The organism is Microbispora sp. NPDC004025, from assembly GCF_053604425.1.
This window is the reverse complement of the sequence record NZ_JBSGHN010000002.1, coordinates 744,698-844,766: the sequence shown is the minus strand read 5'-3', so window position 1 is coordinate 844,766 and position 100,069 is coordinate 744,698. Positions and strand designations below refer to the sequence as shown.

The 100,069-nt window shown below is 71.3% G+C and carries 94 protein-coding genes and 1 tRNA gene (1 of these 95 only partly in view); 43 read left to right on the top strand and 52 right to left on the bottom strand.

Going from position 1 to position 100,069, the window contains the following annotated elements; all coding sequences use genetic code 11:
* The coding region (locus ACWEQG_RS08185; protein WP_452282850.1) for a sugar phosphate isomerase/epimerase family protein at positions 1–663 on the top strand (663 nt) is incomplete at its 5' end.
* Between the two features lie 379 nt (positions 664–1,042).
* On the opposite strand, the gene ACWEQG_RS08180 is transcribed toward ACWEQG_RS08185, so the two are convergent.
* Positions 1,043–2,935 carry a trypsin-like peptidase domain-containing protein gene (locus tag ACWEQG_RS08180; protein WP_452282848.1) on the bottom strand — a complete coding sequence of 631 codons (1,893 nt, stop codon included), beginning with the start codon at positions 2,933–2,935 and terminating at the stop codon, positions 1,043–1,045.
* 237 nt (positions 2,936–3,172) lie between these two features.
* The gene (gene aceE / locus ACWEQG_RS08175; protein WP_452282846.1) at positions 3,173–5,926 is read right to left on the bottom strand and encodes a pyruvate dehydrogenase (acetyl-transferring), homodimeric type; all 2,754 of its coding nucleotides are present in this window, start codon (positions 5,924–5,926) and stop codon (positions 3,173–3,175) included.
* A 589-nt stretch (positions 5,927–6,515) separates the two neighbouring features.
* Between aceE and ACWEQG_RS08170 the strand changes: the two genes are divergently transcribed.
* From ACWEQG_RS08170 to ACWEQG_RS08140, 7 genes are all read left to right on the top strand, one after another.
* Positions 6,516–6,710 (top strand): DUF1918 domain-containing protein, encoded by a 195-nt coding sequence (locus ACWEQG_RS08170; RefSeq protein WP_030505662.1) that lies wholly within the window; start codon positions 6,516–6,518, stop codon positions 6,708–6,710.
* Positions 6,711–6,720: 10 nt separating this feature from the next.
* Positions 6,721–7,128: a YjbQ family protein gene (locus ACWEQG_RS08165; protein WP_363461804.1), complete on the top strand. Its 408-nt coding sequence runs from the start codon at positions 6,721–6,723 to the stop codon at positions 7,126–7,128.
* Between the two features lie 141 nt (positions 7,129–7,269).
* Positions 7,270–7,698: a DUF3052 domain-containing protein gene (locus ACWEQG_RS08160; protein ID WP_084370137.1), complete on the top strand. Its 429-nt coding sequence runs from the start codon at positions 7,270–7,272 to the stop codon at positions 7,696–7,698.
* Positions 7,699–7,770: 72 nt separating this feature from the next.
* Positions 7,771–8,226, top strand: coding sequence for a peroxiredoxin (locus ACWEQG_RS08155; protein WP_363461806.1), 456 nt, complete (start codon positions 7,771–7,773; stop codon positions 8,224–8,226).
* Positions 8,227–8,296: 70 nt separating this feature from the next.
* Positions 8,297–8,623 carry a hypothetical protein gene (locus ACWEQG_RS08150; protein WP_169979862.1) on the top strand — a complete coding sequence of 109 codons (327 nt, stop codon included), beginning with the start codon at positions 8,297–8,299 and terminating at the stop codon, positions 8,621–8,623.
* Positions 8,620–9,576 (top strand): ROK family protein, encoded by a 957-nt coding sequence (locus ACWEQG_RS08145; protein ID WP_452282844.1) that lies wholly within the window; start codon positions 8,620–8,622, stop codon positions 9,574–9,576. Before ACWEQG_RS08150 ends, ACWEQG_RS08145 begins: the two co-directional genes overlap by 4 nt.
* Positions 9,577–9,591: 15 nt before the next feature.
* Positions 9,592–9,663, top strand: a tRNA-Val gene (locus ACWEQG_RS08140).
* Positions 9,664–9,722: 59 nt separating this feature from the next.
* Here the strand turns inward: ACWEQG_RS08140 and ACWEQG_RS08135 are convergent.
* From ACWEQG_RS08135 to ACWEQG_RS08120, 4 genes are all read right to left on the bottom strand, one after another.
* Positions 9,723–10,205, bottom strand: a complete 483-nt coding sequence (locus ACWEQG_RS08135; protein WP_452282842.1) for a tyrosine-type recombinase/integrase — start codon at positions 10,203–10,205, stop codon at positions 9,723–9,725.
* Positions 10,206–10,360: 155 nt separating this feature from the next.
* The gene (locus tag ACWEQG_RS08130) at positions 10,361–10,681 is read right to left on the bottom strand and encodes a hypothetical protein (RefSeq protein WP_452282840.1); all 321 of its coding nucleotides are present in this window, start codon (positions 10,679–10,681) and stop codon (positions 10,361–10,363) included.
* A 644-nt stretch (positions 10,682–11,325) separates the two neighbouring features.
* Positions 11,326–11,775, bottom strand: a complete 450-nt coding sequence (locus tag ACWEQG_RS08125) for a tyrosine-type recombinase/integrase (protein WP_452282838.1) — start codon at positions 11,773–11,775, stop codon at positions 11,326–11,328.
* A gap of 84 nt (positions 11,776–11,859) precedes the next feature.
* Complete coding sequence (locus ACWEQG_RS08120) at positions 11,860–12,264, bottom strand: tyrosine-type recombinase/integrase (protein ID WP_452282836.1); 405 nt, start codon at positions 12,262–12,264, stop codon at positions 11,860–11,862.
* Between the two features lie 62 nt (positions 12,265–12,326).
* On the opposite strand from ACWEQG_RS08120, the gene ACWEQG_RS08115 reads away from it, so the two are divergent.
* Entirely contained in the window at positions 12,327–12,482 is a 156-nt protein-coding gene (locus tag ACWEQG_RS08115) for a hypothetical protein (protein WP_452282834.1), read from the top strand.
* Between the two features lie 19 nt (positions 12,483–12,501).
* Here ACWEQG_RS08115 and ACWEQG_RS08110 read toward each other — a convergent pair whose 3' ends face one another.
* On the bottom strand, positions 12,502–12,816 hold the full coding sequence (locus tag ACWEQG_RS08110) for a hypothetical protein (RefSeq protein WP_452282832.1): 315 nt from the start codon (positions 12,814–12,816) through the stop codon (positions 12,502–12,504).
* A 390-nt stretch (positions 12,817–13,206) separates the two neighbouring features.
* Between ACWEQG_RS08110 and ACWEQG_RS08105 the strand changes: the two genes are divergently transcribed.
* Positions 13,207–14,019, top strand: a complete 813-nt coding sequence (locus tag ACWEQG_RS08105) for a Clp protease N-terminal domain-containing protein (RefSeq protein ID WP_452282830.1) — start codon at positions 13,207–13,209, stop codon at positions 14,017–14,019.
* 79 nt (positions 14,020–14,098) lie between these two features.
* On the opposite strand, the gene ACWEQG_RS08100 is transcribed toward ACWEQG_RS08105, so the two are convergent.
* On the bottom strand, positions 14,099–14,863 hold the full coding sequence (locus ACWEQG_RS08100; protein WP_452282890.1) for a bacteriocin fulvocin C-related protein: 765 nt from the start codon (positions 14,861–14,863) through the stop codon (positions 14,099–14,101).
* Positions 14,864–15,993: 1,130 nt separating this feature from the next.
* On the bottom strand, positions 15,994–16,224 hold the full coding sequence (locus ACWEQG_RS08095; RefSeq protein WP_452282828.1) for a hypothetical protein: 231 nt from the start codon (positions 16,222–16,224) through the stop codon (positions 15,994–15,996).
* Positions 16,225–16,907: 683 nt separating this feature from the next.
* Here ACWEQG_RS08095 and ACWEQG_RS08090 point away from each other — a divergent pair.
* Positions 16,908–17,381: an NADPH-dependent F420 reductase gene (locus ACWEQG_RS08090; RefSeq protein WP_452282826.1), complete on the top strand. Its 474-nt coding sequence runs from the start codon at positions 16,908–16,910 to the stop codon at positions 17,379–17,381.
* 466 nt (positions 17,382–17,847) lie between these two features.
* Here the strand turns inward: ACWEQG_RS08090 and ACWEQG_RS08085 are convergent, their stop codons facing one another.
* Together ACWEQG_RS08085 and ACWEQG_RS08080 are read right to left on the bottom strand one after the other, a co-directional pair.
* Positions 17,848–18,519, bottom strand: coding sequence for a response regulator (locus ACWEQG_RS08085; RefSeq protein WP_452282824.1), 672 nt, complete (start codon positions 18,517–18,519; stop codon positions 17,848–17,850).
* Positions 18,516–19,691: a sensor histidine kinase gene (locus ACWEQG_RS08080; RefSeq protein WP_452282822.1), complete on the bottom strand. Its 1,176-nt coding sequence runs from the start codon at positions 19,689–19,691 to the stop codon at positions 18,516–18,518. Before ACWEQG_RS08080 ends, ACWEQG_RS08085 begins: the two co-directional genes overlap by 4 nt.
* Before the next feature lie 187 nt (positions 19,692–19,878).
* Here ACWEQG_RS08080 and ACWEQG_RS08075 point away from each other — a divergent pair, with 187 nt between their 5' ends.
* Both ACWEQG_RS08075 and ACWEQG_RS08070 read left to right on the top strand, forming a co-directional pair.
* Entirely contained in the window at positions 19,879–21,441 is a 1,563-nt protein-coding gene (locus ACWEQG_RS08075; RefSeq protein WP_452282820.1) for an alpha/beta hydrolase, read from the top strand.
* A 284-nt stretch (positions 21,442–21,725) separates the two neighbouring features.
* Complete coding sequence (locus ACWEQG_RS08070; protein WP_452282818.1) at positions 21,726–22,907, top strand: NAD(P)/FAD-dependent oxidoreductase; 1,182 nt, start codon at positions 21,726–21,728, stop codon at positions 22,905–22,907.
* 63 nt (positions 22,908–22,970) lie between these two features.
* Here ACWEQG_RS08070 and ACWEQG_RS08065 read toward each other — a convergent pair whose 3' ends face one another.
* From ACWEQG_RS08065 to ACWEQG_RS08020, 10 genes are all read right to left on the bottom strand, one after another.
* The gene (locus ACWEQG_RS08065) at positions 22,971–23,978 is read right to left on the bottom strand and encodes a hypothetical protein (RefSeq protein ID WP_452282816.1); all 1,008 of its coding nucleotides are present in this window, start codon (positions 23,976–23,978) and stop codon (positions 22,971–22,973) included.
* Between the two features lie 206 nt (positions 23,979–24,184).
* Entirely contained in the window at positions 24,185–25,600 is a 1,416-nt protein-coding gene (locus tag ACWEQG_RS08060; protein ID WP_452282814.1) for a hypothetical protein, read from the bottom strand.
* A 157-nt stretch (positions 25,601–25,757) separates the two neighbouring features.
* Positions 25,758–26,369 carry a flavin reductase family protein gene (locus ACWEQG_RS08055; protein ID WP_452282812.1) on the bottom strand — a complete coding sequence of 204 codons (612 nt, stop codon included), beginning with the start codon at positions 26,367–26,369 and terminating at the stop codon, positions 25,758–25,760.
* On the bottom strand, positions 26,366–27,589 hold the full coding sequence (locus ACWEQG_RS08050) for a styrene monooxygenase/indole monooxygenase family protein (RefSeq protein WP_452282810.1): 1,224 nt from the start codon (positions 27,587–27,589) through the stop codon (positions 26,366–26,368). Before ACWEQG_RS08050 ends, ACWEQG_RS08055 begins: the two co-directional genes overlap by 4 nt.
* Positions 27,590–27,701: 112 nt before the next feature.
* Positions 27,702–28,676, bottom strand: a complete 975-nt coding sequence (locus tag ACWEQG_RS08045; RefSeq protein ID WP_452282808.1) for an AraC family transcriptional regulator — start codon at positions 28,674–28,676, stop codon at positions 27,702–27,704.
* A gap of 539 nt (positions 28,677–29,215) precedes the next feature.
* Complete coding sequence (gene rph / locus ACWEQG_RS08040) at positions 29,216–31,906, bottom strand: rifamycin-inactivating phosphotransferase (RefSeq protein WP_452282806.1); 2,691 nt, start codon at positions 31,904–31,906, stop codon at positions 29,216–29,218.
* A 298-nt stretch (positions 31,907–32,204) separates the two neighbouring features.
* A complete protein-coding gene (locus ACWEQG_RS08035; protein ID WP_452282804.1) occupies positions 32,205–33,830 on the bottom strand; it encodes a RyR domain-containing protein in 1,626 nt (541 codons plus the stop codon).
* 410 nt (positions 33,831–34,240) lie between these two features.
* Complete coding sequence (locus ACWEQG_RS08030) at positions 34,241–35,407, bottom strand: MFS transporter (protein WP_452282802.1); 1,167 nt, start codon at positions 35,405–35,407, stop codon at positions 34,241–34,243.
* A gap of 77 nt (positions 35,408–35,484) precedes the next feature.
* Positions 35,485–36,048 (bottom strand): winged helix-turn-helix domain-containing protein, encoded by a 564-nt coding sequence (locus ACWEQG_RS08025; protein WP_452282801.1) that lies wholly within the window; start codon positions 36,046–36,048, stop codon positions 35,485–35,487.
* Between the two features lie 105 nt (positions 36,049–36,153).
* Complete coding sequence (locus ACWEQG_RS08020; protein ID WP_452282799.1) at positions 36,154–37,119, bottom strand: TIGR03885 family FMN-dependent LLM class oxidoreductase; 966 nt, start codon at positions 37,117–37,119, stop codon at positions 36,154–36,156.
* A 296-nt stretch (positions 37,120–37,415) separates the two neighbouring features.
* Here ACWEQG_RS08020 and ACWEQG_RS08015 point away from each other — a divergent pair, with 296 nt between their 5' ends.
* The 4 genes from ACWEQG_RS08015 to ACWEQG_RS08000 all read left to right on the top strand — a co-directional run bounded on the left by ACWEQG_RS08015 (position 37,416) and on the right by ACWEQG_RS08000 (position 41,533).
* A complete protein-coding gene (locus ACWEQG_RS08015; RefSeq protein WP_452282798.1) occupies positions 37,416–37,661 on the top strand; it encodes a hypothetical protein in 246 nt (81 codons plus the stop codon).
* A 178-nt stretch (positions 37,662–37,839) separates the two neighbouring features.
* Positions 37,840–38,883 carry a tetratricopeptide repeat protein gene (locus tag ACWEQG_RS08010; protein ID WP_452282796.1) on the top strand — a complete coding sequence of 348 codons (1,044 nt, stop codon included), beginning with the start codon at positions 37,840–37,842 and terminating at the stop codon, positions 38,881–38,883.
* A complete protein-coding gene (locus ACWEQG_RS08005; protein ID WP_363461858.1) occupies positions 38,880–40,001 on the top strand; it encodes a SagB family peptide dehydrogenase in 1,122 nt (373 codons plus the stop codon). The genes ACWEQG_RS08010 and ACWEQG_RS08005 overlap by 4 nt, the downstream gene beginning before the upstream one ends.
* A 284-nt stretch (positions 40,002–40,285) precedes the next feature.
* On the top strand, positions 40,286–41,533 hold the full coding sequence (locus ACWEQG_RS08000; protein ID WP_452282794.1) for a hypothetical protein: 1,248 nt from the start codon (positions 40,286–40,288) through the stop codon (positions 41,531–41,533).
* 45 nt (positions 41,534–41,578) lie between these two features.
* Here the strand turns inward: ACWEQG_RS08000 and pntB are convergent, their stop codons facing one another.
* Both pntB and ACWEQG_RS07990 read right to left on the bottom strand, forming a co-directional pair.
* Complete coding sequence (gene pntB / locus ACWEQG_RS07995; protein WP_452282792.1) at positions 41,579–42,976, bottom strand: Re/Si-specific NAD(P)(+) transhydrogenase subunit beta; 1,398 nt, start codon at positions 42,974–42,976, stop codon at positions 41,579–41,581.
* A 2-nt stretch (positions 42,977–42,978) separates the two neighbouring features.
* A complete protein-coding gene (locus tag ACWEQG_RS07990) occupies positions 42,979–44,535 on the bottom strand; it encodes a Re/Si-specific NAD(P)(+) transhydrogenase subunit alpha (protein WP_452282790.1) in 1,557 nt (518 codons plus the stop codon).
* 435 nt (positions 44,536–44,970) lie between these two features.
* Between ACWEQG_RS07990 and ACWEQG_RS07985 the strand changes: the two genes are divergently transcribed.
* The 3 genes from ACWEQG_RS07985 (at position 44,971) to ACWEQG_RS07975 (ending at position 47,820) form a co-directional block, all read left to right on the top strand.
* Positions 44,971–45,699: an SAM-dependent methyltransferase gene (locus ACWEQG_RS07985; protein WP_452282789.1), complete on the top strand. Its 729-nt coding sequence runs from the start codon at positions 44,971–44,973 to the stop codon at positions 45,697–45,699.
* A 320-nt stretch (positions 45,700–46,019) separates the two neighbouring features.
* A complete protein-coding gene (locus ACWEQG_RS07980) occupies positions 46,020–46,631 on the top strand; it encodes an FMN-binding negative transcriptional regulator (protein WP_452282787.1) in 612 nt (203 codons plus the stop codon).
* Between the two features lie 97 nt (positions 46,632–46,728).
* Positions 46,729–47,820: a winged helix DNA-binding domain-containing protein gene (locus ACWEQG_RS07975; RefSeq protein WP_452282785.1), complete on the top strand. Its 1,092-nt coding sequence runs from the start codon at positions 46,729–46,731 to the stop codon at positions 47,818–47,820.
* Between the two features lie 188 nt (positions 47,821–48,008).
* On the opposite strand, the gene ACWEQG_RS07970 is transcribed toward ACWEQG_RS07975, so the two are convergent.
* Together ACWEQG_RS07970 and ACWEQG_RS07965 are read right to left on the bottom strand one after the other, a co-directional pair.
* The gene (locus ACWEQG_RS07970; protein ID WP_452282783.1) at positions 48,009–48,821 is read right to left on the bottom strand and encodes an ABC transporter permease; all 813 of its coding nucleotides are present in this window, start codon (positions 48,819–48,821) and stop codon (positions 48,009–48,011) included.
* Positions 48,818–49,573 carry an ABC transporter ATP-binding protein gene (locus ACWEQG_RS07965; protein WP_452282781.1) on the bottom strand — a complete coding sequence of 252 codons (756 nt, stop codon included), beginning with the start codon at positions 49,571–49,573 and terminating at the stop codon, positions 48,818–48,820. Before ACWEQG_RS07965 ends, ACWEQG_RS07970 begins: the two co-directional genes overlap by 4 nt.
* 163 nt (positions 49,574–49,736) lie before the next feature.
* Between ACWEQG_RS07965 and ACWEQG_RS07960 the strand changes: the two genes are divergently transcribed.
* Positions 49,737–50,915 (top strand): sensor histidine kinase, encoded by a 1,179-nt coding sequence (locus ACWEQG_RS07960; protein WP_452282779.1) that lies wholly within the window; start codon positions 49,737–49,739, stop codon positions 50,913–50,915.
* Positions 50,890–51,537, top strand: coding sequence for a response regulator (locus ACWEQG_RS07955; RefSeq protein WP_452282777.1), 648 nt, complete (start codon positions 50,890–50,892; stop codon positions 51,535–51,537). The genes ACWEQG_RS07960 and ACWEQG_RS07955 overlap by 26 nt, the downstream gene beginning before the upstream one ends.
* Positions 51,538–51,637: 100 nt before the next feature.
* On the opposite strand, the gene ACWEQG_RS07950 is transcribed toward ACWEQG_RS07955, so the two are convergent.
* The 5 genes from ACWEQG_RS07950 to ACWEQG_RS07930 all read right to left on the bottom strand — a co-directional run bounded on the left by ACWEQG_RS07950 (position 51,638) and on the right by ACWEQG_RS07930 (position 56,593).
* Positions 51,638–52,642: a metallophosphoesterase gene (locus ACWEQG_RS07950; RefSeq protein ID WP_452282775.1), complete on the bottom strand. Its 1,005-nt coding sequence runs from the start codon at positions 52,640–52,642 to the stop codon at positions 51,638–51,640.
* Positions 52,643–52,734: 92 nt separating this feature from the next.
* Positions 52,735–53,718 carry an aldo/keto reductase gene (locus ACWEQG_RS07945; RefSeq protein WP_452282773.1) on the bottom strand — a complete coding sequence of 328 codons (984 nt, stop codon included), beginning with the start codon at positions 53,716–53,718 and terminating at the stop codon, positions 52,735–52,737.
* A gap of 17 nt (positions 53,719–53,735) precedes the next feature.
* A complete protein-coding gene (locus tag ACWEQG_RS07940) occupies positions 53,736–54,773 on the bottom strand; it encodes an NAD-dependent epimerase/dehydratase family protein (protein WP_452282771.1) in 1,038 nt (345 codons plus the stop codon).
* Between the two features lie 158 nt (positions 54,774–54,931).
* Positions 54,932–55,639, bottom strand: coding sequence for a hypothetical protein (locus tag ACWEQG_RS07935; RefSeq protein ID WP_452282769.1), 708 nt, complete (start codon positions 55,637–55,639; stop codon positions 54,932–54,934).
* Between the two features lie 135 nt (positions 55,640–55,774).
* Positions 55,775–56,593, bottom strand: a complete 819-nt coding sequence (locus ACWEQG_RS07930; protein WP_452282767.1) for an alpha/beta fold hydrolase — start codon at positions 56,591–56,593, stop codon at positions 55,775–55,777.
* Positions 56,594–56,670: 77 nt separating this feature from the next.
* Between ACWEQG_RS07930 and ACWEQG_RS07925 the strand changes: the two genes are divergently transcribed.
* Positions 56,671–57,132 carry a MarR family winged helix-turn-helix transcriptional regulator gene (locus ACWEQG_RS07925; protein WP_363461892.1) on the top strand — a complete coding sequence of 154 codons (462 nt, stop codon included), beginning with the start codon at positions 56,671–56,673 and terminating at the stop codon, positions 57,130–57,132.
* 73 nt (positions 57,133–57,205) lie between these two features.
* Here the strand turns inward: ACWEQG_RS07925 and ACWEQG_RS07920 are convergent, their stop codons facing one another.
* The 7 genes from ACWEQG_RS07920 to ACWEQG_RS07890 all read right to left on the bottom strand — a co-directional run bounded on the left by ACWEQG_RS07920 (position 57,206) and on the right by ACWEQG_RS07890 (position 63,451).
* Positions 57,206–57,841, bottom strand: a complete 636-nt coding sequence (locus tag ACWEQG_RS07920; RefSeq protein ID WP_452282765.1) for a LysE family translocator — start codon at positions 57,839–57,841, stop codon at positions 57,206–57,208.
* Positions 57,842–57,901: 60 nt separating this feature from the next.
* Positions 57,902–59,164: an RNA polymerase sigma factor gene (locus ACWEQG_RS07915; protein WP_452282763.1), complete on the bottom strand. Its 1,263-nt coding sequence runs from the start codon at positions 59,162–59,164 to the stop codon at positions 57,902–57,904.
* Positions 59,161–59,559: a YciI family protein gene (locus ACWEQG_RS07910; RefSeq protein ID WP_452282762.1), complete on the bottom strand. Its 399-nt coding sequence runs from the start codon at positions 59,557–59,559 to the stop codon at positions 59,161–59,163. Before ACWEQG_RS07910 ends, ACWEQG_RS07915 begins: the two co-directional genes overlap by 4 nt.
* Positions 59,560–59,738: 179 nt before the next feature.
* A complete protein-coding gene (locus tag ACWEQG_RS07905) occupies positions 59,739–61,022 on the bottom strand; it encodes an endo-1,4-beta-xylanase (RefSeq protein ID WP_452282760.1) in 1,284 nt (427 codons plus the stop codon).
* Between the two features lie 158 nt (positions 61,023–61,180).
* Positions 61,181–61,813 carry a maleylpyruvate isomerase family mycothiol-dependent enzyme gene (locus ACWEQG_RS07900; RefSeq protein WP_452282758.1) on the bottom strand — a complete coding sequence of 211 codons (633 nt, stop codon included), beginning with the start codon at positions 61,811–61,813 and terminating at the stop codon, positions 61,181–61,183.
* Positions 61,814–61,883: 70 nt separating this feature from the next.
* Complete coding sequence (locus ACWEQG_RS07895; protein ID WP_452282756.1) at positions 61,884–63,131, bottom strand: RNA polymerase sigma factor; 1,248 nt, start codon at positions 63,129–63,131, stop codon at positions 61,884–61,886.
* Positions 63,128–63,451, bottom strand: a complete 324-nt coding sequence (locus tag ACWEQG_RS07890; RefSeq protein WP_363461906.1) for a YciI family protein — start codon at positions 63,449–63,451, stop codon at positions 63,128–63,130. The genes ACWEQG_RS07895 and ACWEQG_RS07890 overlap by 4 nt, the downstream gene beginning before the upstream one ends.
* Before the next feature lie 136 nt (positions 63,452–63,587).
* Between ACWEQG_RS07890 and ACWEQG_RS07885 the strand changes: the two genes are divergently transcribed.
* The 4 genes from ACWEQG_RS07885 (at position 63,588) to ACWEQG_RS07870 (ending at position 69,059) form a co-directional block, all read left to right on the top strand.
* The gene (locus ACWEQG_RS07885) at positions 63,588–64,358 is read left to right on the top strand and encodes a sporulation protein (protein WP_452282754.1); all 771 of its coding nucleotides are present in this window, start codon (positions 63,588–63,590) and stop codon (positions 64,356–64,358) included.
* 80 nt (positions 64,359–64,438) lie between these two features.
* The gene (locus tag ACWEQG_RS07880) at positions 64,439–65,992 is read left to right on the top strand and encodes an ABC transporter substrate-binding protein (protein WP_452282752.1); all 1,554 of its coding nucleotides are present in this window, start codon (positions 64,439–64,441) and stop codon (positions 65,990–65,992) included.
* A gap of 44 nt (positions 65,993–66,036) precedes the next feature.
* Entirely contained in the window at positions 66,037–66,876 is an 840-nt protein-coding gene (locus tag ACWEQG_RS07875; RefSeq protein WP_452282750.1) for an SCO6745 family protein, read from the top strand.
* Positions 66,877–66,959: 83 nt separating this feature from the next.
* On the top strand, positions 66,960–69,059 hold the full coding sequence (locus tag ACWEQG_RS07870) for a hypothetical protein (protein ID WP_452282748.1): 2,100 nt from the start codon (positions 66,960–66,962) through the stop codon (positions 69,057–69,059).
* On the opposite strand, the gene ACWEQG_RS07865 is transcribed toward ACWEQG_RS07870, so the two are convergent.
* From ACWEQG_RS07865 to ACWEQG_RS07855, 3 genes are all read right to left on the bottom strand, one after another.
* Positions 69,056–70,156, bottom strand: coding sequence for a cation diffusion facilitator family transporter (locus ACWEQG_RS07865; protein ID WP_452282746.1), 1,101 nt, complete (start codon positions 70,154–70,156; stop codon positions 69,056–69,058). The genes ACWEQG_RS07870 and ACWEQG_RS07865 overlap by 4 nt on opposite strands.
* 192 nt (positions 70,157–70,348) lie before the next feature.
* The gene (locus ACWEQG_RS07860; protein ID WP_452282744.1) at positions 70,349–74,125 is read right to left on the bottom strand and encodes a BTAD domain-containing putative transcriptional regulator; all 3,777 of its coding nucleotides are present in this window, start codon (positions 74,123–74,125) and stop codon (positions 70,349–70,351) included.
* Entirely contained in the window at positions 74,125–74,865 is a 741-nt protein-coding gene (locus ACWEQG_RS07855) for a GNAT family N-acetyltransferase (RefSeq protein WP_452282742.1), read from the bottom strand. Before ACWEQG_RS07855 ends, ACWEQG_RS07860 begins: the two co-directional genes overlap by 1 nt.
* Positions 74,866–75,022: 157 nt before the next feature.
* Between ACWEQG_RS07855 and ACWEQG_RS07850 the strand changes: the two genes are divergently transcribed.
* Both ACWEQG_RS07850 and ACWEQG_RS07845 read left to right on the top strand, forming a co-directional pair.
* Positions 75,023–76,399 (top strand): FAD-binding oxidoreductase, encoded by a 1,377-nt coding sequence (locus ACWEQG_RS07850; RefSeq protein WP_452282740.1) that lies wholly within the window; start codon positions 75,023–75,025, stop codon positions 76,397–76,399.
* 10 nt (positions 76,400–76,409) lie between these two features.
* Positions 76,410–77,153, top strand: coding sequence for a DUF429 domain-containing protein (locus ACWEQG_RS07845; protein ID WP_452282738.1), 744 nt, complete (start codon positions 76,410–76,412; stop codon positions 77,151–77,153).
* A 108-nt stretch (positions 77,154–77,261) separates the two neighbouring features.
* Here ACWEQG_RS07845 and ACWEQG_RS07840 read toward each other — a convergent pair whose 3' ends face one another.
* From ACWEQG_RS07840 to ACWEQG_RS07830, 3 genes are read right to left on the bottom strand one after another with little or no spacing between them, the layout of a single operon-like run.
* Positions 77,262–77,711, bottom strand: coding sequence for an SRPBCC family protein (locus ACWEQG_RS07840; protein WP_452282736.1), 450 nt, complete (start codon positions 77,709–77,711; stop codon positions 77,262–77,264).
* A 48-nt stretch (positions 77,712–77,759) separates the two neighbouring features.
* Positions 77,760–78,515 carry an SRPBCC family protein gene (locus ACWEQG_RS07835; protein WP_452282734.1) on the bottom strand — a complete coding sequence of 252 codons (756 nt, stop codon included), beginning with the start codon at positions 78,513–78,515 and terminating at the stop codon, positions 77,760–77,762.
* The gene (locus ACWEQG_RS07830) at positions 78,515–79,126 is read right to left on the bottom strand and encodes an ArsR/SmtB family transcription factor (RefSeq protein ID WP_452282732.1); all 612 of its coding nucleotides are present in this window, start codon (positions 79,124–79,126) and stop codon (positions 78,515–78,517) included. Before ACWEQG_RS07830 ends, ACWEQG_RS07835 begins: the two co-directional genes overlap by 1 nt.
* 174 nt (positions 79,127–79,300) lie before the next feature.
* Here ACWEQG_RS07830 and ACWEQG_RS07825 point away from each other — a divergent pair, with 174 nt between their 5' ends.
* The 3 genes from ACWEQG_RS07825 (at position 79,301) to ACWEQG_RS07815 (ending at position 82,593) form a co-directional block, all read left to right on the top strand.
* Positions 79,301–79,924, top strand: a complete 624-nt coding sequence (locus ACWEQG_RS07825; protein ID WP_452282730.1) for a hypothetical protein — start codon at positions 79,301–79,303, stop codon at positions 79,922–79,924.
* A gap of 22 nt (positions 79,925–79,946) precedes the next feature.
* On the top strand, positions 79,947–80,231 hold the full coding sequence (locus tag ACWEQG_RS07820) for a hypothetical protein (protein WP_182906743.1): 285 nt from the start codon (positions 79,947–79,949) through the stop codon (positions 80,229–80,231).
* Positions 80,232–80,382: 151 nt separating this feature from the next.
* Entirely contained in the window at positions 80,383–82,593 is a 2,211-nt protein-coding gene (locus tag ACWEQG_RS07815) for a S8 family serine peptidase (protein ID WP_452282728.1), read from the top strand.
* 123 nt (positions 82,594–82,716) lie between these two features.
* On the opposite strand, the gene ACWEQG_RS07810 is transcribed toward ACWEQG_RS07815, so the two are convergent.
* The gene (locus ACWEQG_RS07810; protein WP_142645627.1) at positions 82,717–82,986 is read right to left on the bottom strand and encodes a DUF1876 domain-containing protein; all 270 of its coding nucleotides are present in this window, start codon (positions 82,984–82,986) and stop codon (positions 82,717–82,719) included.
* 153 nt (positions 82,987–83,139) lie between these two features.
* Here ACWEQG_RS07810 and ACWEQG_RS07805 point away from each other — a divergent pair, with 153 nt between their 5' ends.
* Positions 83,140–84,000, top strand: coding sequence for a universal stress protein (locus ACWEQG_RS07805; RefSeq protein ID WP_452282726.1), 861 nt, complete (start codon positions 83,140–83,142; stop codon positions 83,998–84,000).
* Between the two features lie 137 nt (positions 84,001–84,137).
* Here the strand turns inward: ACWEQG_RS07805 and ACWEQG_RS07800 are convergent, their stop codons facing one another.
* Positions 84,138–84,575, bottom strand: a complete 438-nt coding sequence (locus tag ACWEQG_RS07800) for an Hsp20/alpha crystallin family protein (RefSeq protein ID WP_363471213.1) — start codon at positions 84,573–84,575, stop codon at positions 84,138–84,140.
* Between the two features lie 109 nt (positions 84,576–84,684).
* On the opposite strand from ACWEQG_RS07800, the gene ACWEQG_RS07795 reads away from it, so the two are divergent.
* From ACWEQG_RS07795 to ACWEQG_RS07785, 3 genes are all read left to right on the top strand, one after another.
* Positions 84,685–85,368 carry a class I SAM-dependent methyltransferase gene (locus ACWEQG_RS07795; protein ID WP_452282724.1) on the top strand — a complete coding sequence of 228 codons (684 nt, stop codon included), beginning with the start codon at positions 84,685–84,687 and terminating at the stop codon, positions 85,366–85,368.
* A gap of 27 nt (positions 85,369–85,395) precedes the next feature.
* A complete protein-coding gene (locus ACWEQG_RS07790; RefSeq protein WP_452282722.1) occupies positions 85,396–85,794 on the top strand; it encodes a cupin domain-containing protein in 399 nt (132 codons plus the stop codon).
* A gap of 87 nt (positions 85,795–85,881) precedes the next feature.
* Positions 85,882–86,583, top strand: coding sequence for an HAD family hydrolase (locus ACWEQG_RS07785; protein WP_452282720.1), 702 nt, complete (start codon positions 85,882–85,884; stop codon positions 86,581–86,583).
* Between the two features lie 47 nt (positions 86,584–86,630).
* Here ACWEQG_RS07785 and ACWEQG_RS07780 read toward each other — a convergent pair whose 3' ends face one another.
* Both ACWEQG_RS07780 and ACWEQG_RS07775 read right to left on the bottom strand, forming a co-directional pair.
* Positions 86,631–87,173 carry a hypothetical protein gene (locus ACWEQG_RS07780; RefSeq protein WP_452282718.1) on the bottom strand — a complete coding sequence of 181 codons (543 nt, stop codon included), beginning with the start codon at positions 87,171–87,173 and terminating at the stop codon, positions 86,631–86,633.
* Between the two features lie 40 nt (positions 87,174–87,213).
* Complete coding sequence (locus ACWEQG_RS07775) at positions 87,214–87,783, bottom strand: TetR/AcrR family transcriptional regulator (RefSeq protein ID WP_452282716.1); 570 nt, start codon at positions 87,781–87,783, stop codon at positions 87,214–87,216.
* Between the two features lie 101 nt (positions 87,784–87,884).
* On the opposite strand from ACWEQG_RS07775, the gene ACWEQG_RS07770 reads away from it, so the two are divergent.
* Positions 87,885–88,811, top strand: coding sequence for an NmrA family NAD(P)-binding protein (locus tag ACWEQG_RS07770; protein ID WP_452282714.1), 927 nt, complete (start codon positions 87,885–87,887; stop codon positions 88,809–88,811).
* 95 nt (positions 88,812–88,906) lie between these two features.
* On the opposite strand, the gene ACWEQG_RS07765 is transcribed toward ACWEQG_RS07770, so the two are convergent.
* Positions 88,907–89,197, bottom strand: coding sequence for a hypothetical protein (locus ACWEQG_RS07765; RefSeq protein WP_363471199.1), 291 nt, complete (start codon positions 89,195–89,197; stop codon positions 88,907–88,909).
* A 153-nt stretch (positions 89,198–89,350) separates the two neighbouring features.
* Here ACWEQG_RS07765 and ppgK point away from each other — a divergent pair, with 153 nt between their 5' ends.
* The 3 genes from ppgK (at position 89,351) to hrpA (ending at position 94,788) form a co-directional block, all read left to right on the top strand.
* On the top strand, positions 89,351–90,088 hold the full coding sequence (gene ppgK, locus ACWEQG_RS07760; RefSeq protein ID WP_452282712.1) for a polyphosphate--glucose phosphotransferase: 738 nt from the start codon (positions 89,351–89,353) through the stop codon (positions 90,086–90,088).
* Between the two features lie 179 nt (positions 90,089–90,267).
* Positions 90,268–90,789 carry a winged helix-turn-helix domain-containing protein gene (locus ACWEQG_RS07755; RefSeq protein ID WP_452282710.1) on the top strand — a complete coding sequence of 174 codons (522 nt, stop codon included), beginning with the start codon at positions 90,268–90,270 and terminating at the stop codon, positions 90,787–90,789.
* A 72-nt stretch (positions 90,790–90,861) separates the two neighbouring features.
* A complete protein-coding gene (gene hrpA / locus ACWEQG_RS07750; RefSeq protein ID WP_452282708.1) occupies positions 90,862–94,788 on the top strand; it encodes an ATP-dependent RNA helicase HrpA in 3,927 nt (1,308 codons plus the stop codon).
* A 6-nt stretch (positions 94,789–94,794) separates the two neighbouring features.
* On the opposite strand, the gene ACWEQG_RS07745 is transcribed toward hrpA, so the two are convergent.
* Complete coding sequence (locus ACWEQG_RS07745) at positions 94,795–96,339, bottom strand: gamma-glutamyltransferase family protein (RefSeq protein ID WP_452282706.1); 1,545 nt, start codon at positions 96,337–96,339, stop codon at positions 94,795–94,797.
* Positions 96,340–96,389: 50 nt separating this feature from the next.
* On the opposite strand from ACWEQG_RS07745, the gene ACWEQG_RS07740 reads away from it, so the two are divergent.
* Positions 96,390–97,058 carry an HAD family hydrolase gene (locus ACWEQG_RS07740; RefSeq protein WP_452282704.1) on the top strand — a complete coding sequence of 223 codons (669 nt, stop codon included), beginning with the start codon at positions 96,390–96,392 and terminating at the stop codon, positions 97,056–97,058.
* Here the strand turns inward: ACWEQG_RS07740 and ACWEQG_RS07735 are convergent, their stop codons facing one another.
* The gene (locus tag ACWEQG_RS07735) at positions 97,059–97,511 is read right to left on the bottom strand and encodes a MarR family winged helix-turn-helix transcriptional regulator (protein WP_452282702.1); all 453 of its coding nucleotides are present in this window, start codon (positions 97,509–97,511) and stop codon (positions 97,059–97,061) included.
* Positions 97,512–97,575: 64 nt separating this feature from the next.
* Between ACWEQG_RS07735 and ACWEQG_RS07730 the strand changes: the two genes are divergently transcribed.
* On the top strand, positions 97,576–98,703 hold the full coding sequence (locus tag ACWEQG_RS07730; protein WP_452282700.1) for a serine hydrolase domain-containing protein: 1,128 nt from the start codon (positions 97,576–97,578) through the stop codon (positions 98,701–98,703).
* 28 nt (positions 98,704–98,731) lie between these two features.
* Here the strand turns inward: ACWEQG_RS07730 and ACWEQG_RS07725 are convergent, their stop codons facing one another.
* Positions 98,732–99,301 (bottom strand): hemerythrin domain-containing protein, encoded by a 570-nt coding sequence (locus ACWEQG_RS07725; protein WP_452282698.1) that lies wholly within the window; start codon positions 99,299–99,301, stop codon positions 98,732–98,734.
* 135 nt (positions 99,302–99,436) lie between these two features.
* Between ACWEQG_RS07725 and ACWEQG_RS07720 the strand changes: the two genes are divergently transcribed.
* Positions 99,437–99,649 (top strand): hypothetical protein, encoded by a 213-nt coding sequence (locus tag ACWEQG_RS07720; protein WP_452282696.1) that lies wholly within the window; start codon positions 99,437–99,439, stop codon positions 99,647–99,649.
* Between the two features lie 13 nt (positions 99,650–99,662).
* Here ACWEQG_RS07720 and ACWEQG_RS07715 read toward each other — a convergent pair whose 3' ends face one another.
* Positions 99,663–100,069, bottom strand: partial view of a serine/threonine protein kinase gene (locus ACWEQG_RS07715; protein WP_452282694.1) — the 3' portion only. 1,132 nt of this gene lie beyond the right edge of the window; the window shows 407 of its 1,539 coding nt (coding positions 1,133–1,539); its start codon lies off the right edge, out of view; the stop codon is at positions 99,663–99,665.

Below are 100,069 nucleotides of genomic sequence, written 5' to 3'. Positions count from 1 at the left end.
GCCCGCGCGGCCGCCAAACTCGGCGTCAAGACCGTCGTCGGCTTCACCGGCTCCTCCATCTGGCACACCCTGGCCATGTTCCCGCCGGTCCCACCGTCGATGATCGAAGCCGGCTACGCCGACTTCGCCGACCGCTTCAACCCCATCCTCGACGTCTTCGACGAGGTCGGCGTCCGCTTCGCCCACGAGGTACACCCCAGCGAGATCGCCTACGACTACCACACCACCCTGCGAACCCTGGAGGCCATCGGCAACCGCCCGGCCTTCGGCCTCAACTGGGACCCCTCCCACATGGTGTGGCAGGGCCTGGACCCCGCCGGGTTCATCCTCGACTTCGCCGACAAGATCTACCACGTCGACTGCAAGGACGCCCGGGTCGCCACCCGCGACGGCCGCCGCGGCCGCCTGGCCTCCCACCTGGCCTGGGCCGACCCCCGCCGCGGCTGGGACTTCGTGTCCACCGGACGCGGCGACGTCCCCTGGGAGGAGTGCTTCCGCGCACTCAACCACATCGGCTACGACGGCCCCATCTCCATCGAGTGGGAGGACGCGGGCATGGACCGGCTGCACGGCGCACCCGAATCCCTCGCCTACATCCGCTCCCTCAACGCCATCACCCCACCCGAGGCCGCCTTCGACGCCGCCTTCTCCTCCGAGAGCTGACCTCTCTCCCCAGCTCCCGTGAGGCCCCGGGGCCGGGCCGCGCACACGCGCGACCCGGCCCTTCGCCATGTCCTCACCCCCACGCCGCCACCACGTCCGGCCAGGACGGCTCTCCCGCCGCGGAGGCCATGCCCAGGGACTGTCCGACGATAGGCCCGGCGGAAGGCTGCACGGCGTTCCTGCACGGGGTCCTGCGCGGGGTCCTGCACGGGGTCCTGCACGGGGTCCTGCACGGGGTCCTGCGCGGCGGGCCACAGGCCCAAGAGACACGACACAAGGGCCGGGCGCACCATCAGGTGCGCCCGGCCCGTGTTGTTCCCGCTGGGATCGGCTGAGGGGGCTGCGCGGGAGGGTGAGGTGTCACCCTCCCGCTCGGCCGTCACGCCTCCGGCCGACGGTGCTGCAGCTGACGGCGCAGCTCGGCGATCTCCCGCTCCAGGTCGGCGACGTCCGGCGCGCCGGCGTCGGCCGGGGCCTGGCCCGGCATGGCGTGCGGCCGCTGCTGACCGTAGGGCGCGGGACGCACGTACTGCGTCGCGCCGTCGGGCCGCTGCGGGTCGTAGCCCGAGCCAGGCCGCTGCCGGTCGTGGCCGTCCGAGCGCCGGTCGTGGGCGTCCGGACGCTGGTCGTAGCCGCCGGGGCGCGGCGCCTCGTAGCCTCCGGCCGTCCGCGCCGGCCCGTCGGCGGGCGGCAGGCTCTGCGGCTGCCAGCCCTGGGGGAGCACCTGGCCGTTCACCGGCTGCCGGTCGTAACCGCCGCCGACCTGGGCCGGGTAGCCGCCGCCGGAGTTCGGCCCGGGGTAGGGGCCGCCGTACGCGGGCGAGGGCGCCTGGCCCTGCGGGGAGGCGGAGTCCTTCTTGCGCCTGCGCAGGAGGAGCAGCAGCAGGAGGCCGCCGCCGACGAGGATCAGCGCACCGGCGCCGACGGCGATCCACACCCACATCGGCTGCGGGGTCTCGTCCTTGCCCGAGGAGATCGCCTGCTGGGAGTCGGTGATGTACTTCGCGACGTACGGGTGACTCGGGAACAGCGCCTGGACCTCGCGGAACTTCGGCAGCGCGTCCTTGTAGTGCCGCTTGAAGAAGTCGTCGAGCGCCTCGTTGTACTTGGTCGTCGTCAGCGACGCGGAGGGCTTGACGTTCTTCTCGTTCAGCTTCTCCTTGATGATCGAGACCGGGAGCACGAAGCTCTCGTTCTCCGACGCCTCGCCGTTCTCGCTCACGGTGCCGGCGATGAGCATGCCGACGACGTTGCCCGCCCGGCTGAACACGGGACCACCGGAGTTGCCGTGGTAGGAGGGCGCCTGCGTCTGGATGTACGGCACGCCTTCCTGCGTGCTGCGCTTGGCGTTGTACGGCCCTTCGGTGAGCGCGGGGTCGAGCTTCGACTCGACGCTGAACCAGGGCGTGTTGGTCACCAGGCCGGGGAAGCCGCTGATGTAGAGCGTGTCGCCGGTCTGCACGTCGACGTCCTCGCCGAGCGGCACGGTCGGCAGGTTCTGCTGGCCGTTGACCTTGAGCAGGGCGAAGTCCTTGCCCGGGTAGCTCTCACCGACCGAGACCAGCTCGGCCGGGACCTCCTTGGCCGTCTTGTCGACGCCGCCGCCGGGCAGGCTCTGCAGGACCGACAGGCTCTTCTGCAGGCCGCGGATCTCCAGGTGGGTGCTGTTGAAGGTGACGTAGATCTGCTGGACGAGCTCGATCATCTCCTTATCGGCCTCGAAGTTCCGCAGGGCGTTGATCATGTCCTTCGCGTCCTGCTTGTTGAACTTCTCCAGCGCCTGCTGCGCGAAGGTCTGCGACAGCTCCTGGTCGCTCATCTGCACGCAGTGCGCGCCGGTGACCATGTAGCCGTCGGGGGTGACCCACCAGCCCGTGCACATGCCGCCGACCTGGGCCTTGACCGTACGCTCCGGGCCGACGGGCGCGAGGTACCGGTCGACGTCGGACGCCACGCGCTGGAAGAGGAACTTGGCGATGCTCCGCTCATCGGAGGGGATCTTGCCGGCGAGCACGGCCTGCGTGGCCTCGTTGGTCAGCTGGTCCCATGCGGCCTCCTTGGCCTGGCTGCTCGGGACGACGACCTCGCCGGAGTAGGTGATGCTGGTGAGCTGCACGGCCGGGTGGGTGCGAGCGGCCAGCCGGGTGCCGACGGGGATCTCGTCCCCGGGGTCCGCCGAAGCGGGAGCGGCCGTGACAAGCAGGGCGAAAGCCGCGATCGCGGCCATCCCCCCGGTCAGTCTGCCGAAGTATTTCCTGATATTTCCATCCACGGCAGCAAGCGTGATGGAACGGTCTTGTTTCTTGCTTGGAGGTGGCTTGGGACCGGCGGGTACCGCAGTGCAAGTCCTCTTCGCGAGCCGCTCACGTGCGGTGGGACGGAGACGAGCGGCGAGGGCCTTGCGGTGGAGGCCCGCCCCTGAGCGTCCGGCGGCGAGCGGTCTGTGGCGAAGGTGCGGGAAACGACGGCGGCCCCCGCCGGAGCGGGGGCCGCCGGACGGATCCGCGGGTCAGACGCCCATGGACTGGGTGTCGTTGGTCTCCGGGGTCTGCTGGGCCGACACCTCGGTCACCCCGTTCTTGAGGTGGTAGCGGGCGACGGCCTCCTGCAGGACCTCGGCCTTGACCTCGCCGCGCCGTACGAGCTGGGTCAGCACCGCCAGCGTGATCGAGGCCGCGTCCACGTGGAAGTGGCGGCGCAGCGCCGAACGCGTGTCCGACAGGCCGAAGCCGTCGGTCCCGAGCGAGGACCAGTCACCCGGCACCCACTGGGCGATCTGGTCCGGGACGGCGCGCATGTAGTCGCTGACGCCCACGAACGGCCCCGGCACGCCCGACAGCTTGCTGGTCACGTACGGCACGCGCTGCTCGGCGTCGGGGTTGAGCAGGTTGTGCTCCTCGACGGTGAGGGCGTCCCTGCGCAGCTCGCTCCAGGAGGTGGCCGACCAGACCGAGGCCGACACCCCCCAGTCCTCCGCCAGCATCCGCTGTGCCTCCAGCGCCCACGGGCCGGCGACGCCGGACACCAGGATGTTCGCCTTCGGTCCTTCACCCGCCGCCGGAGCGTAGAGGTAGAGACCCTTGAGGATGCCCTCGACGTCCACGTTCTCCGGTTCGGCCGGCTGCGGGTAGGGCTCGTTGTAGACGGTCAGGTAGTAGAAGATGTCTTCGGGGTGCTCCCCGTACATCCGCCGCAGGCCGTCCTTGACGATGTGCGCGATCTCGAACGCCCACGCCGGGTCGTACGACACGGCGGCGGGGTTGGTCGAGGCGATCAGCGGGGTGTGGCCGTCCTCGTGCTGCAGGCCCTCGCCGTTCAGCGTGGTGCGGCCGGCGGTGGCGCCGAGCAGGAAGCCGCGGCCCATCTGGTCGCCCAGCTGCCACATCTGGTCGGCGGTCCGCTGGAACCCGAACATCGAGTAGAAGATGTAGACCGGGATCATGTGCTCGCCGTGCGTGGCGTACGACGTGCCCACCGCGAGGACCGAGCCCATCGAGCCGGCCTCGCTGATGCCCTCGTGCAGGATCTGACCCTCGGTCGACTCCTTGTACGACAGCAGAAGCTCGCGGTCGACCGCCTCGTACGTCTGGCCGTGGGGCGAGTAGATCTTGGCGGTCGGGAACATCGCGTCCACACCGAACGTGCGGGCCTCGTCCGGGATGATCGGCACGAACCTGGCGCCGATCTCCTTGTCGCGCATGAGGTCCTTGAGCAGGCGGACGAACGCCATGGTCGTGGCGACGTTCTGCTTGCCCGAACCCTTGCGCAGGCCGGAGTAGACGGGGTCGCCGGGAAGCTTGAGCGGCTTGGCGCGTACTACCCGCTTGGGCAGGTAGCCGCCGAGCGCCGCCCGGCGCTCCTTCATGTAGGCGATCTCGTCGTTGTCCTCGCCCGGGTGGAAGTAGGGCGGGAGGTCGGCCTCGAGGTCCTTGTCCGGGATGGGCAGGTAGAGCCGGTCGCGGAACTCCTTGAGCTCGGCCTTGCTCATCTTCTTCATCTGGTGGGTGGCGTTGCGCGCCTCGAAGTCCTTGCCGAGCGTCCAGCCCTTGATGGTCTGGGCCAGGATGACGGTCGGCTGGCCGACGTGCTCGCGGGCCGCCTTGAACGCGGCGTACACCTTACGGTAGTCGTGGCCGCCGCGCGACAGCTTGCGGATGTCGTCGTCGGTCATGTGCTCGACCATCTTGCGCAGGCGCGGGTCGCCGCCGAAGAAGTTCTCCCGGATGTAGGCGCCCGACTCTACCGAGTAGGTCTGGAACTGCCCGTCGGGCGTGGTGTTCATCTGGTTGACCAGCACGCCGTCGACGTCGGCCGCCAGCAGCGGGTCCCAGTCACGGCCCCAGACGACCTTGATGACGTTCCAGCCGGCGCCGCGGAAGTACGACTCCAGCTCCTGGATGATCTTGCCGTTGCCGCGCACCGGGCCGTCGAGCCGCTGCAGGTTGCAGTTGATGACGAAGGTGAGGTTGTCGAGCTCCTCACGGGCCGCGACGCCGATCGCGCCGAGCGACTCGGGCTCGTCCATCTCGCCGTCGCCGAGGAAGCACCAGACGTGGCTGCGGCTGGTGTCCTTGATCTTCCGGCTGAGCAGGTAGCGGTTGAACCGGGCCTGGTAGATGGCGCCGATCGGGCCGAGGCCCATCGACACCGTGGGGAACTCCCAGAAGTCCGGCATCAGCCGCGGGTGCGGGTAGGACGGCAGGCCCTTGATCCCGTGGGACAGCTCCTGGCGGAACGCGTCGAGCTGGGGCGCGTCGAGGCGGCCCTCCAGGAAGGCGCGGGCGTAGATGCCGGGGGCCGCGTGCCCCTGGATGAAGATCTGGTCGCCCGACTCCCCGTGGTCCTTGCCGCGGAAGAAGTGGTTGAAGCCCACCTCGTAGAGCGAGGCCGCGGACGCGTAGGTGGCGATGTGGCCGCCGACGTTGGTCCGCGCGTTGGCGCGGGTCACCATGACCGCCGCGTTCCAGCGGATGTAGGCCCGGATGCGGCGCTCGACGTACTCGTCCCCGGGGAACCAGGGTTCGCGCTCCGGGGGGATGGTGTTGATGTAGTCCGTGCTCCGCAGGCCGGGCACGCCGACCTGGTGTTCGCGGGCGCGCTCGAGCAGCCGGAGCATCAGGTAGCGGGCCCGGGTGCGGCCCTCGGTCTTGATGACGTTGTCGAGCGATTCGAGCCATTCGTTGGTCTCGCTCGGATCGACATCAGGCAACTGGCTGGGTAGGCCGTCACTGATGATCGAAAAACGCTGGCGTCCGGAAGCCACTGGGTCTCGCCTTCCGAGATGGACTTTGTCTCGTCGAGTCTGTTACGTCTGTGTTGCCTGCTGCGATGCGGTCAGCGCTTGATCGCGGCGTTGCGGGTCGTCTTCCATCCTGTCTCGTCATACCGGAAAGCGCATCTCTACTCCCCGGTAACCGAACCGTCCGCGCTGGCTGCGGGGTAGGTCTTGGCCTAGACCACCGATGGTAGGACGATTTTTACTCACCATCCATTCCCGGTTGGCGCCGGGGGCACCCCAACAGGCATCGGTACCGCATCGTGCCTGGTCGGAGCCTCCCTACCCGGTCTGGTCCCGGCCTACCCGGCAGGCGTGGCGGATTCGCCGTGACAGGGCGGAGGGCGCCGCGGGGCGGTGCTCCCGCCGTCGTCTCCGGAACCGTCCGCATCGCGCGTCCCCCGTCTCCGGCGGGTTCGCGGGGCCCGGACGCGCGCCGGGCCACACGTCCCCGCCGGGCGCCTCGCGGCCGCGTAACGTTTTGGTATGGGTTGTCCCTCCCTCTGTGGAGAGGAGGGTTTCTCCTCTTTCCAGGTGGCGATAGCCGTACCAGGCTCTGGAGAGAGGGGGGATCGAGATGCACGCAACCGTAGGGGACCGGCTGGTGGTGCACGGCGCGGTAGTGGGCGACCACGAGAAGCACGGTGTCATCGTCGAGGTCCGCGGCCCAGAGGGCGGCCCGCCGTTCCTGGTGAAGTACGAGGACGGGCACGAGGCGCTCGTCTTCCCCGGGCCGGACGCCGTCGTCCTCCCAGCTCAGCGCGAATCGTAATATCGCGGATGTGAAATCGACGGTGATCGAGGTACGGACCGGCGCGCGGGAACGTGTGCACGACATAACGGAGGAGTGCGCCGATTTCGCGCGCGAGTGCGGGGGAGACGGGCTGCTGCACGTCTTCGTCCCGCACGCGACGGCCGGCGTGGCGCTGCTGGAGCTCGGCTCCGGCAGCGACGAGGACCTGCTCGCCGCTCTGGGCGACCTGCTGCCGGCGGACGACCGGTGGCGGCATGCGCACGGCTCCCGTGGGCACGGGAGGTCGCATGTCATGCCCGCCTTCATACCGCCGTACGCCACCGTTCCCGTCCTCGGAGGCAGGCTGGCGCTGGGGACCTGGCAGTCGGTCGCCCTGATCGACCTCAACGTCGACAACCCCGACAGGCGTGTACGTTTGTCGTTTTTGACCGATTAAGAGATAACGGTGCGGGTCAGCCACCGTGGCGACCGTTGACGACTACGGGTCGCAGCGTGTGGACTGTGCCGAAGCATGGCTCTCAACGAGCCAGGACAACCGCAAATATGGGCGGGGTCACCCCAAGCAGGAGGGATGAACGTGAGCGCGACCGCGGGTCAGGCGCAGGACGAGCGCGGCCTGGCCGAACGACTCGGCCTCAAAGCCGGTCAGGTGGTGCAGGAGGTCGGCTGGGACGAGGACTGCGACGAGGCGCTGCGCCAGTCCATCGAGGAGCTGACCGGCAACGAGCTGGTGGACGAGGACTACGACGACGTCGTCGACGTGGTGCTGCTCTGGTGGAGGGACGGCGACGGCGACCTCTTCGACGCCCTTAGCGACGCGATGACCGCACTCGCCGACGGAGGCCAGATCTGGCTGCTGACCCCCAAGGCGGGGCGCGACGGCCACGTGGAGCCCAGCGACATCGGTGAGGACGCGGCGACCGCGGGCCTGTCGCAGACGAGCAGCGTGAGCGCCGCCAGGGACTGGTCGGGCACGAGACTCGTCGCCCCGAAGGCCCGCCGCTGAGAATTGCCCTGCCGTACGGCCCGGGATGCCGTACGGCAGGATGATGGGCGGACACCTGGGGAGGGACTGCTCATGGCGATAGAGGTCGGGCAGCGGGCTCCGGATTTCGCGCTCAAGGACCAGCACGGCGTTCCCGTGCGTCTTTCCGGCCTGCGTGGCAGGACGGTCATGCTCGTCTTCTATCCCCTGTCCTTCAGCCCCGTCTGCCACGGCGAGCTCGCGGCGATCCGCGACGAGCTGGCCGGCTCCCTGCCTCCGCACGTCCAGTTGCTGGCGGTGTCGGTCGACTCGATGTTCAGCCAGCGTGCCTGGGCCGACCAGGAGGGCTTCTCGTTTCCCCTGTTGTCGGATTTCTGGCCCCACGGTGAGGTCGCCCGGGCGTACGGTGTCCTCGACGAGGACAGGGGACTCGCGCTCCGGGGCACGTTCGTCATCGACGGCGAGGGCGTCGTCCGCTGGAAGGTCGTCAAGCCGATCGGCTCCGCACGCGATATCGACGAGTACCGCAAGGCGCTCGCGGAAATCTGATCGTTTCATTGCCCGCCCCCGGGCACTGACATATCCGACTCCGACTCCGACTCGCCCATTGGAGGCCACGATGCCCTGCTACAGGTGCGGGGCCCGGCAGACCGACCCCGTCCGCGGCGCCAGTCCCTGGAAGCGCGCGGTGCGCCACGAGGCGCAGGTCCTCGTCTGCCCGGACTGCCAGCGTGTGCACGACCTCGATCTCGACACGTGCGCCTCGTGCGGCTCGATCGCGCTGATCTGCCGCCTGGGGGAGATCGAGTGCCGTTCCTGCGGGGAGGTGCGGCTCGCCCGCGACGGTGAGCCGCTCGTCACGGCCGGCCCGCCGGGTCCGGCCCGCATGCCCGGCCTCGCCGCGGAGGTGGAGGCGGCCCTCGACAGGGTGCTGGGCCGATCGTGACGTACGTCGTCGCGCTGGACGTGGGGGGCACCTCCATGAAGGGCGGCCTCGTCACCCGCGCCGGCGAGGTCACCGTCCTCGCCGGGCGTCCCACAGCGCGCGAGGACGGTCCGGACGCGGTGGTGGAGGCCGTGCGCGCCTACGTCGGCGAGATCGCCGGCCTCGGCCGCTCCCGGTACGGCACCGAGCCCGCCGGGGTGGGCCTGGCCGTCCCGGGCATCGTCACCGCGTCCACCGCCGTCTACTCGGCCAACATCGGCTGGCGCGACGTGCCCGCCGAGGCGTTCACGCCTCCCGGCGTCCCGGCGCGGCTCGGCCACGACGTCCGTACGGGCGGCCTGGCCGAGAGCGTCTTCGGCGCGGGGCGCGACGTCGCCGACTTCCTCTTCCTGCCCATCGGCACCGGCATCGCGGGCGCGGTGGTGCTCCGCGGCGAGCCGTACGGCGGTGCGCACGGCTGGGGCGGCGAGCTCGGGCACGCGGCCGTCTGGCCAGCGGGGGAGAAGTGCGCCTGCGGGCAGATCGGCTGCCTGGAGACCTACGCCTCCGCCTCGGCCGTGGCCCGGCGCTTCACGGCCCGCTCCGGCCGTACGGCGACGGCGAAGGAGGTCGTGGAGCTCGCGTCCGCGGGAGACCCGGTGGCGGCCGAGGTGTTCGGCGAGGCGATCGAGGCCCTGGCCATCGCCCTCGCGTCGTACGTGCTCGTGCTAGACCCGGCTCTGATCGTGATCGGCGGCGGCCTGGCGGAGGCCGGTCCGGCCCTGTTCGAGCCGCTGCGGGAGCGGCTGGCCGGCCGTCTGGCCTTCCGGGAGCCCCCGCCCCTGCGCCCGGCCGCCCTGGGCCCCCTGGCGGGGATGCTCGGCGCGGCGCTCCTCGGCTGGCAGGCGGCGGGAGAGCACGACGCGGGCGCCGACTGGTCGCTCGATGTGCTGAGAGGCGGGTCGGTGTCGTAAGGTGTAGTCCGGTCCGGGCGGTTAGCTCAGCGGTAGAGCACTCGCCTTACAAGCGAGGGGTCACTGGTTCGAACCCAGTACCGCCCACCTGCAAAAACAAGCCCCGTAGCGATCACGCCACGGGGCTTCGTGCCATTAACGTGCCATTAGCTTTGGATCTTGGCCCTTTTGATCTTGCGATTCATCGCGTCGGCGATGCCCTTGTCCGCCTCCGCCGTGCGGTGCTGGTAGATCATCGCGGCGCGCACGCTGTCATGGCCCATGCGTGCCATCAGGTCGCGAAGGGAAGCGCCGGCACTGGCCGCGATCGTGTTCCCGGTGTGGCGAAGATCGTGGAAATGGAGCCCGGGAACGCCGAGCTTGCGTGTCGTCTCGCTCCACTTGACGGCCCGCCGGAAGTTGCTGCGCCGCAGGATGCCGCCGTTCGCCCCATTAAAGACGAGCGCGGTCGGTTCCGACTCGGTGAACTGGTCGAGGTGCTGACGTAGCGCCGGAATGATCGCCTCTGGAATCGCCACCGTCCGCAGACCGGCACGTGACTTGGGCGGCCCGACGAGGAGTTCGCCCGTGTCCAACTCGACGTGCTGTTGCCGAATACTGACGGTCCCGGCGTTCAGGTCCAGGTCCATCCGCCGCAGCGCCGCGACCTCGCGTACCCCCCGCGTCGACGTCCCCGCGCCGCGCTGCGGCCTGGGGGCCGGTCGCGGCGCGGGCGTCCGCGGGGCCTCGCCGCACGCGCACCGCGCCGTATCGAGCCATCGCGCCGAACGCCGGCACGCCGCCGCTAGCAACCCGCGATTCGATCCAACGCCGCTAACAGTTCAACCGCTGACGAGACCTCGACTCCTTCCGGATCAAGCGACTGGTCGCCCCAGTTGATTCGGGTCACGTCCAGAATGCCGCCTCGGAAAACGGCGACATCGATCTCCACCGGAGGCTGCTCCAAGCGGAGGATGTAGACGGGGTCCATGCCGGGTGCCTCAAACGGTCCTTCCATAGTCAGGGCTGTCCCTGCCGCTTGAAGCACCCCAGTACGATCACGCCGCCATTGCTCCATCGCAGCGATGATCGTCTCGTCATCGCCAAGAGGATGAAGGTCTCCCATGATCCGCCATCCTGACATCGCTCCGCACAACCATGCCTCCGGCGGGGGCCTCGGCTCCGGGATGATCGCGATGAACGCGGGGCAGGTCCGTAGTGGCTGAGGTGGGCCTGATCGTCCCGCCTGCCGCGACCCAGGCAGAGCCCAGCAGCCCGACTCCTCCAGTTCAAGCCCGTCCGTGACCGTTGGCGTCTGATGATCGAGGAAGGGTGGCCGGTTGAGGTACACGCGAGGACGGGCTTGACCTTCCGTCGCCGGCCCGCTGCCGCTTCGCGGTGGGTCGAGGCAGACGGGAAGATCAGGCAGGGGAGAAGTGTGCAGGTCTGCACTTCGCGGTACGCCCCTTGATCGTCGTGCCATTAGCGTGCCATTAGACGGTGGAGAGGTGGCCGACAAGCCATGATCAGGAGAGGCCGCGAGCTGCGGCAAGAGGCGTGATCGCCGTGCCATTAGCGTGCAATTAGGGCAGCTCGGGGACGGCCAGCGGGGGAGCGGCGTCCCAGGTCGGCCCGCAGGTCAGCCTACTGCCGGGAGCGATCATGGCTCCTTACAAGCGAGGGGTCACTGGTTCGAACCCAGTACCGCCCACCTGGTGAAACGGCGTTTTGCCGATCTTGTTTTCGCGGACCGAGTGACTATCTGGGTGACTATGCCTCGAAGAGGCTGTCCATCTTCTCTGCGCCCTGCATGAGCACCGGGCGGATCTGCTTGCGGTAGACGGTCTCGGTGACCACGGTGTTCCGGTGGCCGACGAGGCGGGAGATGTCCTCGATCGGGACGCCGGAGTCGGACAGCAGCGACACGAAGCTGTGCCGCATCTCGCGTGGGGACCATTCCTTGCCGGGGAGATCGGCGTTGTCGAGGATCTTCCGGAAGTCGCGTCGTACGTTGTGAGCGGTGAGCGCCGTGCCGTTCTTGGTACGGAAGACGAGGTCGTACTCGCTGGAGGTCTGCTCGTCGACCAGGGCGTGAAGGGCGTCTACATAGAGGCGGGGCAGCTTGAGGGATCGACGGGACTTGACGGTCTTGGTGTCGCCCTTCTGCCGGACCGAGCGCCAGACGTGGAAACTCCTCGTGGTCCCAGCCGGCCTCGTCAACGGGCAACCACGCCTGCCGCTTCTCGTCGTACGCGACGACGTGTGACCAGGTGAGCGCACGAAGCTCCTCGGTCCGAGCGCCGATCAGCAGCGAGAGCACGATGTACGCTCGCATGCGCGGCGTGGCCTTGGCCGCCTCGTCAAGGATGGCCTGAGCCTGTGCCAGGGTGAGCGCCTTCGACGGGCGGCCCGCGCGCCCTTCGGGATCTCGCAGAGATCGACGACGTTCCGTTTCACCTTGTCGCGGCGCATTGCGCTCTTGACCGCGCGGTTCAGGATGCCGTGGATCAGCTTGAGTGAGCGCGTGCTGAGTTCTCCCTTCTTGCTCGTCAGCCAGGAATCCACGTCCTCCACGGACAGGTCACGCAGCTTGCGCGCGCCGAGCGCCGGGAGGACGTGGGTCTCCGCGAACGTGGTGTACATCCGGACCGTGCTGGGGGACCGGCCGCCCAGACCGTGAGCGAGCCAGTAGGTCACGGCGTCGCTCACGGTGTAGTTGGTCGGTGCGATGGCCAGGCCGTCTTCGTAGTCGCGGATGATCTAGACGCACGATGGCCCACGCCAACAGCCGTCCGATCGAGGTCACTGAGATCAAAGCCCCCGCCAACCGCTACGAGATCGGCTACCACACCGAGCTTGCCGACGACCCCGACTCCGACCTCACGCCGCAGGAGCTCAGCGACAACGGCATTGACCTCGTGATCTAGAACCTGCCGTCTGAGTGGCTCAGAGTTTCTTTACTGGTTCAAGGCGGCCCGCCTGCGGCGGCCTGCTCGCGCGGCGGGCGGCCAGCCGGCCGGGCATGCGGCTCTCCGGCCGGTCCCGGCCGGCGCCGCCCGCGCGCTCCTCAGCCACCGAGACCACGCGCTCCCAGGCGAACGAAAACACCATGGCCAGCAGCTCGATCAGGACGACGCGGCGCGCCGTCACGGGCCAAGGTCTTGTGTTGCCTTCGGCGGGGATCTCCGGCCCCGAGGTGATCATTTCGCGGAAGCCAAGGTTCGTAGATGGCTGGGAAGCCCTGATCACCTCGCCCGCCATCGACCCAGGCAAGCCCAGCAGGCCGACTCCTACGGCTCAAGCCCGGCCGTAACCGATGGCATCCAATGACCGAGGAATCACGACCAGGTTGACGTCCACACGAGGCCGGGCTTGCCCCTCCGTCGCCGGCCCGCTGCCGCTCCGCGGTGGGTCGATGGCGAAGGTATCAGGACAGGGGAAGAGTGTGCAGGGCCGCACACCTGGTGTCGTGACGACAGGAGCTTTATGGTTTATAGACAACACAAGCGTATATGCAACTACCATGATCTAATGAAGAGTGCGTGGCAGCCGAGAGGTGCTGCCCCTCGCACTCAACTGTAAAATGCAGAGAAAATATCAATGAAACAATAGAGGCGCACGAGGGTTCATGACATTGATGTGACTGCCCGAATGGGCATTGGCAGAATGACCTATTCCGTTCCGAGAGAGCGGGTACTAGTTTACTCGGGATCGTTAGCGACGTCGGGGCCGACGGAGGGCTCATGTTCTCAGAGCGTGACTTTCAGGCGGGTGCGATACGCACTTCCTCGAACTCGAAAGCTCCCGCGCCACTTCGATGAGCGCAACGCAGAGCAGGAGGACAGCCGGGAAGTCCGATCGGGATCTCATCGCACCATCCAGCCGAGCATGAAATTACAAAGTTCTGCCGCTAGTGTCACGAGACAGGGTATAGACTGGCGAGTAAGCCGAGATCGAGCTGGAGGATGCCAGATGTTTAGAAACAGAGTCCTTCACTGGCCAATTGAACGACTTTTCACAAAGCATGCACAGAGAGTCCTCGAGTTAGCGGTTGAAGAAGCCGTCAGCACACACGTCGACCGAGTCAGCCCGGAACATGTGTTACTTGGTCTTACCAAGAACAGGGCTGGAGTAGGAGCTTACTGCCTAGGGAAGCTCGGCATTGACCTCGATGGACTAGCCGGCGAGCTCACAGATGATCGAGACGACAGCAAGACGAACACAGCTGCACGACCCGAACTCGATCAGCGAACCGAGAATGTTTTGAATTACGCGCGGCTTGAGGCGCATGCCCTGAAACATCGATATGTCGGCACCGAGCACCTGCTGCTGGGTCTGATTAAAGAAGACCAAGGCAAAGCTGCAAACGCCCTGACGCGCCTCGGGGTAACACACTCAGCTCTACGTAATCAGGTAATAAGCGTATTAAGAGAACCTCCACCTTCGGGCTGGACAAGGCCTTAGAGTTCGGCAGTGTTCCGAAATGCAGGAGAGCGGCCAGGAATTATATATAATTCCTGGCCGCCACTGCGGTGTTTCTTGACTAACAGCCGCAACCGGATACGCACATCCCGTTGCAGCCATACTGATAAAAGAGGCCGCATCCGTCCCAGGTCACCGAACAGCTTGGCAACTGGGAGCAGACCTTATTGCTCTGCGAGGGCCAATAACAGAGGTCGTACTGGGTGGAGCACTCGCACGTTACCAGGACCCCAGAATTGCTTGAGTTCGCTGCCTCAGGGCTCGGCTTATCCGCTGGGCCCAGGACAGCAACCAATGCGATCGCTTCGTCTTGGCCGAATGCTTGGGTCAAATCCTGTAGGAGTCGCTCGTCCTCGGGGTCCGCTTTTTCTCTGACGCGGGTTGTGAACGTGTTCAGCTGAGCCACGCGCGCATCCACCTTAGCTAATGCCGCGTTCTGCTCATTGGTCAGATTCGCATGGGTCATGCGATAATTCGCGATGTGATCAGCCCAGAGCTGCTGCCTGGCTTTCGGGTCCAGTTCTCGGTAGATCGCCCGGCGGTATGTTATGTTGTACGTCGAAAATCTCTCGTAGGTCTTGGGAAGCCGATTTCTGTTCGCCGCAACCCATGCCTCGGCGCGGCCGGCCTCATCTGCTAGAGCCGGTGCTTTACCCGTAAGAACGATCCCTATTGCGATACCTGCGCCCGCGCTAATGCGTAAGAATCGACGCCTCGCCAGTGATTCTTCTCCGTACCTGGCTGCCGGCTCTTCTCCGCGCTTGGCCGCGCGATTTGCTCTCGCAAGGTCACCAAGCGCGGCGCAGAGCCTGATAGCTGCCCGCATACCGAGCCGTACGAAGAGTTGAGCACCCATCGCGAGGCCAGTCCATGCTTGGACCCTGTCTCCCTCCACTCGAATAAGTGTAGGGACCCACGCAGCGTCTTCTCCTAGCGCTTGAGTACGGAATTCACGCACTTCCTGATGTCCCAGCGGTAAGACCTCAAGCTTCTCTCCAGCGGCCCTTTTCGCCGCCTTTGCGATCTCAGCGCACCGACCGCACGAAGCATCGAAGCCCAGTATCAGGCGTGAAGGTGAACTCATTCGTTCCTCCTTTTGCGGGGTGTCGTTTCTCGTGTATTAGGATTAGATGCGCAAGATCTGGGGCAGCTTCCGAAACCCTCGAGCCTGCGCGTTTGACAAGCGTCTCGACTGGGTGCTATGTGTCTTGCAATGTGTCAATTGTGCCCAAAGTAACTAAGAGAGTCAAGAGCCGATTGCATGAAAATTGACTGACTAGTCAACCTCGTTGACATTGGTCACAAACGCGTAACTATCTACCTATTTGTCCGGTTCTGTAACAGCTTCAATGCACTGAGTGTGTGGCAGGCATAACGCTTCGTGGCCTCCATCGCCCATGAGCCGCTCGTCCGGCTCTACATCATTCCCGGCCTTGCGAAAGCACCTCGACAATTCACCGCTGACGATGTATGTACGTGGCTCGAGAATCTGACGTCACTCTGTGCTTGCTGGGATCAGACGAAGGATCGCAAGCGGCGGGAGTCCAACCGGCAGTGCTGCCCCGAGACAGCGCTGTAAGGACGACTGCAACGCGCGACATATAGGCGGAATGATCAAGGGGAAGCCGTCAACTCGGACGGCATATGCCGAGGTGAGAGGCATCGACGATCGGACTTGGCACTCGCTCTCCTAAAGCGGATGCTCGAATATCTGCAGCGCGGCTTCCGGTCCTCGGGTCTGGCGGCCTGCGGTCCGGATTCACTTGGCATCGGATTATGAGGGGGGCCATCGGACGTAGCTGCTGTACAGCACAGTGGCTCACGCGGTCACACCTCGCCGCGCTGAATCTACCGCGCGAGCGACTTCACTCGTCGCGAACGAGGCTCTCGCCCTTCCCTCGTGAACAGAAGGTCCGGGTTCGCTTCCCCCGACGCCTACGCACGTCCAAACTGGCCCTACCGCGCCTCGCCGGAGAGCAGGGCAGCCCAGACATCGCGCGCCTGGCGGAGCGGCCAGCGGTAGGTCTCCTTGATCTCATGTTCGGGCTCGGACTGGAGAGTGCTGCGGATAAAAGCTTGGCCGCCAGCCTGGCACAGTTCGTAAATGGTCGCCCGAAATTCGCAGGTCCAGGCCAGGACGCGGACCTGGCCAACCCCGCAGAAGGGCGGGTGCCAAACCAACTCCATGTGCCCTCGTCGACGCATGTCGACGTGCGGGCTTAGGCACTCGTCCGAAATGCTCATGATGAAGTGCCCGTGAGCAGGGCGGACAGCGGATGATGCTGCCGGAGATCCTTGTAGCGGACGGCGATTCGGCGAGCGGTGGTTACCGGGTCGTCGACTGGACCGAACGCGTAAACCCATCGCTGGGTCCGTAGTGATTTACGGCCCGACTACCAGCGGTAGCACCGGCCATCCGTCCAGACGACTAGCTCGACCCACACAGACACCAGGGCGAGCCCATAACCTTCATAAACATCAGGTTGGATTCCGAGAGCCGTCAATTCGTCGCTCAACCGTTCAGCGGCTCGTGATGGCGTTGTGAGTGTTTTCCCTCGTGCGTCAGTGGGACGGAATCCCGTCATGGCCGGATGCATGTTGCAACGCTATGAGCAGGGACAACATGCCCGGAAGTGCGATTTCGTGTCACTTCCTGATGCCCACAAACGGTAGTGACACGAGCGGTGTCACGATTCAGTAATCGAGCCGCACAAAGTCTGCGAGGTCGCGCATTTCGCTGGTGAGCGTGCGGCGCCTGCCGGTAATTGCCTTGAGGATGTCTCGGGCGTATCGGTGGTTGGCCATCCACTCCGGAGCATCACGTCGAACACCTTGCATGACGTCGAAGGCTTCACCCGCTCTCAGCCGTCGTGGGCGCGGAGGTGGTGGTCAACGCGACACCCGGCACAGCCTCCGTGCCGCTGCTCGCCGAGATAGGCGCCCCGGCCCTGGCGGGGAAGGTGCTGCTCGACGTGTCGGTCGGTTTCACCGAGGACGGCGCGCTCTCCCATCCTGGAGAGAGCCTCGGTGAGGAGATCCAGCGAACGTTTCCGGACACGATGGTCGTCAAGACGCTCTGCACCATCGACGCACGGCTCATGGGTGCGCCTGACTCGTTGGAGGGCCCGAGCACGGTCTTCCTCTCAGGGGATGACGGCGAGGCCAAACGCACGGTCGGCGGGCTCTTGCATGACCTGGGCTGGCCCGCGGAGTCGCTGCTCGATCTGGGAGGCATCACCACGGCTCGGGGCCAGGAGCATTACAGCCTGCTCTTCCTGGGGATCGCCGGCGCCATCGGCTCGTACGGTTTCGGGATACGGGTGGTGGCTCCGTCCCGGGGCTAGGGGGCAGTCTTCAGAGCTTGGATCGTTAGCTCCCGTAGGTGGATTGGCGATATGACCAAGCATGGGCCGGTCCGCGCTGCCAAAAGTCCGCGCGCAACAGCGTATGGGAGCGCCGATATGGCCGGGGCATGGGAAGGGTCTTGCCGAGGGATGGATCGAGGTTGCTCACGGCAGGTACCCAGCTGAGGCTTCATCACCCAGCAGGACGCAGGGCGGCGAAGTGCGATGTGCGGGTCGGGGCCAGCGGCGTTCCGGTGAGCCAGGCGTCGAGCCTAGTGAGGTTCATCGCCGCGGCAATGAGTAGGTGCTGGAGATGGGTCTTGGCGGTCCCGCGGTAGCGGGATCGCAGGCCGAAGCCGGGACCTGCGTGATCTTGCCGCTCATGACGTCGGTGAGCTTCCGTGCCCGTCATGTGCCCGATCCGTGGGGATCTTGCTCGTCCGGCTCGGAAAGACGCTTGCAGGTTTCAGCGGTCGTCGTCGGCGAAGCCCGTGCGGTAGGCGAAGACCACAGCTTGGACGCGGTCGCGTAGGTCCAGTTTGGTGAGGATCCGGGAGACGTAGGTTCGGACGGTCTCGAAGCTGATTACCAGTTCCGCGGCTATCTCGGCGTTGGAGAGGCCACGGGCGATCAGCCGCAGCACCTCGCGTTCGCGGGGAGCCAGGACGGCCAGCGGATCCTCGTCAGGGGTGGGGACGGCCGGGCGGAGGCGGTCGGCGAAGCGACCTATCAGGGTACGGGTCACGGTGGGGGACAGCAGGGACTCTCCGCGGGCGACGGTGCGGACGCCGTTCACCAGATCCAGTAGAGGGGCGTCCTTCAGAAGGAAACCGCTGGCTCCGGCACGCAAGGCTTCGTAAACGTACTTGTCCACGTTGAACGTGGTCACCACCAGTACCTTCGGCGGCGCCACGACACCGGGGCCGGCGACGCGCCTCGTCACCTCGATGCCGTCCATCAGCGGCATGTGGATGTCCATGACCACCACATCGGGCTTCAGGCTGGTGACCGCCTCGACCGCGGCCGGGCCGTCGGCGGCCACGCCGACCACCGCCATGTCCGGCTGCGCGTCGAAGGCCGTCATGTAGCCGGTACGGACGATTTCCTGGTCCTCGCAGATCACGACACGGATGGTCATTCGGTACCGCCTACGGGGATCGACGCGGAGACTCGGAAACCGCCGTCCGGTTGCTCGCCTGCGGCCAGCTCGCCGCCCAGCGCGCCTATCCGGTCGCGCAGTCCGGCCAGGCCGCGGCCGCCGGAGAGGCTGCTTCTCGCGCCGACGGGGACCACGGCGGCGGCGTTCGTCACCTCGATCTCCACGCGGTCGTCCCGGTAGCCGATGCGAATGGTGGTGGGGCGGCCTTCGGCGTACTTGACGGCGTTCGTCAGGCCCTCCTGCACCACCCGGTACACGGCCAGCCCCACGCCGACCGGGAGCGAGGGCTGGTCGCCGTCCTCCACCAGTTCGATCGGCTGGCCGCCGCTTCGACTCTGTTCGACCAGGTCTCGCACGCTGCCCACGACGGGCGTGGCCGACTCTCCGGTCGCCTCCAGCACGTCCAGCAGGTACCGCAGTTCGGCCAGGGCTCGGCGGCCGGCGCCGCCGATCGTGGACAGTGCCGTGACCACGCGCTCCGGCGACGTGGCCACGAACTGCGTGGCGTCGGCCTGCACGACGATGGCGGTGACGTGGTGGGTCACCACGTCGTGCAGCTCCCGCGCGATGCGCGCCCGCTCCGCGGCGGCCGCGGCCTCGGTGGCGAGCCGCCGTCGCTCGGCCTCCTGGAGCCGCTGCCCGCGTACGAAGGCGCCGCCCAGCCAGCACGCGGCGAAAAGCAGGTAGAACACCAGGAAGTCGCTCTGCAGAACCGGTGAGCCGAGCAGGATTATGGCCACGCACAGCACGACGTACGCGGCCGATGCCACGACGGCGATGACGCGCCGGAACCGCTCCTGGTGCGCGCCGACCGAGTAGAGCGCGATGTACACCGTCACGGTGCCGAACTGCATCGGGTAGCCGAGCGTCTCGTAGATCGCGAAAGCCGTGCCGTTGATCACCAGACACGCGGCGGGCCATCGGGTACGCACGGCCAGGGGCACCGTCTGGGCCAGGATCAGGACGATCTGGAACGCGTCGGCCGGGCGTCCTGGCAGGTCGCCGAACTGGACGCTCATGATCGACAAGGCCGGCACGAACGCCAGCCCGGTGGACACGACGGCCAGCCACCGGTCCCACACTCTGGCGTCGTAGACGCGCCACACCTCCCGCAGCCTCCGCAAGCGGTCGCTGACCCAGGTCCCCGACATGGCTGAGAGCCTAGCGATCTCTGATCCTCGAGTTACCGCGCTTGTCCCTCATGTGAGCTACACGGAATGTCTGCAACGCAGTGATTCGGGACAGCGTCCTCCACTCCTAGCTTTCTCATCAGCGGCCGACAAGCACGGTCAACCGCGAAGCAGATCGCGGCACATCGGTAATTCGGAGGACAACACCATGGAGAACACCATCCGCGTACGCGTCGTCGTCGCCGGTGCCCTGACCGCGGTCGCGGCAGCGGGGGCGGGGGCGGTGATCGGCGGGCAGCCGGCCGGCGCCAGGGCCGTGGCGACCGCCGGTGACGTCCAGACTTCGATCAAGTGGGGTGAGTGCCCGAAACTCGCGCCGGGCGCCAAACGGGACCCCAGGCAAACCTGCGGCACGGTCAAGGTGCCTCTGGACTACCGCCGCCCCGGCGGAGAGACCATCACCGTCGCGGTCTCCAGGATCGCCACCGCCAAGCACGGCGAGAAGCGCGGCGACCTGCTGTTCAACCCGGGTGGTCCGGGACTGCAGGGCCTGGACATGCCCGGCCAGATGGCACTCACGCTCCCGAAGGGGGTGCTGGACTCCTACGACCTGATCGGGTTCGACGCGCGCGGCGTCGGCCACAGCACCCCGATGAGCTGCGGTCTTTCCGGCTCCAGCCTTCTCACCATCTTCCCCTACCCCGGCGCCGGCGGCTCGATCGAGGGCAACGTCACCATCGCGCGCGCCGTCGCCCGGCAGTGCGCCACGATCGGTGACAAGCTCCGCTTCTTCAACAGCGCGAACACAGCGCGCGACATGGACCGCATCCGCCAGGCGCTCGGGGCGCGGAAGATCTCCTACTGGGGCCAGTCCTTCGGCACCTACTTCGGCGCGGTCTACGCCTCGCTGTTCCCCCGCAACACCGACCGGATGGTGCTGGAGGGCAACGTCGACCCGAACAAGGCGTGGGCCAAGATGCTGAACACCTGGAACCAGGGCATGAACGACCGGTTCCCGGACGCCGCCCGCGTCGCCGCGGCGGACAACGCCGGCCTCGGGCTGGGCGGCACCGTCGACGAGGTCACCGACACCTTCCTCACGCTGGCCGACCGCCTCGACCGGAAACCGGCCACGATGCCGGGCACACCGGTGGCCATCAGCGGCGCGCTGCTGCGTGGCGTCACGTACCAGATGCTGCTGCACAACGAGACGCTCGCCCCGCTCACCCGATTCTGGAAGGTGGCGTCCGACCTGTCCGCCGGCAAGACCCCGGCGGACGCGGACGTCGCCGTCCTCCGGCAGGTCCTCGCCGACACCCCGGCCACGCCGGGCGTGCCGGCGGACAACCAGGCCACCATGGCCCTGGCCATGATCTGCGGGGACACCACTTGGTCGCGAAAGGTGACCTCCTATGCCAAGGCCACCGCGGCCGCCCGCGCGAAGTACCCGCTGAGCGCGGGCATGCCCGACAACATCAGGGCGTGCGCGTTCTGGTCGCAGAAGCCGATCGAGCCGGTGGTCAAGGTCACCTCGCGCGGTCCGCGTAACATCCTGATCCTGCAGAACCGCCGCGACAACGCCACACCGTGGGCCGCGGGCCGGGGAATGCGCAAGGCCCTGGGCGACCGCGCCGGCTTCCTCGGTGTCGACAACGGCGGCCACTACGTCTACGGCACCGGCTCGACCTGCGCAGACAAGGCCACCGTCGCGTTCCTGAGCAAGGGAACCCTGCCGGCCAAGGACGTCTCCTGCGACGGCCCCCGGCCCTGACCGTCATGCCATCATCTAGGACCTGCCTGCATAGGTGATCTAGATAGAGGATCCCGGGACAGGACATCACTACTGCCGATTTCAAGGCGGCGGCGCACCGCGCCGCCGTCGATTCACATCCAGGTCAACCCCGGCAAACTCCAGCGCGTCGCGTGCCGGTGGGCGGCCGCTGGACCTCATCACCCGCTCCCGGCGAGTCGGTGACCTACATCACATCTCGTCCCTGTCAGGGATCGCGCGCCTGTCCGGTTCAGGAGGTGCAAGCAACCAGATAGGAGCGAGCCATGAAGCACCGCATCGTCGTCCTGGGGGCCGGATACGCCGGAGCCAACACCGCCGGTCGCCTCGCCAAGCGGTTGCACCGCGACGATGTCGAGATCACCCTGGTCAACGGCGACCCGGAGTTCGTCGAACGGGTACGCATGCACCAGCTCGCGAGCGGGCAGGATCTGCGGCCTCGCCCGCTGCGCGACGTCTTCGCGGGCACCGGCGTACAGGTCCGGACCGCGCGGGTCACCGCTGTCGATGTGGACGGCAAGACCGTCGATCTCGGCGGTGAGACCCTCGCCTATGACACCCTCGTGTACGCCCTGGGCAGCGTCATCGCCGATCAGGGCGTCCCTGGTGTCGCGGAGCACGCCTACAACGTCGCCGGCAAGCAGGCTGCTCTCGGACTGCGGGCGCGCCTGAGCGAGGTGAAGCCCGGTGGGACCGTGCTGATCGTGGGCGGCGGTCTGACCGGCATCGAGACGGCCACCGAGATCGCCGAAGCCCACCCGGACCTTGAGGTCGCGATCGCCGCGCACAGCCGCGTCGGCGGCTGGCTCAGCGACAAGGCCCAGCGCCACTTGCGCGGCGCCTTGGACCGGCTCGGGATCACGGTCCACGACCACGCCGACATCACGCGCGTCGAAGCGGACGGCGTGATCACCGGTGCAGGCAGCAAGATCCGGGCCCAGGTGACCGTGTGGACCGCGGGTTTCACCGTGCACCCGATCGCGGCCGCCACCACCCTTGAGGTGTCCGACACGGGCCGGATCGTCGTCGACGCCAGCATGCGGTCGGTCTCGCACCCCGATGTGTACGCCGTCGGCGACGCCGCGCTCGCCGAGGGAGCGGGTGGCAAGCCCCTGCGGATGTCCTGCGCCTCGGCGAACCCGATGGCGTGGCTGGCAGCCGACGTCATCGCCGCGCGCCTGACCGGTCGCAAGGTGCCCACGACCACGATCGGCTACTCCGTGCAGTGCATCAGCCTCGGACGCCGCGATGGGATCATCCAGCGCGTGACCCCTGACGATCAGGTCACGTCCACCGTCTTCACGGGCCGGACCGCCGCCCGCATCAAGGAGATGATCTGCGCTAGCGCGGCCTGGAGCATCTCCCACCCGACCATGATGATGCCGAGCCGCCGCCGCCACCTGGCGGTCACCGGCGCAGTGGAGACCCGGCCCCTCACGCGGTCATGACGAAGAGCGCTGGCGGGCGAGCGTGTTGTCCGTTCGCCCGCCTGCTGCATGCTGACCCGGTGATCACATGGATTCGTAGCGGGTTCGGCCGAGGCGGTGTATGACGCGGAGAACCCTCTCACCTATGGCGTGTTCGGCTTCCTCATCCATATGGTGATTGTCTCCCTCAGGTGCCCAGCAGACCGGCAATCGGTAATTGCTGCCGTCCTTCGGGTTGACGTAAGCCACGCCCACCGTATCGGCCGAGTCGCCCCGCCTTTCGCAGATCGAATAGCTCGCTTCGTTCCAGTTCGCGCTGTGTGTGCAGGGCGTAGGACCGCCGACCTCCAGTCCCTTGGTGCCGGAACAATTCCTGAGGTGATCACTCCAGATGGAGTCGCAGGTCGAGGTCTGCAGAAAGACGCCGGCTTTCAGGTCGTGCAGGCAGTTGAGCCTCATGTTCGACCCGAACGCGCACTCGTTGGGGGAGGACCCTTCATCTGTACACGTGAGGTACTCGTCGAGAAGGCCTGAGCAGCTCACCCGCAGTGCATGACATACGCCGACTACCTCGATGTACGTCGAGCAATCGATGTCATCGCCCCGCGTGTCGCCGCGACAATCGTAGTAGGCGTCCCGCGCCTTCACGCAGTCGAAATCGCCGCCCGGGTCGAAGTTCTCCGGGCAGCGCAGGAACTCTCTCTCGCCTGCCGCGCACACGTCGTCGGACCGCTGCGGAGTTCCCGTCCGGCATGCCACGTAGGAGTCGAACGACGAGGCACAGTCCTGTTCGTCGTGGAAGGTGACTCGCTTCCCGAAGCGGCATTCAATGCGGACGATCAGCGCTTGCTGGCACAGCATGGCCGAGTTCTGTACCGGATGCCGCTTCATACATGATTCATATCCGGGAGCTTTCGAACGGCAATCCAAACCCCTCGGCCCTCGGCCCTTCGGGCAGAGATCGTCGGCCGCGAAACGCGCATCGGGGCCGATCTGGCGATGCCAAGTCGGCTGCGGCCATGGGTTGTCCGACGTGATGGCGGTTGAGGAACAACCGGTCAGGATGGAAACGGCCGTGACCGCGACCAGCACGCCCCATATCCACCGCCTCGCTGCGGCCATGCGGCCTCCCAATGAAATCGCAAGCCCGGCATCGGCCTGCAGACGGGGGCAGAATCGGCTTGCTGTACCGAGTTCCTACGTGTATCACGAGGGTCCAGTTACGGCACCTCGCGTGGGTTTCGGTGGAAGGCCGAGCCCTCTCGGCGGGCGCGTCACCGAGGCAGTGCAGCGGCCGCTCATGTGGCCGGCACATCTCGTGGGGCTTTCACATAGAGGGCCTCGCGGCCGAGTTTCAGGGACTCCACGCCGAGTGTCTCCCTGACTTTCCGCAATTCGTGCGGGCCGTCGAAGGCATCGGCCCGCAATCGGAACCGGCTCACACCGTCGACCTTGAGAGCGCGGAGCCGCCAAGGCCGCTTCGGGGCGTCCTGTTCGATGTGGGCCAGAACGATGACGGCGACGGGGTCCTGCGGTGCCTGGTGTCGGGTGTGTGCGGCCGTGTACGTGGCGAGCCGGAGCTCGCCCTCCGGGGGCAGGCCGAGATCCGATGCCGTGACGAGCGGCGGAGGCTGTGCCTCTGGTGTGGTGATTCCTTCGATCCGTGCTGCGGTGGTGTCCGGGAGTCGCTCCTCGCGGATGATGCGACGTAGTTCATCGCCGAACCAGGGCGCCAGGGCGGAGCCGCCATTGCCGATCCAGGTTTCGACCAGGTGATGGAAGGCTTTCTCGCGGCGGCTGCCTCGGAGGGCGCCTGCGGCCAGGATGTCCGTACCCGCGCCGGCGAGTGCGCTCGCGAGTGACCGGACGGGGATCCGATCGGCGAGGTGGGCGACCCGGACCATGCGGATCTCCAGCATGACGCTGTGCAGGATTCCGGCGGCGACCAGGGCCGCGCCCTGTGGGTATGGCCGCCGTCGCTCGGGTGCGCGGTGCTTTCGTTCCTCACGGGGTGGGGTCCGCTGGTCGGCGGCCCGGCCGGCGGTGGAGAGATGCCAGGACTGGTCATCGGGGTACGCGGTGCCGCTGGTGGCGGATAGCTTTCCGCTTGCGCCGACACCGATGACCATCCCCTCCGCCCCGCTGTGCAGGGCGACGCCCATCCGGTCGTCGGAGTCGAAGCGCACGCCGGTGACATCCTTCAGCCACAGGCTCAACGTGGGCGGTTCTCCCGCCTGCGGACCGGTGTCGTAGCGGCGCGGGGCGGCCAGGACGAGTGACCCGGTCAGTCGTGTGCCGGCACGTTCGAGCAGTAGGGCGCGGACCTCGGCGGCGGCCAGGTCGTAGTCGGTTCCGAGTTCGAGCGCGGCCTCGGCGGTCAGCGACCTAACCCCCGGCATTACGCGCCCCAGAGAATCCCTTATGTGCGGAGGCTCCGCGACCGGAGGCGGCAGGAAGCGCTCCAGCGGATGCCCTGCCGCCTCGGCCTGCTCGACCATCCAGGCCCGCCGCTCCGGCCCGAACCCGGCCATCCAGGCGAGGGCGGCGCGGGCGCGGCGTTCCCGCCCGACGGAGGTGAGGGCGGTCGCGGCATGGAACAGGGGGAGAGTGTTGTTGTCCCACACGTCCGCGACCTGGTGGATCGTTTGCCGGTCGTAGGTCCGTGCGTCCGCCGACGCCTCCGCGATCTGTACGAGCGACCTGTCCAGCAGCAAGCCCAGGGCGCTCAGTGCCGTCCCACTTCTTGTCATTTCGGCGAGATATCACGATCGATGTGCACCACGCAGCTGTACCGGTGAAGGGCCGGCGCGGCCACCGCGTGTGGTCGACGAGCGGAACTCGTCGGGGTACGCCGCGGACGGTTGCTCGACGTCACCGAGCAGAAGCGTCGCTACTGGGTCCCGACCACGAGGTCCTGATCCTCGCCGCCTGCTGACGTCGCGACGCCCCGGCCCCCGAAGGGCCGTGGTGCCGGGCTTCCGGGAGGCGGAAGGGGCCCGTTCGCTCCTCACCATCCCGAAAGGAGGCGAACTCGCGGTAGCGGCCGCAGTGGAAGAGCAGCGGTTCCCCTCCTGACCGCTGGTGGTGCTCCACCTCGCCGACGAAGATGTGGTGGTCGCCGCCGGCGTGGACGGTCACCGTACGGCAGGAGAAGGTGGCCAGGGTCCCGGCGAGCATGGGCAGCCCCGTGGGGGTCGCGAGCACGTCCACGCCGGCGAACTTGTCCGGCGCCGGCGTCGCGAACCGCCGCGACAGTTCGTCCTGGCCGGCGGCCAGGATGTTGACCGCGAAACGCCCCGCGCGCAGGAAGACGGGCGCGCTGGGAGCGCGGTCCGACAGGCACCACAGCACCAGCGGCGGATCGAGCGAGACCGAGCTGAAGGAGTTCACCGTCACCCCTGCCCGCTCCCCGCTCGCGGTCGCGGTGGTGACCACCGCGACCCCGGTGGCGAACTGCCCCAACGCGTCGCGCAGCGATCTCATGACGCGACCCGGGCGAGGTAGGCCTGTGCCTTGTCGGCGTCCATGAACCACTCGGCGTAGTCGGTGGGGTCGTCGAAGCCGTTGACGAAGCGGGAGGCGATCTCCGGCACCTGGCCGGCGGCGCCCAGGAGCGCCAGGTGATGTGGTTCGGCCGGGGCCAGCAGCGCGTTGGTCCAGCGGGTGACGTGCTGGGCCTGTGTCCAGAAGCGATCGAAGGTCTGCCGCATCCAGGCCGCGTCGAACGGCTGCTCGCCGCGCTCCAGGATGGCCTGGAGGTAGGTGGCGGCGCACTTGGCGGCGTTGTTGCTGCCCTGCCCGGTGATCGGGTCGTTGAGCACCACCACGTCGGCGACCCCGAGCACCGGCGCGCCCGACGGCAGGATGGCGACCGGGTGGCGCACGGTGGGGCTGAAGCGTCCGGTCAGCACCCCGTTGGCGTCGGTGAGTTCGATGCCGGAGCAGCGTTCCGCCTCCCAGGGGAAGAAGCTCTCCAGGATCCGGCGGCTGCGCGCCAGGTGCTCGGCGGGTCCGCGCACATCGCCCCAGCAGTCCATCGGCCCGCCCGGCACACCCTCGAACACCATGATCTCGCACGGGCCGCTGTGCGTCAGAGCGGGGAAGACGAAGTACTCGCCGACGCCGGGCAGCAGGTTGAAGCAGACCGCGGAATACTCGGGCCGGGGGGCGAGACCGTTGACGTAGGTGAGCGCCAGTGCCCGCTGCGGGGTGCTGTACGGCGAGCGCGCCGCGTCCCGCTCGAACAGCGAGGAGATCGCTCCCTTCCCCGCGGCGACCAGAACCAGATCGTACTGGGCCGCGTAGGTCTCCAGATCCTCCGGACCGGCGTCGTGGATGACGAGCTTGCCGCCGAGCCGTTCGACCTCGTCCAGCCAGGCCGGCATCTTCACCCGCTGGTCGACCGAGAGGGCGGGAGTTCTCAGCCGGGCCGCCCAGCCGAGAGCCTTGCCGCCCGCGGGGCTCGGGACGGATAACTCGATGCCCTCGATGGGCGGGCAGTCGTCCGCCCACCGGTCCAGGCCGAGCGTGTGCTCGTGCGCCCGGGCGGTGCCGAACATGCACTGGCCCGACATCACCCGGCCGTCGCGAATCGAGTCGGGGGTGCGGTTGGAGACCACTGTGACGTCGTAGCCGTTCTGCAGCAGGCCGATGGCCAGGTGCAGGCCCGCCTGACCGGCACCGACGACGAGGACTCTGCGCATGAGAGTGTTTCCTTTCGCTGAAAGTTGAGCTTTCAGCAGGAAATTACGGCCGAAGCGGCCCGGTGATCCATCCGCTCAGCGCGGGTTCCGTCCATCTGGCGCGGGATTCGCCTCAGCCGCGTCTGAGGGTCTCCGACGGGTGCCGGCCGTACTTCTGGCGATAGAGCGCGGCGAACCGGCCCTGGTGGAGGAAGCCCCAGCGGGCGGCGACGCTCGTGACGGTGTGGCGGGCCGGATCCCCGGCGGCGAGCTCCTCGTGCACCTTGGTCAGCCGTACCTCCCTGAGCTGCGCCATCGGCGTGCGGCCCACGTGGACGCGGAAGCCCTCCTGGAGCGAGCGGCCGCTGACCGCCACGGCCCGCGCGACGTCCTCGGTGGTGATCGGAAGGTGGGCGTGCTGCTCGATGAACTCCAGCGCCCGGCGCACCACCTTGGGCAGCACGGGGGGCCGAGGCGCCGTCAGCCGTTCCCGGTAGTTGGAGGGCTGCATCGTGAGCAGGGAGGTGAGCAGCGCGTTCTCCAGGTGGGCGATGGCCAGCGGCTGCGCGGTGAGCCCGTCGTCGTGCTCGGCCTCGCGGACGATCAGGTCGGCCATCGCCCGCCAGGCGCGCGTCCATCCCGCGGTCAGATCCACGCCCAGGTCGAAGACGACCGGCCGGTCGAGCGGCTCGCCGAGCATCTGCTCCAGCGAGCGCTCGACCGCCGTGCGCTCGAACTTGACGATCAGCTTGGGGGTGCCCGCCGCCCATCGCATGTCGAGATGCTGCGTCGGCGAGGCAAGGCTCGCCGTCGCCGAAGTCGAGACGACCTCCTGGCTCCCGCTGCGGATCAGGCTGCGCCCGGCCAGCGGGATCATCACCAGGAAGAAGGTGCCGAGGTCGCCGGGTTCGATGCGGACGTCGGCCCCGTAGTCGAGGTAGCTGATCCGGACCGAGCCGAGCGGGACGGAGTTGAACCGCGCCGACAGCAGGGACGCCGCGCCGGTCAGGTCCAGCCGATGCGGGCAGAAGACCCTCGCCACCTCGTCACGGACCTCGTCGAGGTCGGTGCTGGCGAAGACGGGTCTGTTGCCGAGCAGCACTTCCATCGATCTCCCCCACTCCGACGACCTGTCAATCGGATAATCGCGTGAGGCTTCTCGGCGTTCCACTGAAAAGCACGCGTTTCCGCGGGGATGTTTCCATCGAGACCTGGCGGCGTACGTTTTCGTGCGCGGTTTTCCGCGGGCGGTGACGGTGGCGCACCAGTATCGGTTCTGGCCCAGATTCCGCGTGTTGATCCGCTTTGCGGCCAGGAGGACGCTTTTGCGTGTGAGGTCGGGATTGGCCCGGTCATATCTGCCGCCGGGGCATCGTGTCGCGCGCAGGCGGCAACGGCCGCCCCGCATCGAAACGTCATCGGCCCCGGTGGTCGCGGGGGCAGAAGGACGTCGACCGCGCTCACGCATACGAGCCTTCGAAAACGCGCCATCATGGCCCTGGAATCGTGAAAGCCGTTGCCGACGCTCCGCTGCCCCCGACGTGCTACCGCCATCCCGCGGGCCGTTTCGTCCCGCGAGCCGGGGAGACGACCGCTGCCGGCGATGAAAAGGACTCCATCTTGGAGTCCGGGGTCTGTCGCGACGGTTCAGTCGAGGATCTCGACGTACCCGTCGGTGCCGTGGACGCGGATCCGCTGCCCGTCCCGGATCAACCGGGTGGCCTGCTCCACCCCCACGACGGCCGGCAGGCCGTACTCCCGTGCGATCACCGCCCCGTGCGTCATGAGGCCGCCGACCTCCGTCACCAGTCCTGCGACGGTGACGAACAGGGGAGTCCAGCTGGGGTCGGTGTAGGCGGTGACCAGGATGTCGCCCGCATCGAGGTCGGCCCGCGCCATGTCCAGCACGACACGGGCACGGCCTTCGACGGTACCGGCAGAGACCGGGAGGCCGGCCAGCGCGCCGGGTGGGGCGTCGTCGCGCCGATACCGGCCGTTGATGACCTCGCCGTCCGAGGTGAGGACCCGGGGCGGCGTGAGCGCCTCGTACGACCGGAACTCCTCCCGCCTTCTCAGGATGAGTCCGGCGTCCACATCGTGGGTGCGCACGACTTCGCGCAACTCCTCGAGCCGGAGGAAGAAGATGTCGTCCTTTTCGCGCAGGATGCCGGACCGGACGAGGCGGTCGGCTTCCCGCAGCAACGCCTGCTTGTAGGCGAAGTAGCGGCTGACCATGCCGTACTTGGGGTACTCCCGGTATCCGGCGAAGGTGCGGACGCGGTCGATCATCCGCTTGGTCTCCGCGGCCTTCCGCTCCCCGTCGGGCAGGGCGCGCAGGCGCGTCAGCAGTTCCTGTTCCTTCTGCCGTGACTCCTGGAGTCCTTGCTCGAAGCGTCGCTTGCCGGCGCCCGGCTCGAAGTTCTTGATGTTGCCGAGGATGGCGGGAACGAGCGTGGCGGGTTCCTCACTCCAGCGCGTCCTGGTGATGTCGATCTCGCCCGCGCAGCGCATGCCGTACTCGTCGAGATAGCCCCGGATGGCGTCACGTGCCTCCCGTCCGCCGGACAGCCCGGCCAGCTCGTCCAGGAAGCCGTCGCCCTCCCGGCCTTCGTCCACCACGCGTTGCAGGAACGCCACGACGTCCGCGTGCGGCCGGATCGCGTCCGCGACGTCGAGGAGCGCCAGTCCCATCTCCGAGGTGACGTTGTGGGGGACGGATTGCGTGAGCACGTCGGCCGCGTTCTTCTCGCCCAGCCACGCCTCGAGGTGGTCATTGAGCCACCATGCCGCCTCCATGCCCGCCATGATCACCTGGGAGCTCTGCGGATCGAACAGGATGCGCTTCAGCTCGGCGATGTCGGCCAGGATGAAATCGAGCAGTGCCGGTCCGGACAGATCCCCGATCTCGCGCCGCAGAGCGGCCACGGACGCCTGACTGCGCCGGATCAGCTTGGTGACGACGGCCGGATCGGTCTCGATCGGGGCGGGTGCGCCACCGGCGGGTGCCGTACCGGCGGGTGCGGCGCCGGAAGCTTCGTCCGGAAGCGAGCGGAGGAAGTCACCGCGGTCGACGACGGTCTGCAGCGCGTCCCGGATCAGCGGGTCGGACCTTCCCAGGGTCCCGATGAGGTGCGCGCGACCCGCGGCCGTCGCCAGGACGGGGGCCACGTCGACGAACAGCCGTCCGCCCGCCTCGTGCATCGGCCGCGGGGTCGTCAGCTGCCACAGGGACAGTCCCAGCGGCTTCATCGCATCGGTCATCATCTGCTGGTGACCGACGGAGACGTAGACGTGGTTGTCCTGGTCGGCGGTCGCGGGGACGGGGAACAGCGTGGTGATCGGCCGGCTCTGGACGATGTGGAACTCGTCGCCGGTCAGGCACCATTCGATGTCCTGGGGCCGGCCGAAGTGCGCTTCGATTCGCCGGCCCAGCCGCACGAGACGCACGACTTGCGCATCCGTCAGAGCCGGCTGCGTCTGCCGCTGCGGCTCGACCGGCACCTCCTGGGTACCACCGCCCGGCGACGCCTCGACGAACCGCGGCTTCGTGGCGACCGCTGTGGTCACGACCTGGTCGTCGCGCACCGTGTAGACGTCTCCGGCGACCAGGCCGGAGACGAACGCCTCGCCGAGCCCCCAACCGGCTTCCACGGTGGCGATCTTCCGGTTCGAGGTCACGGGGTCCGCGGTGAACATGACCCCGGCCGCGTCCGGGAACACCATCCGCTGAACGACCACGGCCATCCGTGTCTTCCGGTGGTCGAAGCCGTTACGACACCGGTAGGTCACCGCCCGTTCGGTGAACAGCGAGGCCCAGCACCTCCGGACGTGCCGGAGGATCGCATCCAGGCCCACGATGTTCAGGTACGAGTCCTGCTGGCCGGCGAAGGACGCGGTCGGCAGGTCCTCGGCCGTCGCGCTGGAACGTACGGCGTAGGAGGCGTGCTCCCCGAGCCGGGCGAGCGCTTCGCCGATCGCCGCCGCGAGATCGCCGGGAACCGCGACGTCTTCGACGGTGCGACGGATGTCCGCGCTCAGGGTTCGGATCGCCGTGCGGTCGTCCGGTTCCACGCGCGACAGCAGGTCAAGCTGAGCGTCGATCGACGGCGCCTCGGCGACGACCCGCTGGAAGGCGTCCGTCGTGACGCAGAAGCCGTCCGGCACGCGGATGCCGTCGATACGGGAGAGCTCGCCCAGGTGCGCACCCTTTCCGCCGACGTCCGCGATATTCGTCCCGTCGATTTCCTCGAAACCCATCACGTAACGCAATTGCCGTGCTCCATCGTTCGTCGGGTCGGTTCGCAACGGGCAAGTATGAAGCACTTTCCGGCGCCTCATGAGATGCGCGAGTCTGATATACAGTGATAAGGGCGGGGGTCTTATGCCCAAGGCCGGATGACCGGCCTCATCAAGGCTGTGACCAGCGGCGACGTGGCGACCCCTCGCAAGCCGCGACGCGGGAGGATGCCGCCGTTCGCCCCGGTGAAGACGAGCGTGGTCGGCTCCGTCGACTGTCCGGCAGCGGCGGCTCGCCGGTCGGGGGCCGCCATCTGCCGGACGGTGGTGTGCCGCGCCCGCGGTCTACGGCGGCGCTAGGGAGTGCGCTGACGAATTCGGTTCGGGGCGGTCGCAGTCGTTATCGCAGTGGGGAGAGGCGGACTATCTCGAGGCCGCAGTGGGCGAGCACCTCGCCCATCTCGCGTATCACAGCACGGTCCTTGTCTTTCTCCTCCTCCGGCAGTCTCTCCCACGGAACCAGGCTCGGGTGGTGCTTGGCCTCGTCGTCCCGTTGCTCGTCCCACGTCCACCCCTGCGCCGTGCGCTCGGCCATCCACCGCTCGTGCTCCCGCTCGGCGAGCGTCTCGAACAGAGGGTCGTCGCCCAGCTCGACCCCGGTGCCGGTGCGGGGCGCCACCGTACAGCCGGCGGCGGCGAGCTTGTTGCCTATGTCCCGCGCTTGGGCTCGGTTGGCCTGCTTGTAGTCCTCGGCGAGGTCCTCCCACGGAACCATCGCCGGGGCACTGCCCATGGCGTTGCCCTTCTTCAGCTCGTGCTGCAGATAGTTGTGATGGATCAGTTGCGCCAGACGCTCGTAGATGTCCTCGTGGATCCGCTCTGCTCTGCCCGCGTCGGCACCGACGACGAATTCGCCCACGCAGACAGGCTGCAGCCGACCTTCGACGTCGTCAAGCAGGCTGCCCGGATCGCCGCCGAGCACGCCGGCGAGACCGCTCAGGCGGTCCAGGCGTACGACGACCGAACGCTCCCCGCCCCGCCACAGGCCGGGCATGGTGAGCGCCGCCCGCACCGCCTCCTCCTCGGCCTCGTGGCACAGGTATACGCGATGGGGAGTGGGCACGGCCGGTGTGTCGAACACCGCGGCGAGGCCGGCGACCGGCCTCAGCTCGCACGTTTCCGCGACGGCCACCCAGCGCCGCCGCAGATCCTTCGCGACGGCCTCGGCGTCGCGATCCACGAGGAACACGACGAGTTTTTCGCCCGCGCGCGCCGACACCTGCCACATCCGTGCCAGCTCGACGACGATCGCCTGCCCGAACGGCCCGAGCCCCACGACGACGACGAGGGGCTCGCCGCCGCGGAACGAGCCGGCCTCCTGCCGGACCAGTTCCCGGGCGGCGAGCTCGTCGATGTTGAAGAAGTCGGCGCCGGTGACCGGCTGACTCAGGTGGCGGGCGCGCAGCGCGAGCGCGTACGTGGGGTCGCTGACGTGCGCGTACACGTTCAGGTCGCCGGCCTTCTTCGTGCGCGCCTGTTGCCGTGCGGTCGCCGCGACCAACACGTTGACGCTGCTGTCGTCGCGGTCGTCGGCGCAGGCGTAGACGAACCTGGCACCGGCGATGCCCGCGTCGCGCAACGATCCGGCGTCCCCGGCGGTGGCGCGCAGCACCAGCCCGTTGCGGCGCAGCCCGTTCTCCATGGCGTCGGCGATCGGCGTCTCACCGACGACGATCGTGTGCCCGGTCACGCGCCGCTGCCGCAGGCGCCGCCACTCGCTCGCGAACACCGCCCGGCCCGCCTCGAACAGGGCGTAGATGGTGGCGGCCGGCGCGAGGAACCGGGCCACCTGCAGCGGCCAGGGAAACGGTCCCGGGTCGTCGAGTGGTGCCGCGCCCAGGACGAAGAGCTGCAGATCGTAGTAGGCGATATCCCAGAAGCTCCGGCCGAGGTCGTAGGACGCGCTGTGCGAATACGACTCCAGGCCCCAGAATCCCAGTATGACGGCGAGGACCACCGTCGCCACGAACCCGATTCGGGCCGCCGATAATGCCCGTTCTCGGACGCTCTTCGCAAATGGCGTCGTCCTCGGCATGCTGCTCCTCATCCCTCGCGCCCGGCCGCGACCCACATTCGGTAAGGGCTGGCCGGGGAATATGGCGCAACTCGATCCTGATCTGTTTTCATGTCGGCCGCCCATGAGGTGGCAAAGGTGTTCAGGGCGGCCTTCGTGCGGTTCACCCAGTGTGCGGGGCTCTTCCCCGTCGGGTCCAGGGTCGTGATCGCAATTCAGGCGTTTCGGACGTGCCCCACTGATAAAACGGCCGGATCTCACCGACGACGCGATCTCCGCTCCCAAACGGGACAGCCGGGCGTTATGAATGCGGGGCAACCAATTGATGAGCTCGCAACCCGCGACGGCAGGACCGCCTCGCTCTACCGCGTCCAGGGGAAGTCGCGTAGCGGACGGAATGGGCCGAGCAGCAGGACGGCGACCGAGAAGAGCTGGCCGACAGTCATCAGCATCAGGGTCTCGCGTACGCCTATCGCATCGCCCAGCATGCCGCCGAGCAGCGCGCCGAGGGGGACGGCGCCGTAGTTGAGCGCCGACGTGCTCGCGGTGATCCTGCCGAACAGTTCGGCCGGGCAGTAGCGCTGGCGGAAGGTGCTGGTCAGGATGTTGGAGGCCACGATGCCCAGGCCGGTGCCGAAGCCCGCGGCGGCGAAGAGCGCCAGGCCCACGCCGCCGCTGCCGATCGGCCCGAGCAGAGCCATCGGCGCGGCGACCGCCTCGCACAGCAGGAATCCCCGTGCCGTGCCGAATCGTGTGGCCACCCTGCCCGCGAGCGCGGCGCCGAACAGGCCGCCGGAGCTCGCCAGCGCCAGCACGAGGCCCACCTGGCCTGCCCCCGCGTGGAGATCCCGGGTGAGGAACACGACCTGAATCGACGCGTAACCCATCAGGGCGATGTTCGACACCGCGCTGAAGACGGTGAGGGCGCGCAGGTACGGGTCGTGCACGACGAAACGCAACCCGTCGCCGATCTCGGCACGCAGTCGCCGCTTCGCCGCCCTCTCCCGGCGGGTCTCGCGCGTGCCCACCGAACGCAGGCACAGCACGGCGATCGCGAAACTGACCGCGTCGGCCAGCACACCGCTGACCGCGCCGAACCATTGCGCGAGCAGCCCTGCCAGCCCGGGACCGGCGATCCGTGCCGCCGATTCGCTGCCCTGGAGCTTGGCGTTGGCATCCAGCAGCCGCCCGCTCTCGACCAGCACGGGCAGGTACGCCCGATAGGCGAGGGTGAAGAACACCCTCGCCATCCCGCCCATCGTGGCCACCACGAGCAGGTGCGTCATCGTCAGCACCCCGAGCCATGCCGCGATCGGCACGTTCGCGAACACCACCATGGAGACGCCGTCGCACAGGAGCATCACCGGCCGTTTGGGCCTCCGGTCCACCCACGCGCCGGCGGGCAGTCCGACCAGCAGCCACGGCAGCCAGGCGGCCGCGGTCAGCAGCCCGACGGCGAGTGGGCTCGCGTGCAGCGAAACCACGGCGACCAGCGGAAGCGCGACACCGGCGACGGAACTGCCGAGCATGCTTGTGGTCTCGCCGATTCACAACAACCGGAAGTCGCGGGTTCTCAGCAGTCCACCCCGCGCGACCGGCGTCGTGGTCACGGCCGGCCCGGCACGGCGCGGGCGGTCAGGAAGACGAGCCTGCGCTCCTGCCCGTCGTCCGGGATCTCCCGGTCGGCCAGCGAGGCGAGCAGGTCGAAGATCTTGTCTTCCAGCTCGGCGAGCTCGGCGACCGACAGCATCGCCCAGTGGTCGGTCGTGAACGCCGCCCGCCGCCACGGCTCCGGGTAGCCGTCGCGCTCGGCGAACCACTGCCGGACGAGGGTGGTCTGCCGCTCCAGGACGAGCGATTCCGCCGCCGCGGCCACGGGGTCGTCGGGGAAGTCCGACGCCGACCAGCTGAGGACGTCCGGAGACCTGCGCCACCAGCGTTCCCGGCGGTCGCGCGCGAGCTCGGGCACCTCCTCGACGAGTTCGCTCGCCGCCAGGACCTTGAGGTGATGGCTGATGTTGCCGACGGCCTGCCCGGTCTTGCCGGCCAGCACCGACGCCGTCGAGGGGCCGTCCACCCGGAGGATGTCGAGCAGCCGCCGGCGCAGCGGATGGGACATGGCGGCGAGGACCTTCGAGTCGCGCACTTCACGCGTCGGACGATCGTTCACGCGCTCACACTAAACACACAAGAGTTGTTGTGCAAGAACTCTTGTATATGGCTGCGCGGCCGAGGCGTGTGGCGTCTCAGCGGGCGGCGCCGGGGCCTCGCGATCTCACTCGTTGTCGCGCAAATGGGGCAGGACCTTGGCACCGAAGGTCTCGATGAACGGCAACAGGTCCTGGCCCACGTGGTGCAGGTAGACGCGGTCGAATCCCAGGGCCGCGTAACCGCGCAGCCAGTCGATGTGCCGGTCGAGGTCGGAGGAGACGTTGACCACGGAGCGCACCTGGTCCACGGTCACGTGCTCGGAGACGACGTCGAAATGCTCCACCAGCTCCAGGTCCCAGCTGACCGGCGGACCGAAGACGTTGCTGCGCCACTGGTCGTGGGCGATCGCCTCCGCCTCTTCCTCCGTCGGCGCCCAGCTCAGGTGAACCTGCAGGCAGACCGGGCCGCGCCCGCCCGCCTCCCGGTACGCCGCGATCATCTTCCGGAGGTGGTCCTGGGGGGCGTTGACCGTGATCAGGCCGTCCGCCCACTCCGCGCACCGGGCCGCCGTACCGGTGCTCACCGCCGCGCCGATGAGCGGGGGCGGTGTCTCGGGACGGGTCCACAGCCGGGCGCGGTCCACGGTCACCAGGCCGTCACGGGTGACGTCCTTGCCGTCGAGCAGGTCGCGGATGACGTCCACGCACTCGAGCAGGCGGGCGTCGCGGATCTCCTTGCGCGGCCACGGTCCGCCGGTGATGTGCTCGTTGCTGTATTCGCCGCTGCCCAGCGCGGCCCAGAACCGGCCGGGGAACATCGCGCCGAGGGTTCCGATCGCCTGGGCGACGATCGCCGGGTGGTAGCGCTGCCCGGGCGCGGTCACGACGCCGAAGGTGAGTCCGGTGGCCTGCAGGGCGGCGCCGAGCCAGGACCAGGCGAAGGCGGACTGGCCCTGCCGCTCGCTCCAGGGGGAGAAGTGGTCGGAGCACATGGCGGTGCCGAAACCGGCGCGCTCGGCGGCGATCATCGCGGTCAGGAGATCGGCGGGCGGGATCTGCTCGTGGGAGGCGTGGATTCCATACTCCGTCATGCGAGACGGGGCTACCCAGCGAAGCGACAGCCAACCCCGGCCCCTGCTCGGTACGGCCGAACCGACGCCGTCTCCGGCGGCGGGCCCGCCGTTTCCCCTTGTCATCGCACGGGGTCATGGGCGTATGGCCAGAACTCCGATGATTTCGCCGCAGACTGGATATGGCCCGATGATCTTCTCTCTTGGGATCGTACGTGCGTCAGAGCCTGAGCAGCGGGTGCTGCCATGGTGATCCCCGCTCCGGTGACGAGGTCGTACGACCGCTGTCACGGGAGCCCGTGAAAGGAGCGACACCCATGTCCCAGAGCACACCGGATGTATTCGAGGCGCACGAGGACGCTTACGCCACGCCGGACGCCGCGCTGAACCTCAACCACAACGAGATCCTCATCGAGGCGCACAAGGCCGCTTACGCCATGCCGGACTTCGCGCTGACCTTCAACCACAACGAGAGCGCCGTGTTCGAGGTCCGCGAGGACGCCTACGGCACGCCGGACGCCGCGCTGACCTACAACCACAACGAGATCCTCGTCGAGGCGTGAGGCCGTGACGGGCCCGGCACACGCGCGTCCGCGTGATGCTCCCGGCCCGTCGTGACGTGGTGTGCGTCCGCCCTGGGGCTCCGGTGAGCCCGGGGGCGGACGCCGGTGACAGCGGAACGCGGGGGACACCCGGGGGCCCGACCACCCCCGGTGTGGCGAGGTGGTTCGGGAGGCGTTGGTGAGTGGCAGGACGGATCCCGGCTCGGCCGCGGGGCGGCCGCCGGCGGAGGAACTGCTGCGGCACGGCGTGCGGCGACGCGGCGAGAACGCCTTCACGGAGGCGGAGCGCGCCCTGCGGGCCGCCGTGGACAAGGCTCGGCGCGACGATCGGGTACGGCGTGACGACGGCCTGAAGGCGGTACGGATCCGCGCCCAAGCCGAGTTGGCGACCCTGTGGCGCATGCGCGGCGACTACCGCAGGGCCGGGCTGCTGTTCGCCTTGACTCTCCCCGCCGCGGAGCGGACCTTCGGCCCTCGATCGGTGGAGGTGGCCGCGCTCTGCAACGAGTGGGGCGTGCTGGGCAAGTACACGGGCCGCTTCCGGCAGGCCGAGGCCCTGTACCGGCGCGCTCTCGAGATCCTGGAGGAGACGCGCGGCCCCGAGCACGAGGACGTGGCCACGGTCTGTCACAACCTGGGCGGGCTCGCCCACGCGCGCGGCGACCACGAGGCAGGGGAGCCGTGGGCCCGGCGTGCGACGCGGGTGCGGGCCCGGCTCCTCGGCGAGCGGCATCCGAGGGTGGCCGCGGACCTCGCCGCCTGGGCCGCGCTCGTGGACGGCTGCGGGCGTCCCGCCGAGGCCGAGGCGCTGCTCCGGAAGGCCCTGGCCGTCAGCGAGGCGGCGTACGGCCCGGAACACCACGACGTCGCCGCCGCGCTGCACAACCTCGCCGCCCTCGCACACCGGCGGGGAGACCTGGACGAGGCGCGGGCCCGCTACACGCGCGCACTGGCCGTCAAGGACGCGGTTCTGGGACCGGGACATCCGGAGTCGGCCATCACCCTGATCAACCTCGGCGCGCTGCACCGCGCCCGCCGCCGGCCCGACCAGGCCGAGGCCTGCTACGGGCGGGCGGTCGAGGCGCTGCGGCGGGCGGCGCCGGACCATCCGCACCTGACGGCGGCCCGCCGCGGTCTGGCGGCCGCCCGCGCCGAACTGCCGCCCGCGGGCGTGGAGCCGCGTCGGCGGACCGCTCCCACCCGAGAAGAGACGCCATCGTGAACGTCCGCTTGTCCGCCTGCGGCGCACTGCTCTGGGACGCCGGCCAGCTGGTCTGGGACGACTACCTCGACCATCGCCAGTTCGCTCTCGCCGACGGGGTCGAGCGGGTGCTGCGCTGGTTCACCGGCTTCCGCCCGCTCGACTCCGTACGGGAGATGGCGGACGATCCCGGCGAGGCCGCCCACTGGCACGAAGTCGCCACCGTCCTGGCGGACAACGACGTCCTGATCTCCGAGAACGGGCCTCGCCATCGGCGCGAACAGGCCATCGAACAGGCCTGGCGGCCGTGGGGGCCCCTGGCCCGCGCCTACCACTTCTCCAGTCGTTCGCACGCGGGCACCGCCATGCGCACCGCCGAGCAGGACAACGAGGAGCTCGAAGCCAAGGTCCTCACCGACCCGCCGCCACCGGCGTTCTGGTCCCTGCCCGCCGTCTCCCGCCACGCGCTGCCCGACGCCGACCCCGGTGTCTGGCGTCATCGCGACCTGATCGACGTGCTGCACCGGCGCCGCAGCCGCCGCTTCTTCGGCGGCACGGCGCTGCCGCTGGACGTCGTGGCCGCCCTGCTCAAGACCGCCGCCGGACCTCTGCCGCGGGCCGACGGCCCCCTGACCCAGGCCGGCGTCACCCTGGATCCCGGCGGCGTGCTGACCGACTCCTGGCAACGGGTGTTCAAGACCAGCCCGTCCGGCGGCGCCCGCCATCCCACCGAGGTCTACCTCTACGCTCGCGATGTCGAAGGCCTCGCCCCGGGCGCCTATCACTACGCCGCGGCCGACCACAGCCTCGAATACCTCGGCCGCCGTCTCGACGACGAGCGGCTCGTGGCCGCGGTCGGCGACCAGGACTGGGTCGCCGGCGCCGGAGCGCTGATCTTCTACACCAGCGTGATCGCCCGCAACCAGTGGAAGTACACCTTCCCCCGTGTCTACAGGGCGCTGCTGATGGACGTCGGTCATCTCAGCCAGACCGTCTACCTGCTGGCCACCGCGGCCGGCCTGCACATCACGTTCACCGCGGCCCTCCGCGACCAGCTCGTCGAAGAGCTCCTCGGGTGCGATCCCACCGGGCATCTGGTCATCGGCACCTCCGTCATCGGCACCGCCCCCGCCCGCTGACCGGTACCCGCCTGTCCGGGACGCCCGGCGGGCGCTGCAACTTTCATGCGAGGCGCCGGTCGCTCCGCCTCGTGGCGGCGTGACCCCGCAGGTCAGCGCGCGGCGCGCTCGCGGAGGCGGCCGCCGGGCGGGCCGCGGCCTGGCGCCGCTCCTGCCGCTCTTGACACCATCCCTGGGTCACGGGGGTGGCCGCCGTCCGCCCGTACGGGCAGTGGCCCCTGCCGGCAGGCAGGAGGGCGCGCGGCGGGGGCGGGCGGGTGCGCGAGGAGAGGGGAGGGCGTCAGGTGACGGCTGCCGTCCAGGAGTCCGGCCACGACCCCGAGCGCGGGGAGCGGACCGGGCCGGATGAGAAGGCCCCCGTCCCGGAACCCCGGCAACCTCCCGAACCCGGAAGAGCTCCCGAATCCGGGGGATCCCCGGAGCCGCTGCGGAAGAGCGCCACGGTCCGGGACGCGCTGCTGCTGTGGGTGGGCACGCGGGCGGGCCTGCTCCTCCTGGCGCTCTACGGCGCACTGATCGTGTCCGGCCAGAGCCACGCCCCGCTGCTGGAGCGGTGGAAACACTGGGACGTCGGCCTGTTCCGGAAGATCGCGGAGTTCGGGTACGACGGCGATCCGAACCTGGAGCCCGACCCCGGGCTGCCGGCCATCTTCCCCGGCATGCCGCTGGCGATGCGCCTGGTGCATCTGGTGGCCGGCGACTGGATCCTGGCCGGCCTGGTCATCTCGTTCGTGGCCGGCGCGGTGGCCGTGGTGGCGCTGGCCCGGCTCGCCGACGCCGAGGGGCCCGCCGGCGCGGGCCGCTGGGCCGTCCTGGCGCTGCTGCTGTGCCCGCCCGCCGTCTTCCTGTTCGCCGGCTACTCCGAGGCGCTGTTCCTCGCCTTCGCGCTGCCCGCCTGGCTGGCGGCCCGCCGCCGCGCCTGGCCGCTGGCCTGTGCCCTGGCCGCCGGGGCGTCCTGCGTACGGATCACCGGCCTGTTCCTGGCCGTCGCGCTGATCGTCGAGTTCGTCGTGAGCCGCATCCGGAGGGACGGCTGGGCGGGCTGGCGGCGGGGAGCCTGGCTGGCGCTGCCGTTCGCGCCGCTCCTCGCGTACGCCGCCTACCAGCACTCCCGTACCGGTGACTGGCTCGCCTGGAACAACGCGCAGCAGACCGGATGGGGCCGGAAACCGGTCTGGCCCTGGGAGGCGTTCCGCACCACCTGGGACTCGACCGGCGGTGACGAAGGGTTCGGGCCGATGTTCCGGCTCGAGATCGCGGCGGCGATCGTCGGGGTGCTGCTGCTCGTCTGGCTGCTCGTCGCCCGCCGCTGGGCCGAGTTCGTCTACGTCGGGCTCCAACTGGGCGCGCTGGTCACCTCCACGTTCTACATGTCGATCCCCAGGTCGGCGCTGCTGTGGTGGCCGCTGTGGGTGCTCATCGGCCGGGCGGGCGCCCGGCACCGATCGGTGATCATCGTCTACGCCACCGTGATCGGGCCGCTCATGGTGGCGATGACGTTCTCGTTCCTCAACAGCTCCTGGACCGGCTGAGCCGCCCGGCCGGGCGGACCGCGGAGGAGGCCCGGGGGCGGGGCGTCAGAGAGCGGCGACGATCTCCTCGACGCGTTGCCTGGCGTCGCCGAAGAGCATGCTGGTGTTGTCGCGGAAGAACAGGGGGTTCTGCACTCCGGCGTACCCGGTGGCCATCGACCGCTTGAAGACGACGACGTTGTCCGCCTCCCACACACGCAGGACGGGCATGCCGGCGATGGGGCTGTCCGGGTCCTCGACGGCCGCGGGGTTGACGGTGTCGTTGGCGCCGATGACGAGGACTACCGACGTGGTGGCGAAGTCGTCGTTGATCTCGTCCATCTCGAGGACGATGTCGTACGGCACCTTGGCCTCGGCGAGCAGCACGTTCATGTGCCCCGGCAGGCGACCGGCGACCGGGTGGATGCCGAACCGCACCTCGACGCCGCGCTCCCGCAGCCTGCGGGTGAGCTCGGCGACGGGGTACTGCGCCTGCGCGACCGCCATGCCGTACCCGGGAGTGATGACGACGGACTTGGCCTCCTTCAGCAGTCCGGCGGTGTCGACGGCGGTGATCTCCTTGTGCTCGCCGTAGTCGCGGTCGCCGCCGGGGCCCGCCTCGATGCCGAACCCCCCGGCGATCACGGAGATGAACGACCGGTTCATCGCCTGGCACATCACGTACGACAGGTAGGCGCCGGACGAGCCGACGAGGGCGCCGGTGACGATCAGCAGGTTGTTGTCGAGCAGGAACCCGGACGCCGCGGCCGCCCAGCCCGAGTAGCTGTTGAGCATCGAGACGACGACGGGCATGTCCCCGCCGCCGATGGAGGCGACCAGGTGCCAGCCGAGCAGCAGCGCCACGACCGTCAGCGCGAGGAGGATCCCGAGGCTGGGGGAGGCGACGAAGACCACGGTCAGGACCGCGAACGCCGCGAGCGCGCCCACGTTCAGGGCGTTCTTGCCCGGCAGCATCATCGGGCGGGAGTCGATCCGGGCCGACAGCTTGAGGAACGCGACGACCGACCCGGTGAAGGTGAGCGCCCCGATGAACACGCCGATGGAGACCTCGGCGTGGTGGATGCCGAGCAGTGAGCCGGGGAGCCGGGTGCCGCCGTTCTCGACCTCGAGGAAGCCGTTCCAGCCGACCATGACGGCGGCGAGGCCGACGAAGCTGTGCAGGATGGCGATGAGTTCCGGCATGGCGGTCATCTCGACGATCCGGGCCCGCCAGAGCCCGACGGCGCCGCCGATCGCCATGGCGGCCGCGAGCAGGATCACCGCGAGCGTGCCGCTGCCGTCGGCGGCGAGGACGACCGTCGCGGCCAGCGCGATGACCATGCCGGAGATGCCCAGGACGACGCCGGAGCGGGCGGTCTCGTGCTTGGACAGGCCGGCGAGGCTGAGGATGAACAGGAGGGCGGCGACGATGTAGGCGGCCTGCGCGGCCGTGGCGAGGGTCACGGTCAGCTCCTCGTGAACATGCCGAGCATGCGACGGGTCACGGCGAAGCCGCCGACGATGTTGACGCTCGCCAGCAGGATGGCGACGAACGACAGGACGGCGACGACCGCGCCGCCCTGCCCGATCTGGAGCAGCGCGCCGACGACGATGATTCCGGAGATGGCGTTGGTGATCGACATCAGCGGCGTGTGCAGCGCGTGGTGCACGTTGCCGATGACGTAGTAGCCGATCACGATCGCCAGGACGAAGACGGTGACGTGCTCGATCAGCGCGTTCGGCGAGAACGCGGTAAGGACGAACAGCGCGGCGGCGACGGCGGCGGTGACCAGATGGCGTCGTCGTCCGGGCGACGGGGCCGGCGGGCTCGCGGCGGGAGCCGGCGGCGTCCCCCGCGCCGGGGCGGGGGCGGCGGGGGCCGCGCTCACCGGCACGGGCGGCGGGGGCCAGGTCTTCTCGCCGTCCCGGACGACGGTCATCGCGCGCTGCACGACGTCGTCGAAGTCCAGCACGAGCCGGCCGTCCTCGCCGGGGGTGATCAGCTTCATCAGGTTGACGACGTTGGTGCCGTAGAGCTGCGAGGCCTGCGCCGGCAGCCGTCCCGCGAGGTCGGTGTAGCCGATGATGGTCACGCCGTTCCCGGTGACGACCGCCTCCCCGGGACGGGTGCCCTCGACGTTCCCGCCCTGTGCGGCGGCCATGTCGACGACGACGCTGCCCGGGCGCATGCGCGCCACGTGCTCGGCTGTGAGCAGCCGGGGGGCGGGACGCCCGGGAATCAGGGCGGTGGTGATGACGATGTCCACGTCGGCGGCCTGCTCGGCGTACATCTCGGCGGCGCGGCGGTCGTAGTCGCGCGAGGTCTGCCTGGCGTACCCGTCCGCGCTCGACTCCTGCGCGACCCCGACGTCCAGGAACTCCGCGCCCAGCGAGCGCACCTGCTCGGCGACCTCGGGACGGGGGTCGGTCGCCCGTACGATCGCGCCCAGGCTGGCCGCCGTGGCGACGGCCGCCAGCCCCGCCACGCCCGCGCCGGCCACCAGGACCTTGGCCGGGGGGACCTTCCCCGCCGCGGTCACCTGACCGGTGAAGAGCCGCCCGAACGCGTGCGCGGCCTCGATGACCGCGCGGTAACCGGCGATGTTCGCCATCGAGCTCAGCACGTCGAGCGCCTGGGCCCGGGAGACGCGCGGCACGGCGTCCATCGCGAGGACGGTGATCGGCCGTCGTGCGAGCGCCTCCACCAGGCCGGCGTTGGCCGCCGGGCCGATCAGCGAGATGAGCGTGGCGCCCTCGCGCAGCGCCGGGATCTCGTCCCCCGCCGGGGCGTTCACCTTGAGCACGACATCGGCGCCCCACGTCTCCTCGCGGTCGCCGATCCGCGCCCCGGCCCGGGCGTACGCGTCGTCGGTGAAGCCCGACCGCCGCCCGGCGCCCGATTCGACGATCACCTCGTAGCCGAGCGAGACCAGCTGCGGGACGGTGGCCGGGGTGGCCGCCACCCGTGTCTCGCCCGGCGCCGATTCGGCGACCACGCCCAGGCGTTGTGCTGAGTGAATCATCACGGTCCTTCCTGTCGGACGGGTCGTCGGGTTGGCCGACCCTGCGGTGGCCGCCGTCCTCCGCTCACTCGTGGGTCGCGGTGGCACGGACGGCACGCCTCGCGCCGCCGTCGAGGCGGCGGTGAAAGGGATGCGATTCGATGCGACTGGCGAGGAAATTGTCCCGACTTCTCGGTCTGCGGATCAAGGCGTGCCCGCCGGCGGTTCGTCGCCCGGTGATGCCTGATCGGCATGAACCGAGCCGCGTACGCGGTTCCGGCGCCGGGCGTCGTGCCCCGGCGTCCCGCGCGTGTCGCGAAGACGGCCCGCTCAGGCGTTTCCCGGCAGTTGCACGTTTCATCCCATTCACCCGCCGCCCCCGGCACGTGTCACCGGAATGCCGGCGCGCGAACAAAGCAGATGCGGCCTGTTATGCCCCCTTGAAAGGATGGCGCGGTGGATCGACAACTGCTCAGCGCCATCGCCCATCGTGACCATCCCATCGCCGCGCCCGTCTCCGAAGCGTCGCTCGATCGGCTGCTGCGCCGCGCGGCGCTGCCGGAGGAGGCCCGCATCCTCGACCTGGGCTGCGGCGAGGGCGAGTGGTCGCTCCGGGCGCTCGAACTCCACCCGTCCGCGCGGGCCGACGGCGTCGACATCTCGCCGCACGCCGTGGCGTCCGCGAACGAGGCGGCCGCGCGGCGAGGGCTGGCCGACCGGCTGACGCTGCACACGACGCCGGCCGACGCCTTCACCGCCGCCCAGCCGTACGACCTGGGGCTGTGTGTGGGTTCGACGCACGCCTTCGGCGGGCTGACGGAGACGATGGAGGCGCTCGCCCGGTTCGTACGGCCCGGCGGCCTAGCGCTCGTGGGCGAGGGGTACTGGGAACGGTCTCCCGCACCCGAGGTCCTCGAAGCGATCGGCGACTACCCGGATCTCGCGGGCACGGTGGAGGCCGCCGAGTCCAAGGGGTGGCTGACCGTCTACGCCCACGTGAGCGACCCGGCTGAGTGGGACGAGTACGAGTGGTCGTGGACCGGAACGCTGGCGCGCTGGGCCGCGGACAACCCCGGCCCCGACGGTGACCAGGCGCTCGCCGTGATGCGGGAGCACCGCGACATGTGGCTCGACGGCTACCGGGGCGCCCTCGGTTTCGTCACCCTGCTCCTGCGGCGTGTGTGAGCGCCGGCCTAAGCCGTCCACGCCGCGGTTCAGGTCCCTCATGTACGGGCCGATCCGCGGCAGCCTGCGATCCGTCTCGTTCCAGTCGTAGACGTCCCATTCCTCGCCCCCCGGTTGCGGTGTGCACGACGGGTCGTGGCCGCGCGCCCGATAGGCCACGTAGAGCCCGTCGGCGTCCGCACCGGTCGCCTGCTCCCATGCGTCGTCGGGCACGAATTCCAGCCACTCGAAATCGGGCCACTCGTCGTTGCTCCACGCCGAGTCGTGCAGTGCTTGGAACCCTTCTGTAGAGAATGGACGGCTCTGCGTACAGTAAGGATGTGCTCATCCATCCCTGGGACTCCGCCGCTGACGAGGAGGCGCTGGCCTTCGTCCGCGCGAACGAGTTCGGCCACCTCGTCGCGTCCGGACGTGACCGTGACGTGCCCGTGGTCGTGCCCACGCAGTTCCTCCTCGCCGACGCGTCCACGATCCTGCTGCACCTCGCCCGGCCGAACCCGGTCTGGTCCGCGATCGAGGAGAACCCGGCCGTGGTCATGTCGGTGGCCGGCGACTGGGCGTACGTCGAGGGGGCGTGGAAGGCACTGCCGGGCACCGGCGAGGATCCCCGACTGGGCGTCCCCACGACGTACTATGCGGCCGTCCAGCTGGTCTGCCACGCCGAGATCGTCGACGACCCCGACGGGAAGCTCGGCATCCTGCGGGCCCAGCTCGCGCGGCTGGACCACGATCTCGCCGACCCCGCCGAGCACCACCGGCGCCTGCCGGGCATCCGCGGCCTGCGGCTGGCGATCCAGAAGGTCAACGGCAAGTTCAAGTACGGCGGGAACGTGGACGAGGCTCACCGCCGGTATGTCGCGGAACGTCTCGCGGAGCGGGGCGGCCCGGGCGACCGCGCCGTGCGAGACCACCTGCTGCGCCGGCTCGGGTGAACGTCCCCTGGGCCTGAGCGGGTCGCGCGGCGGCGAGCGGCGCGACCGTGCGTCTCGCGATGCGCGGCTTGTCGTACCCGGGGTGTAGAAGTGTGACGTGGCTGCTGAGACGACGTGGGCGCAGGTGCTGGCCTGGAGGCTGAGACGGCAGTTCGTCGAGCCCACGAGCGAGGACGACGCGGTGGCGATCGCGCGGCGTCTGTGCGGGGTGCAGGCCCAGGTCGCCTCGTCGGCGGCGCTGGCGGTCGCCGTACGGCACGCGAGCCCGCGCCCCGGAGAGATCGAGGACGCCCTGTGGGGTGACCGCACGCTGGTCAAGACCTGGACGATGCGCGGCACGCTCCACCTCCTTCCCGCCGACGAGTTCCCCGCCTACCGTGCGGCCCTCGGGTCGCTCAGGTTCTGGGAGAAGGCCTCCTGGCAGCGTGGCCACGGAGTGTCCGCCGGGGAGATCGAGGCCGTCGTGGAGGCCGTTCCGCGCGCGTTGTCCGGCCGGGTGCTGACCCGCGAGGAGCTGGTCGAGGCGGTCATCGAGGTGACCGGGGACGGCCACCTCAGACAGGCCCTCACGTCAGGCTGGGGCGCGCTGCTCAAGCCGCTCAGCTTCCTCGGCGAGCTGTGCTACGGCCCGCCGCGGGACGGCAGGGTCACGTTCACCGCACCGGCCGACTGGCTGCCGGACGGGGGAGAGGCGCTCTCGGCGGAGGAAGGGGGAGTGCGGGTGCTCCGCGCCTTCCTCGGCGCCCACGGCCCGGCCACTCCCCGGATGTTCGACGCCTGGCTGTTCCGCGGCGCCACGCCGAAGGCCGTCCTGCGCGGCTGGTTCCGGGATCTGGAGCCCGAGCTGGCGCAGGTCGAGGTGGAGGGCATGCCCGCCGTGCTGCCCGCGGAGCTTCTGGACGACCTGCTGGCCTGCCCGCCGTCCGAGGACGTGCATCTGCTGCCCGGCTTCGACCAGTTCATCCTGGGTGCGCCGCGTGACCTGGAACCGCTCCTGCCGAAGGCCGCGCGGCCCAAGGTGAGCCGGACGGCCGGATGGATCTCGCCCGTGGTCATCCACCGGGGCCGGGTGGCGGGCGTGTGGGAGGCCAAGGAAGGGCGTCCGGTCGTGGAGCTGTTCGAGCCGGTGCCGGAGCGCCTCCTGGCAGCGGAGACCGACCGCGTCGCCACGCTCCTCGATCGGCTCTAGGGGCACGCGTCACCGGTACCCGCCTTGCGGGGTCGGGCGCGCACCTCGTCACCCGTGCCGGCCTTGGGGCCGGCGCACCTCGTCACCCGTGCCGGCCTTGCGGGGCCGGGCGCGCACCTTGTCATCCGTGCCCGCCTCTGCGGGCCGGCGCGCTCTGCCGGCCCGGCCCGTCGCGGGCGTGCGCGGGGTCAGGTCACCTCCTTGCGGAGCACGCGGACCAGGCCGGCGGCCATGGGGAGGATGATCCAGAAGGCCGCCGACGCCGCGAGCCTGGCGCCCTCGCTCCAGGTCATGTCGCCGCTCACCAGGGGAGCGCAGGTGGTGTTGAGGTCGAGCCACTCCGCGAGCCCCGCGCCGACCGAGCCGAGCCGGCCGACGACGGCCCACAGGACCGGCGTCGACAGGCTGATCACGATCGCGGCGGGCGCGTTGAGAAGCAGCGTGCCGAGGGCGAGGCCCTGCGCGGCCACGAGCACGTTCACCCCGGTCCAGCCGAGCAGCCAGATCGGCTCGACTCCCCAATCGGCGGGTATGTTCCTGACCTCGGCCACGACGGCCGTGATCGGCACCGCGACCAGCATGGCGAACAGCGAGAGCGCCACCGCCGCGAGCAGGGGCGGCAGGCACTTGGCGGCGAGGACGCGATGGCGGCGTGGTTCGAGCACGAAGGTGGTCAGCGCGGTGCGATGCGCCCACTCGCCGGTCATGGTGAGGATGGCGAGCACCGGGAGCAGAGTGCCGAGGGCGATGCCGGCGGTGCCCATCAGCGTCTGCGACTTCGGCCCGACGACGACGCCACGCGCGGCGATCGACGCGATCACCAGCCCGAGCATGACCATCGCGATGATCTTGCCGCTGCGGGTGTCGGCGAGCTTGCGCGCCTCGACGACGAGCAGTCGGTGGAACGGGATCGGTGTGGTCGCGGTCATCATGTCGTCCTTGGTGCGGGGGCTCGGCGCTGCCTGCGCGATGTCGTTCGGGTGGTGCGTGGCGCGGCTCATGCGGCCCCCCGGTTCGCACCGGTCGTTCGGGACGTGCCGGCGTCCGGGCTTCGGTCCGCGTGCGCGGTCAGGTCGAGGAAGGTCTCTTCGAGGCCGCGGCCCCGGCTCAGCTCGCCGACCGTGCCCTGGGCGAGCACGCGGCCGCGGCCGATCATCACAATGCGGTCCGCCACCTGCTCCACCTCGTGCAGCAGGTGCGAACTGAGCAGAACGGAGCATCCGGCGTCCGCGAGGTCGCGCAGCAGGCGGCGCATCCAGTGGATGCCCTGGGGGTCGAGGCCGTTGGCGGGCTCGTCCAGGACGAGCACCTCGGGGGCGCCGAGCAGGGCGTGCGCGATGCCGAGCCGCTGCCGCATCCCGAGTGAGTAGCCGCCGACCGCCCGCCGGCTCTCCCGCTCGGTGAGCCCCACCAGGTCGAGCACCTCGCCGACCCGCGTCCGCGGCAGCCCGAGAGTCATCGCGCCGAGCGTCAGGACCTCCCTGCCGGTGCGGCCCGGGTGCTGGGCGCCGGCGTCGAGCAGGGTGCCGACCCGCAGGCCCGGGCAGGCCATCTCGGCGTACGGCCGGCCGAGCACGGTCGCCGAACCGGAGGAGGGGCGGGCGAGCCCCACCAGGATGCGCAGGGCCGTCGACTTCCCGGCGCCGTTGGGCCCGAGGAAGCCGGTGACGCTCCCGGCCCCGACGGTGAAGGTCACGTCGTCGAGCGCCTTCACCTTTCCGTAGATCTTGCTGACGTGGTTGAACTCGATCACGCCGTTCAGTCCACCGCGAGCGCGGGTGACGCCGCATCGGGCCGGGGTCCACCGCGAATCGACGCTCGGCGGTCCCTTCCGCCCGCAAGCGATACCCGAGGCTGTCCACAGGTCGACCCAGGTCGCTAAAACCCGGTCGCGGTGGTCCCTAAGCTGTGGGGCTGTGCACGGCCCACCCGACTACCAGCCGCCCCTGGACAGGCGGGGTGCCGTGCTGCGCTACCTGTGTGCCGCGGTGCCGATGGTTTTTCACGGCACGGTGCTGGCCTGGCTCGTCCTGCACGACGGCGACCGCCTCCCGCAGGCGCTGGCCGACACGGGGCTCGGCCTGATCGGGCTGGTCCTGATCCGGTGGCGGAGGCGGTGGCCGTGGCAGATCGCGCTGGCGACCGCTCTGCTGACCACGTTCTCGGCCACGGCGAGTGGCCCCGCGTATGTCGCGTACGTCTCCCTGGTGACCCATCGCCGATGGAGCCGGACGATCCCGGTCGCGCTCGTGTCCGTGGTGTGCCTGCTGGCCGGTGCCGCATGGGGCGGCGTGGACCAGGCCGCGGTCGTCTCCTCGGTGACGGGGCTGACGATTCTCGGCGGGCTGACCGTGTTCGGCCTCTACCTGCGCGGGCGCCGTGACCTGGAGATGTCCCTGCGGGAGCGGGCGCGGGCCGCCGAGCGTGAGCAGCGTCAGCGGATCGACCAGGCGCGGCTGGCGGAACGGGTGAAGATCGCCCAGGAGATGCACGACGTGCTCGCGCACCGGATCTCCCTGCTGGCGATGCTGGCCGGCGGCCTGGCCTACCGGACGGACCTCGGGCCGGAGCAGACGCGCGAGGCCGCGCTGGCCATCCAGGAGAACGCGCACCAGTCGCTCAACGAGTTGCGCACGGTGCTGCGCACGCTCCGCGACGACGGCGCCGTGGAGGCGCCGCAGCCCGATCTGGCCCATCTGGACGCGTTGTTCGGCGAGGTCCGCGCGGCCGGTCAGCGGGTCGACGTGGACGACGGCATCGACGGCCGGGAGTCGCTGCCCGCGCAGACGGGCCGGCACGCGTACCGGATCGTGCAGGAGGCGCTGACCAACGCGCGCAAGCACGCGCCGGGCGCCCGGGTCACCGCCGAGCTCGGCGGACGGCCGGGGGAGGAGCTGCGGATCCGGGTGACGAACCCCGCCCGCCCCGGCTCGGCCCCCGGTCCGGGGGGAAGGCTGGGCCTGGTGGGCCTGGCGGAGCGGACGAGGATGGCCGGCGGCACCCTCAGCCATACGATCCAGGACGGGCGTTTCATCCTTGATGTCCGATTGCCATGGGAGGCTGTGGATCGTGACCCGGCTGGTGATAGTGGATGACGACGCGATGGTGCGGACCGGGCTGCGTCTCATCCTCGGCGGCGAGCCCGACCTCGACATCGCCGGCGAGGCCGAGGACGGGCTGCGCGCCATGGACGTCATCCGCGACCTGCGCCCCGACGTGGTGCTGCTGGACATCCGGATGCCCAACCAGGACGGGCTGGTCACCACCGAGCTGTTGCGGGCGCGGCCGAGCCCGCCGCGGATCCTCGTGCTCACCACGTTCGACGCCGACGACATGGTGCTGCGGGCCCTGCGGCTCGGCGCCGACGGCTTCCTGCTCAAGGACACCCCGCCGCCGCGGATGATCGAGGCGGTCCGCGCCGTGGCGAAGGGCGAGCCCGTGCTGTCGCCGAGCGTCGCCCGGCAGGTGATCGCCGCGGCGACCGGCGGGTCCGGGCCGGCCCTCCCGCAGGCGCGGGAGGAACTGGCCCGGCTCACCGAGCGGGAGCTGGAAGTCGCGGTCGAGGTGGCGCACGGCAGGTCGAACGCGGAGATCGCCGAGCGTCTCTACATGAGCGTGCCCACCGTGAAGGCGAACATCACCAGGATCTTCGCCAAGCTCGGCACCGACAACCGGGTCCGGGTGGCGATGAAGGTGCGCGACGCCGGTCTCCTGTGAGCGCCGTCCCCGGACACGCCTCGCCATCCCCGGGCGCGCCTCGCCATCCCCGGACGTTTCGTGCCCTCCCCGGACGCGACCGCGCCCGGGAGGGCGGAGGTCAGGCCCCGGGCACCGTCCGGGGTTGCCAGGAGAAGACGGACGGCGTCCTGGGGTCGGCCGTGACCCGCAGCCACTGGCTCGCGGTGGAGCCGAAGGTCTCCAGCCGGGTCAGGTTCGGCACCCCGGCATACCCGGGTTCGACCTCGTAGACGTGCTCGTCACCGTGCACGAGCAGCACCGGCTTGCCGTACGCGCGGGACTGGGCGACGACGCGGGCGCGGATGTCGGCGAAGCCGGAGCTCTGCACGGGCTCGGCCTGCATCATGAGCAGGACGCCGGGCGCGTTGGTGCGGCGTGCCCGCTCGAACGTCGCGTCGATCCAGTCCAGCGCCGCGCTCCTGCGCGCCTCGAACTCCGCCGTCCGCAGGGCGGGACGGTCCCCGCCGGGGAGTTCGGACCAGGGCTGCAGGTCGTTCTCGCTGCCCACGACGTGGACGGTGGAGAACACGACGCGCCCCTTGGTGAACAGCACGTTCTCCCGGTAGTCGCGGTGGCGCCGGTCCGCGGCCTGCGACAGCACCGGCATCGGGTGACGGCCGAGCGTGCGGCCGGCCACCGGGTAGAACACGCGGCGGACCGCGTCGAGGCGCTCGGTGGGCAGGTAGCCGCCCGCGGCGGTGCGGTGGCAGTCGGTCCACTCGTTGTCGCCCGGCGTCAGGACGAATGGGGTGGCGAAGGTGCCGAACAGCGCGGCGAGGTCGGCGAAGCGGGCGTCGTCGCAGGTGCTCGAGCCGTTCTTCACGTCACCCGCGTGCAGCACGAACCGTACGCCGGTGTCGGAGTTGATCGCGTCGACCAGGGCGGGGAATCGGGCACGCTGGTCGTCGCCGTACGGCGTGTCGCCGATGAGGGCGAAGGTCACCGCCGGCCCCTTGCCGGAGCCCGCCGGTGGTTGGGCGGCCGGTGCGGGGGCAGCCGGTGCGGGGGTGGCCAGTGCGGGGGCCGGGATCACGGCGGCGAGCGACGCGGCGAGAGCGGCCGCCGCGAGGAGGGTTTTGCGCATGGAACAGTCTTCGCCGACCCGGACCACGGCGCGATGACGGCGGGCCGGCTCCTGGCGGAATCCTGACCGACAACCGGGAGCCGGGCGGGCGATCAGTCCAGCCAGGCGGCGGGAGAGGGCAGGTGCCGGTCGAGCTCGTCCCACAGACCCGTCGGGATCGGGGTGGCGGCGAGGCGCAGCGTCTCCTCGAGCCGCTCCGGTTCCGAGACGCCGACGATGGTGGACGCGATCCTGGGGTCGCGCAGCGAGAACTGCAGCGCGGCGGCGGCGAGGGGCACACCGTGTGCGTCGCACACCCTCCGCATGGCGCGGACCGCGTCCCGGACGGGCTCGCCGGTGTCCCGGTAGGCGTAGCGGGGCTGGGCGTCGGGTCCCTTGACCAGCATCCCGCCGCCGTACGGCGCGCCGTTGACGAAGGCGACGCCGCGATCGCGGGCCTCGTCGAGCAGCGGGCCGGCCTCGCGGTTCACCAGCGTCCAGCGGTTGTGGCTGATCACGGCGTCGAACACGCCGGTCGCGACGTACCTGCGCAACAGGCCGACCGGGCCGCCCGCGATGCCGATGTGGCCCGCGACGCCGGCGTCCCGCAGCGCGACCAGCGCCTCCACCGCCCCGCCGGGGGCCATGGCCTCCTCGAACGTGATGTGGAACTCGGGGTCGTGCAGGTACAGCAGCGGCACGTGGCCGACGCCGAGCCGTTCCAGGCTCTCCTCGGCCGACCGGCGCACGCGCTCGCCGGAGAAGTCGCCGGTGTCGGCGTCCGCGTCGACCTTGGTGGCGAGGACGAACCCGGCGGGGACGCCGCCGCGGTGGCGGACCACGGCGCCGATGCGCCGTTCGGCGCTGCCGCCGCCGTAGTTGTTCGAGGTGTCGAGGAAGTTGAAGGGCCCGTCGAACACGGCCTCCACGGTGGCCCGCGCGCGTTCCTCGCCGACCGCGTACCCGTACAGTCCCGGCATGCTCGCCAGGGGACTGGTGCCGACGCATATCGGCGTCACCGCCAGGCCGGTACGCCCGAACGGCCGGCGCAGCGCCGGGTCCGGGACCGTCGAATCGTCGCGGGCGTCGAGGGGCATCCGGGTGCGTCCTTCCGTCACGAGCCGTCGGCGGTAGCCGGCGCCAGCCCTGCCACGGCGGCCGCGGCGAGCCGGTGTCCTTCGGCCAGCCGGGCAAGCACCGCGTCGGTCGCGGCGTCGGGCAGGGTCTCCTCGGCATGTGCGGCCCGCCAGGCGTGCAGTCGCCTGGCCCCCTCCGCCCAGGTGACGACCGGCCGGAACGACGGGACGAACCGCCTGATCTTCGTGGTGTCGAACAACGCGGTGTGCTGGAGGTCGCCGACGATCAGGTCGGACCAGAACCAGTCCGGCGCGATGATCGGCAGGAACTCCGCGGGCAGGTGGAGGAGCCGCGCCCGGGTCCCGGCCGTGCGCCCGATCACCTCGTAGATCTCGTTCCAGGTGAGCGCCTCGCCCGAGGTGATGTGGAAGTCCTCGCCGACCGCCTGCCAGGCGCCGAGAAGGCCCACCAGGCCGACGGCGAAGTCGTCCGCGTGTGTCAGCGTCCACAGGCTGGTGCCGTCGCCGGGCACCACGATCTCGTCGCCGCGCACGACCCGGTCCCAGGCCGTCCAGTCGCCGGGCAGCGGCGGATGCGCGTCGTCGTAGGTGTGCGAGGGGCGCACGATCGTGACGGGGAAGTCGCGCTCCTCGTACGCGCGGCGCAGGACGTCCTCGGCGGCGATCTTGTCCCTGGCGTAGCCGAGATAGGGGTTGTGCCGGGTGGTCGACTCCGTGAACGGGGCCCGCCGCACCGGCTTGTGGTAGACGGAGGCGCTGCTGACGTAGACGTACTGGCCGGTGCGGCCGTCGAGCAGGTCCACCCTCGCCGCCGCGTCCTCGGCCGTGTAGCCGAGGAAGTCGACGACGCAGTCGTACGCGCTCCCGGCCAGAGCCCGGCGGAGCGCGTCGCGGTCCCGTACGTCGGCCGTGAGCGTCGTGACCCCGTCGGGCAGCGGCCGGCGCCGGGCGGTGTGGCCCCGATTGAGCACGTGGACGTCGAGCCCCCGGCGCGCCGACTCGGCCACGCAGGCCGAGCTGATCGTCCCGGTGCCGCCGATGTAGAGGACCTTCACACGGACTCCGAATGGTGGGATCGCGGACGAGCCGTGCGGGGCCCGGTCCGCGCGGACTGTCAGTCGCCCAGAAAATTTTCGACTGCTACGCGAAAATTATCAGCTGCGGCAGCAACCTAGAGCGCGGCGTCATCCCACGTCAAGAGCGCCGCCGCCGCCTAGAGCCGCCTCGCCACCACCTGGAAACCGGCTCGGCAGAGATCGGTGGGGTGACCCTCGTACCGGACCGCCATGATCGCGATGCGCGGGTTCCACGAGTTGTAGAGGCCGACCCGTGCCTGCGTCCAGTTGTACACGTCGTGCATCAGGCAGCCTTCCTGGCCGTCCGTGGTCTGGGCGTGGATGTTCAGCTTGACGGTGTCGCCGAATTTCCCGCGGATTTTGACCGTGTTGTTGTTCTTCGCGAAAGCGGTGCGGCACCAGCGGTACGTTTCGGTCTGGCACATCGGACGGTCGGCCACGTTGAAGCTCGTCGAGCTTCCGATGAAAACCGGGTAATCCGGATTCGCGGTGCTGGACCAGTTCTCGGTGCGATCCCAGTTGAGCGGAGCTCTGTCCCACGTGCCGATGTTGCGCACGCGGTACGGGCCGACGACCTCGCCGCCCTCAACGCTCATGGACGCGTTGATCCGTTCCCAGTCCCCGCACTCGGGGCTGGGGTGGGGCCCGATACGGCCGCCGCCGACGATCGGGCCGGTCGGATCGCAGCTGCGGCGTTCGACGAAGGAGAACGAGCGCCAGGTGACCTCCAGTTCGAAATCGGCGTCGGCCGCGGCGGCGGGGGCGGCCGGTGCGATGGCCGCCCCCGCCGCGAGGGCGAGCAGCGTGGACAAGCCGAATCGGGTCCTGCCGGAAATAGTCGCCACTGTTTCAGATCCTTTCGGGGACGCTGTCGGATCTCATGCTTCCAGCGGCGCACCCCGGTGAGGGATATCCAGAAAAAGGCGGATTTTCCATAACTGTGGCCATATTGCATGCCCGGGGAATGGCCGGTTTCGGGTTCAGGTCGCCAGAAGTTCGCGGATTCGCGTGGCGTACGCGCGGGGGTGGGTCGTGTTGCCGTTGTGCCCGCCGGGGAACTCCCTCGCCTCGACCCCGAGAAGCGCCGCGAGCTCCTGTGCGCACCGGTGGTCGAAGACGTGCCGGGGCGTGGTGCGGCCGAAGGCCGGGATGACGTGGACGGCCGTGTCCCCGAGCGCGGCGACGTCCAGCGTGTCGCGGGCGATCGCGGTGAAGTCGTTGCGGATGAAGAAGTCGAAGCCGGCCCGCCGCCGGTCGTCGAGAGGCCGCGGGGTCAGACCGGGTTCGGTGTCCTGCGCGACGGGGTCGATGCCCAGCGTTTCGGCGATCCTGGCGAACGCGTCGGCGAGGCCGCGCGCACGGTAGAGGTCCTGCAGTTCCTCCAGTTCGCGTACGTGACGGACCCGTTCGGCGGCGGGCAGGAGCGAGGGGGCGACCGGCTCGTGCGCGATCAGGGTGCCGAGCTGTTCCGGATGCTCGACGGCCAAGTGCAGCCCGACGACGGCGCCGAAGCTGCATCCGAGCATGTGCGCCGGACGGTCGGTCACGGCGGCGAGCAGGCGGTGGACGTCGTCGACGTGGTCGGCCATGGTCGCGCCCCGGCCGGGGTCGTCGAGGACGCTGCGGGACAGGCCCCGGCGGTCGTAGGTGACGACGGTGTAATCGGCGGCCAGGTGGCGGACCAGGTCGGCGGTCCGGTCCGCGTCCCCCTCCCCGCTCTGCGAGATGAGGAGCACGGGGCCGGCGCCGCGCACCTCGTAGTAGACGGTGGCGCCGGTCGTGCGGAGCGTGCCGTTCACGGGTCGTCCTCTCATTCGGGTGATCCGGACGATAATCCATCAGATTTGATGCATCAAGTCTGATGTAGCCTGGTGCGGTGAACGGAGTCGACCTCTTCCTGCTCGGCAGGACCCTCATGAAGATCGGCGAAGAGGCCATGCCGGTCGAGGACATCGCCACGTCGGGGACGACGCAGGCCGCCAGTGTCCGGACCGTGCTGGTGGTCGTCGCGGACCTGCGCGCGCACCCGGAGACCTCGGTGGGGGAGATCGCGGCGCGGACGGGCCTGCCGCAGAGCGCCGTGTCGGGGGCCGTCGCCCGATTGAAGGAGGCCGGGGCGGTCGTCACGGCCCCCGATCCGGCCGACCGGCGCCGGGTCGTGATCAGGCGGGCGCCCGGGCACTCCGCGCGGGTGGAGGCCGTGCGGGCGGCCGGTGTGGAAGAGCCGCTCGCGGCTGCTCTGGGCACCGACGACCCGGCGCGGGTCGCCGAGGTCGTCGCGGCGCTCGAGTTCCTCGCCCGCCGCCTGGCGCCGGGATCGGTTCCGCGCCGCCCCTGACGCCCGGGAGGCGCCGGGGAGGCGCTGGGAGGCGCGGGGGAAGGCGCAGGGAAGGACCGGCCGGGCGGCGGCTCTACTCGGGTGAGGTCACCAGGCGGACGGCCAGGGCGGCGAAGACGGAGCCGCTGAAGAGGTTCAGGCCGCGGGCGACCCGGCGGCTGCGCCGCAGCAGCGACGCGAGCCGTCCCGACAGGACGCCCACGACGGCGTCGACGCAGAGACCGAGCAGCACCAGGGTGAGGCCGAGAACGATGAGCTGACCGGCGACATGTCCCAGGGCCGGGTTCACGAACTGCGGCAGGAACGCGATGTTGAACAGGATGACCTTGGGGTTGAGCAGGTTCGTGAGCATGCCCTGCCAGAAGGCGCGCAGCCGGCGCGGGTCGGGGCCGGCCGGCGGGCCCTCGTCGCCCTGGAGGGTGCCGCGGTCGCGGAAGGCCTTGACCGCGAGGTACACGAGGTAGGCGGCGCCCGCCCACCGCAGCACGTGGTACAGCACAGGCAGGTGCGCGAACAGCGCCGACAGGCCCGACATCGCGGCCAGGGCGTGCACCAGGGCGCCGCAGGCCACGCCCACGGCGGCCAGGACGCCGGTGGCGGGGCCGCCGCGCCCACCCATGGCCACGATGAACATCATGTCGGGTCCCGGAGCGACGCAGAGGGCCGCCGCCGCGACGACGAAAGCCAGATAGAGGGAGAGATCGATCATGACGCCATCCTCACCGCTCGGGATGCCGGCGCACCTCCGGGATTCGCATGGTGAGACCGCTCACAGGGAGGCGGCGAGGCGGGCGGCGCGCATGATGAGGTGGTCGCGCTCGGGGACGCTGGCCGTACGGCTCGCCGCGGCACGGTAGTCCGCGACGGCGGCCCGGTGGTCGCCGGTCATCTCCAGCAGGTGGGCGCGCGCCGCGTGCAGACGGTGGTGACCGGCCAGCGGGCCGTCCGCCAGCGGTTCGAGCAGGGCCAGCCCCGCGGCGGGGCCGTGCACCATGGCGGCGGCGACGGCGCGGTTGAGGGAGACCATCGGATTGGGCGACATGCGCTCGAGCAGGCCGTACAACGCGAGGATCTGCGGCCAGTCGGTCTCCTCGGCCGTCGCCGCCTCGTCGTGCACGGCGGCGATCGCCGCCTGGATCTGGTACGGCCCGGCGGCGCCTTGGCGCAGAGCGGCGGTGAGCAGCGCGACGCCCTCGGCGATCGCCTCGTGGTCCCACAGGGTCCTGTCCTGTTCGGCGAGGGGAACGGGGACACCGCCCGCGCCGGTCCTGGCGGGCCGCCTGGCGTCGGTCAGCAGCATCAGCGCGAGCAGCCCGGCCGCCTCGCCCTCACCGTGCGGGTGACCTCGCAGCAGGCGGTGCAGCGTCCTGGCCAGCCGGATCGCCTCGCGGGACAGTTCGACGCGGTGCAGGCCCGGGCCGCCGCTGGCGGCGTACCCCTCGTTGAAGATCAGATAGAGCACGTGCAGCACGGCGGCGAGCCGCTCGGCGCGTTCGTCCGGCTCCGGCAGGCGGAACGGCACGCCCGACGCCCTGATGCGCTGCTTGGCCCGGCTGATCCGCTGCGCCATCGTCGCCTCGGGCACCATGAAGGCCCTGCCGATCTCGGCAGTGGCCAGCCCGCCGACGGCGCGCAGGGTCAGGGCGATGGCGGACGCGGGCGTCAGCGCGGGATGGCAGCTCAGGAACAGCATGACGAGCGTGTCGTCCCCGTCCGTCCCGGGCGCCAGGTCGGCGGCGGGGGAGGTCCAGTGGTCGGCGGGCGACCGCGCGGCCACGAGTTCCTCGCGGCGGCGGCGCGCCTGCTCGCCCCGCACCTGCTCGATCATCCGCCGGTGCGCGACCTGGACGAGCCAGCCCTTCGGGTTGTCCGGCACGCCCTCGGCGGGCCACTGGGCGAGGGCGTCGAGCATCGCCTCCTGGACCGCGTCCTCGGCCGCGCCGAAGTCGCCGAACCTCCGGGTGAGCACGCCGACGACCTGCGGCGCCAGCGGGCGCAGCAGGTCGTCGACGGGCGGATGCGCGGCGGTCACAGTTCCTCCGGCGGGCCCGCCATGACCTGCCGCACCTCGATGGGCATGTTGAGCGGCTCGCCGTTCAGGCCGGGCGCGGCCGAGATGTGGCCCGCCAGTTCGTACGCCCGCTCCGGGCCCTCGCAGTCGATGATCCAGTAGCCGACCAGGAACTCCTTGGTCTCGGGGAAGGGGCCGTCGGTGACGACGGGGACGCCGCCCTCTCCGGCCCGCACGATCCGCGCCTGGTCGGGCATCGCCAGCCCCTGCGCGTCGACGAACTCGCCGGCCTCGACGAGCCCGCGGTTGACGTCGCCCATGAACTCGATGTGCGCCTTGACGTCCTCAGGCGACCAGGTGTCGATCGGGGCGATGTCGCTCTGCGGGCCGAACTGCATCAGCAGCATGTATTTCATGTCTCGCTCCTCCTGCCGCCCGCCCCCGGTGGGCGCGCTCACCCCTGGGTAGAAGCCGGCTCCCCGGTTCTCGACATCTTCCACGAAGAAATCTCGAAAATCTTCCGCGGCCGGTGGCGGACGTCAGAGGGGACGTCAGAGAGACGTCAGAGAGACGTCAGAGAGACGTCAGAGAGACATCAGAGAGACACGGCCACTTCGGCGTCTCCGGGCTCGTCCAGGGCGAACGTGGCCGTCCGGCCGCCCGCGGTGACCTCGTACTCGCCGAGGAAGCCGTCGAAGCGGACACGGCCGTCGTCGTCGGTGACCATGGTCGTGGGCGGCAGCCACCACTGGTCCTTGATGAGCGAGCGCAGCGCGTCGTACGACGGCTTGGGGGTGCCGTCGACGCGGACGAAGCCGCCCGGAGCCCCGAGCCAGCCGCCGTCCGACAGGCCCCAGTAGGTCGTCGCCTCCACGGCGGGGTGGGACAGCAGGGTCTTGTAGTGGCGCACGACCTCGTCGGCCTGGCGGGCCTCGCCCTCGGGCGTGCTCGGCCACTCGGGGATCTGGTAGTCGTTCAGGTCGACGATCTCCTCCGGCATGATGTGGCCGGAGACGATGGTCGTCTCGGTGAAGTGGATGGGCAGGCCGTACCGCGCGAAACGGTCGATCGTGGCGAGCGTCTTCTCCTCGCCCCAGTAGCCCTGGTGCATGTGGCTCTGCAGGCCGAGCACGTCGATCTTGATGCCCGCCTCCAGCACGCCCTCGATCAGGCACTCGTACGCCGCGGACATGTCGAAGTCGTTGAGCAGCAGCGTGGCGTGGGGGTTGGCCTCGCGGGCCGCGTCGAACACCATCCGGACCATCGGGATCCGGCCCATCTCCCGGCAGATCCGGGTGATCCCGTTGTCGTACTTGTCGAAGATCGGCATGATCACGACCTCGTTGATGACGTCCCACATGTCGATGACGCCGGCGAAGTCGGTCATGTCCCGCTGGATCCGCTCCACCTGGGCCTTGGCGATCTCGGCGTTCGACAGGTCCATCAGCCAGTCGGCGGTCACGGTGTGCCAGGCGAGCGGGTGCCCCTTGACCGGGACGCCCCGGTCGGCGAACCACCGCGCCGTGGTGAGCAGCCGCTCGGTGTCCGGACGGCCCCGGACCGGCTCGAACTGCCCCCAGTAGAAGGGCAGCGTGGCGAAATTGAACAGGTCGAACCACAGGTCGGCGACCTCCTGGGACCCGGCCGCGGGGGACTCGCCCAGCGACCGCCGCTCGCCGGTGCCCGCCGAGGTCTCACCGTTGGCCAGCGGGATGAAGTCGAACCCGATGCAGCCGAACAGGAACTTGTGCCGGCGCTGCGCGACGACGACCTCCCGGCCGGCGAGCGGCGCTCCGTCCGCGGTCACGGTGAGCGTGGCGCCGGCGGTGCGGTGCTTCCTGATCGACGGGTCGGGATCGAAACCGGAGCGGGACGGCATGAAAGGGCCTCCAGGAGTGCGCGGAGCGGAGGAGACCTCGCCGGGAGCCCCGTCGCTCCGACCGGAGAGGTCCGTGATCTCGAGCACATTAACGCGCACGACGCCCGAAAGGGCACAGACCTCCCCGGCTTCTGCGACCAGCGGCCGAAGCGGCGCGTTCAGCGGACGGCGCGGGTGAAGCGTGCGGCGGGCTCGCCGCGCAGCCGTCCCTCCGGCAGCCGGCGGCCGCACAGGACCAGGACCAGGTCCTGCGCGGCGCCGGTCAGCGGGGTGCCGGTCCCGAGCGACCAGTCCACGTCGTCGGCGCGTAGTTCCACGCCGTCGAGGTCGACGCCGAAATACCTCCGGCTCCGGGGCGACAGCGCGTTGTCGAGCAGGACGCGCAGCCGGTCGTCGGGGATCCGCCGGTCGATCCCCAGCGCCACGGTGATGTCCATGCCGTGGATGACGTCGTGGGACAGCGCGCCCGCGTAGCCGCCCCCCGGAGGCCGCCAGGGATGCTCGGCGTTGTCCCGCAGGCACGCCGTCAGCTCCCGGGGGCCGAGCGCCGCCGCGTCCTCGCGGGCGAGCCGGTCGGCCAGCCGGTCGAAGTTCCCCCGGGCCCGGACGAGACCGGCCAGCACGCTCAGCCCGGAGCGCCGGTACGGCGTCGTCATGTGCGCGACCACCTCCCGCACCCGCCATCCCGCGCACAGCGACGGCGCGTCCCACGACCGCTGCGGCAGCTCGCCCAGCAGGTCCGCGAGTTCCCGGCGTTCCGCCGCTATCCGCCGTCGTACATCCGTATCCATAGGTCGTCGCCTTCCGTTCGTGCCGTACGTGTTCGCCCAACCGACGAACGGGAACGGCCCGTACGGACACCTATTCGAGGGCGGCGAGGCGGCGGGCGAGATAGCGGCGCTCGGCGTCGGTGGCGGCCAGGCCGGCCGCCTCCCGGTAGGCCTCGGCGGCCTCGGCCGTACGGCCCAGGCGGCGCAGCAGGTCGGCGCGGGCGGCGGGCAGCAGGTGGTAGCCGGCCAGGGCGCCGGTCTCCCGCAGTGTCCCCCGCAGGGCGTCGACCAGGGCCAGGCCCGCGGCCGGGCCGTGCGCCATGCCGACCGCCACCGCGCGGTTCAGCTCGACGACGGGCGAGGGGACCAGCCGGGCGAGCCGCCCGTACAGGACGGCGATCTGCGCCCAGTCGGTGTCCTCGGGGCGGGCGGCGGTGGCGTGACAGGCGGCGATGGCGGCCTGCACCTGGTAGGGGCCGGGCCGCCCGCGCCGCAGCGCGCAGTCCAGCAGAGCCACGCCCTCGGCGATCTGACCGGCGTCCCACCGGCCGCGGTCCTGGTCCTCCAGCACCACCAGGTCGCCGGCCTCGTCCAGCCGCGCGGCGCGGCGCGCGTGGTGCAGCAGCATCAGCGCGAGAAGGCCCGCCGCCTCGGGCTCGTCCGGCATCAGCCGCACCAGCACCCGGGCCAGCCGGATCGCCTCGGCCGCGAGGTCGTGCCGCACGAGACCGGCGCCGGCCGTCGCCGAGTAGCCCTCGTTGAACAGCAGGTACAGCACCGCGAGCACCGCCGGGAGGCGCTCCGGCAGCAGATGCGCCGGCGGCACGCGATAGGGGATCGCCGCGTGCCGGATCTTCCGCTTGGCCCGGGCCAGCCGCTTGGCCATCGCCTGCTCGCCGACCAGGAACGCCCGCGCGATCTCGGCCGTGGTGAGCCCGGCGAGGGTGCGCAGGGTCAGCGCCACCCTGGCCTCCAGCGCGAGCGCCGGATGACAGCAGGTGAAGATCAGCCGAAGCCGGTCGTCCGGCACGCCCGGCTCGTCGGCGGCGTCGCCCTCCTCGGCCGCGAGCATGTCCGCCACCTCCCGGAGTTTGGCGGCGCCGGTGGCCTCACGGCGCAGCCGGTCCACGGCCCGGTTGCGCGCCGCCGTGGTCAGCCACGCGCCGGGGCGGCGCGGCACGCCGTCACGCCGCCAGGTGCGCAGGGCCTGGGCGAAGGCGTCCTGCGCGCACTCCTCGGCCAGGTCCCAGTCGCCGGTCCAGCGGATGAGGGTGGCCACGACCTGCCCCCACTCCTCGCGGAAGGCCCGGTCGACGGCGGCCTCGACCGGCGGCGTCACAGATCCGTGAGCGGCCGGATCTCGATCGTGCCGTACGCCGCGGCGGGATGGGCGGCGGCGACCTCGATGGCCTCGTCCAGGTCGGCGCACTCGATCAGGCAGAACCCGCCGAGCTGCTCCTTGGTCTCGGCGAACGGCCCGTCCGACAGCAGCACCTCGCCCTCGCGCACGCGCAACGTGGTGGCGTCACCCGGCGGGCGCAGCCCGGCGCCTCCCCGGAGCACGCCGCGCTCCGCCATCGTCTCGGACCATCCGCCGCACCCGTCGCCGGCGTGCTCCGCCGCCGACTCGTCGCCGCAGATGAGCAGCACGTACTTCATCCGTCCTCCTCGGACCCGTATCCCATCATGTCCGTACGACGAACGGGACGGCCCGGAAAGGACACCTCTGCGGGGAACCGAGCGGCGGAACGGGTCGTTGGCAGCGGTGAACGGTCCGCGACCGAGGGAGTGATAGGTGTTCCGCAAGCTGATGGCCGCGTTCGGGGCCGGGGTCGAGGTCGACACGGTGCTGCGCGACCCGCACGTGCGCCCGGGGGAGACCCTGTACGGCGAGGTCCGCTTCAGGGGCGGGTCGTCCGACCACAGGGTGGACGGGATCACCGTGGACTTCACCGCCGTCGTGGAGGTCGAGCGCGGTGACCAGGAATACCACGCGACCTACAGCTTTCTCCGGGCGCCGGTGTCGGGGCCGTTCGACCTGCGCGCGGGGGAGGCCCGCGCGCTGCCGTTCGCGATCCCGGTGCCGTGGGAGACCCCGGTCAGCGCGGTCGGCGGGCGTCCGCTGCCCGGCATGCGGCTGGGCGTGGCCACCGAGCTGGCACTCGCGGGCGCGCTCGACAAGGGCGACCTCGACCCGCTGTTCGTCAACCCGCTGCCGGCCCAGGACCACCTGCTGGGGGCGCTCGTCCGCATGGGCTTCCACTTCAAGCGGGCCGACCTGGAGCGTGGCACGCTGCGGGGCTCGGCCATGCCGTTCTACCAGGAGATCGAGTATCACGCCGGTCCGGAGTGGCGGCGCCACTTCAACGAGCTGGAGCTGACCTTCATCGCCGGGCCGCACTCGATGGACGTGATCCTTGAGGCGGACAAGCGGGGTGGGTTCCTCACCTCCAGCCACGACGTCTACAACCGCTTCCGCGTCGGGTACGGCGACCACCCAGGCGCGGTGGAGCAGGCGCTGCGCGACGGCCTGGCCGCCATGGCCCGCCGCCGCGGCTGGTTCTGACCTCGATCTGGAAAAGTCCGGACTCGCCCCGAGCCGGGCCACTAAGATGATCACCTCTTCGGGTCCGGAGGTGAAAACAGGTGGTCCCCCGCTCGGCCGTGGCGGTCCTTCCCCTCGTCTGCTGCCTGCTGGCGGTCCCCGCGCCGGCGCGGGCCGAGTCCGGCGTCGGCGTCACGGTGTCCACCTGCCCGCCGTATAACAAGCTCACCCTGGGCTGGGCCGACGCCTGCGGTGGCGACGTGCTCGACGCGCTGTTCACCGGGCTCGTCGAGTACGACCCCCGCACCTCGGGGGCGACGTACGCGGTCGCACGGTCGATCAGCACCAAGGACAACCGCCGGTTCACGGTCAGGCTGCGTGAGGGCTGGACGTTCCACGACGGCACCGAGGTGAAGGCGCACAACTTCGTGGACGCCTGGAACCAGACCGCCGCCGCGGGCAAGTCCGGCACCGCGTTCCTGTTCGAGGAGATCAAGGGATTCGGCTCCCGTGTGATGTCCGGGCTCAGGGTTGTGGACGACCACACGTTCACGATCGAGCTGAAGCGGCCGCTCGGGCCGTTCACGCAGAAACTGGGCCACGTCGCCTTCTCACCGCTGCCCGACTCCGCGCTGAGGAACCCTTCCTCGTTCGAGCGCAAGCCGGTCGGCAACGGGCCGTTCCGGGTGGTGCGGTGGGCGCCCGGCACCGAGACGGTGCTGGAGCGGTACGACGGCTACGCGGGCCGGGTGAAGGCGCGGGTGGGCAAGATCACCTATCGGGCGTACTCGCGCGACGAGGCCGCCTACGCGGACATGCTCGGCGGCCGTCTCGACTTCCTCTCCCAGGTGCCGGCCGTCGCGGCTTCGCGTGTCGCCGAGGACCTCGACGGCAGGGTGATCAAGCCCGTGGTCGGCACCGTCCAGGAGATCGGCATCCCGCTCCGGCTGGGCACGAACGCCGACCTCCGCAAGGCGATCTCGATGGCGATCGACCGTAAGACGATCATCCGCGAGGTCTTCCGCGGCTCGCGGGCGCCGGCCGACTCGTTCGTCCCGCCGACCGCCGACGGCGCGAAGCCGGGCGCCTGCGGCGCGTTCTGCCGCTACGACCCGGCCCGCGCGCGGACGTACCTCGCCCGGGCGAAGGCGAAGGGGTTCCGCACACCGGCGAGCATCCCGCTCTACTACGACGTCGACAGCGGGTCCGCGGACTGGGTGAAGGCGGTCGCCGCGAGCGTCGACGGGGTCTTCAAGGGGGAGGTGAAGATCGTCCCCAAGACGGTGAAGACGTTCGCCGCGTTCCAGCGGGAGACCTCGAAAGGCGCCGTCAAGGGGGCGTTCCGGATGGGCTGGCGCCTCGACTTCCCCCACATCCAGGACGTGCTCGGCCCGCAGTTCGCCTCCGGCGGCGTGTACAACTACGGGCTGTACCGCAACCCGACGTACGACGCGCTGCTGCGCGCGGCCGACCGGGAGGTGTCGCGGGCCAAGGCGATCGGGCTCTACCGCAAGGCCGAGGCGATGCTGGTCCGGGACATGCCGGCGATCCCGCTGTGGTTCTACCGGTACGAGGCCGGCTATTCGCGCAGGATCGCGGCGCCCAGGCTGACGCCGTTCGGCTGGCTCGACCCGGTCTCGGTGCGGCCCGCCTGACCCCTTCCCCGGTCACCGTACGGGGTTGATCTAGCCTGGCGGGCATGGACGAGATCTGGCGGCTGATCGAGTGCTGCCACGCCCCGGTCTACTTCGCGCCGGAGGCGAGGGAGCGTTACGCCGCGGCAGGGCTCAAGGGTTTCTGGATGGGGTATTTCGCCTCCAGGTCGGCCGCGCTCGGCCCGGTCTCCCCGCAGGTCGTCACCGCCGCGTTCTACAACTTCGCCCCGGCGATGGTCGCCCGTGCGATCCCCGACGCCTGGCGGTTCTGCCCGCCGGACAAGGCACTCGAGGCGCGCCTGGAGGTGGCCGGCCGGTGCCTGCGCCGCCTGCTCGGCGGCCTCGCCGACCACGCGGACGTGCGGGAGGCGGCGGACCTGGCGCGGACGGCGGTGGAGGCCTGCCCGGCCGCCGGACGGGTGCTGTTCGCGGCGCACGCCGCCCTGCCGCCGCCCGGCGAGCCGCTCGCCGCGCTGTGGCACGCGCTCACCGCGCTGCGCGAGTTCCGCGGCGACGGGCACGTCGCGGCCCTCGTCACCGCCGGCCTGGACGGCTGCGAGGCCAACGTCGTCGCCTCGGCGCTCGGGCTCGTGCCGCCCGAGCAGCGGGCCTACCGGGGGTGGACCGAGGAGGAGTGGCGGGCCGCGGCCGAGCGGCTGCGCGAGCGCGGCGTGCTCGACCGCGAGGGCGCCATGACCGAGAGGGGCCGCCGGGAGCGCGACGCCGTCGAGGCCCTCACCGAACGCCTGGCGCGGGCGCCGATGGACGCCCTGGGCGAGACCGGCATGGCCCGGCTCACGCGGCTCCTGCGCCCGCTCGCCGCCCGGATCGTCGACGGGGGAGGACTGCCCTTCCCCAACGCCATGGCGATGCCCCGCCCCTGAGCGGCTCGGCGGCGAGTGGGACGATCCGCGCAAGTTGCGATTTGTCCGGAGCTGCGGCCTGCCGACTGCCATGATCGGTGCCCATGAGGAGGGGTCCGCGACCGCGCACGCTGCGTCGCGCCGTCCGGGGCGGAGCGGCGGTCGCGTCCGTCCTGGCCGTGGTGGTGGGCGTGTGGCTGCTGCCCGGAGTCGGGCGCGCGGACGCCGAGGGCCCCATCAGCGCGGTCTGCGCCCTGGTCACCCTGGCGATCACCCTCTGGTTCCTGCCCCTCGGCAGGCCGGGGGCCGGTGTGGCCTCGGCGGAGGCGTCGCTGCGGGCCAGAATGCTGGAGACGGAGACCAGGGCGCGCCAGCAGCTGTTGCGCGACGACAAGGTCATCGACCTCGCGTTCTCCCTGCACCGGGTCCCCTCGCACGGCCTGACCGGCGCAGCGCCGGCAGGCAGCCTCGCGGGCGCGACGGACTACTACCGCGCGCTGTCCCCACGCCGGTTGGTTATCACCGGCGCGCCGGGGGCGGGCAAGACCGTCCTCGCCGTCGAGCTTGTGCTGGGCCTGCTGGCGGATCCCGGTGAGCCGGTGCCGATCCGCCTGCCCGCCGCCTCCTGGGATCACCAGCCGGTGGAGGGCATGCTCGCCGACCACCTCGTCCGGGTCCTGAAACTGCCCGAGGCCGACGCGATGGAGCTGGTCGGAGCCCGGCGGGTGCTGCCGGTGCTGGAGGAGCTGGACGAGATGGACGCCGGCGCGGAGCCGGGTCACGACTCGCGGGCGGGCCTGCTGCTGAGCGCCCTCGATCTCTACCTGAACGGCGCGGCCAAGGCCGGCGTCGTGGTGACCTGCCGCACGGGCCACTACGAGGCGCTGGCCGCCGCGGAGGTGTGGGCAGGGGAGGCCGCGCAGATCGAGATCCTGCCGGTCGCTCCCGGGGAGGCGCTCACCTTCCTGGAACGTCACATCGCCGCTGACGCCGACACCAAGCGGTGGGCGGACGTGCTGGACGCGATCGATTTCGAGCTCGGCCCGCTCGCCCGGGCCCTGTCCACCCCGTGGCGGCTGACCCTGGCCGCGGCTGTCTACAGGAGGCGTCGCCGGACCGGTGAGGCGGGTCAGCCCGACCCGGCCGAGCTGACCCGCCTGCCCACCGAGGAGGCCATCGGCGAGCATCTCGTGTCCAAGCTCATCCCGGCCGTCAGCGCGTACGGGGACTACTCGCCCCGGCAGGTCCACGCCTGGCTGGGGACTCTCGCCGGCTATCTGAACGCCAACGCGGCGGGACGTACGGTGGGCGGGCGTTCCCTGTCCGGCACCGATCTCGTCCTGCACGAGCTGTGGCCGGTCGCCGGTCCGCGCGCCGTGCGCGTCGTCCACGGTGTGCTGCAGGCCGCGACGACCCTGCTGGCCGCCGGCGCGATGGTCACGGCGCTGGTCCGCCTGCCGTTCACGTTCGGCGGCGTCGTCACGCTGATCGTCCTGCTGGGCCTGCCCGTCGCGCTGGTCGGGTCCTGGCGGATCGTCTGGCAGGAGCCGCGGCGCGGGGACCGGGTCCTCATCCCCTACTGGCTCCTGATCACGTTCGGTGTCGTGCCGGTCCTCGTGCTCGCGATCTACCTCGTGCTCTGGCTGGTGGCCGCGTTCGTGGCGTTGTTGTTCACCACGTCGCCTCGCGGGAGCCCGACGGAAGGGCTCGCGGAGCTGCTGGGATACGAAGTCGTCATCGGAGCTTTCGTGGGATTCGTCCTGGTCTATGTGGAAGGCGCCGCCGGGTACGGGTACACCAAGGTCCACGGCCCCCGCGGCGTGATGCGCAACGACCTCGCCAGGGGAGCCGAATACGGCCTGGTGTGCGGGCTCACGTTCGCCATGCCCGCCGGCGCGGTGGAATGGCTGCAGGCCGGGCCAGGGCCGGGGATCGTCCTCGGCCTCGTAACCTGGTTCGCGTTCGCGGCCGCGCTCGTGCTCGGCAGCGGGCCCGGCCCGCGCTACGTGGCCTTCCTGCTGTGTGCCAGGCGGTGGAATCGCCGTCTCGGCGGCAACGGGCTGCCCTGGCGACTCGGGCGGTTCCTCGACTGGTGTCACGCCGCGGGCCTGCTTCGCACGGCGGGGATCGCCTACCAGTTCCGCCATCGTGAACTGCAGGATTACCTGGCCGCGAACCCGGTGCCGAAGAACGCCAGGGGTTAGGCGCCCGCCGCCGGGTGGTACGCCGGGCGGTGGTCGTGCCGGTGGCCGTCCAGGACGGCGTGGTGGTCCACACCGTCGCGGGCCAGCGGGTCGGCGTGCACGATCGCGGCCGTCAGCCGGGGAATCGCGTGGATCAGGTTGTGCTCGGCCTCGGCCGCGACCCTGTGGGCCTCCACCACCGTGACTGTGGGGTCGACGACGACCTCGCACTCGGCCCGGAGCCGGTGGCCGATCCAGCGCAGCCGCACCTGACCCAGGCCGAGCACGCCGGGGGTGCCCCGCAGGGCCGCCTCCGCGCGGTCCACTAGCGCGGGGTCGACGGCGTCCATCAGCCGGCGGTACACCTCCCGCGCCGCCTGCCGCAGCACCGCCAGGATCGCGACCGTGATGAGCAGGCCGACGGCGGGGTCGGCCCAGGTCCAGCCGAGGGCGGCCCCTCCGGCGCCGGCCAGCACGGCCAAGGAGGTGAAAGCGTCGGTGCGGGCGTGCAGCCCGTCCGCGACGAGGGCCGCGGACCCGATCTCCCGCCCGACGCGGACGCGGTGGCGGGCGACCAGTTCGTTCCCGGCGAAGCCCACCAGCGCCGCCGCCGCGACGGCCCCCAGATGGGAGACCTCCTGCGGCTGCAGGAGCCGTCCGACGGCGGCGTACGCCGCGGCGATCGAGGAGGCGGCGATCGTCACGACGATGACCACACCGGCCAGGTCCTCGGCCCGGCCGTACCCGTAGGTGTAGCGGCGGGTGGGCGGGCGGCGGCCGAGCAGGAACGCGATCCCGAGCGGCACGGCGGTAAGGGCGTCGGCCGCGTTGTGGAGGGTGTCGCCCAGCAGCGCGACCGACCCGGACAGGGCCACCACCACCGCCTGGACCAGCGTGGTCGCGCCGAGACCGGCCAGCGACACCCACAGCGCGCGCATCCCCCGGGCGGACGACTCCATCGCCGGGTCGACCTTGTCGGCGGCCTCGTGGGAGTGCGGGCGCAGCAGATGCGCCATCCGCGTCCGGAACGTCCCCGCACCGCCCTCATGCCCGTGCCCGTGACCATGACCGTGACCGTGACCGTGACCGTGATCGGGGCGGGCCTGTTCCTGGCTCATGGCACCCACAATGGCGCGGAAAACCCGCCGCAGCACCTCGACAACAGCGGGGGCGGCGCAGGTGCGAACGTCCCGCACCTGCCCGCGCCCGGAACCCTGCCCGGGAGCGTCCCCGGAACCGTGCCCAGAGCCGTGCCCGGAACTCGTCCCCGGACCGCGTCAGAACCGGACCTGTGCCCAGGCGTCCCGGCGTCAGGTGAGCGCGCCGCCGGCTCGTCCGGTGTCCGCCGCGCCCGCACGGATCTCCCGCAGTAGGGCCTCGCTGCGGCTCACGAGGTGAGGCAGGCCGAGCCGCCGGTGCGCGTCCCGCGCGGCCTCCGCGTGCGACAGTGCGGCGGCGGTGTCGCCGATCCGCTGCAGGAGCCCCGCGACCACGTCGTGCAGCGTCCCCCACGACAGGCACCCGGTGCCCATCGTCATGAGCTGACCGGCGATCGGCCGCAACTCGGCGAGCAGCTCGCCGGGATCGGGCCGGCCGAGCCGGACCGCGACCAGGCCCCACTGCCAGGAGACGAACTGCCACGTCCAGTCGCGGGGCCGCGCCGCGCCCCAGCGGTCGACGAGGCGGTGGGCGAGATCGACGTCGCCGGCCCCCAGCGCGGCGAGGACGGCCGTGGGCCGCGCGAGCAGGTTCGACTCGTCGCCCGCGGCCTCGACCAGCTCCGCGAGCAACGGGCTGGGACGTCCCTGACACCAGTCGGCGAAGAACGCGTAGATCAGCTTGAGGACGTCCGGGCCCCACAGGCTGGTGCGGCGGAAGCTGCCGGTGCCGAGGGCCGCCAGCCGGTCCATCTCCGCCCAGTCGCCCGCCAGCATCGCCCGCCCGGCCGCGGCGTACGCGACCTGCGTCTCGATCTCCGTCATCCGCACGTCGGCGGTGAGCCGCAGGCAGCGGGCCAGCTCCGCGTCGTAGTCGGCGAGCAGCCCCGCCTTCATGAGCTTGGGCATGCGGTGCAGGCGGGCGACGATCTCGGTGGCCCTGGGCAGGCCCGGAATGCTCAGGATCTCCTCGGCCGCCCGGTAGCGTTCCTCCTCGTGCTCGGGCGTCCAGGCCGCGATGACGAAGTTGTTCAGCGTGCGGGCCAGCAGCAGGGGGTCGCCGGTGCGCCGGGCCAGCTCCACGGCCTCCAGCGCGTGGCGGCGGCCCTCCTCGCGCCGTTCGCCGTAGTACAGCTCGACGCCGAGCGTGCCGAGCAGCTCCGCACGGGTGCGCACGGCCTCCGGGCCGAGCCGGGACAGCTGATCCTCCAGCACGGACACCATGCGCCGGTCCACCGTGCCGTACGAGCGCCAGTTCCAGAGGGTCACGCCGCCGAAGACGGTGGCCGCCTCGATGACGGCGTCGTCGTCGCCGATGCCGGTCGCGAGCGTCACGGCCTCGTCCAGCGCGCGGCGCGCGCCTTCCACGTCGCCGGTCACTCGCAGGGCCTTGCCGAGGCCGATCAGCAGGGCGCAGCGGGCCGCCGCGGGCCCGGCGGCGGAGGCCTCGAGGGCCTGCTCCCAGTGCAGGACGGCCTCGTCGTAGGCGAGCCGGGCCGTCGCCTGCCCGGCCGCCTCCACGGCGTACGACACGGCCTTGTCCGCGTAGCCGACCTTGGCGGCCAGCCCGAAATGGTGGGCCAGGGCGGGCAGCCGCGAGCCGGCCTCGCCCCACCGGAGGGTCTCGATGGCCTCGCCCACCCGGCCGTGGAGCTGGGCGCGCTGCCTGCGGCTGAGCCCGGAGTACAAGGCCTCCCGCACGAGGGCGTGCGAGAAGCGGTAGTCCCAGCCGCCGTCCACCTCCAACAGCAACCCGGTCGCGACGGCCGGTTCGAGCAGCATCATCACCCGGGCGCCGCCGACCCCGGTCGCGGTCTCCAGCACGTCGGCGTCCACGTCCCTGCCGATCACGGCGGCCGCCCGCAGCAGGGTCTGGGAGTCCTCCGGCAGCCGTGACACACGCTGGTTGATCACGTCGCGCACGCCGTCGGGCACCGCGAGGGCGAGCACGTCCGTCACGCCCACCCGGTCGCCGGGGTGGGTGCTGGTCAGCAGGCGCAGCAGCTCGCCGAGGAAGAACGGGTTGCCGCCGGTCCTGTCGTGCAGCGCGGAGGCGAGCTCCGCCCCGAGCCCGGTCCGGCCCGCCTCGCGCAGGTAGTCGGCGATCTGCTCGGGGGTGAGCGGGGTGACGGTCATCCGTTCCGTGCCGCGCTGGCGGGTCAGCTCGCCGAGCGCCTCGGTCAGCGCCTGCCTGTCCACCGCCGGCTCCGGCCGTACGGTCGCGAGCACCAGGAGCGGTACGCGGTGCAGGTCGGCGCCGAGGAAGGTGAGCAGCTTCAGCGAGGCGGCGTCGGCCCAGTGCAGGTCCTCCACCACGACCAGGACCGGCGCGGCCGAGGCCCGCCGCGTCAGCGCCCGCGCCACGCTGTCGTGCAGCAGGAAGCGGGCGGTGTCGGGGTCGGCCGTGTCCGTCCGGTCGCCGTCGAGGAGGCGGTGGGCGAGCCGGGCGAGATCGCCGCCCGTCTCCCCGCCCTTGACGGCCGCCATCGCCTGGCCGGTCCCCGCGGCGGCGCCCGTTCCCCGGGCGCCGTCCGTGCGGGGAACCCGTGCCGTGCCCGGGTCGGTGCCCGTTCCCAGGGCGCCGCCCGTTCCCAGGGCGCCGCCCGTTCCCGTGGCGCTGCCCGTGCCCGGAGCGCCGCCCGCGTCGGGGGCCATGGCCGTTCTGGGGGCGTCGTGCGCGTCCAGGGCGTTGAGCGCCTGGATCCAGGGCCAGAACGCGGGCGCGCCGCTGCCCTCGACGCACCTGCTCCAGGCCACCGCGGCCCCGCGCTCGGCGGCCATGCTCGCGGCGGCCTCGGCGAGGCGGGTCTTGCCGATGCCGGACTCCCCGCTCACCAGGAAGACCCCGCCGACGCCCCGGCGTAGGTCGTCGAGCCGCTCGGCGATGCGCCGCAGGTGCGGCTCCCGCCCCACCAGTCCCCGTCCGAGCGGTCCTGCTCCGGCCGCGTCCCCGGCGCTCTCGTCGCCCGCGTTCCCGTACGCCCGGCCGTCCTCCGTGGGTGCCGTGGGTGCCGCGCCTGCCTCTGCGCCTGCCTCTGCGCCTGCCTCTGGGCCCTGCTCCGGCGGCAGGGCGACCACGGGGGCCCACACGCCGGCCGGCGACTCGTCCTGGAGGAGGATGGCCTGCTCCAGCCGCCGCAGCTCGGGACTCGGATCGAGGCCCAGCTCGTCGCCGAGGAGGGCGCGGCAGCGCTGGTAGGCGGCCAGCGCCTCGGCCTGCCTGCGCTCCCGGTAGAGGGCCCGCATGAGCAGCGCCCACAGGCCCTCGCGGTAGGGGTCCTGTTCGAGCAGGCGCTCGACCTCGACCGTCACCTCGGCCGCCCGTCCCAGCGCGAGCCACGCCTCGGCGCGTACGGTCAGCGCGGACAGGCGGATCTCGCTCAGGCGGGCCACGGTGGACCGCGCGAACGGCTCGTCGGCCAGGTCGGCCAGCGGCTCGCCCCGCCACAGCGCCAGCGCCGGGCCAAGGATGCGCTCGGTCTCCTCGGGGCGGCCCGCCGCCAGGGCCGCGCGCGCGGCCTCCGCCGCCCGGCCGAACCGCTCGGCGTCGACCTGGTGCGGCTCGATGTCCAGCAGGTAGCCGGGCTCCCGCGTACGCAGGACCCGGGCGGGGGAGCGCGGGCTGCGCCGGGGTTCGAGCGTCCTGCGCAGATGCGAGATGTACGCCTGGAGCGTTCCCGTGGCGCTCGACGGCGGCTCGTCCCGCCACAGCCGGTCGATGAGCTGGTCGAGGGGCACGACGTGGGGCGCGTTCAGCAGCAGGAGCGTCAGCACGGCACGCTGCTTGCGGGGCCCGAGATCGAGGATCGTCCCCGTGCCGTCGGCCACTTCCAGTGTGCCGAGGAGGCGGAAGTCCAGAGCGGGGCCCTGACGGCCGTCCTGGCCCTGGCGCGGCGCCCCTGAGCGCGCGCCGTCGATGCCCGTGCGCATCACAACTCCCGAACGAGCCAGGCGGCCCAGGGTCGGATTTCTGGCTCATGATACCCATATGTCCGCTCGTTCTCGCGAGGAAAACCGGGGCCGGCTGTGTCCGTGAATCCGGCGCTCCTCAGCAGGGCGCACACGCCCTCGTCGCCCGGGCCGGAGAGGAACCACACGGCGCGTACGCCGTCCGCGCGCAACTCCATGAGCAGGTCGTCGAGCAGGCGGCGGCCCAGCCCCCGGCCGCGGTGCGGGGCGGCCACGGCGAGCGCGTGCAGCAGGGCCCACCGGGGGACGTGCCCCGGCACCCCGGTCTCCGGCGGCGCCGTGGTCTCCCCCTGCGCCGTGGTCTCCCGATGCGCCGTGGTCTCCCGATGCGTCGTGGTTTCGAGGAGCGTGGTCTCGAGCAGCGCGGCGGCGAGCGGGGCGGCGGCGGCCGGGAGGGCGAGGTCGGTCAGCACGTAGAGGCGGCACCGCGCGGCCGGCACCGCGCGCAGAGCCTCTTCGAGGGCCGGGCCGATGACCCGGGCCCCCGGCGCGCCCGGGTGGGCCGGCACCTCGCGCAGCAGCAGTGTGCCGGCATGCGCGGGCCCGGCATGCGCGGACCCGGCATGCGGGTCGCCGGTGGATCGGGGACGCGGGCCGGGCCGGACGCCCGGGCGGGTGACGCACGCCGGATCGCGACGGGGATCGGGCGGGCCCGGATCCCCGTCGTACGGCGGCTGGTGTTCGTCGGACGGCGGCGGCATCGCCCCAGCGTGCGGGGGACGTCTTGGAAGCCACTAGGACATCTCTAGGCGGCCTTTCGGCGTCCGGAGGAACACCTGCCCGATCGGCGCAAGCGAACACCAAGACCCCGATGCGACAACTGTTCCCGTCACAGACGACGACATCCGAAGGACGGACATGCACAGCACCATCGAAGACGCGCTGCGGGGACGGATCGCCGGCCGGGTCCTGGCTCCGGGGCAGAACGGGTTCGAGGAGGAGGCCGCCGGGTTCAATCTCGCCGTGCGCCACCGGCCCGCCGTGGTCGTCGCGGCGCGGGACGCCGGCGACGTGGCCGCCGCCGTACGGCTCGCCGCCGAGCACGGGCTGCCCGTGGCCGTGCAGTCGACCGGCCACGGCGCCGTGCAGGCGGCCGACGGCGCGGTCCTGATCAGCACCCGCGCCATGGGGGAGGTCGTGGTGGACCCCTCCGCCCGCACCGCCACGATCGCGGCGGGCTGCACGTGGGGTGAGGTCGTCGCCGCCGCGGCGCCGTACGGCCTGGCTCCGCTGTGCGGATCGGCGACCGGCGTCGGCGTGGTCGGCTTCACGCTCGGCGGCGGTCTCGGGCCGATCGCGCGGACCTTCGGCTTCGCGGCCGACCACGTGCGGGAGCTCACCGTCGTCACCGGGGACGGCGTGATCCGCACCGCCGACGCCAACCGCGAGCCCGACCTGTTCTGGGCGCTGCGCGGCGGTAAGGCCGGATTCGGCGTGGTCACCTCGATCACGGTCGACCTGCTTCCGCTCACCGGCCTGTACGGCGGCGGCCTGTTCTACGCCGCCGAGGACGCCGGGCGGGTCCTGCACGCCTACCGCACCTGGACCGAGACGCTGCCGGAGACCACCACCACCTCGGTCGCGCTGCTGCGCCTGCCCCCGCTGCCCGAGCTGCCGCCGCAGCTCAGCGGCAAGTTCGTGGTCCACCTGCGGGTCGCCCACGTGGGGGAGGGGCAGGAGGCCGAGGCGCTGCTGGCCCCCATGCGGGCCGTGGCCGAGCCGGTGCTCGACGCCGTCGGGCCGCTGCCGTACGCGGCGATCGACTCCATCCACCGGGACCCGACCCAGCCCATGCCCGTCGCGGAGCGGGGCGCGCTGCTGCGCGAGCTGACCGCCGAGACCGTGGAGGCGCTGCTCGCGGTCGCCGGGCCGGCCGCGCAGGTCCCGCTGGCCGTGGTCGAGCTGCGTCAGCTCGGCGGCGCGCTCGCCCGTCAGCCCAAGGAGCCGAACGCCGTGGGCGGGCGTGACGCCGCCTTCACGCTGCTGGCCATCGGCGCGCCGGTGCCCGAGCTGATGGACACGGCCGTGCCCGCCGCCGTACAGGCCGTGGTCGAGGCCGCCGCGCCCTGGTCCACCGGCGGCGCGCAGATCAACTTCCAGGGCGGCGCCCTGGCCCCCGAGCAGATCTCCCGGGCCTGGCCCGAGGAGACGCTGCGGCGGCTGGTGAAGCTGCGCGAGGTGTACGACCCGGCGAACCTGTTCCGCTTCGGCCACGTCGTCCCTCGCCAGGGCTGAGCATGGTCGTATGAACGACGTTCGTGTGCTCGGTGTCGACGCCTGCAGGGCCGGCTGGATCGGGGTGGTCCCGCCCGCCGGCCCGGGCGAAGTAGGCGCGGCGCGCGCCTACTTCGCGGCCCGGATCGCCGACCTGGTCGCTGCGGCGGACGCGGACGGCGAGATCGCCGTCGTGGCCGTGGACATGCCGATCGGGCTGCCCGATGGTCACCCTGATGGCCACCCCGGTGGTCCGCCGGGCCGGGGCCGCCGCCGGGCGGACGTGCTGGCGCGCGCGGAGCTCGGTCCCCGGTGGCGGTCGGTGTTCATGACCCCGGCGCGCGCCGCGCTGGAGACCGGCGACTACCCCTCTGCCGTGGCGGTCAACCGCCGCCTGACCGGGGAAGGAGTCTCCCGCCAGGCGTTCGGGCTCAAGGAGAAGCTGCTGGAGGTCGAGCGCTGGGTGCGGGAGGCGGACAGACGGGTCGTCGAGATCCACCCCGAGCTGAGCTTCGCCCGGCTCGCGGGGGAGCCCCTGCCGCACCCGAAGACGACGTGGGCGGGCGCCGAGCGCCGGCGCGAACTGCTGGCGGCGGCGGGCGTCGTGCTCGCGGGCGGCCTCGGCCGGGCCGGGGCGGCGGCGGGGGTGGACGACGTGCTCGACGCGGGCGCCGCCGCCTGGACGGCCCTCAGGGTGGCCGCCGGGCTGGCCCGGCCCCTGCCCGATCCCCCCGAAATCTTCTCCGACGGCATCCCCTGCGCCATCTGGGCCTGACGGCGGCCCATGCATGGCCGTCCCGCCGGCCGGCCGTCGTTCGGCCTCGTCGTCGGACAGGCCTGCCGTACGCGGCGCGCAGAGCACGCCGCGTACGGTCAGGATGCCTCAGGCGAGATGCCCGGCGAGCCGGTCGAAGAACTGGAGCCAGCCGGCCTTCGCGGCCTCCGCGTGCGCCTCGTCGGTGTTGTAGCCCTCCTGCGTGAACCTCATTTGCGTACGCCCCCCGAGGTCGGTGAGCGTGACGGTCGCGACCGACGCCACCGCGCCCTCCTGGTTGTCGGGGTCCCCGGTGGTGAACACGAGCCGCTCGGGCTCGGCGATCTCCCGGTAGACGCCGCCGAGAGGAGCCTTCGCGCCCTCCGGTGAGACGAGGCACGCGCTCCACTCGCCGCCGGGCCGCAGGTCCATGGCGATCAGGGAGACCGGAGTGGTGAAGCCGTGCGGGCCGAACCACTGGCTGAAGTGCTCTGGCTCGGTCCACGCCTTGAAGACGGTCTCGCGGGGAGCGTCCAGGACGCGGGTGATGGTGTATTCGAGGTCGGGGGTGTTCGTCATCGTCAGGTCCTTCACGGTCGGGAGTCCGGCGTGTCAGGGGAGGAGTGCTCAGGAGAAGAGCCGGGCGAGCCAGGACTGCCAGGCGCTCTCGGCCCGCTCCTGGCCGGTGTCCTCGGCGAAGATGTGGTGCCCGAGGACCACGACGTTCCCGCGCTTCGGTCCCGAGTGGATGAACCCGTAGAGGCCGTCGGCGGTCCGCACGCCCAGGAAGTCCGGCAGGGCCGCGTAGTCGACGACGCCGTCCTCCGGGGGCAGGCCGTCCACCGCGAGCCGCACGGGGTCGCCCTCGCGGACCGTGCCGGCGAGGCCCAGCTCGTCCTTGATCGCCGCCCACGCCTTCTCGCTCTCCGGCGCGTGGGGGCGGGCGGCGGACACGACCGTGACGGGCCGTCCGCGGAAGTACGTGAGGTACTGGGCGAGCTTGTGCAGGTACAGATCCCAGCCCGTGACCATCGCCTCGTACTCGGTCTCCCAGTCGTCGCCGAGGAAGCCGTGCTGGACCAGGCGCAGGACCGTGCTGCCGCCGTCGCGGCCCTCGACGAGGTACTCCATCGCCATGAAGAGGCCGTCGGGGTTCTCATCGCTGCGGTACGCGAACCGCTTGCCGGGCTCCCAGGCGGTCACGGTGGAGGTCTCGGTGCCGCCGAACATGGTGAACCGGCCACGGCCGCCCTCGCCCGGCTCGATCTCCGTGCGCCCCATGAACCAGGAGTCCACGCCCGGGCCGGTCGCGATGGCCTCCCAGACCTGCTCGGGCGTCGCGTCCAGCTCGATTTCCTTGCTGAGCTCGAATTCGTGGGCCATCAGGCCTCCTCGTCACTGTGGGGGGAAACCGTCCGGGGGACGGCGGGATGGACGGCGAGGACCAGGCGGTGCTCGCGCCCGCCCTCGGCCGATTCGTCGTGATATTTGCTGACGAGCGCGGCCACGGCGGCCGACAGCTCCTCGGCGAACGCGGCCCGGTCGGCGGCCGAGGCGAAGCGCACCTGCGCGTCGACGGCGAACGTCGCGAGCTTCTTGCGCGCCTGGGACGCACCGGTGATGAGCGTGCCGACGTCGCGCACGAGCTGGGCGGCCAGGGCCAGCAGCCAGCGCGCCGACAACCGGTCGGGCGAGCGCGACGGGTCGGGCGCGACCGACGCCAGCGCGGCGGGAGAGATCACGAACGACGCCGCCGTCGCCCGCATGACCCGCTCGTTGACGTTGCCCTTGCGGCGTTCCTCGACCAGCTCCACGAGGCCGTGCCGCTCCAGGGTCTTGAGGTGGTAGTTCACCTTCTGTCTCGGCAGCCCGACTTTGGCCGCCAGCATCGTCGCCGAGTTGGGCTCCGCCAGCTCGGCGAGCAACCGCACCCGGATCGGATCCAGGGAGGCCTCCGCCGCCGCCGGGTCCTCGATCACCGCCACATCCTTCATGTCCCCAGCATGGCTTCCGACGAATATTTTTGTCAAGGCAAAGAGACGTGTCGGTGCTCAAGTCTCAAATCAGCCTTAGTCACTCATTACGCCTATAACGTTGTGCGACTGATCTGTCACGCGATGTAATCACATCGGCGATGGGCCGGACCTACTGGCTCCGAAGGAGTGACAATGACGTTCACCACTATGAACCCCGCATCCATGGCGACCATGCTGGGGTACGGCGCTCAGCAGCAGATCTCGCCCCTCCAGCTCGGTCAGCAGATCCCGGGGGCGCAGCAGCAGCTGTCGCCGCTGGCGATGATCCAGCAGGAGGAGCAGATCCTTCCGCAGGAGCACCTGGTGAGCCCGGTGACCTTCTGGACCAAGGTCGCGCGGTACAGCGTGCGGTACGGCGCTCCCGCGGCCCGCCAGATGCTGGAGGGCGTGCTCTACCAGCACCAGGTCCGTGAGCAGATCCAGCAGCAGCTCCAGCAGCAGGTTCAGCAGCAGGTTCTTCCGCCGCAGGTTCTGCAGGCGCTGCAGGCGATCCAGGCCCAGGCCCAGCAGATCCCGCAGGTCTACGGCCAGCCGTACGCCACCCAGGCGTACGCGCAGCACCCCGGCCAGCAGGCCCAGCACCTCGGCATCCAGCCCGTGATGCCCCAGCACGTCCAGGCGGCGTACGGGCAGCAGGTCCCGCTGACCACGCAGTCGCTGTCGCAGGTCTACGGCCAGGCCTATGGCCAGGCCTACGGCCAGCCGCACCAGCAGGCCGCGCAGCAGGTCCCGGTGCCGGCCGGTGCCGCTCTCTGATCGGAGGAACACCGTGGAGTCGATGGGTCCCGGGATGGGTCCGGTGACGCCCCCGGCCGTGGGAGTCGTGACGGGGCATCCGGCGCCGGTCGCGCCGCTACAGGCGCACTGCGCCGTGACGCTCCAGCGGCTGTACGGCTGGCTGCAGGCGTCACTCCCGCAGGCGCCCCAGGTCGCGGGGATCATCCCGCTGCTGGTGCAGGCGGTACAGCTGTACCGGGCCGGGCGGTACGACGCGTGCCTGGCGCAGATCCAGTTCGCGCTCGGCGTGGTCACCCCCGGACGGCCCACGGTTCCACTGCTGTGACGTGATCACTTCGGTGGCCCGGACCGGCCGGCGGCCGGTCCGGGCCCCCGCCGTCCCGAGAGCGGCGAATGGGATGACAGAGCCTGAACTGCCCGCCGCGCCGTACGGAGCGCGGCCGGCCACACCAGCCTGAGCTGGGGAGAGTCGAGACGTGGTGACCAGTAACGACAAGCCCAAGGACGGAAGCGAGGAGCCGCGCCCGGCGTCCCCGCGGGGGCGGCAGGCGTCCCGCCAGGCGCCGCAGCCGGTGGAGCCCCGGCCGCGGCGCTACATGGTGGCCGCGCTGCCCCAGTCGCATCCGGCGGCGCCGGGAGCGGCCGCGCCGGCTCTCGACGGTGACACGGTGCGCAGGCTGCTGGAGGACGACCCCGAGGTGCGCGTGCTGCGCCGCCTGCGGGGGACGGCGGGGAACCCGGGGGCTCAGGCGCCCGGGTTCCCCGCTGTGGTCGTGGCGGAGATGACCGCCGAGCACGTCGAGGCGCTGCGGCGGCAGTATCCGCAGCTCTACTTCGAGCGGGACCGGCTGCTCACCTACAGCGACGTGCCCCGGCCGCCGCGCAGGCGGCGGCCCGCCCCGGCGGTGGTGCCGCCGGGCGTGGAGAGCACGTTCGCCTTCCTGGTCAGGGACGCCGACGGCACGCCGCTGCCCGGCGCGAGCGTCCTGGTGACCGGGCACGGCTGGCCCGCCCAGACGTCCACCGGGGCCGACGGCCGCGCGATGGTCACGATGGTCGGGGAGACCCCGGAGTCGATCAGCGGGGTGACGGTCCGGCCGCGCTCCGGCTACTGGAGCGTGCACATCGACCGCCCGGCCCTGTCCACGACCCGGGACAACCTGATCGAGCCGACGCGCCTGTCGGATACCTTCGACGGCTTCCCCGGCAAGCAGGTCTTCGGCTGGGGCCAGCAGGCGATGAACCTCGACCGCCTCCCGCCCACGCTGCGCGGGGCGGGGGTCAGGATCGCCGTCGTCGACTCGGGGGCCGACGTGCGGCATCCCGACCTGCGTGAGCGCGTCCGCGCCGGGATCGACCTCGTGGGCGGCGAGCCGGACGGCTGGTCCGTCGACGCCGCCTACCACGGCTCCCACTGCGCGGCCGTCGTCTCCGGCGCGGACGACGGCCGCGGCGTCGTCGGCTTCGCCGTCGAGGCCGAGGTGCACGCGTGCAAGATTTTCCCGGGCGGGCGGTTCAGCGACCTCATCGAGGCGCTCGACTACTGCGTCGAGCAGCGGATCGACGTGGTCAACCTGAGCCTGGCGAGCAGGCACCACTCCCCGCTCGTCGCCGCGAAGATCGAGCAGGCGCGCGAGGCGGGCGTGGCGTGCGTGGTGGCCGCCGGCAACGACGGGGGACCGGTCGGCTTCCCCGGCACCCTGCCCGGCGTGCTGACCGTCGCGGCCGTCGGCAAGGCCGACGCGTTCCCGCCCGGCACCGCGCACGAGGCCGAGATCCGCGGGCCGATGACCGGCGACGGCTACTTCTCGCCGCGCTTCACCTGCCACGGCCCCGAGGTCGACGTGTGCGCCCCGGGCGTGGCCGTCTTGTCGGCGGTGCCGCCGGACGGGTACGCCGCGCTGGACGGCACCTCGATGGCCGCGCCGCACGTCGCAGGCCTGGCGGCGCTGGTGCTCGCGCACCATGGCGACTTCCGGGGTCCCTACATCGGGCGGGACGCGCGGCGGGTCGACCATCTCTTCCACATCATCAGGTCGAGTTGCGTCCCGCTGAACCTCGGCGATCTCCACCGCACCGGCGCGGGCATGCCGAACGCGCTGCGCGCGCTCGCGCCGGCCCTCGCGCAGATCACCCCCGAGCCGGTCGAGGCGGACACGCTGCTCGGGCAGCTGACGGCCGAGATGACCGGCGCGGGACTGCTCGTGCCGGATGCCTGGGGGCCGGGCGGCGACTGCGACTCCGGCCAGGCGGGCCCGGGGGTGCCTGCCGGCATGGCGCCGCGGCCCGGCATGGCGCCGCAGGCGGCGTACAGCGGGGGCACGACGCCCAACGGGCCGGTGCCCGGGGGTCTCGTGCCCGGCGGTCTCGCGCCCGGCGGCTCGCGCGGCCGGGCCGCCGCGGCCGGTGGCGTCCCGGCGGCCGACCGGGGCGACGCCGGCGGCTCCGGGCCGGGGGCCAAGCGAAGGGGAACGCCCGCGCGGCGGCCGTACGCGCCCGGTTCCGGCGGGGGCCGCGCACCTGACGGCGCGGCCGGTGACGTTCCCGCCGGCCCGCGCACGGCGAACGGCACTCCGGTCGCGGGGGCGGGCCAGGCCGCGTACGAGCAGGCGGCGATGGCCTGGCTGAGGGAGGAGATGCGGGCCGCGGGGCTCCTCGGCGAGGACCCGGCCGGCCCGGCGGAATGAGGACGTGCGGCCGGACTCCGGGGGCTCGCCGCGGAGCCCCCGGGATCCGGCTTCACCGGCGGGCCCGTCCCCCGCGCTCCGGCCCCGGCGGGCGCAGGCCGCCGCCGGACCCGGGCCGGGGTCTCAGTACGACTCGTAGGCGGGGCCCGCGAGCTGGGCCACGTCCTCCGCACCGTCCCCGATGAGTTTCGCCCCCAGGTCGGCGAGGGCCCGTCCGGCCGCGAGCTCGTCGCCGATTTCCGGCACGGGCCGGTCGGCAGGGTTGCGGCGGGCTCGGCCGACGCTCTCGTGGCGTCGTCCCGCGGGCGTGTACAGCACGGCGGTCGCGGTGGTGACGTCGTCGTTGTCGTCCTCGTTCACGAAGATCTCGACGGTCCAGCGCTTCGATTCCATGTCGGACCACCTCCAGGACTCCAGCATCCCTCCCGGCCCGACGGCCCCGGCATCGGCCCCGGGAATGAGGACCTGCGGCCCTGGAGCGCCGTCGCCGCGGATGGTGACATGGAAAGGCCAGGTGAGGAAGGCACAGGCCGGGAAGGAGCGCCCATGTCCGGCTCGATCATCGTCGGCACCGACGGCTCGCCCGCCGCGACGGCCGCCGTCCGGTGGGCCGCGGACGACGCCGCCCGCCGCGGCTGCCCGCTGCGCTTCGTCTCCGTCGTGGACCACTGGGCGTACGGCATCCCCAAGTTCCCCGTCTCCGGCGGCGACCCGCTCACCTCCCACGCCGAGCGGGCCCTGTCCGCGGCGGAGGCGGTGGCCCGCGAGCGGCAGCCGGACGTGAAGATCAGTACGGAGATCATCGAGGGCATCCCCGCCAGGGTCCTGCGCGACAAGGCCAGGGAGGCCGTCGAGATCGTGCTCGGCAGCCGGGGACTCGGCGGCTTCGCCGGCATCGTCGTCGGGTCGGTCAGCACCCACGTCGCCGGTCACGCCCCCTGCCCGGTCGTCGTCGTACGGCCCGGGTGGAGCGGGGGCAGGGGGGAGATCGCGGTGGGCGTGGACGACTCGCCCGAATGCGAGCCCGCCCTGGCCTACGCCTTCGAGCAGGCCAGGGCGCACGGCGACGCGCTGCGGGCGGTGCACGCGTGGCAGTTGCCCGCCCACCCGCTCGCGCCCGAGATCACCTACGACGTGGAGGAGGTGCGCGAGGCCCACCGGCGTGTGAGCCGGGAGAAGCTGGCGGACCCGCGCGGGCGGTGTCCCGAGGTGCCGGTGCGCGAGGAGATCGTCTACGGGCACCCGGTCGACGCGCTCGTCCAGGCCTCGCGCGGGGCGGGCCTGCTCGTGGTCGGTTCCCACGGCCGGGGCGCGCTGGGCTCGGCGATGCTCGGCTCGGTCAGCCGGGGAGTGCTGCACCACGCCGAGTGCCCGGTCGCCGTCGTGCGGTCCCCGTCGTCGTCCTGAGCGGGGTCCTCCTGAGCGTCCCGAGCGGTGTCCTCAGGGCGCCGAGCCGTCAGGGCGCGCTCCGGGGACGCGCTGCGGGCCGGGGGACACGACCCGGGCCCGTCCCCGCGGCGTGGACGGGCCCGGCGTGGGCGGCCTCAGCTCTGCGGCCGCCCGGCTCCCGGCTTCTCGATCGGGATTCGCCTGCGCTCCTCCCGCTCCTCGGCGAGCCGCACGCTCACCTCGAGGATCCCCTTGTCATAGGTGGCCTTCACGTCGTTCTCGTCCACGTTCTGCGGCAGCACGATCGACCGGGTGAAGGCTCCGTACCGGAACTCGGTGCGGTGCGCCTGCCGCTCCTCGTGGCGCCGTTCCGCGTGAATGGTCAGCACCCCGTTCGACACGCTGATCTCCACGTCCTTGTCCGGGTCGATCCCGGGCAGTTCGGCGCGCAGCACGTACCGGTCGTCCTTGACGTAGTCCTCAAGCCGCATCTGCTGCCCGGCCATGGGCCGCAGCGCGGCCATCGGCGCCTCCAGCAGGTCGAACAGGTCGGGAACGAGACCTCTGGACTCCCGTCGCATCGGAACGCTCATGCCTGTCACCTCCGTCCGGCAGAACTCATCATGGAAGAAATACCCGGCACGAATCGGACAAATCGCCACAGTGGGGCCACCGCCGCACTCGTGATGCAGGATGGTGATCATGCTGCCTGAACGGATCTATCACGGCACCGGTCCCGGCCCGATCACTCCGGACGGGTGCGCGGTCGACTACTACGCGACGCTCACGCCCGACGGCGAACCCGAGATCGTCCACGCCGCGATACCCGAGGGCGCGGCGATCCTCGAACTCGGCGCGGGGGCGGGCCGGATCACCCACGCCCTTGTCGCGCTCGGCCACGAGGTGGTGGCCGTGGACGAGTCGCGCGAGATGCTCGCGCGCGTCCAGGGGGCGGAGACGGTCCTGTCCCGCATCCAGGATCTGTCCCTGTCCCGGCGGTTCGACGTGGTCCTGTTGATGTCGTACGTGATCGACACCGCCGACGACGACCTGTGCCGGGCGTTCCTGCGGACCTGCCGCCGTCACGTCGCGCCGGACGGGTGCGTGATCCTCCAACGCCAGCTGCCCGAGTGGTACGACACGGTGGGGCCGTGGGAGAGGCGCGGCGACGGACGGGTGGTCCGGATGACGGACGTGAGCCGCCCCGGGCCGGATCTGCTCGACGCGACGATGGAGTACGTCGTGGGGGACCGGCGATGGACGCACACGTTCGTCAGCAGGCGCCGTACCGACGACCGGTTCGGGGAACTGCTGCGCGAGGCCGGGCTCACGATGGAGGGTTTCCTCGGCGGCGATCGCCGATGGGTGCGGGCGGCGCCGGCGTGACGCGGCCCGAGACGAAGGGAGTGCGCGATGAGATTCGTACGCGAAGGCGAGATCAAGGCCACCCGGCCGGGACCGGACAGGTTCACCGACGGCGTGTGGGAGGCGGAGACGCTGAAGGAGGTGGAGCCGGACGGCCTGCGCGCCCAGCGTTTCTCCTATGACCCGCAGGCCCGTTCGGGCTGGCACACCCACGACGGGGAGCAGGCGCTGTACGTGCTGTCGGGACGCGGGGTGGTGACGCGCTGGGGCGAGACCAGGGGCACGCCCATCGGGCCGGGCGACTGGGTCCACGTCCAGCCGGGCGAGAAGCACTGGCACGGTGCCGTCGACGACGACACGCTGGTGCACATCGCCGTCACGGCGAGCGGCAAGACCCACTGGCACGGGCCGGTGACCGACGAGGAGTACCGCGCCGGCCTCGGCTGAGCGCGGTCTCCGCGGTTTCGGTCCGCCCGGCGCGGTGAATACGGCCGGACGTGTTTCGGCGGGCGCCGGCCGGTGAGAACTGCCCGGATGAACACGCGATTCGACTACCCGGAGCCGCCCGTCCCGGCCTTCCTCTTCGATCTCGACGGCACTTTGATCGACAGCGTCTACCAGCACGTCATCGCCTGGCGCACCGCTCTTCGCGGGGTCGGCATCGACCTGTCGGTGTGGCGCGTCCACCGCCGGATCGGCATGAGCGGCGGCCTGCTCGTCAACGCGCTGCTGCGGGAGACCGGCGTCTCGCTGAACGACGAGCAGATCGAGGACCTGCAGCAGGCGCACGCCGAGGCGTATCTGGAGCAGATCGACTCGGTGCGCCCGCTGCCGGGCGCGGTCGAGCTGCTGCGGCGGCTGACCGACAACGACGTCCGCTGGGCGATCGCGACCAGCAGCCGGGCCGACACCGCCCGGCACGCGCTGGACTTGCTCGAACTGCCGACCGATGTGCCGCTCGTCCACCGCGACCAGGTGCGCCGGGCCAAACCCGACCCGGACCTGTTCCTCGCGGGCGCCGCGCTGCTGGACGTCGAGCCGAGGTTCACCCTGGCCGTCGGCGACAGCGTGTGGGACATGCTGGCCGCCCGGCGCGCGGACGCGCTGGGCGTCGGGCTGCTGTCCGGCGGCTACGGCAGGGACGAGCTGGAGCGCGCCGGCGCCTTCCGCGTGTACGCCGACCCCGCCGAGTTGCTCACGCGGCTCGACGAGCTCGGCGTGCGCATCCGCTCCTGAAGGGCCGCAGGCCGGGGACGACGGCAGCGGTCGGTTCCCGAGGCGGTTCACCCCGTGACGATGACGAGGCCGGCCCGGGAGCGCACGTCGTGGCGGGCGTAGTACCGCTCCTCCTGCTCGGCCCAGCGCCGCCAGTGGGGTGCGTACACCTCGCCGTCGCGGGCGAGCGCCCGCGCCCGCCGGACCTCCTCGGCGGCCTCCAGCCACACCAGCCCGCTCAGGTACGGCCCCGCCTCGCGGGCGCCGCAGCCCACGCCCTCGATGACGACGGTGTCCGCCCCGGGGAGCTCGTGCCATTCGGCGTAACGGCCCCGAGCCCAGTCGTAGCGCCGCCAGCGTGCCCGGTCCCCGCGGCCCAGCGGACGCAGCACCCACTCCAGCAGGGCGTCCACCCCGGCCTGCAGGCCGTCCCAGCCGTCGTACAGGTCGTCCATGCGGACGACCGGCGCGGTGAGCGCCGCGGCCACGGCGGCGGCCAGCGTCGACTTGCCCGCGCCCGAGCGGCCCTCGACGGCCAGGACGCGGGTGCCGGCCGCGCGGGCGGGCCGCGTGCGCAGCCAGCGGGCGACCGCCGCGGGATCGGGGGTCACGCGCGCAGGCCCTGACGGAGCACCGGCATGCCGACTTCCATCACCCCTGACGAGGGCTGATCCCCGCCATGGACAGGCCGAGGAGTCGTTGCGCGTCGGCGTCGGAGTCCGGGTGGTGTTCCATGGCCAGGGCGATGCCGGTGATCAGAGCGAGCAGGTCGCCGATGGTCACGCCAGGTGCCAGCGCGCCGTCGTCGGCGGCGCGGCGCACCAGCGGGGCGCCCGCCTCGGTGAGCTGCGCCGAGCAGCAGTGCTCGTGCGCCGCGCCGGGGCCGGCCGCCCGGTCGCGGGCCAGCGCGGTGGCCAGCCCCCGGATGGTCGCGGCGTCCGCGAGGACGGCGCTCAGCCATTCCAGCAGCGCGGCCCGGGTGTCGGCCCTGCCGGTCAGCTCGCCGGCGTGGGCGCACAGGGCCTCGACCCGTTCGCGGAAGACCGCCTCCAGCAGCGACTGGCGATCGGGAAAGTGCCGGCGCACGGTGGCCGATCCGACTCCCGCGGTGCGGGCGATCTGCTCCAGGGACGCGTCGGGGCCCTCCGCGGCGATCGCCTCCTTGGCCACGGCGAGCAGGCGCGCGTAGTTGCGCCGGGCGTCCGCACGCTGGACGGGCATGGTGTCACCTCATCGATTGCTAAATGGCGGGGCCCGCCGTATTGTACCGACGCATAAACGGCGGGCCCCGCCGTTTCTTGCGCTCGCCCCGGGAGGGCCTCATGGCAATCGATTCCGCACCCGTTCTGGTCACCGGCGCCACCGGACAACAGGGGGGCGCCACCGCCCGTGCCCTGCTGGCGAACGGCGTGCCCGTCCGGGCGCTGGTCCGCGACCCCGCGACCGAACGGTCGAGGGCGATCGAAGCGCTCGGCGCCGAGTTGGTCACCGGCGACCTCCTCGACCGTGACTCCGTGATCAGGGCCGCGCGAGGAGCCCGGGCCGTCTTCTCGGTGCAGATGCCGGCGTTGCGGGAAGGCGCCTTCGACTTCGAGGGCGAGCTGGTCCAGGCCGTCAACCTGGTCGAAGGCGCGCTGGCCGCGGGCGTGTCGCAGTTCGTGCACACGTCCGTCACCGGCGCGGGGCGGCACACCGAGGCCCCCGGCTGGGCCGAGGGCCGCTGGGCGTCGCTGGCGCCCGCCCTCGCCGCCAAGGCCGCCGCCCAGGAACGCGTGCGTGAGGCGGGCTTCACCCACTGGACGATCATCAAGCCTGGCTTCTTCATGGAGAACTTCCTCCCGTCCGCGGCGTACCTGCTGCCCCGCGGCGTCGAGGGGGGCATCGCGACCGTGCTGAAGCCCGGCACCCGGCTCTCCCTCGTCGCGGTCCGCGACATCGGCGCCGCGGCCGCGGCGGCCTTCGCCGCACCGGAGCGGTTCCACGGCGTCGAGCTGGAACTGGCCAGTGACCACCGGTCGATGAGTGAGATCGCCGCCGTCCTCTCCCGGGCGCTGGGCACCGAGCTGACCGCACCCGACATGACCGTGGAGGAGGCGGTCGCCGCGGGGATGCCGGGCTATGGCGCCGCCGCCCACGAATTCATCGACGTGGCCGGTCAGCCCGCCCGCCCGGAGTACGCGCGGGCCCTCGGCATCCCGCTCACCACCTTCGAGGACTGGGCGCACGAGCACCTGCGGGCCGTGGCCTGACGCTCACCGGGACGGGCGGGGGGCGGTCACGCAGCGGCCCGGAGGGGCCGTCAAGGTCCCTCCGGGCCGCTCGTGGAAGCCCTTGCCCGCCCTCGCTACACGCCGGCGCGGGTGGGGCGGCGGATGTCGCTGCTCTGCTCCTGCCACTCGGGGGTCTCCTGCCCCTTCTCCTGGGCCATCTCCTCCATTCGCAGGGCGATCCCCATCGCGAAGAAGGTCGGCGCCCACTCGCCGACGAACAACGCCCAGCGGTCGGCGCGTTCGATGCCGGCCGCCTCGTACTTGTTCGAGACGACCCATGAGGCGATCGACATGCCGATTGACCCCAGAGCGGCGCTGTACATGTGATTGGAGCGCAGTCCCATCTTGTGGAGTGTCCTGATCATGCGTGTCCCCCTTGTGGTGATTTGCCCCGATTCGGGGCGTACCCGGCCTGTCCTTCCGTAACCCGGCTCGGCTCATGACGCCGTGCGATACTCGCGACCGCGCATGAGGTGAGGGCGGCTGGGTAGCCGTGCAGCCGGACCAGGAGGAATGACATGGAAGTTCTGGGCATCGACATCGGCGGCTCGGGGATCAAGGGCGCCACGGTGGACACGGCCGCCGGCGTGCTCACCCGGGAGCGCCTGCGCATCCCGACGCCGCGGCCCGCCGTGCCGGGGGCCGTCGCCCAGGCCGTACGCGAGATCGCGAAGCACTTCTCCTGGACCGGCCCGATGGGCGTCACCTTCCCCGGAGTGGTCCTCGACGGGGTCATCAGGACGGCGGCCAACGTGGACAGGTCGTGGATCGGAGTGAAAGGCGCCGACCTGTTCGGCGAGCAGGCGGTCGTGCTCAACGACGCGGACGCGGCCGGCGTCGCCGAGATGACCTTCGGCGCGGGCCGCGACCGGCGCGGGGTCGTGCTCATGCTGACCTTCGGCACCGGCATCGGCAGCGCGCTCTTCGTGGACGGCGCGCTCGTGCCCAACACCGAGTTCGGCCACGTCGAGATCCGCGGCAAGGAGGCCGAGCACCGCGCCTCCGACCGGGTGCGCGAGGAGGAGGACCTGGGCTGGGAGAAGTGGGCCGGGCGTGTGGAGGAGTACCTCCGGCACATGCGGGACCTGCTGTCGCCCACCTTGATCCTGGTCGGTGGGGGCGTGAGCAAGAAGGCGGGCAGGTTCCTGCCGTACGTCGACCTCGGGGACACCCCGGTGATGCCCGCCGTGCTCCGGAACGAGGCCGGGATCATCGGCGCCGCGATGGCGGCCGCGGGGGCCGCGCGCGTCTCCTGAGCGATAGATCTCCCTTATTCCTACCTGGACAGCGGGTAATTTCGCTGCCATGATGATCCCATGAACCCCTCGGGGAGGTTGACCCAGCGCCGGCACATCGACCTGCTGCGCGTCTGCGCCGCCGCCTGTTGACGACCGCGGTCACCGCCGTCCGGTACGCCACGAGGCAAGGAGAGGGCATGTCCCACCAGAACGTGATCGACTTTGTGGAGCGCAGGCGCGAGCAGGGCCATGAGCCCCCCGATCTCGGGCAGGGATCCGTGCTCGGCGTGCTGCCGGTGCCGGAGACCGGCGCCGTGCTGATGATCGTGGGCTACCTGGTGCCCGCAGGGGGCTCGGCGGTCGCGCCGGAGGCGGCGGTCGCGCGGGAGCGTACGGCCCCGCCGCCCAGGCGGGCGGTCCTCGCCGAGGAGGAGGAGCTGGTCCTGGACCGGGCCGCGCGGGTGGTCCGGGCCGGCGGCGAGGAGATCGAGCTCACCTTCCGGGAGTTCGAGCTGCTCGACTACCTCAGCTCGGCGCCCGGCCGGGTCTACAACCGCCGCCAGCTCATGGCGGCCGTCTGGGACAGGTACGACGACGAGGGCGGCCGTACCGTCGACGTGCACGTTCTGCGGTTGCGCCGCAAGCTGGGCCGGCACGCGGGCCGCATCGTCACGGTCCGCAACGTGGGATACAAGTACCAGCCGCCGCGCCGCCCCTGACCCGCCCCGGAAGGGCCGCCGGAAAAACGGCTGGCAGATCGGCGGGGGGCGTTGCCTATCCTTGAGCATGGAATGAACACGCTCGCCGATCTCCAGGCCCGCCTTCCCGACCTGATGCTGCGCGACCGGCGCAGGCTGCGCCGCCGTCTCGACGGCATGCGCCGGGTCCGCGACCGCGCCGCCCGCCAGTCCGTCGTCGAGGAGATCGCGGGGGACGTGGAGGCCGCGGAACGCCGCGTGGCCGCGCGCCGCGCGGCCGTCCCCGCCCTCCGATACCCTCCCGAGCTGCCGGTCAGCCGGCACAAGGACGACCTGCTCGCGGCCATCAGGGACCACCAGGTCGTAATCGTGGCCGGCGAGACCGGCTCGGGGAAGACCACCCAGATCCCCAAGATCTGCCTGGAGCTCGGCCGGGGGGTCCACGGGCTCATCGGCCACACCCAGCCGCGCCGCATCGCCGCCCGCACGGTCGCCGAGCGCATCGCCGAGGAGCTGTCGATCGAGCTGGGGGAGGCGGTCGGCTACAAGGTCCGCTTCACCGACCACTCCAGCGACGGGACCCTGGTCAAGCTCATGACCGACGGCATCCTGCTCGCCGAGATGCAGACCGACCCGCTCCTGCTGCAGTACGACACGCTGATCATCGACGAGGCGCACGAGCGCAGCCTCAACATCGACTTCATCCTCGGCTATCTCAAGCAGCTCCTCCCCAAACGGCCCGACCTCAAGGTCGTCATCACCTCGGCGACCATCGACCCCGAGCGGTTCGCCCGGCACTTCGCCGGACCCGGCGGGGAGCCGGCGCCCGTGATCGAGGTGTCCGGGCGCACCTACCCGGTCGAGGTGCGCTACCGCCCGGTCGACGAGGACGACGACCAGACCCAGGCCATCGTCGACGCCGTCGACGAGCTGTGCGCCGAGGGGCCGGGCGACATCCTGGTCTTCCTCAGCGGCGAGCGGGAGATCCGCGACACCGCCGACGCGCTCAAGGGCCGTCCCGAGGAGGTCCTGCCGCTGTACGCGCGGCTGTCGGCCGCCGAGCAGCACCGGGTCTTCCAGTCCCACCGGGGCCGGCGGATCGTGCTGGCCACCAACGTCGCCGAGACCTCGCTGACCGTGCCGGGCATCAAGTACGTGGTCGACCCGGGCACGGCGCGGATCTCCCGCTACAGCCACCGGCTGAAGGTCCAGCGGCTGCCGATCGAGCCGATCTCCCAGGCGTCGGCCAACCAGCGCAAGGGCCGCTGCGGCCGTACGTCGGACGGCGTGTGCATCCGGCTCTACTCCGAGGAGGACTTCCTCTCCCGGCCGGAGTTCACCGACCCGGAGATCCTCCGTACGAACCTGGCGAGCGTCATCCTGCAGATGACCTCGCTCGGCCTGGGGGACATCGCGGCGTTCCCGTTCGTGGAGCCGCCGGACGGCCGCCAGGTCAGGGACGGCGTCAACCTGCTGATCGAGCTGGGCGCCCTCGCGGACAAGGGCGCGGCCCGGGAGGCCGGGAAGGGGACGCAGCTCACGCCGCTCGGCCGCAAGCTGGCCCAGCTCCCGGTGGACCCCCGCCTCGCCCGGATGGTGCTCGAAGCCGACAAGAACGGCTGCGCCCGCGAGGTGATGATCATCGCTGCCGCGCTGTCGATCCAGGACCCGCGCGAGCGGCCGGCCGACAAACAGCAGGCGGCCGACGAGAAGCACCGCCGCTTCGCCGACAAGGAGTCCGACTTCCTGACCTACCTCAACCTCTGGAACTACCTGCGCGACAAGCAGAAGGAGCTGTCGTCCAGCGCGTTCCGGCGGCTGTGCAAGGCGGAGTTCCTCAACTACCTGCGCGTGCGGGAATGGCAGGACATCGACAGCCAGCTCCGCCAGGTGGCCAGGACGCTGAACGTCGTGCCGAACAGCGCGCCCGCCGATCCCCAGCGCGTGCACCAGTCGCTGCTGGCCGGCCTGCTGTCGCACATCGGCGTCAAGGACGTCGTCGACAAGCGCAGGCAGGAGGGCCGCCGGCCGATCACGGAGTACATCGGCGCCCGCAACGCCCGCTTCGCGATCTTCCCCGGATCGGCCCTGGCCAAGTCGCAGCCGCAGTGGGTGATGTCGGCCGAGCTGGTCGAGACCTCCCGGCTGTGGGCCCGGGTCAACGCCAAGATCGAGCCGGACTGGATCGAGCCCCTCGCGCAGCACCTGGTCAAGCGCACCTACAGCGAGCCGCACTGGGAGAAGGACCAGGCCGCCGTGGTCGCGCTGGAGAAGGTCACATTGTACGGCGTGCCGATCGTGACCGAGCGGAAGGTCAACTACGGCCGCATCGACCCCGAGCTGAGCCGGGAGCTGTTCATCCGGCACGCGCTGGTCGACGGCGACTGGCGCACCCACCACAAGTTCTTCCACGAGAACCGCAAGCTGCTGGAGGAGGTCGAGCGGCTGGAGGAGAAGGCCCGCCGCCGCGACATCCTCGTGGACGACGAGACGCTGTTCGACTTCTACGACCGGCGGATCCCGGCCGACGTGGTCTCCGGCAGGCACTTCGACAGCTGGTGGAAGAAGACGTCGCGGGACGAGCCCGACCTGCTGACGTTCTCGCCGGAGATGCTGGTCAACGACAGCGCCGGGGTCAGCGCCGGGGACTACCCGGACGCCTGGCGGCAGAACGGCCAGCGGATGCGGCTGACCTACCGCTTCGAGCCCGGCGCGGTGGAGACGGGCGAGGCGGACGGCGTGACCGTCCACATCCCGCTGGCCGTGCTCAACCAGGTCGACCCGACCGGGTTCGACTGGCAGATCCCCGGCCTGCGCGAGGACCTCGTCACCGCGCTCATCCGGTCGCTGCCGAAGAACCTGCGCCGCAACTTCGTGCCCGCCCCCAACTACGCCAAGGCCGTGCTGGAACGCGTACGGCCCGGCGGCGAGCCGCTCCTCGAGGCGCTGGAGCGCGAGCTGCGGGTGCTGACCGGGGTGGAGGTGCCGCGCGACGCGTGGGCCCTCGACCAGCTCCCCGCCCATCTGCGGATCACCTACCGGGTGATCGACGACCGCAAGCGGACGGTGGACGAGGACAAGGACCTGGAGGCGCTCAAGCGGCGGCTCGCGCCCAAGCTGCGCGCCACCTTGTCGAAGGCCGCCGACGACCTCGAACGCGACGGCCTGCACGGGTGGACGATCGGCACGCTGCCGAAGGTGTTCGAGCAGGGCAGGCTGCGCGCCTACCCGGCCCTGGTGGACAAGGGCACGAGCGTCGCCGTGCGGATGTTCGAGACCGAGCGGGAGCGCGACCGGGCCATGTGGGCGGGCACCAGGAGGCTGGTGCTGCTCAACGTGGTCAACCCGGCCAAGGCCATCCTGCGCACCCTGACCACCGCGCAGAAGCTCGCTCTCAGCCGCAGCCCGCACGGCGGGGCCGCCGCCCTGTTCGACGACTGCATGGCGTGCGCCGCCGACAAGCTCATGGCCCAGGCGGGCGGGCCCGTCTGGGACGAGGCCGGGTTCGAGCGGCTGCGCGACCATGTGCGCGCCTCGCTGTTCGAGACGACCGAGGAGGTCGTCTCCCGGGTGGAGCGCGTCCTGGCGGCCTGGCACGCGGCGCAGAACCGGCTCGGCGCGCTGGGCGGCGGCGCGGCCGACCTCAAGGCCGACATCGCCGACCAGCTCGACGGGCTGGTGCACGACGGGTTCGTCACCGAGACGGGCTACGACCGGCTGCCCGACGTGCAGCGCTACCTGCGTGCCGTCGAGCGCCGCCTCGACAAGCTCCCCGACGATCCCCGTCGGGACCGTGAGTGGATGCACCGCGTGCACGACGTCGAGGACGAGTACCGCGACCTGCTCGACCGGTTGAAGCCCGAAGAGCGCGACGCCAAGGCCGTACGGGACATCCGGTGGATGATCGAGGAACTGCGGGTGAGCTTCTTCGCCCAGCAGCTGGGCACCCCCACACCGGTCTCGGAGAAACGCATCCGCAAGGCCATGGAGCAGGCCGAGTCAGCCGCCCGGGCCGGGTGACCCGGCTCAGCGGCCGAGCGCGGCGCCGATCAGCGCGCGCGGGTCGGCCGCCCCGGCGAGCACGCCCGACGGCAGGAGGTCGATCAGGTGGGCGTGGCCGAAGTTGGAGCCGTACTCCATCGTCTCGACGGTGTGGCCGCGCTCGCGCAGGCCGTCCGCCCACGGCGCGCCCTCCTCGACCTCCACCTGTGGGACGGACCGCCAGGTGTCGAAGCCGGTGCCGCCGGTGCCGAGCTCCCAGCGCGGCGCGCCGATCACCTCGCCGGGCGTCTGGCCGTGCGCGAGCAGACGGGTGACCAGCTGCAGCAGGATCTGCGGCTGCGCGTCGCCGCCCATCGTGCCGAGGACGGTGCGCAGCGTCCCGTCCGGCCGGGTGACCAGCGCCGGGCACAGCGTGTGGGGCGGCCGGCGGCGCGGGCCGTACTCCGCGGGGTGGCCGGGTGCGAGCGAGAAGCCGATGCCGCGGTTGTGCAGGTTGATCCCGGTGGTGGGCTCGAAGAGCAGGCTGCCGAAGCCCGACGCGTTCGACTGGATGAGCGAGACGCCCATGCCGTCGCCGTCGACCACGCACAGGTACGTCGTGTCGCCCGGCCCGGCGGGAACGTCGGGCAACGGGGAGCGCCGTCCGGGGTCGACCAGCGCGCTGCGGGCGGCGGCCGTGCCGAGCGGCGCCACGGCCTCCTCGTGCAGGACGTCGAGCCGGTCGTGCCCGGCCGCCCTGGCCGACTCCACCAGCAGATGCGCCCAGTGCGGGTCGGCCGGGTCGGCGGGCGGGCCGAGCTCCGCGAGGATCTCCAGGGCCAGCAGAAGCAGGTAGCCCTGGGAGTTCGGCGGAACGGTCCAGACGCGGTGCCCGAACACCTCGGCGCTCAGCGGCTCCACCCAGTCGGCGTTGGGCCGGGCCAGGTCCTCCTCGGTGTACTCGCCGCCGCCCAGTTTCAGCAGTCCATCGCCGAACTCGCCCTGGTAGAACCCCGCCCGGCCGCCCTCCCCGAGCGCGGTGAGGGCTCTGGCGACGCCGGGCCTGCGGATCACGTCCCCGGGGCGGCGGGCGGCCGCGAAGTCCCCGGCCCCGGGCAGGGTGCCGACGAAGTCCGCGACGGGCCCGAGCAGCGGGGAGGCGGGGAAACCCTCGGTCGCGAGGCGGATCGCGGGGGCCAGCAGATCGGCCAGCGGCAGGCGGGCATAGCGCTCGTGCAGCGCGAGCCACCCGTCGGCGCAGCCGGGCACCGGGACCGAACGGATGTCGTACAGGTGGGGCATCCGGTCGAGACCCTCCGCCCGCAGCCGGGCGGGGTCGGCGCCCGAGCCCGCCCGCCCCGAGGCGTTGAGCGCGCTCACGGCACCGTCGTCGCCTCCGTCGTGGACGAGGGCGAAGAGGTCGCCGCCGAGACCGCACATGTGCGGGGCGGTGACCGCCAGCACGGCGTTGGCGGCGATGGCCGCGTCCACCGCGTTGCCGCCCCTGTCGAGGGTGGCGACGCCCGCCGCGGAGGCCAGATGATCGACAGTGCACACCATGCCGTTCAGGGCATACCGAGTCTCGCTCACGTCCGGGGATGTTACGGCACCTCGTAGAGTGGCTGCCGTAATCAGGACGGATGGGGAGGACGTTCATGGTCCGGGCGCTCGTGTTCGACGTGGGGGAGACGCTCATCGACGAGACCCGGATCTGGTCCCGGTGGGCCGACCGGCTGGGCGTGCCGCGCCTGACCTTCATGGGCGTCCTCGGCGGCATGGCCGCACTCGACCTCGGGCACGGAGAGGCGTTCGAACTGGTCAGGCCGGGGATCGACCTCGACGCCGAGATCGAGGCGTGGCGGCGCGAGGACCCGGACGGGCTGCGCGAGAACTTCGACGCCGACGACCTCTACCCGGACGTGCGGCCCGCCCTCACGGCCCTGCGGGAGGCCGGATACGACCTGGTCGTCGCGGGCAACCAGCCGCCGCAGGCGTACGACGCGCTGGTCGCGATGGAACTGCCGGTCGACGGGATCCACACTTCGGCCGGCTGGGGCGTGGAGAAGCCCGACCCGGCGTTCTTCGCCAAGGTCGCGGCGGTCTGCGGCCATGAGCCCGGGCAGATCCTGTACGTGGGCGACCGGCTCGACAACGACGTCCTGCCCGCCGCGCGCGCCGGGATGCGGACCGCCCTGCTGCGCCGGGGGCCGTGGGGCTACCTCCACGCCGCCCGCCCGGACGCCGCCCGGGCCGATCTCGTCGCCGACGGCCTCGCCGACCTCGTCCGCCTGGTCCCCGCGCTCACCTGATCAGGGGCGCAGCCGGCGGGCGAGGAGCTCGCGCAGCGCGCCGGTCTCCTCCCCGAGGCGGTTGAGCGACGCGAGGAACTCCCCGGGCGCGTCGAGCAGGCCGAGCATCCGGGCGGAGACCGCCTCGCGGGCGGCCCGGCCCGCCTCGACGGCGGCCCTGCCGTGCGGCGTCAGCTCGATCATCCGTGCCCGCTGGTCGCCGGGGTCGGTCCGGCGTGCCACGTAGCCGATGCGCTCCATCTCCGCCGCCACCTTGGAGGCGCCCTGCGGGGTCATGCCGAGCAGCCCGGCCAGGTCGGAGACCCGTATGGGACCGGCGAGAAGGTGCTGGAAGACGTATCCGTGCACGGTGCGCACCTGGTCGTGCCCGGCGGCGGCCATCAGGGCGCGCACCTCGGCGTCGCAGGCCGCGGACAGAGCCGTGAACAGCAGGGTCAGGTCGCTTGACACCACGTTCCGATGCTCCGATACTCAACCATGGTTTCGCAACTAAGGTTGAACAATTTGGAGGATGTCCATGCGGTGTGATCCGGCCTTCGCGGCCGTCGCCGACGCGTTCCGGGAGACGGACGGAGGAGCGGGAGGCGGCGCCGCCCTCGCCGTGTACGCGGGCGGGCGCCTGGTCGTGGACCTCTGGCAGGGCACGGCCGATGCCGACGGCGTACGGCCCTGGGAGCGGGACACGGTCGTCAACGTCTTCTCCGCGTCCAAGGGAATGCTGGCGACGCTCGCGCACCTGTACGTCCAGCGCGGGCTGCTCGATCTGGACGCCCCGGTGGCCCGTTACTGGCCGGAGTTCGCCACCTCCACCACCATCGCCGACCTGCTCGCGCACCGGGCCGGGCTGCCCGCCGTACGCCGGGAGCTGCCGCCGGGCTCCCTGTTCGACTGGGACGCGATGACCGCAGCACTGGCGGCCGAGAGTCCGTGGTGGACGCCGGGGGAGCGGCACGGCTACCACGCGGTCACCTTCGGCTGGCTCGTCGGGGAGGTGCTGCGCCGTGTGGGCGGGCGGCCGATCCGCGACCTGGTCCGCGACGAGCTGGGCGTCCCCGGCCTGTGGATCGGCCTGCCCCGCTCGGAGGCGGGCCGTGCGGCCTACCTCGCCCCGCCGCAGGCGGGGGACGATCCGCCGGCGGCGTTGACGGCAGCACTGTCCGAGCCCGGCTCGATCACGATGATGGCCTTCGCGAACCCCGCAGAGCAGCTCACACCCGGTCTGGCCAACACGGCGCGCTGGCGGGCCGCCGAGATCCCCGCGTCCAACGGGCACGCAACCGCCAGAGCCCTCGCCACCCTGTACGGCCGGCTCGTGTCGTGCCGGAGGCGCGCCGCCGGGGGCACGGGCGGGATCCTCGGCCCGGACGTGCTGGGTCGGGCCGTCGCGCCCCGCAGCGAGGGACACGACAAGGTCCTGCTGGCGCGGACCAGGTTCGCGCTGGGCTACATGCTCCCTTGCGAAATCCGGCCGTTCGCGCCGAACCCGCGCGCCTTCGGGCACAGCGGCTCGGGCGGGGCGCTCGCCTTCGCCGACCCGGACGCGGGGGTGGCCTTCGCCTACACGCCGAGCCGTCTCGTCGTCAGCGCGGCGGGACCCGACCCGAGGTGGGAGCCCATGGTCGCGGCGCTGTACGCCTGCCTGTGAGACGTCCGGCGCCGCGACGGGGGATGTCTCAGCCCTGCTGCTTCTTCCGCTTGACGGCGGTGACGAGCTCGTCCTTGGTCATCCCGGAAGCGCCGTCGATCCCCAGCTCCTTGGCCTGGTGCAACAGCTCGTCCTTGGTCCGCGAGCGCAGCTTGAGCGGGGCGGCCAGCACCTCGGCCTTCCGCTTGCTGAAGGCCTTGCCGAGCCGGACCCGCTCCTCGAAGGGGACGGCCTTCTCCAGGACCGGGAGGATGTCGTTCTCCTCCTCCTCGACGTGGTGCGTCACCGCCCCGATGAGCTCCTGCAGAAGCGTGTCGAACTCGGGGCCGTCCGGGTCGGCCTCCAGGAGCTGGGAGAACATCTCCTCGGCCTCGTGGTGCTCCTCCGCGCCGTGGTGGACCTCCTCCTTCTCCTCGGGCCGCCGCTTGGCGAGCACGGGGTAGACCTCGTCCTCCTCGCCCTCGCTGTGCGCGACGAACTTCGCCGCCAGCTCCGCGAGCAGGGCCGGGCGGTTCTCCGGCATCTTCTGGAGCCGCTCGAACAGCGACTCCACGTCGCGGTGATCTTCCTTGATCAGGCTGATGACGTCGGTTGCCATGGGTTCCTCCTGTGCGTGGACGCGCTCGCACTACCCGGCGCCGGGGGGATCACACCGGTCCTGTCCAGGGAGTACCGGCTCTCGTCCTCGAGCCCTTCAACCGGCTCACACGTGCGGGACGCCATCCTCGGCGCCGTGAACCGCGAATCGGAGACGGGCCGCGCGCGTGTCGGCCCATGGGAGTTCGCCTGGCATCCGGCGTGGTGGCTCGCCCTGACATGCCTGGCGGTGGCGGTGCTGCTCCCCTGCCAGAACTCTCTCGACCAGCGCCAGACCCAGCTTGTCCTTCTCGGACTGCCGGCGATCCCCCTCGCGGCCGGGGCCGCGAGGGCTCCCGGGAGGCGCTGAGCCCGAGACGATTTCAGGAGTCCCTGGTGAGAGTCCCCTCGTAGGCGAACAGCCCGAGGTCGTCGGTGTGGCGGTAGGCGAGACCGTCGCCCTCGCGCGTGAGCACGACGTCGCCCGGGACGCACTCCTGGGCGTCTTCCAGCCGGAACGTGAGCGCGGAGCCGGAGCCGCCGGTCAGCCGCAACGTGCCCTCACACGAGTTCGCCGGCTCCTTCCACCTGCCGGACTTCTCGCCGCGCTTCAGCTCGATCTCGATGTCGTACTCACTCGTGAGGAGGCCCGCGGTGGGCGCGATGTGACCCTGCCACTTGCCCGCGAACGCCTGCGGGATGGTCTTCGGGCCGGAGGCGGTCGAAGGGTAGGTCCCGTCCGTGCCGCCGGACGGGGCGTCCGTGGCCGCGGCGCCGGTCGGCGTCGGGT

Excerpts from the sequence above, each read along its gene's own strand:
- ACWEQG_RS08170 (WP_030505662.1), top strand. The coding sequence starts at position 6,516 with ATGCACGCAACCGTAGGGGACCGGCTGGTGGTGCACGGCGCGGTAGTG.
- ACWEQG_RS08155 (WP_363461806.1), top strand. The coding sequence starts at position 7,771 with ATGGCGATAGAGGTCGGGCAGCGGGCTCCGGATTTCGCGCTCAAGGAC.
- ACWEQG_RS08150 (WP_169979862.1), top strand. The coding sequence starts at position 8,297 with ATGCCCTGCTACAGGTGCGGGGCCCGGCAGACCGACCCCGTCCGCGGC.
- ACWEQG_RS08135 (WP_452282842.1), bottom strand. The coding sequence starts at position 10,205 with ATGGACCTGGACCTGAACGCCGGGACCGTCAGTATTCGGCAACAGCAC.
- ACWEQG_RS08130 (WP_452282840.1), bottom strand. The coding sequence starts at position 10,681 with ATGGGAGACCTTCATCCTCTTGGCGATGACGAGACGATCATCGCTGCG.
- ACWEQG_RS08115 (WP_452282834.1), top strand. The coding sequence starts at position 12,327 with ATGGCCCACGCCAACAGCCGTCCGATCGAGGTCACTGAGATCAAAGCC.
- ACWEQG_RS08110 (WP_452282832.1), bottom strand. The coding sequence starts at position 12,816 with ATGGCGGGCGAGGTGATCAGGGCTTCCCAGCCATCTACGAACCTTGGC.
- ACWEQG_RS08105 (WP_452282830.1), top strand. The coding sequence starts at position 13,207 with ATGGGCATTGGCAGAATGACCTATTCCGTTCCGAGAGAGCGGGTACTA.
- ACWEQG_RS08100 (WP_452282890.1), bottom strand. The coding sequence starts at position 14,863 with ATGCGGGCAGCTATCAGGCTCTGCGCCGCGCTTGGTGACCTTGCGAGA.
- ACWEQG_RS08095 (WP_452282828.1), bottom strand. The coding sequence starts at position 16,224 with ATGGAGTTGGTTTGGCACCCGCCCTTCTGCGGGGTTGGCCAGGTCCGC.
- ACWEQG_RS08085 (WP_452282824.1), bottom strand. The coding sequence starts at position 18,519 with ATGACCATCCGTGTCGTGATCTGCGAGGACCAGGAAATCGTCCGTACC.
- ACWEQG_RS08080 (WP_452282822.1), bottom strand. The coding sequence starts at position 19,691 with ATGTCGGGGACCTGGGTCAGCGACCGCTTGCGGAGGCTGCGGGAGGTG.
- ACWEQG_RS08075 (WP_452282820.1), top strand. The coding sequence starts at position 19,879 with ATGGAGAACACCATCCGCGTACGCGTCGTCGTCGCCGGTGCCCTGACC.
- ACWEQG_RS08070 (WP_452282818.1), top strand. The coding sequence starts at position 21,726 with ATGAAGCACCGCATCGTCGTCCTGGGGGCCGGATACGCCGGAGCCAAC.
- ACWEQG_RS08055 (WP_452282812.1), bottom strand. The coding sequence starts at position 26,369 with ATGAGATCGCTGCGCGACGCGTTGGGGCAGTTCGCCACCGGGGTCGCG.
- ACWEQG_RS08050 (WP_452282810.1), bottom strand. The coding sequence starts at position 27,589 with ATGCGCAGAGTCCTCGTCGTCGGTGCCGGTCAGGCGGGCCTGCACCTG.
- ACWEQG_RS08045 (WP_452282808.1), bottom strand. The coding sequence starts at position 28,676 with ATGGAAGTGCTGCTCGGCAACAGACCCGTCTTCGCCAGCACCGACCTC.
- rph (WP_452282806.1), bottom strand. The coding sequence starts at position 31,906 with ATGAGGCGCCGGAAAGTGCTTCATACTTGCCCGTTGCGAACCGACCCG.
- ACWEQG_RS08030 (WP_452282802.1), bottom strand. The coding sequence starts at position 35,407 with ATGCTCGGCAGTTCCGTCGCCGGTGTCGCGCTTCCGCTGGTCGCCGTG.
- ACWEQG_RS08020 (WP_452282799.1), bottom strand. The coding sequence starts at position 37,119 with ATGACGGAGTATGGAATCCACGCCTCCCACGAGCAGATCCCGCCCGCC.
- ACWEQG_RS08015 (WP_452282798.1), top strand. The coding sequence starts at position 37,416 with ATGTCCCAGAGCACACCGGATGTATTCGAGGCGCACGAGGACGCTTAC.
- ACWEQG_RS07990 (WP_452282790.1), bottom strand. The coding sequence starts at position 44,535 with ATGATTCACTCAGCACAACGCCTGGGCGTGGTCGCCGAATCGGCGCCG.
- ACWEQG_RS07970 (WP_452282783.1), bottom strand. The coding sequence starts at position 48,821 with ATGAGCCGCGCCACGCACCACCCGAACGACATCGCGCAGGCAGCGCCG.
- ACWEQG_RS07950 (WP_452282775.1), bottom strand. The coding sequence starts at position 52,642 with ATGCGCAAAACCCTCCTCGCGGCGGCCGCTCTCGCCGCGTCGCTCGCC.
- ACWEQG_RS07945 (WP_452282773.1), bottom strand. The coding sequence starts at position 53,718 with ATGCCCCTCGACGCCCGCGACGATTCGACGGTCCCGGACCCGGCGCTG.
- ACWEQG_RS07920 (WP_452282765.1), bottom strand. The coding sequence starts at position 57,841 with ATGATCGATCTCTCCCTCTATCTGGCTTTCGTCGTCGCGGCGGCGGCC.
- ACWEQG_RS07910 (WP_452282762.1), bottom strand. The coding sequence starts at position 59,559 with ATGAAATACATGCTGCTGATGCAGTTCGGCCCGCAGAGCGACATCGCC.
- ACWEQG_RS07905 (WP_452282760.1), bottom strand. The coding sequence starts at position 61,022 with ATGCCGTCCCGCTCCGGTTTCGATCCCGACCCGTCGATCAGGAAGCAC.
- ACWEQG_RS07900 (WP_452282758.1), bottom strand. The coding sequence starts at position 61,813 with ATGGATACGGATGTACGACGGCGGATAGCGGCGGAACGCCGGGAACTC.
- ACWEQG_RS07890 (WP_363461906.1), bottom strand. The coding sequence starts at position 63,451 with ATGAAGTACGTGCTGCTCATCTGCGGCGACGAGTCGGCGGCGGAGCAC.
- ACWEQG_RS07875 (WP_452282750.1), top strand. The coding sequence starts at position 66,037 with ATGGACGAGATCTGGCGGCTGATCGAGTGCTGCCACGCCCCGGTCTAC.
- ACWEQG_RS07870 (WP_452282748.1), top strand. The coding sequence starts at position 66,960 with ATGAGGAGGGGTCCGCGACCGCGCACGCTGCGTCGCGCCGTCCGGGGC.
- ACWEQG_RS07865 (WP_452282746.1), bottom strand. The coding sequence starts at position 70,156 with ATGAGCCAGGAACAGGCCCGCCCCGATCACGGTCACGGTCACGGTCAC.
- ACWEQG_RS07860 (WP_452282744.1), bottom strand. The coding sequence starts at position 74,125 with ATGCGCACGGGCATCGACGGCGCGCGCTCAGGGGCGCCGCGCCAGGGC.
- ACWEQG_RS07855 (WP_452282742.1), bottom strand. The coding sequence starts at position 74,865 with ATGCCGCCGCCGTCCGACGAACACCAGCCGCCGTACGACGGGGATCCG.
- ACWEQG_RS07850 (WP_452282740.1), top strand. The coding sequence starts at position 75,023 with ATGCACAGCACCATCGAAGACGCGCTGCGGGGACGGATCGCCGGCCGG.
- ACWEQG_RS07845 (WP_452282738.1), top strand. The coding sequence starts at position 76,410 with ATGAACGACGTTCGTGTGCTCGGTGTCGACGCCTGCAGGGCCGGCTGG.
- ACWEQG_RS07840 (WP_452282736.1), bottom strand. The coding sequence starts at position 77,711 with ATGACGAACACCCCCGACCTCGAATACACCATCACCCGCGTCCTGGAC.
- ACWEQG_RS07835 (WP_452282734.1), bottom strand. The coding sequence starts at position 78,515 with ATGGCCCACGAATTCGAGCTCAGCAAGGAAATCGAGCTGGACGCGACG.
- ACWEQG_RS07830 (WP_452282732.1), bottom strand. The coding sequence starts at position 79,126 with ATGAAGGATGTGGCGGTGATCGAGGACCCGGCGGCGGCGGAGGCCTCC.
- ACWEQG_RS07825 (WP_452282730.1), top strand. The coding sequence starts at position 79,301 with ATGACGTTCACCACTATGAACCCCGCATCCATGGCGACCATGCTGGGG.
- ACWEQG_RS07820 (WP_182906743.1), top strand. The coding sequence starts at position 79,947 with ATGGGTCCCGGGATGGGTCCGGTGACGCCCCCGGCCGTGGGAGTCGTG.
- ACWEQG_RS07810 (WP_142645627.1), bottom strand. The coding sequence starts at position 82,986 with ATGGAATCGAAGCGCTGGACCGTCGAGATCTTCGTGAACGAGGACGAC.
- ACWEQG_RS07805 (WP_452282726.1), top strand. The coding sequence starts at position 83,140 with ATGTCCGGCTCGATCATCGTCGGCACCGACGGCTCGCCCGCCGCGACG.
- ACWEQG_RS07800 (WP_363471213.1), bottom strand. The coding sequence starts at position 84,575 with ATGAGCGTTCCGATGCGACGGGAGTCCAGAGGTCTCGTTCCCGACCTG.
- ACWEQG_RS07795 (WP_452282724.1), top strand. The coding sequence starts at position 84,685 with ATGCTGCCTGAACGGATCTATCACGGCACCGGTCCCGGCCCGATCACT.
- ACWEQG_RS07790 (WP_452282722.1), top strand. The coding sequence starts at position 85,396 with ATGAGATTCGTACGCGAAGGCGAGATCAAGGCCACCCGGCCGGGACCG.
- ACWEQG_RS07785 (WP_452282720.1), top strand. The coding sequence starts at position 85,882 with ATGAACACGCGATTCGACTACCCGGAGCCGCCCGTCCCGGCCTTCCTC.
- ACWEQG_RS07775 (WP_452282716.1), bottom strand. The coding sequence starts at position 87,783 with ATGCCCGTCCAGCGTGCGGACGCCCGGCGCAACTACGCGCGCCTGCTC.
- ACWEQG_RS07770 (WP_452282714.1), top strand. The coding sequence starts at position 87,885 with ATGGCAATCGATTCCGCACCCGTTCTGGTCACCGGCGCCACCGGACAA.
- ACWEQG_RS07765 (WP_363471199.1), bottom strand. The coding sequence starts at position 89,197 with ATGATCAGGACACTCCACAAGATGGGACTGCGCTCCAATCACATGTAC.
- ppgK (WP_452282712.1), top strand. The coding sequence starts at position 89,351 with ATGGAAGTTCTGGGCATCGACATCGGCGGCTCGGGGATCAAGGGCGCC.
- ACWEQG_RS07755 (WP_452282710.1), top strand. The coding sequence starts at position 90,268 with ATGTCCCACCAGAACGTGATCGACTTTGTGGAGCGCAGGCGCGAGCAG.
- hrpA (WP_452282708.1), top strand. The coding sequence starts at position 90,862 with ATGAACACGCTCGCCGATCTCCAGGCCCGCCTTCCCGACCTGATGCTG.
- ACWEQG_RS07740 (WP_452282704.1), top strand. The coding sequence starts at position 96,390 with ATGGGGAGGACGTTCATGGTCCGGGCGCTCGTGTTCGACGTGGGGGAG.
- ACWEQG_RS07730 (WP_452282700.1), top strand. The coding sequence starts at position 97,576 with ATGCGGTGTGATCCGGCCTTCGCGGCCGTCGCCGACGCGTTCCGGGAG.
- ACWEQG_RS07725 (WP_452282698.1), bottom strand. The coding sequence starts at position 99,301 with ATGGCAACCGACGTCATCAGCCTGATCAAGGAAGATCACCGCGACGTG.